Annotated in this window: 120 protein-coding genes and 4 tRNA genes (1 of these 124 running past the window's edge); 93 read left to right on the top strand and 31 right to left on the bottom strand. The window is 59.7% G+C overall.

Annotated elements, in window-relative coordinates:
* The 3 genes from DXB44_RS05470 to DXB44_RS05460 form a co-directional block, all read left to right on the top strand.
* Positions 1–327, top strand: the 3' portion of a protein-coding gene (locus tag DXB44_RS05470) for an HAD family phosphatase (protein ID WP_118658007.1). Its footprint begins 324 nt before the window's first position; 327 of the gene's 651 nt are visible here — the last part of the coding sequence; its start codon lies beyond the left edge, outside the window; it ends in the stop codon at positions 325–327.
* Between the two features lie 152 nt (positions 328–479).
* A complete protein-coding gene (locus tag DXB44_RS05465; RefSeq protein WP_118658006.1) occupies positions 480–1,523 on the top strand; it encodes a glycosyltransferase in 1,044 nt (347 codons plus the stop codon).
* A 20-nt stretch (positions 1,524–1,543) separates the two neighbouring features.
* Complete coding sequence (locus tag DXB44_RS05460; protein ID WP_118658005.1) at positions 1,544–2,467, top strand: glycosyltransferase family 2 protein; 924 nt, start codon at positions 1,544–1,546, stop codon at positions 2,465–2,467.
* 224 nt (positions 2,468–2,691) lie between these two features.
* Here the strand turns inward: DXB44_RS05460 and DXB44_RS05455 are convergent, their stop codons facing one another.
* Entirely contained in the window at positions 2,692–3,411 is a 720-nt protein-coding gene (locus DXB44_RS05455) for a LytTR family DNA-binding domain-containing protein (protein ID WP_118658004.1), read from the bottom strand.
* A 181-nt stretch (positions 3,412–3,592) separates the two neighbouring features.
* Positions 3,593–5,392 carry an aminopeptidase P family protein gene (locus DXB44_RS05450; RefSeq protein WP_118658003.1) on the bottom strand — a complete coding sequence of 600 codons (1,800 nt, stop codon included), beginning with the start codon at positions 5,390–5,392 and terminating at the stop codon, positions 3,593–3,595.
* A 283-nt stretch (positions 5,393–5,675) separates the two neighbouring features.
* Here DXB44_RS05450 and DXB44_RS05445 point away from each other — a divergent pair, with 283 nt between their 5' ends.
* The 4 genes from DXB44_RS05445 to DXB44_RS05430 all read left to right on the top strand — a co-directional run bounded on the left by DXB44_RS05445 (position 5,676) and on the right by DXB44_RS05430 (position 10,562).
* On the top strand, positions 5,676–6,899 hold the full coding sequence (locus DXB44_RS05445; protein WP_118658002.1) for a GTP-binding protein: 1,224 nt from the start codon (positions 5,676–5,678) through the stop codon (positions 6,897–6,899).
* A gap of 36 nt (positions 6,900–6,935) precedes the next feature.
* Entirely contained in the window at positions 6,936–7,898 is a 963-nt protein-coding gene (locus DXB44_RS05440) for a GTP-binding protein (protein ID WP_117949951.1), read from the top strand.
* A gap of 28 nt (positions 7,899–7,926) precedes the next feature.
* The gene (locus DXB44_RS05435; protein ID WP_118658001.1) at positions 7,927–8,385 is read left to right on the top strand and encodes a hypothetical protein; all 459 of its coding nucleotides are present in this window, start codon (positions 7,927–7,929) and stop codon (positions 8,383–8,385) included.
* A 125-nt stretch (positions 8,386–8,510) separates the two neighbouring features.
* Complete coding sequence (locus DXB44_RS05430) at positions 8,511–10,562, top strand: AAA family ATPase (protein WP_243111031.1); 2,052 nt, start codon at positions 8,511–8,513, stop codon at positions 10,560–10,562.
* A 59-nt stretch (positions 10,563–10,621) separates the two neighbouring features.
* Here the strand turns inward: DXB44_RS05430 and DXB44_RS05425 are convergent, their stop codons facing one another.
* The 12 genes from DXB44_RS05425 to DXB44_RS05365 all read right to left on the bottom strand — a co-directional run bounded on the left by DXB44_RS05425 (position 10,622) and on the right by DXB44_RS05365 (position 22,174).
* Positions 10,622–11,578, bottom strand: a complete 957-nt coding sequence (locus DXB44_RS05425; RefSeq protein WP_118657999.1) for a WYL domain-containing transcriptional regulator — start codon at positions 11,576–11,578, stop codon at positions 10,622–10,624.
* 22 nt (positions 11,579–11,600) lie between these two features.
* Positions 11,601–12,464: a prephenate dehydrogenase gene (locus tag DXB44_RS05420; protein ID WP_118657998.1), complete on the bottom strand. Its 864-nt coding sequence runs from the start codon at positions 12,462–12,464 to the stop codon at positions 11,601–11,603.
* A complete protein-coding gene (gene aroA / locus DXB44_RS05415; RefSeq protein ID WP_118657997.1) occupies positions 12,457–13,731 on the bottom strand; it encodes a 3-phosphoshikimate 1-carboxyvinyltransferase in 1,275 nt (424 codons plus the stop codon). Before aroA ends, DXB44_RS05420 begins: the two co-directional genes overlap by 8 nt.
* Before the next feature lie 93 nt (positions 13,732–13,824).
* On the bottom strand, positions 13,825–14,841 hold the full coding sequence (gene aroF, locus DXB44_RS05410; RefSeq protein WP_118657996.1) for a 3-deoxy-7-phosphoheptulonate synthase: 1,017 nt from the start codon (positions 14,839–14,841) through the stop codon (positions 13,825–13,827).
* 26 nt (positions 14,842–14,867) lie between these two features.
* Positions 14,868–15,332 carry a type II 3-dehydroquinate dehydratase gene (locus DXB44_RS05405; protein WP_118657995.1) on the bottom strand — a complete coding sequence of 155 codons (465 nt, stop codon included), beginning with the start codon at positions 15,330–15,332 and terminating at the stop codon, positions 14,868–14,870.
* Positions 15,313–16,575 carry a shikimate kinase gene (locus DXB44_RS05400; RefSeq protein WP_118657994.1) on the bottom strand — a complete coding sequence of 421 codons (1,263 nt, stop codon included), beginning with the start codon at positions 16,573–16,575 and terminating at the stop codon, positions 15,313–15,315. The genes DXB44_RS05405 and DXB44_RS05400 overlap by 20 nt, the downstream gene beginning before the upstream one ends.
* 1 nt (position 16,576) lies before the next feature.
* Positions 16,577–17,719, bottom strand: a complete 1,143-nt coding sequence (gene aroC, locus DXB44_RS05395; RefSeq protein WP_118657993.1) for a chorismate synthase — start codon at positions 17,717–17,719, stop codon at positions 16,577–16,579.
* A gap of 3 nt (positions 17,720–17,722) precedes the next feature.
* Positions 17,723–18,766: a 3-dehydroquinate synthase gene (aroB, locus tag DXB44_RS05390; RefSeq protein ID WP_015537202.1), complete on the bottom strand. Its 1,044-nt coding sequence runs from the start codon at positions 18,764–18,766 to the stop codon at positions 17,723–17,725.
* Complete coding sequence (locus tag DXB44_RS05385) at positions 18,763–19,833, bottom strand: prephenate dehydratase domain-containing protein (protein ID WP_118657992.1); 1,071 nt, start codon at positions 19,831–19,833, stop codon at positions 18,763–18,765. The genes aroB and DXB44_RS05385 overlap by 4 nt, the downstream gene beginning before the upstream one ends.
* Before the next feature lie 477 nt (positions 19,834–20,310).
* Positions 20,311–20,490 carry a hypothetical protein gene (locus tag DXB44_RS05375; RefSeq protein WP_118657990.1) on the bottom strand — a complete coding sequence of 60 codons (180 nt, stop codon included), beginning with the start codon at positions 20,488–20,490 and terminating at the stop codon, positions 20,311–20,313.
* A gap of 2 nt (positions 20,491–20,492) precedes the next feature.
* The gene (locus DXB44_RS05370) at positions 20,493–21,245 is read right to left on the bottom strand and encodes a hypothetical protein (protein WP_118657989.1); all 753 of its coding nucleotides are present in this window, start codon (positions 21,243–21,245) and stop codon (positions 20,493–20,495) included.
* A 200-nt stretch (positions 21,246–21,445) separates the two neighbouring features.
* A complete protein-coding gene (locus DXB44_RS05365) occupies positions 21,446–22,174 on the bottom strand; it encodes a lysophospholipid acyltransferase family protein (protein ID WP_118657988.1) in 729 nt (242 codons plus the stop codon).
* Between the two features lie 218 nt (positions 22,175–22,392).
* Between DXB44_RS05365 and DXB44_RS05360 the strand changes: the two genes are divergently transcribed.
* The 6 genes from DXB44_RS05360 (at position 22,393) to DXB44_RS05335 (ending at position 29,128) form a co-directional block, all read left to right on the top strand.
* On the top strand, positions 22,393–23,232 hold the full coding sequence (locus DXB44_RS05360) for a DUF624 domain-containing protein (RefSeq protein WP_005921666.1): 840 nt from the start codon (positions 22,393–22,395) through the stop codon (positions 23,230–23,232).
* A gap of 31 nt (positions 23,233–23,263) precedes the next feature.
* A complete protein-coding gene (locus DXB44_RS05355) occupies positions 23,264–24,643 on the top strand; it encodes a hypothetical protein (protein WP_118657987.1) in 1,380 nt (459 codons plus the stop codon).
* 39 nt (positions 24,644–24,682) lie between these two features.
* Positions 24,683–25,285, top strand: a complete 603-nt coding sequence (locus DXB44_RS05350; RefSeq protein ID WP_097779069.1) for a cytidylate kinase-like family protein — start codon at positions 24,683–24,685, stop codon at positions 25,283–25,285.
* A gap of 212 nt (positions 25,286–25,497) precedes the next feature.
* The gene (locus DXB44_RS05345; protein ID WP_118657986.1) at positions 25,498–26,883 is read left to right on the top strand and encodes an MATE family efflux transporter; all 1,386 of its coding nucleotides are present in this window, start codon (positions 25,498–25,500) and stop codon (positions 26,881–26,883) included.
* A gap of 46 nt (positions 26,884–26,929) precedes the next feature.
* Positions 26,930–27,634: a DUF308 domain-containing protein gene (locus DXB44_RS05340; RefSeq protein ID WP_118657985.1), complete on the top strand. Its 705-nt coding sequence runs from the start codon at positions 26,930–26,932 to the stop codon at positions 27,632–27,634.
* A gap of 87 nt (positions 27,635–27,721) precedes the next feature.
* Positions 27,722–29,128 carry an FAD-dependent protein gene (locus tag DXB44_RS05335; RefSeq protein WP_118657984.1) on the top strand — a complete coding sequence of 469 codons (1,407 nt, stop codon included), beginning with the start codon at positions 27,722–27,724 and terminating at the stop codon, positions 29,126–29,128.
* Between the two features lie 173 nt (positions 29,129–29,301).
* Here the strand turns inward: DXB44_RS05335 and DXB44_RS05330 are convergent, their stop codons facing one another.
* From DXB44_RS05330 to DXB44_RS05310, 5 genes are all read right to left on the bottom strand, one after another.
* Positions 29,302–29,778 (bottom strand): peptidylprolyl isomerase, encoded by a 477-nt coding sequence (locus DXB44_RS05330; protein ID WP_055186307.1) that lies wholly within the window; start codon positions 29,776–29,778, stop codon positions 29,302–29,304.
* 165 nt (positions 29,779–29,943) lie between these two features.
* A complete protein-coding gene (locus DXB44_RS05325; RefSeq protein ID WP_118657983.1) occupies positions 29,944–31,023 on the bottom strand; it encodes a hypothetical protein in 1,080 nt (359 codons plus the stop codon).
* Positions 31,020–31,820, bottom strand: a complete 801-nt coding sequence (locus DXB44_RS05320) for a TIGR03915 family putative DNA repair protein (RefSeq protein WP_118657982.1) — start codon at positions 31,818–31,820, stop codon at positions 31,020–31,022. Before DXB44_RS05320 ends, DXB44_RS05325 begins: the two co-directional genes overlap by 4 nt.
* Positions 31,799–33,157, bottom strand: coding sequence for a putative DNA modification/repair radical SAM protein (locus DXB44_RS05315; RefSeq protein WP_118657981.1), 1,359 nt, complete (start codon positions 33,155–33,157; stop codon positions 31,799–31,801). Before DXB44_RS05315 ends, DXB44_RS05320 begins: the two co-directional genes overlap by 22 nt.
* Before the next feature lie 188 nt (positions 33,158–33,345).
* Positions 33,346–33,978 (bottom strand): XRE family transcriptional regulator, encoded by a 633-nt coding sequence (locus tag DXB44_RS05310; RefSeq protein ID WP_097779075.1) that lies wholly within the window; start codon positions 33,976–33,978, stop codon positions 33,346–33,348.
* A 231-nt stretch (positions 33,979–34,209) separates the two neighbouring features.
* Here DXB44_RS05310 and DXB44_RS05305 point away from each other — a divergent pair.
* Positions 34,210–34,297, top strand: a tRNA-Ser gene (locus DXB44_RS05305).
* Between the two features lie 35 nt (positions 34,298–34,332).
* A tRNA-Ser gene (locus DXB44_RS05300) sits at positions 34,333–34,426 on the top strand.
* Positions 34,427–34,636: 210 nt separating this feature from the next.
* Here the strand turns inward: DXB44_RS05300 and DXB44_RS05295 are convergent.
* A complete protein-coding gene (locus DXB44_RS05295) occupies positions 34,637–35,383 on the bottom strand; it encodes a TraX family protein (protein WP_118657980.1) in 747 nt (248 codons plus the stop codon).
* Between the two features lie 246 nt (positions 35,384–35,629).
* Between DXB44_RS05295 and DXB44_RS05290 the strand changes: the two genes are divergently transcribed.
* Entirely contained in the window at positions 35,630–36,514 is an 885-nt protein-coding gene (locus DXB44_RS05290; protein ID WP_015537220.1) for a LysR family transcriptional regulator, read from the top strand.
* A gap of 530 nt (positions 36,515–37,044) precedes the next feature.
* Complete coding sequence (locus tag DXB44_RS05280; RefSeq protein WP_118657978.1) at positions 37,045–38,619, top strand: lipase; 1,575 nt, start codon at positions 37,045–37,047, stop codon at positions 38,617–38,619.
* A 57-nt stretch (positions 38,620–38,676) separates the two neighbouring features.
* Here DXB44_RS05280 and DXB44_RS05275 read toward each other — a convergent pair whose 3' ends face one another.
* From DXB44_RS05275 to DXB44_RS05265, 3 genes are all read right to left on the bottom strand, one after another.
* Positions 38,677–39,096, bottom strand: coding sequence for a PPC domain-containing DNA-binding protein (locus tag DXB44_RS05275; RefSeq protein ID WP_118657977.1), 420 nt, complete (start codon positions 39,094–39,096; stop codon positions 38,677–38,679).
* Between the two features lie 75 nt (positions 39,097–39,171).
* The gene (locus DXB44_RS05270) at positions 39,172–39,489 is read right to left on the bottom strand and encodes a hypothetical protein (RefSeq protein ID WP_097779079.1); all 318 of its coding nucleotides are present in this window, start codon (positions 39,487–39,489) and stop codon (positions 39,172–39,174) included.
* A gap of 262 nt (positions 39,490–39,751) precedes the next feature.
* Complete coding sequence (locus tag DXB44_RS05265; RefSeq protein WP_118657976.1) at positions 39,752–40,081, bottom strand: helix-turn-helix domain-containing protein; 330 nt, start codon at positions 40,079–40,081, stop codon at positions 39,752–39,754.
* Between the two features lie 142 nt (positions 40,082–40,223).
* Between DXB44_RS05265 and DXB44_RS05260 the strand changes: the two genes are divergently transcribed.
* On the top strand, positions 40,224–40,577 hold the full coding sequence (locus DXB44_RS05260) for a cupin domain-containing protein (protein WP_118657975.1): 354 nt from the start codon (positions 40,224–40,226) through the stop codon (positions 40,575–40,577).
* An 87-nt stretch (positions 40,578–40,664) separates the two neighbouring features.
* Here the strand turns inward: DXB44_RS05260 and DXB44_RS05255 are convergent, their stop codons facing one another.
* From DXB44_RS05255 to DXB44_RS05240, 3 genes are all read right to left on the bottom strand, one after another.
* Positions 40,665–42,167 carry a recombinase family protein gene (locus DXB44_RS05255; RefSeq protein ID WP_118657974.1) on the bottom strand — a complete coding sequence of 501 codons (1,503 nt, stop codon included), beginning with the start codon at positions 42,165–42,167 and terminating at the stop codon, positions 40,665–40,667.
* A gap of 488 nt (positions 42,168–42,655) precedes the next feature.
* The gene (locus DXB44_RS05250; protein ID WP_055187611.1) at positions 42,656–42,973 is read right to left on the bottom strand and encodes a hypothetical protein; all 318 of its coding nucleotides are present in this window, start codon (positions 42,971–42,973) and stop codon (positions 42,656–42,658) included.
* 455 nt (positions 42,974–43,428) lie between these two features.
* Positions 43,429–43,504, bottom strand: a tRNA-Val gene (locus DXB44_RS05240).
* Between the two features lie 233 nt (positions 43,505–43,737).
* Between DXB44_RS05240 and ruvC the strand changes: the two genes are divergently transcribed.
* The 17 genes from ruvC (at position 43,738) to DXB44_RS14615 (ending at position 61,202) form a co-directional block, all read left to right on the top strand.
* On the top strand, positions 43,738–44,250 hold the full coding sequence (gene ruvC / locus DXB44_RS05235) for a crossover junction endodeoxyribonuclease RuvC (protein WP_005921987.1): 513 nt from the start codon (positions 43,738–43,740) through the stop codon (positions 44,248–44,250).
* Positions 44,251–44,370: 120 nt separating this feature from the next.
* Positions 44,371–44,982 (top strand): Holliday junction branch migration protein RuvA, encoded by a 612-nt coding sequence (gene ruvA / locus DXB44_RS05230; protein ID WP_118657973.1) that lies wholly within the window; start codon positions 44,371–44,373, stop codon positions 44,980–44,982.
* 3 nt (positions 44,983–44,985) lie between these two features.
* Complete coding sequence (ruvB, locus tag DXB44_RS05225; RefSeq protein WP_055186645.1) at positions 44,986–46,041, top strand: Holliday junction branch migration DNA helicase RuvB; 1,056 nt, start codon at positions 44,986–44,988, stop codon at positions 46,039–46,041.
* A 47-nt stretch (positions 46,042–46,088) separates the two neighbouring features.
* The gene (locus DXB44_RS05220; protein ID WP_005921982.1) at positions 46,089–46,964 is read left to right on the top strand and encodes a class I SAM-dependent methyltransferase; all 876 of its coding nucleotides are present in this window, start codon (positions 46,089–46,091) and stop codon (positions 46,962–46,964) included.
* Positions 46,965–47,207: 243 nt separating this feature from the next.
* Positions 47,208–48,047, top strand: coding sequence for an energy-coupling factor transporter ATPase (locus tag DXB44_RS05215; RefSeq protein WP_118657972.1), 840 nt, complete (start codon positions 47,208–47,210; stop codon positions 48,045–48,047).
* Between the two features lie 13 nt (positions 48,048–48,060).
* A complete protein-coding gene (locus DXB44_RS05210) occupies positions 48,061–48,975 on the top strand; it encodes an energy-coupling factor transporter ATPase (protein WP_005921980.1) in 915 nt (304 codons plus the stop codon).
* Positions 48,975–49,790 carry an energy-coupling factor transporter transmembrane component T gene (locus DXB44_RS05205; protein WP_005921978.1) on the top strand — a complete coding sequence of 272 codons (816 nt, stop codon included), beginning with the start codon at positions 48,975–48,977 and terminating at the stop codon, positions 49,788–49,790. The genes DXB44_RS05210 and DXB44_RS05205 overlap by 1 nt, the downstream gene beginning before the upstream one ends.
* 221 nt (positions 49,791–50,011) lie before the next feature.
* Positions 50,012–50,776, top strand: a complete 765-nt coding sequence (gene truA, locus DXB44_RS05200) for a tRNA pseudouridine(38-40) synthase TruA (RefSeq protein WP_118657971.1) — start codon at positions 50,012–50,014, stop codon at positions 50,774–50,776.
* Positions 50,773–51,993, top strand: coding sequence for a DUF5711 family protein (locus DXB44_RS05195; protein WP_118657970.1), 1,221 nt, complete (start codon positions 50,773–50,775; stop codon positions 51,991–51,993). Before truA ends, DXB44_RS05195 begins: the two co-directional genes overlap by 4 nt.
* A 60-nt stretch (positions 51,994–52,053) precedes the next feature.
* Positions 52,054–52,749: a hypothetical protein gene (locus DXB44_RS05190; protein ID WP_118657969.1), complete on the top strand. Its 696-nt coding sequence runs from the start codon at positions 52,054–52,056 to the stop codon at positions 52,747–52,749.
* A 21-nt stretch (positions 52,750–52,770) separates the two neighbouring features.
* A complete protein-coding gene (locus DXB44_RS05185; protein WP_118657968.1) occupies positions 52,771–55,080 on the top strand; it encodes an ATP-dependent Clp protease ATP-binding subunit in 2,310 nt (769 codons plus the stop codon).
* A 157-nt stretch (positions 55,081–55,237) separates the two neighbouring features.
* The gene (locus tag DXB44_RS05180; RefSeq protein WP_015537233.1) at positions 55,238–55,435 is read left to right on the top strand and encodes a helix-turn-helix transcriptional regulator; all 198 of its coding nucleotides are present in this window, start codon (positions 55,238–55,240) and stop codon (positions 55,433–55,435) included.
* Between the two features lie 3 nt (positions 55,436–55,438).
* A complete protein-coding gene (locus DXB44_RS05175) occupies positions 55,439–55,882 on the top strand; it encodes a DUF6773 family protein (RefSeq protein ID WP_118657967.1) in 444 nt (147 codons plus the stop codon).
* Positions 55,883–56,038: 156 nt separating this feature from the next.
* Positions 56,039–57,508 (top strand): glutamate--tRNA ligase, encoded by a 1,470-nt coding sequence (gene gltX, locus DXB44_RS05170; protein WP_118657966.1) that lies wholly within the window; start codon positions 56,039–56,041, stop codon positions 57,506–57,508.
* Positions 57,509–57,690: 182 nt separating this feature from the next.
* On the top strand, positions 57,691–59,985 hold the full coding sequence (locus tag DXB44_RS05160; RefSeq protein ID WP_243111030.1) for a serine/threonine-protein phosphatase: 2,295 nt from the start codon (positions 57,691–57,693) through the stop codon (positions 59,983–59,985).
* 93 nt (positions 59,986–60,078) lie between these two features.
* A complete protein-coding gene (locus DXB44_RS05155) occupies positions 60,079–61,044 on the top strand; it encodes a pectinesterase family protein (protein ID WP_118657964.1) in 966 nt (321 codons plus the stop codon).
* Positions 61,041–61,202 carry a hypothetical protein gene (locus DXB44_RS14615; RefSeq protein WP_005921947.1) on the top strand — a complete coding sequence of 54 codons (162 nt, stop codon included), beginning with the start codon at positions 61,041–61,043 and terminating at the stop codon, positions 61,200–61,202. The genes DXB44_RS05155 and DXB44_RS14615 overlap by 4 nt, the downstream gene beginning before the upstream one ends.
* Positions 61,203–61,275: 73 nt before the next feature.
* Here the strand turns inward: DXB44_RS14615 and DXB44_RS05150 are convergent, their stop codons facing one another.
* Together DXB44_RS05150 and DXB44_RS05145 are read right to left on the bottom strand one after the other, a co-directional pair.
* A complete protein-coding gene (locus tag DXB44_RS05150; protein WP_118657963.1) occupies positions 61,276–62,808 on the bottom strand; it encodes a HAMP domain-containing sensor histidine kinase in 1,533 nt (510 codons plus the stop codon).
* Between the two features lie 19 nt (positions 62,809–62,827).
* Positions 62,828–63,514 carry a response regulator transcription factor gene (locus tag DXB44_RS05145; RefSeq protein WP_055186656.1) on the bottom strand — a complete coding sequence of 229 codons (687 nt, stop codon included), beginning with the start codon at positions 63,512–63,514 and terminating at the stop codon, positions 62,828–62,830.
* Between the two features lie 260 nt (positions 63,515–63,774).
* Between DXB44_RS05145 and DXB44_RS05140 the strand changes: the two genes are divergently transcribed.
* The 5 genes from DXB44_RS05140 (at position 63,775) to DXB44_RS05120 (ending at position 69,076) form a co-directional block, all read left to right on the top strand.
* Positions 63,775–64,515 (top strand): glycosyltransferase, encoded by a 741-nt coding sequence (locus DXB44_RS05140; RefSeq protein ID WP_118657962.1) that lies wholly within the window; start codon positions 63,775–63,777, stop codon positions 64,513–64,515.
* Between the two features lie 136 nt (positions 64,516–64,651).
* Positions 64,652–65,965: an SMP-30/gluconolactonase/LRE family protein gene (locus DXB44_RS05135; protein ID WP_118657961.1), complete on the top strand. Its 1,314-nt coding sequence runs from the start codon at positions 64,652–64,654 to the stop codon at positions 65,963–65,965.
* Between the two features lie 15 nt (positions 65,966–65,980).
* Positions 65,981–66,541, top strand: coding sequence for a TIGR01440 family protein (locus DXB44_RS05130; protein WP_097779096.1), 561 nt, complete (start codon positions 65,981–65,983; stop codon positions 66,539–66,541).
* A gap of 5 nt (positions 66,542–66,546) precedes the next feature.
* Positions 66,547–67,266, top strand: a complete 720-nt coding sequence (locus tag DXB44_RS05125) for a YggS family pyridoxal phosphate-dependent enzyme (RefSeq protein ID WP_118657960.1) — start codon at positions 66,547–66,549, stop codon at positions 67,264–67,266.
* A 19-nt stretch (positions 67,267–67,285) separates the two neighbouring features.
* The gene (locus tag DXB44_RS05120; RefSeq protein WP_097785312.1) at positions 67,286–69,076 is read left to right on the top strand and encodes an ABC transporter ATP-binding protein; all 1,791 of its coding nucleotides are present in this window, start codon (positions 67,286–67,288) and stop codon (positions 69,074–69,076) included.
* 356 nt (positions 69,077–69,432) lie between these two features.
* Here DXB44_RS05120 and DXB44_RS05115 read toward each other — a convergent pair whose 3' ends face one another.
* The gene (locus DXB44_RS05115; RefSeq protein ID WP_243111029.1) at positions 69,433–70,302 is read right to left on the bottom strand and encodes a patatin family protein; all 870 of its coding nucleotides are present in this window, start codon (positions 70,300–70,302) and stop codon (positions 69,433–69,435) included.
* 175 nt (positions 70,303–70,477) lie between these two features.
* Here DXB44_RS05115 and DXB44_RS05110 point away from each other — a divergent pair, with 175 nt between their 5' ends.
* On the top strand, positions 70,478–70,684 hold the full coding sequence (locus DXB44_RS05110) for a tyrosine-type recombinase/integrase (protein WP_347561804.1): 207 nt from the start codon (positions 70,478–70,480) through the stop codon (positions 70,682–70,684).
* Between the two features lie 46 nt (positions 70,685–70,730).
* Here DXB44_RS05110 and DXB44_RS05105 read toward each other — a convergent pair.
* Both DXB44_RS05105 and DXB44_RS05100 read right to left on the bottom strand, forming a co-directional pair.
* Positions 70,731–70,804: transfer RNA gene (locus DXB44_RS05105), tRNA-Ile, on the bottom strand.
* 76 nt (positions 70,805–70,880) lie between these two features.
* Complete coding sequence (locus DXB44_RS05100) at positions 70,881–71,300, bottom strand: hypothetical protein (RefSeq protein WP_097779099.1); 420 nt, start codon at positions 71,298–71,300, stop codon at positions 70,881–70,883.
* A gap of 126 nt (positions 71,301–71,426) precedes the next feature.
* Between DXB44_RS05100 and DXB44_RS05095 the strand changes: the two genes are divergently transcribed.
* The 52 genes from DXB44_RS05095 to DXB44_RS04835 all read left to right on the top strand — a co-directional run bounded on the left by DXB44_RS05095 (position 71,427) and on the right by DXB44_RS04835 (position 109,797).
* A complete protein-coding gene (locus DXB44_RS05095) occupies positions 71,427–71,927 on the top strand; it encodes a conjugal transfer protein TraD (RefSeq protein WP_097779100.1) in 501 nt (166 codons plus the stop codon).
* Positions 71,924–73,207: a family 10 glycosylhydrolase gene (locus DXB44_RS05090; RefSeq protein WP_118657958.1), complete on the top strand. Its 1,284-nt coding sequence runs from the start codon at positions 71,924–71,926 to the stop codon at positions 73,205–73,207. The genes DXB44_RS05095 and DXB44_RS05090 overlap by 4 nt, the downstream gene beginning before the upstream one ends.
* Before the next feature lie 148 nt (positions 73,208–73,355).
* Entirely contained in the window at positions 73,356–73,898 is a 543-nt protein-coding gene (locus DXB44_RS05085) for a hypothetical protein (RefSeq protein ID WP_243111027.1), read from the top strand.
* On the top strand, positions 73,895–74,812 hold the full coding sequence (locus tag DXB44_RS05080; RefSeq protein ID WP_118657956.1) for a DMT family transporter: 918 nt from the start codon (positions 73,895–73,897) through the stop codon (positions 74,810–74,812). The genes DXB44_RS05085 and DXB44_RS05080 overlap by 4 nt, the downstream gene beginning before the upstream one ends.
* A gap of 1 nt (position 74,813) precedes the next feature.
* Positions 74,814–75,368, top strand: a complete 555-nt coding sequence (locus DXB44_RS05075; protein WP_118657955.1) for a YgjP-like metallopeptidase domain-containing protein — start codon at positions 74,814–74,816, stop codon at positions 75,366–75,368.
* A 28-nt stretch (positions 75,369–75,396) separates the two neighbouring features.
* Complete coding sequence (locus tag DXB44_RS05070; protein WP_118657954.1) at positions 75,397–76,887, top strand: lipopolysaccharide biosynthesis protein; 1,491 nt, start codon at positions 75,397–75,399, stop codon at positions 76,885–76,887.
* 265 nt (positions 76,888–77,152) lie between these two features.
* Complete coding sequence (locus tag DXB44_RS05060; protein WP_118657953.1) at positions 77,153–78,703, top strand: DUF1538 domain-containing protein; 1,551 nt, start codon at positions 77,153–77,155, stop codon at positions 78,701–78,703.
* 12 nt (positions 78,704–78,715) lie between these two features.
* Complete coding sequence (locus tag DXB44_RS05055) at positions 78,716–79,414, top strand: P-II family nitrogen regulator (protein WP_118657952.1); 699 nt, start codon at positions 78,716–78,718, stop codon at positions 79,412–79,414.
* Positions 79,415–79,526: 112 nt separating this feature from the next.
* Complete coding sequence (locus tag DXB44_RS05050; protein WP_243111026.1) at positions 79,527–80,405, top strand: YitT family protein; 879 nt, start codon at positions 79,527–79,529, stop codon at positions 80,403–80,405.
* Between the two features lie 105 nt (positions 80,406–80,510).
* Positions 80,511–80,765, top strand: coding sequence for a DUF1858 domain-containing protein (locus tag DXB44_RS05045; protein WP_005921897.1), 255 nt, complete (start codon positions 80,511–80,513; stop codon positions 80,763–80,765).
* Positions 80,766–81,425, top strand: a complete 660-nt coding sequence (locus tag DXB44_RS05040; RefSeq protein WP_118657950.1) for a class I SAM-dependent methyltransferase — start codon at positions 80,766–80,768, stop codon at positions 81,423–81,425.
* Between the two features lies 1 nt (position 81,426).
* On the top strand, positions 81,427–82,203 hold the full coding sequence (locus DXB44_RS05035; protein WP_118657949.1) for a Nif3-like dinuclear metal center hexameric protein: 777 nt from the start codon (positions 81,427–81,429) through the stop codon (positions 82,201–82,203).
* A 131-nt stretch (positions 82,204–82,334) separates the two neighbouring features.
* Positions 82,335–84,089, top strand: coding sequence for an NFACT RNA binding domain-containing protein (locus DXB44_RS05030; protein ID WP_118657948.1), 1,755 nt, complete (start codon positions 82,335–82,337; stop codon positions 84,087–84,089).
* Between the two features lie 739 nt (positions 84,090–84,828).
* A complete protein-coding gene (gene rpsJ / locus DXB44_RS05025; protein WP_005921888.1) occupies positions 84,829–85,140 on the top strand; it encodes a 30S ribosomal protein S10 in 312 nt (103 codons plus the stop codon).
* Positions 85,141–85,237: 97 nt separating this feature from the next.
* Positions 85,238–85,870 (top strand): 50S ribosomal protein L3, encoded by a 633-nt coding sequence (gene rplC, locus DXB44_RS05020; RefSeq protein ID WP_005921887.1) that lies wholly within the window; start codon positions 85,238–85,240, stop codon positions 85,868–85,870.
* A 14-nt stretch (positions 85,871–85,884) separates the two neighbouring features.
* Positions 85,885–86,508 carry a 50S ribosomal protein L4 gene (rplD, locus tag DXB44_RS05015; protein ID WP_005921886.1) on the top strand — a complete coding sequence of 208 codons (624 nt, stop codon included), beginning with the start codon at positions 85,885–85,887 and terminating at the stop codon, positions 86,506–86,508.
* Entirely contained in the window at positions 86,508–86,804 is a 297-nt protein-coding gene (gene rplW / locus DXB44_RS05010) for a 50S ribosomal protein L23 (RefSeq protein ID WP_005921885.1), read from the top strand. The genes rplD and rplW overlap by 1 nt, the downstream gene beginning before the upstream one ends.
* A 77-nt stretch (positions 86,805–86,881) precedes the next feature.
* Positions 86,882–87,712 (top strand): 50S ribosomal protein L2, encoded by an 831-nt coding sequence (rplB, locus tag DXB44_RS05005; RefSeq protein WP_055185965.1) that lies wholly within the window; start codon positions 86,882–86,884, stop codon positions 87,710–87,712.
* 17 nt (positions 87,713–87,729) lie between these two features.
* Entirely contained in the window at positions 87,730–87,996 is a 267-nt protein-coding gene (gene rpsS, locus DXB44_RS05000; protein WP_005921883.1) for a 30S ribosomal protein S19, read from the top strand.
* 18 nt (positions 87,997–88,014) lie between these two features.
* A complete protein-coding gene (gene rplV, locus DXB44_RS04995; RefSeq protein ID WP_005921882.1) occupies positions 88,015–88,350 on the top strand; it encodes a 50S ribosomal protein L22 in 336 nt (111 codons plus the stop codon).
* Positions 88,351–88,362: 12 nt separating this feature from the next.
* Entirely contained in the window at positions 88,363–89,067 is a 705-nt protein-coding gene (gene rpsC, locus DXB44_RS04990) for a 30S ribosomal protein S3 (protein ID WP_118657947.1), read from the top strand.
* Entirely contained in the window at positions 89,067–89,507 is a 441-nt protein-coding gene (gene rplP / locus DXB44_RS04985) for a 50S ribosomal protein L16 (RefSeq protein ID WP_005921880.1), read from the top strand. The genes rpsC and rplP overlap by 1 nt, the downstream gene beginning before the upstream one ends.
* Positions 89,497–89,682 (top strand): 50S ribosomal protein L29, encoded by a 186-nt coding sequence (gene rpmC, locus DXB44_RS04980; RefSeq protein WP_005921879.1) that lies wholly within the window; start codon positions 89,497–89,499, stop codon positions 89,680–89,682. Before rplP ends, rpmC begins: the two co-directional genes overlap by 11 nt.
* Positions 89,683–89,694: 12 nt before the next feature.
* A complete protein-coding gene (gene rpsQ / locus DXB44_RS04975) occupies positions 89,695–89,952 on the top strand; it encodes a 30S ribosomal protein S17 (protein ID WP_005921877.1) in 258 nt (85 codons plus the stop codon).
* Between the two features lie 43 nt (positions 89,953–89,995).
* The gene (rplN, locus tag DXB44_RS04970; RefSeq protein WP_005921875.1) at positions 89,996–90,364 is read left to right on the top strand and encodes a 50S ribosomal protein L14; all 369 of its coding nucleotides are present in this window, start codon (positions 89,996–89,998) and stop codon (positions 90,362–90,364) included.
* A 13-nt stretch (positions 90,365–90,377) separates the two neighbouring features.
* Positions 90,378–90,692 carry a 50S ribosomal protein L24 gene (gene rplX, locus DXB44_RS04965; protein WP_015537247.1) on the top strand — a complete coding sequence of 105 codons (315 nt, stop codon included), beginning with the start codon at positions 90,378–90,380 and terminating at the stop codon, positions 90,690–90,692.
* A gap of 17 nt (positions 90,693–90,709) precedes the next feature.
* Positions 90,710–91,255: a 50S ribosomal protein L5 gene (rplE, locus tag DXB44_RS04960; RefSeq protein WP_005921869.1), complete on the top strand. Its 546-nt coding sequence runs from the start codon at positions 90,710–90,712 to the stop codon at positions 91,253–91,255.
* A 17-nt stretch (positions 91,256–91,272) separates the two neighbouring features.
* Entirely contained in the window at positions 91,273–91,458 is a 186-nt protein-coding gene (locus DXB44_RS04955) for a type Z 30S ribosomal protein S14 (RefSeq protein ID WP_005921866.1), read from the top strand.
* Positions 91,459–91,570: 112 nt separating this feature from the next.
* Positions 91,571–91,969 (top strand): 30S ribosomal protein S8, encoded by a 399-nt coding sequence (gene rpsH, locus DXB44_RS04950; RefSeq protein ID WP_005921861.1) that lies wholly within the window; start codon positions 91,571–91,573, stop codon positions 91,967–91,969.
* 17 nt (positions 91,970–91,986) lie between these two features.
* The gene (rplF, locus tag DXB44_RS04945) at positions 91,987–92,538 is read left to right on the top strand and encodes a 50S ribosomal protein L6 (RefSeq protein ID WP_005921858.1); all 552 of its coding nucleotides are present in this window, start codon (positions 91,987–91,989) and stop codon (positions 92,536–92,538) included.
* Positions 92,539–92,556: 18 nt separating this feature from the next.
* Complete coding sequence (gene rplR, locus DXB44_RS04940) at positions 92,557–92,916, top strand: 50S ribosomal protein L18 (protein WP_005921856.1); 360 nt, start codon at positions 92,557–92,559, stop codon at positions 92,914–92,916.
* A gap of 19 nt (positions 92,917–92,935) precedes the next feature.
* Complete coding sequence (gene rpsE, locus DXB44_RS04935) at positions 92,936–93,436, top strand: 30S ribosomal protein S5 (protein WP_005921854.1); 501 nt, start codon at positions 92,936–92,938, stop codon at positions 93,434–93,436.
* A gap of 14 nt (positions 93,437–93,450) precedes the next feature.
* Entirely contained in the window at positions 93,451–93,636 is a 186-nt protein-coding gene (gene rpmD / locus DXB44_RS04930; RefSeq protein WP_005921851.1) for a 50S ribosomal protein L30, read from the top strand.
* Positions 93,637–93,656: 20 nt separating this feature from the next.
* On the top strand, positions 93,657–94,097 hold the full coding sequence (gene rplO, locus DXB44_RS04925; protein WP_005921848.1) for a 50S ribosomal protein L15: 441 nt from the start codon (positions 93,657–93,659) through the stop codon (positions 94,095–94,097).
* Between the two features lies 1 nt (position 94,098).
* Positions 94,099–95,394 (top strand): preprotein translocase subunit SecY, encoded by a 1,296-nt coding sequence (secY, locus tag DXB44_RS04920; protein ID WP_055185960.1) that lies wholly within the window; start codon positions 94,099–94,101, stop codon positions 95,392–95,394.
* 120 nt (positions 95,395–95,514) lie between these two features.
* Complete coding sequence (locus tag DXB44_RS04915; protein WP_005921841.1) at positions 95,515–96,147, top strand: adenylate kinase; 633 nt, start codon at positions 95,515–95,517, stop codon at positions 96,145–96,147.
* 2 nt (positions 96,148–96,149) lie between these two features.
* Complete coding sequence (gene map, locus DXB44_RS04910) at positions 96,150–96,941, top strand: type I methionyl aminopeptidase (RefSeq protein WP_005921840.1); 792 nt, start codon at positions 96,150–96,152, stop codon at positions 96,939–96,941.
* A 990-nt stretch (positions 96,942–97,931) separates the two neighbouring features.
* Positions 97,932–98,183, top strand: coding sequence for a translation initiation factor IF-1 (gene infA / locus DXB44_RS04905; protein ID WP_005937979.1), 252 nt, complete (start codon positions 97,932–97,934; stop codon positions 98,181–98,183).
* 35 nt (positions 98,184–98,218) lie between these two features.
* A complete protein-coding gene (rpmJ, locus tag DXB44_RS04900; RefSeq protein ID WP_005921832.1) occupies positions 98,219–98,332 on the top strand; it encodes a 50S ribosomal protein L36 in 114 nt (37 codons plus the stop codon).
* Positions 98,333–98,414: 82 nt separating this feature from the next.
* On the top strand, positions 98,415–98,786 hold the full coding sequence (gene rpsM, locus DXB44_RS04895; protein WP_005921827.1) for a 30S ribosomal protein S13: 372 nt from the start codon (positions 98,415–98,417) through the stop codon (positions 98,784–98,786).
* A 14-nt stretch (positions 98,787–98,800) separates the two neighbouring features.
* Positions 98,801–99,211 carry a 30S ribosomal protein S11 gene (gene rpsK / locus DXB44_RS04890; RefSeq protein ID WP_005921825.1) on the top strand — a complete coding sequence of 137 codons (411 nt, stop codon included), beginning with the start codon at positions 98,801–98,803 and terminating at the stop codon, positions 99,209–99,211.
* 20 nt (positions 99,212–99,231) lie between these two features.
* Positions 99,232–99,834, top strand: a complete 603-nt coding sequence (gene rpsD / locus DXB44_RS04885; RefSeq protein WP_005921823.1) for a 30S ribosomal protein S4 — start codon at positions 99,232–99,234, stop codon at positions 99,832–99,834.
* Positions 99,835–99,945: 111 nt separating this feature from the next.
* On the top strand, positions 99,946–100,902 hold the full coding sequence (locus DXB44_RS04880; RefSeq protein WP_015537248.1) for a DNA-directed RNA polymerase subunit alpha: 957 nt from the start codon (positions 99,946–99,948) through the stop codon (positions 100,900–100,902).
* Between the two features lie 27 nt (positions 100,903–100,929).
* Complete coding sequence (rplQ, locus tag DXB44_RS04875; protein ID WP_005921819.1) at positions 100,930–101,271, top strand: 50S ribosomal protein L17; 342 nt, start codon at positions 100,930–100,932, stop codon at positions 101,269–101,271.
* 630 nt (positions 101,272–101,901) lie between these two features.
* Positions 101,902–102,093: a hypothetical protein gene (locus tag DXB44_RS14500; RefSeq protein WP_158581876.1), complete on the top strand. Its 192-nt coding sequence runs from the start codon at positions 101,902–101,904 to the stop codon at positions 102,091–102,093.
* Positions 102,094–102,198: 105 nt separating this feature from the next.
* Entirely contained in the window at positions 102,199–103,512 is a 1,314-nt protein-coding gene (locus DXB44_RS04865) for a hypothetical protein (RefSeq protein ID WP_118657945.1), read from the top strand.
* Positions 103,513–103,529: 17 nt separating this feature from the next.
* A complete protein-coding gene (locus DXB44_RS04860) occupies positions 103,530–104,234 on the top strand; it encodes a response regulator transcription factor (RefSeq protein ID WP_118657944.1) in 705 nt (234 codons plus the stop codon).
* A 90-nt stretch (positions 104,235–104,324) separates the two neighbouring features.
* Complete coding sequence (locus DXB44_RS04855) at positions 104,325–105,749, top strand: HAMP domain-containing sensor histidine kinase (protein WP_118657943.1); 1,425 nt, start codon at positions 104,325–104,327, stop codon at positions 105,747–105,749.
* A 330-nt stretch (positions 105,750–106,079) separates the two neighbouring features.
* Positions 106,080–107,027, top strand: coding sequence for a DUF1385 domain-containing protein (locus tag DXB44_RS04850; RefSeq protein ID WP_118657942.1), 948 nt, complete (start codon positions 106,080–106,082; stop codon positions 107,025–107,027).
* Positions 107,021–107,992 carry a HemK/PrmC family methyltransferase gene (locus DXB44_RS04845; protein ID WP_118657941.1) on the top strand — a complete coding sequence of 324 codons (972 nt, stop codon included), beginning with the start codon at positions 107,021–107,023 and terminating at the stop codon, positions 107,990–107,992. Before DXB44_RS04850 ends, DXB44_RS04845 begins: the two co-directional genes overlap by 7 nt.
* 116 nt (positions 107,993–108,108) lie before the next feature.
* Positions 108,109–109,287 (top strand): recombinase RecA, encoded by a 1,179-nt coding sequence (gene recA, locus DXB44_RS04840; protein WP_118657940.1) that lies wholly within the window; start codon positions 108,109–108,111, stop codon positions 109,285–109,287.
* Positions 109,288–109,797, top strand: a complete 510-nt coding sequence (locus tag DXB44_RS04835) for a RecX family transcriptional regulator (RefSeq protein ID WP_118657939.1) — start codon at positions 109,288–109,290, stop codon at positions 109,795–109,797.
* Positions 109,798–109,853 lie beyond the last annotated feature (56 nt).

The following is a 109,853-nucleotide window of genomic DNA, read 5'->3' as shown; positions in this document are numbered from 1 at the left end:
TCCAACACATGGAGCAGCCAGTGCCGCACCGTGCTGACCCGCCTTGGCATCGACGAATACTTTGATTTCTACATCGAGGCACGGGGCACCATGAGTAAAAGCAGTCCCGCCCCCTTTATGGAGGCGCTGCACCGCCTTGGCGGCACGGAGCCTGCCGGGTGTGCCGTGTGCGAAGATGCGCTCTACGCTGCCCAGACTGCCCACGACGCCGGCTTCTATCTGGTGGGCATTCAGGACACCACCAGCGCTGCCGATGCCCCCGCCCTGCGCCGGATATGCAATCAGTTTTTGCCGGACTGGACTGCGCTGGACTGGGCGCAGGTATAAACTGCCTGCTCCCGGATGGATAAAACGCCCATCCTCTTGCATTTTGCGTGCCATAGGAGTATGATAATATAAATAATTACGTCTTTTTTACAAAGACGTGCTTTGGTGAAGCGAAAAAAACCAAACCTTATCGTCAAAAGGAGATCCCTGTCATGACAAACCCGCTCGTCAGCATTATCGTGCCTGTGTATAACGCGCAGAATAGTGTTGCCCGCTGTCTGGAAAGTATTTGCAGCCAGACCTATCAGGAGCTGGAGATCATCGTGTTGAACGATGGCTCTACGGATGACAGCCTTACGATCTGCAATCAGTTTTGTGCAAAAGACCCCCGCGTGACGGTGGTGGACAAGGAAAACGAGGGCCTTTCCATCACCCGCAATGTGGGTATGCGGCTGGCACAGGGCAAATATTTGCAGTTCGTGGACAGTGATGACCACCTTGCCCCGGATTTTACCCAGCGTATGGTGACAGCTGCCGAGCAGCACGATGCCACACTGGTCATCTCGCCCTACTGGATGGAGATCCCCCGGGATATCCAGAAGGAGCAGCTGCGGGAAAAGGTCAAGGCAGGCAAGCCGGAGGACATCGCCAAAAAGAAGCTGCGCCGGAAAAAGCCAGAGGTGGAGTACCGGGAGTACGGTTTTCTGCCCGCCGGTGTCTACGACCAGAAAAGCTACGCGCTGCACCTGATGGAAAAGCCCGTGACCTTTTTCTATAATGTGGTGTGGAACAAGCTCTACCGCCGGGACGTATTGAACGCCCACGGGCTGGAGTTTACCAACGAGATGATCCACGCCGAGGATCAGCAGTTCAACATCCGGTATCTGGAATTTGTGGAGCGGGTGGTCTCGCTGGAGGAGCCGGGCTATTACTATGTCCAGAACCCGCAGAGCATCTGCCACACCCAGATCAATCTTTCTACCATCATGCAGAACCGTCTGCAAATGATAGACTATTATAAGGCTCTCTACACGAAACTGGGCCTCTACGAAGAGGTGCAGACCCAGCTGCACGCCTCGCTGCTGGGGCTGGCGGAAAGTGTAAGCCCCACGATTGGCATCCAGAAGGCGCTGAGCGATGCGGCAGAGTACTGGTACGCCTTTTTTGCCGGCAGCGACGAGGAAGCGGAGCTTGCCGCCGAGCGCAGCGGACGAAAGGCTGCCGCCAAGAAAAAGCAGAAACTCGGAACGGAGTAAGCCTGTGAAGGAGGAACCCCATGAACACCCCGCTCGTCAGCGTGATCGTGCCCGTTTACAACGTGGAAAAGACCCTTGCCCGCTGTCTGGAAAGCATCTGCGGCCAGAGCTACCAGAACCTTGAGATCATCGTGGTGAACGATGGCTCCCCGGATGGCAGCCTTGCCATCTGTGAGCAGTTCCGGGCAAAAGACCCCCGCGTGGTGGTCATCAGCAAGGAGAACGAGGGGCTTTCTCTCACGCGCAACGCCGGGATGCGCACTGCCCACGGCAAGTATTTGCAGTTCGTGGACAGTGATGATTATATCGAACCCACCTTTACCGCCCGCATGGTGGAAGCCGCCGAGAAGAACTATGCCGATCTGGTCATTGCACCCTATTGGATGGTGATCCCGCTGGCTTCCAGCAAAAGCGGTCGGCGCACCGAAAAGCTGCTGGCGCAGCTGGGCGTACAGACCGACACCGCCGAGCCGGAGGTGAGCGTTTACAGCTTTCTGCCCGCCGGAAATTACGGCCAGAAGGAGTTTATGCAGGAGTATATGAAAAAGCCCTCCTCCTTCTATTTCAACGTTGTTTGGAACAAGCTGTACCGCCGCAGCCTTTTGATGAACGCGGGGCTCTGGTTCACCCGCGAAGTTTACAACGAGGATCAGCTGTTCAATGTGCGGTATTTCCGGCTGGCGAAGGCCTATACCGCCCTTGCCGACCCGGGCTATTACTACATCCAGAACCCCCAGAGCCTGCTGCACACCAATGCAGACCTTAGCAAGGTCGTGAACAGCCGTTTGCAGATGTTTCCCCATTACAAGCAGATGCTGTCCGAACTGGGGATCGCCCGTGGCAATCAGCTGCGGCTGTACCACACCCTCATTGCCCAGTCGGAGCGCTTCATGCCCGCAGGCCCTGTCCAGACCCTGCTGAAGCGCAGAACCCAGTCCAAGTGATTCCGGCAATTTTCCGTAAAACAGAAGCCGCTGCAAATGTCTTTTTCCTCTATGCCCCTTTTATGAAAATGCAGTTGTCGCGCTCTACCGAGCGCGACAACCGCGAAATAAAAAATATTCTTTCCGCTGAATATGGCTAAAGCGCAGCGGAAGCCATTTTAAATCGTCAAGCAAAAAAGCCGCTGCACAGCGATCTTGCGTGCAGCGGCTTCTTCATTTTTTCTTTACCTCAATCGGGCGCAGAAAGCCTCCCGGACGGCGGCTTCCCGCCCGCGGGGAATGGGGATGCGCGCCCCGCTGCGCATCCGTACCTCGCCGGGGGACAGCAGCTGTACTGCTTTCAGATTGACCACATAGGAGCGGTGCGGCTGCACAAAGCGGCCATCTGCCAATAGCGGCTGCGCCACGGTGGAAAAGGGCACCCGCAGCGAGAGGGAGGCCACATCCTCTCCGGTGGTCAGGTGGAAATGCACGATGTGGTGGGTGCATTCCAGATATTCAATTTCGGCATAGGCCAGCGCCCGCACGCCGTCTGCGGTGGTCACGGTAAGGGTGGGGCCGTATTCCGGCTCCACCGCCCGCTTGAGCAGGGCAGAAACTTCCGGCTGGTGTACCGGCTGCAGCAAATACTGCATGGCGTCCACCCGGTAGGCGCTGTATGCGTGGGCCGGGGTGCGTGCCACAAAGGCCAGCGGCGCGCGGCGGCCCCGGCGGCGCAGCTCTGCCGCCGCCGCAAGCCCTTCGGGCCGGGCTACCGCCGCAAGCTCGATGAGGTACAGCTCGTACCGCAGCCCGGCGGCATCCTGCTGCAAAAGCGCTTCCGGGCTTTGCAGCTGCTCCACGATGCAGGCGTCCTCCCGCCGGGCAAAGAACTCCATGCACTGGTGCTCCAGCCGGCTGCGCAGCGCCCCGTCCGGGCTGCAGATCGCAATGTGAAAGATCATGGTTTGGCTTCCTTTGCAGGGTAGACGATTTGAAATATCCTCTGCGTGCGCTTTGGCCATCATCAGCGGAAAAATCATCTTAAATCAAGCAATTCCGGGCAGACCGCAGTCTGCCCGGAATTGCATTTTTACGGCAAGAGTCAGGACGGCAAGCGGCAGCTGACTTTTGTTCTTTTTAGCATTAGCAGCCGATGGCGGCGCACTTCTCGGCCAGCCATGCGCGCTCGTCCTCGGTCAGGCGGGGTGCCAGCTGCTCGAACACCTTGCGGTGGTAGTCGTTCAGCCAAGCGACCTGCTCTTTGTCCAGCACGCCGGGCACGATGGGAGAGGTGGCAATGGGCACAAAGGTGAGGGGACGGAAGGCAAGGAAGGTGCCGTACTGGTTGTCGGCCTTGTGGTAGCACTCGATCTCGTTCTCGATGCGGATGCCCACCTCGCCGGCCTCGTACACGCCGGGTTCGTCGGTGACGATCATGCCCGGGCGCATCAGGGTGGTGTTGCGCCCGTTCAGAGCGTGGGGACCCTCATGGACGTTGCCCACAAAGCTGACGCTGTGGCCGGTGCCGCAGCGGTAGTTGATCAGGTGACGCCACAGCGGCTCGCGGGCGATGGTGTCCAGCATGTGGCAGTCGCAGTAATCCAGCCAGACGGCCTTGGCGATGTCGATGTGGCACTGCAAGGTCCAGGTATAGAACAGCCGCTCGTCCTCGGTCAGTTCGCCCAGCGGGTAGGTGCGGGTGATGTCGGTGGTGCCGTCCATGTAGGTTGCGCCGCTGTCCACCAGCAAAAAGCCCTTGCGCTGCAAAACGGCGTGATCCTCCGGGGTGGCGTGGTAGTGCATCATGGCTGCGTTGCCGCCGTAGGCTGCAATGGTGCCAAAGCTTTCCACAAGGAACTTGTCGTTTGCGCTGCGGTACTTGTGCAGGATCTCGTCCACGGTCAACTCGGTCAGCGTTTCACCGGCAGCCAGACGGTTTTCCAGCTCGATCTGGAAGCGCACCATGGCAACGGCGTCCCGCAGATGGGACTCGCGCAGGTGTGCCAGCTCCACCTCGTTCTTCACGCCCTTCATGGCCAGCAGGGGGTCGGCGGCGTCCTTCACGGTCAGAGCGGGGTTATTTTCCAGCACCTGATACACGGCGTAGTTCACGGTAGCGCTCTCCGCCAGCACGGTCTGCGGCTCAGTCTCGGCGGCCATCACGTCCAGAATGCTGTCGTAGTCGGCCAGCGTTACGCCGTTGGCTTCCAACTCTGCCTTGGCCTCCGGGGTGACCCGCGCCTGATCGATGAACAGCACGGCGCGGCTGGGGGTAACGTAGCAGTAGGCCATGGCGTAGGGAGTGCACTCGATATCCATGGCGCGCAGGTTCAAAAGCCATGCCAGATTATCCAGCTTGCCCACCAGCTGGGCGGTGCAGCCCAGCTCCTTCAATTTGCCGCGCAGCTGTTCCAGCTTTTCTGCCGGGGAGAAGCCTGCGTACTCCTTAGGTAAGATCCATGCCGGGGTAGCCGGGCGGGCAGGGCGGCCTTCCACCCACAGCTCGTCCTCCAAGAACAGGGTCTTGATGCTGCCGTGCTTGGGTTCCAGCTCCTTTTTCAGGTTGTTGACCAGTGCACAGTTGGCGGTCAGGCCGCACAGACCCAGCGTGCCGCCCTCGGGCAGCACCTTGCCGCAGTATTCCTCAGCGGTGGGCACGCCCGGCTCGCCCATGCGCATCAGCTGGATCTCGGTGCCGGCGATCTCCTTTTCCGCCTGCACAAAGTACCGGCCGTCTGCCCAGACGGCGCTCTCGGTCATGGTGACCACAAAGTTGGAGTTCTCACCGTGGAAGCCGGAGAAGTAGGTCAGGGAGGTGTAGTGGTCGGGCAGATACTCGCTGGAATGCGGGTCGCCCACCGGGATCAGATAGACGTCCACGCCGTTTGCCTTCATAGCGGCACGCAGCGCGGCCAGACGCTCGGGAACTGTGTTCATACTCATAACAAAAGCCCTCTTTCTGTCATTTGCCGGAAAAACGTCCGGCGGCGATGGTTTGCTGCTGCTATTGTATCATTCTGCGGGGAAGAATGCAATGCGGGGGCAAAACTCCCCCCAAAACGCCGTCAATTTGCAAAAAAAGTTACAATTTTTTCTTGAAAAAGGCCGGTTTCCCATTGACAGCCTTGTTATAATAGAGGTGTAGTATTTTTATGGGTCAGCACTCTGCGGCCCTTTGCGCTAACAATTGCGAATATTGCGATAAAAAGAAAGAGGCATTTGGAACATGACTAAAATCGATATCTTCTCCGGCTTCCTTGGCGCCGGCAAAACCACTCTGATCAAAAAGCTGATCACCGAGGCCTTTGCAGGCCAGCAGGTGGTGCTGATCGAGAACGAGTTCGGCGAGATCGGCATTGACGGCGGCTTTCTGAAGGAAAGCGGCATCCAGATCAACGAGCTGAACGCCGGCTGCATCTGCTGCTCTCTGGTGGGCGATTTCCGCACCGCTCTGCAGCAGGTGGTGGAACAGTACCACCCCGACCGCATCGTCATCGAGCCGTCCGGCGTGGGCAAGCTGAGCGATGTGACCCGCGCCGTGGAGGGCGTGGCCGAGCATCTGGACGTGCAGCTGAACAGCTTTGTCACCGTGGCCGATGTGAACAAGGTCAAGATGTATATGAAGAACTTCGGCGAGTTCTACGATGACCAGATCAGCCACGCAAGCTGCATCCTACTCAGCCGCACCCAGACCGCCAGCGAGGAAAAGATCGCCGCTGCCGTGGCAATGCTGCGGGAAAAGAACCCCACCGCTACTATCGTGACCACCGCATGGGATCACCTGACCGGTGAGCAGATTCTGAAGGCCATGTCCACCAAGGACGACTTCAAGGCTGAGCTGATCGCCATGGCTGCCAAGGCAAATGAAGAGCACGCCCACGAGGACGAGGAAGAAGAGCACGAGCATCACCATCATCACGACCATGAGAACGGTGTGTGCAGCTGCGGCCATCATCATGACGATGACGATGATGATGACGAGGATGAGCACGAGCATCATCACCACGACCACGACGAGCACGATCATGATGACCATTGCTGCTGCGGTCACCACCACGATCATGATGAAGATGATGACGAGCACGAGCATGAGCATCATCACCATGATTATGACGAGCATGACCACGAGCACGGCGACCACTGCTGCTGCGGTCATCATCATCACGACCACCACGCCGATGAAGTGTTCACCAGCTGGGGCGTGGAGACGGCCCGCAAGTTCACCAAGGCCGAGGTGGAGCACGCCCTCACCGAGCTGGATACCGGCAATTACGGCATGATCCTGCGCAGCAAGGGCATCGTGGACGGCGGTGCAGACGGCTGGCTGGAGTTCGACTATGTGCCCGGCGAGTGGGAAGTGCGCAGCCGCAGCGCAGACGTGGGCGGCAAGCTGGTGGTCATCGGCTCCAAGCTGAACGAGACCGCCATCGCCCAGCTGTTCGGCTGCTGAGAACCCCATTATTGAGAGAAGGAGCAACCATTTATTATGGCAAAAGAGATCCCGGTCTACCTGTTTGTGGGCTTTCTGGAAAGCGGCAAGACCAAGTTTATTCAGGAGACCTTTGAAGACCCCAATTTCGACTCCGGCGACAAGACCCTGCTGCTGGTCTGCGAGGAGGGCGAAGAGGAGTACAACGAGAAGAAGTTCGCCTTCCCCGGCGTGACCGTGAAGGTGCTGGAGGATAAGTCCGAGCTGAACCCCCAGAACCTTGCAAAGCTGGGCAAGGAAGCGGACGCAGGCCGCGTGGTCATCGAGTACAACGGCATGTGGCTGCTGCAGGATTTAGCGGATGCCCTGCCCGAGAACTGGCTGGTGTACCAGTGCATCGCCACCGCCGACGGCACCACCGCCCTGACCTACGCCCGCGACAACTCCATGCGCAGTCTGATGCTGGACAAGATCGCCCGCAGTGAGCTGATCGTGTTCAACCGCGCCGAAGCCGTGAACAACGATGACGCCCGGCAGGAGCTGCACAAGCTGGTGCGGCAGGCCTCCCGCAAGTGCGATATCGCCTACGAGTTCAAGGACGGCAGCGTAGCCTACGATGATATCCCCGACCCGCTGCCCTTTGATATCAACGCCGACCCCATCGACATCCCGGATGACGATTTCGGCATCTGGTACATGGATTGTCAGGACGAGCCCCAGAAGTACACCGGCAAGACGGTGCGCTTTCTGGCACAGGTCTGCCAGACCAACCGCGCCGGCAAAAACAGCTTTGTGCCCGGTCGCTTTGCCATGACCTGCTGCGTGCAGGACATCCAGTTTGTGGGCTTTCCGTGCAGCTACGATGGTTACAAGGCGCTGGAACAGCGCGCATGGGTGCGGGTGACCGCCAAGGTGGGCTACAAGTTCCACAACATCTACCGGGGCAAAGGCCCGGTGCTGACCGCCGTGTCGGTAGAGCCCGCCGAAAAGCCCCTGGAAGAGGTCGTAACGTTCTCTTAACGTTTCTTTATTACAAGGAGGTTCTGGTATGAAAACTCTGTTCCGTATTCTTGGCACGGCTGCTGCCGTGGCCGTCACCGGCGCTGCCATCGTGGTGCTGGACAAGATCCTGAACCAGAAAGACCCGCTCCATGTGGAGGAGGTCGAGTTCCCGGAGGAAGCCGAAAAGGACGCCGAGGAGGCCGAAAAGACTGCTGAGGCCTACGAAGAGGCCGAGGCCAAGGAAGAAGCAAAGGCTGCCGATGCCGCCGCAGAAGCTGCCGAGGAAGCCGCACCGGAAGCACCCACCCCTGCTGAGAACGCACCCCAGACCCAGCCGGAGACCGCCGAAGAGCGCCCGGTGTACGACCCCGAAGCTCCGAACGCCAACCCCGTAGAGGCCGGCCCCGCCGTTGCCCCCAGGGATGAGAACGGCAAGATCGATGCCACCAAGATCGCCGATGCCAACGATTTCGGCGACTGGGAAGAGCAGGGCTGTAAGGGCTGAGAAAACAGCATGATCCCCGCATAGATGCGGAATCAGCTCCCCCGAAAGGGGGAGCTTTTTTGTGCTTGCAAAATGCCGCGCAGTTCACTATACTGGAAGAAAAAACACCGATGGAGGGCAGCACCATGGCATACACCGATGATTGGGAAAGCTTGATGAACGGCGTGTTCGGCGCGGGCGGCAAACTGAAGTTCGGCGGCGCACAGCCGCAGCCCGAAAAGCCGCAGCCCAAAAAACCGGCGGGCAGCGGCCTGCCGGATCTGAACGCGGCGCTGCTGGAACAGCAAAAGCAGCTGGACGAATTACTGAAGCAGCAGAACGCCCGGCTGAAAGCGCAGGATGCCGGGGTGCAGACGGCACTGGAGGACAGCCGCCAGATGCTGCGGGACATGGAAGCGGACGGCCTGCTGGCCAAGGGCACGGCAGACACAAAGCCGGAGCAGCTGGGCAGCTTTGAAGGCCTTGCCGCCGAGGTGAAAAAGACCGTCCTCGGTCAGGACGCCTTTGTGGACAGCGTGGTGCGGGCCATGCGCCGTCCCTTTGTGCTGGGCACCGAGGGCGCAGCCGCCCGCAATGTGATCCTGCTGTGGGGTGCACCGGGCACGGGACGGCACTTTGCACTGGCCGAGACCGCCCGCATCATGGCGGCGCGGGGGCTTTTGCAGAGCGACCGGATGGCGGTGATGGATCTTGCGCTTTACCCCGACCCCGGCGCGGAAAAGCTGTTTTTGCAGGATCTTTACGCCGCCCTGCACGCCCCGGGCGAGATCGTGGTGTTCGAGCATTATGAGAGCTGCCACCCCGGCTTTTTGCGCATTCTCTCCGATCTCGCGGTCAAGGGCAGCGCGCCATTGTCCAGCCGGTATCTGGTCAACAAAGAGGGCATTCTGGTGGAAGCCGGTACAGCGCTTGCCCCCGGCGCAGTGAGCCGCATCGACCCCTGCGGCAAGTACCTGATCTTCTTCTCCCGCAAGGGACGGGAGGCGCTGGCGGATAAGTTTGGCGCGTCCTTTGTGGCGGCGGTAGGGGATGTGTGCCAGACCGCTCCCTTTACCCCGGAAGCACTGGCGGCGCTGGCGGCGCAGCAGCTGAACGCGCTGGCGCAGCGGGTGCACAGCCGTCTGGGCCTGACCCTTACCGCCGGGGCAGAGGTACGGGATTATGTGGCGGCGCAGTGCTCCAAGGAAAAGGGCGCAGAGGGGCTGGCAGACTGCTGCGAGCGGATCTTCCGCGCCCTGAGCGAGTATTGTTTGCAGACCGATGCAAAACTGTCCGGCACGGTGGCGCTGACCGCCGCGCCCGAAGGGCTGCAATTTGCGCTGAACGGTGCCGCCCCGGCAGACCTGTTCAGCCTGCTTCCGGCGGCCTACACCGGCGCGGTGGAGCAGATCCGCGCCGAGCTGGATGCGCTGGTGGGGCTTGCCCCGGTCAAGGAGTATGTGTTCGGTCTGGCAGACAATTTACAGGTGCAGCAGCGCCGCGCAGCGGCGGGCTTCAAGACCGCAAGCCTGTCCATGCACATGATCTTTACCGGCAACCCCGGCACCGGCAAGACCACCATTGCCCGGCTGGTGGCAAAGTACCTCAAGGCCATCGGTGCGCTGGGGGGCGGGCAGCTGGTGGAGGTGACCCGCGCCGACCTTGTGGGGCGCTACACCGGCCACACCGCCCCGCTGACGAACAGCGTCATCGAGAGCGCACTGGGGGGCGTTTTGTTCATTGACGAGGCGTACAGCCTGTACCGCGGCCAGCAGGACAGCTTTGGGCTGGAAGCCATCGACGCCCTTGTAAAGGGCATGGAGGATCACCGGGACGAGTTGGTGGTCATCCTTGCGGGCTACACCAAGGAGATGGAGGTATTCCTCACCGCCAACAGCGGCCTTGCCAGCCGCTTCCCCAATAAGATCGAGTTCCCGGACTACACCGCAGACGAGCTGCTGGACATCACCGCCGTGCTGGCCAAGGGCAAGGGCTACCGCCTTGCCGAGGGCTGCACCTTCCCGCTGCTGGGCTACTATAAGCGCCGTCAGGCGCTGGACAGCCGCACCGCCGGCAACGGCCGTCTGGCGCGCAACACGCTGGAAAAGGCCATCTTCAACCAGAGCCGCCGCCTCATCGCAGAGCCCGCCGCTCCCCTTGACCTCATCCAGCCCAGCGATCTGGAATTTGAGGAATAAAAATCATCATGAAAAAGGGTTCCAGAAACGCCCGCAGGCGTTTCTGGAACCCTTTCTGTTTATTCATGCTGCTCCGCAAGGCTCTGCACCATCTCGTGCAGCTGGGTGCGGACGGCGGCGGGGGCGGCGACCTCTACCTTGCCGCCAAAGCCGCACACCCAGCCGAAAAACTGCTGGCTGACGCAGATGGGCACGTCAAAGTGGAAGTGCTCTGCGTCCTCCGGGCAGAACACCGGCTCCCGGCCAAAGCGCTCCCGCATGACCGGCTCAAGGTCGGCAGCGCACCGCAGGGTGACCCGGTACTCGGTGCCGCCGAACATATTGAAGTGCTTGCGCAGATAGGCGGGCAGGTCGAAAGTGCGGAAAAACTCCTTGCCCCGGCGCGGCTCGTCCAGCACCAGCACCCCGGCCATCCGGTCCACCCGGTAGTGGCGCACCGGGGGTGCTTTTTCATCCTGATAGGCGATCAGGTAATAACAGCCGTTTTCCCACGCCAGCTGCCACGGGCTTACAGTGCGCACGGCGCTGCTGCCCTTGTAGCGGAACTGCACCAGACACCCCCGGTTGATGGCGGTGTGCAGCGCGTCGATGCTGTACAAAAGGGTCTGGCTGTCGGTCTTGGGGCGTCCGTCCACATACACCTGACGCTGCAATTGGGTGCCCTCGTAGTCGGAGCAGAGGGCTTCCAGCTTGTGGATGATGCGCTTGCTGGTGCGCGCCGAGATGACGCTGCTGGACTGTACCGCATCCACCAGCAGCTTCAGCTCGGAAAGCTCGAACGCACGGCTGGCCATCCAGTACCCGCCGCCGCGCCCCCGTTGCAGCTGGATGTCGTAGCCCAGACTGCGCAGGGTGTCAATGTCGCTGTAAATGCTCTTGCGCTCGGCCAGAATGCCCTGATTTTCCAGCAGCTGCACCAGCTGGGGCACGTTCAGGCGGTGATTCTCGTCGGTGCGCTGCTCAAGGATGCGCAGCAGCGTTACCAGCTTGGATTTCTGTCCTTCCTGCTTGGGCATGGGGCAATACCTCCGTCACGGTTTATTCCGGCAGCTTTTTGTCAAAGGCGGCGCGGCGCTGGGTGGAAAGGCGGAACATCTGTTCCAGCTTGTCCCGGTCGTCTGCCACAAGGGCGGCGCGCATCTCCTGCAAAGCGGAATCGAACTGGTCGATCTCGCTGATCAGGTTCTGCTTGTTCCACAAAAACAGCTCTGCCCACATTTTGTCGTTGATGCGTGCAATGCGGGTCAAATCGCGGAAGGAGTCGCCGGTGTATTCGCACAGCGAGGAGTTGTCGTTGGCGCACATCAGGCTTACGGCAATGGCGTGGCACAGCTGGCTGACATAGCCGATCATCCGGTCGTGCTCTTGCACGGTCAGGGTGCAGATATGCTTGAAGCCCAGCACCTCGGCAAGCTCCCTTGCCCACTGGATGCCCGCCGGGGTGTTCTTTTCGGTGGGGGTGATGATGAAGTTTGCCGGGGCAAAATTCACCTCGGCGGCGTGCTCCACGCTGGAAGTCTCGCGGCCTGCCATGGGGTGGCTGGCAATGAACTCCACCCCCGCCGGGCACAGCGCCTGCACCGGCTCCACAAGGCCGGTCTTGACGCCGGAAACATCCGTAAAGATGCACCCGGGCTTGAGCAGATGGCCGTAGGTTCGGAACCAGTCCAGCAGCGCGGTGGGGTACAGGCCAAAGATGATATGGTCGGCCTGCCGGACAAGGTCCTCAAAATCGTGGGTCTTACCGCTGGCGATATAGCCGTGCTCCAGCGCGTACTGCAAGTGTCCCTCGCTGCGGTTGATGCCGTCCACATGGAAGCCTGCGCGGGTCAGCTCCAGCGCGTACTTGCCGCCCAGCAGACCCAGACCCACTACGAGATAACGTTTTGTTTTATCAAGCATCTTCTACCTCCACGCCAAGCGGCGCTGCATCTGCAAAAAAGCCGGGCCAGCTCTTCTGGATGGCTTCGGCATCGTCCACGGTCAGGGACAGCCCGGCGGCGGCTGCCAGCACCGCAAGGCTCATGACAACCCGATGGTCGTTGTGGCCGTGCAGCGGGGCGGCAGGAGCGTGCAGACGCTCCGCACAGCCGTGCACCGTGATGGTGCCGCCGTCGCTTTCCAGTACACCGCCGCAGGCGCGCAGCTCGGCTTCCATGGCCGCGATGCGGTCGCTCTCCTTCAGGCGCAGCCGCTGGGCGTTGCGGATGACGGTGGTGCCCTTGCACAGCAGTCCCAGCACCATCAACACGGGGCCAAGGTCGGGGCAGTCTGCAAGGTCGATATCCACCCCGTGCAGGGGTGCTTTTGCAAAGGTGACGCTGTCGCCTTTGCGGGTGAACACCGCGCCGCACCGGCGCAGAATGTCCAGAATGGCAGCATCGCCCTGCAGGGTGTCCGGCGCAAGGCCGGTGATGGTCACCCCGCCGCACACCGCACCCAGCACCGCCGGGAAAGCAGCCTGACTGTAATCACCCTCCACGTTGTAGTCGCAGGGGTGGTACTGCTGCCCGCCGGGCAGCAGCAGGGTGGTTTCGTCCAGCCAGCGGCTGTGCACCCAAAATGCGGCCTGTACGGCGCGGGTCATGTCGATGTAGCTGCGGCTCTCCACGGGGGGAATAAGGTGCAGCTGGCTGTCCCCGGGCAGCAGCGGCAGCGCGAACAGCAGCCCGCTGATGAACTGGCTGGACACGTTGCCTGCCAGCCGGTAGTCCCCGGGGGTCAGTGCGCCCTCCACGGTCAGCCCGGCAGAGGACTGCTCAAACCGTAGATTCTGCTCGCGATATAACGTTTCGTACACGGACTGCGGGCGCTCCATCAGCCGTCCGCGCCCGGTAAAGGTGACCGGCTGGCCGGTCAGGCTGGCAATGGGGATCAAAAACCGCAGGGTGCTGCCGCTTTCGCAGCAGTCCACCGGGGCGGTCAGGGGCAGGAAATGCCCAAGCCCCTGCACAGCAGCATCGTCTGCGCCGGTGTCCACGGCGGCGCACAGCTGCGCGGCAGCGGACAGGGTGGCAGAGATGTCCTTGCTGAATTCCAGATGAGTGATATGGGAGCGTCCCACGGCCAGCGCGGCGCACAGCACGGCGCGGTGCGCCATGCTTTTGCTGGGCGGCGCGGCGATCACGCCCCCGATGCCGCCGGGGGCAGGTCTGATGGTTACGAGCATAGCGGTGTTATCCTTTTGAAGATTTCCCCCCGGCAGCGCTTTGGGCACCCCCTTGGGGGAGCTGGCGCGCCAGCGCCTGAGGGGGTAAACGGTTTACATCTCCCGGCCGATGGCCCAAGCCACCTGACGGCACTTTGCCATGGCCTGTGCAAAGGCGTCCGGGGTCAGGCACTGTGCGCCGTCGCTCCATGCGTGCTGGGGGTCGTAGTGCACCTCTACCTCCAGACCGTCCGCACCGGCGGCCACGGCGGCGATCATCATCGGCTCTACCAGATTGGCCTTGCCGGTGGCGTGGCTGGGGTCTACCACGATGGGCAGATGGGTCTTTTCGTGGATGATGGGCACAGCGGAAAGATCCAGCGTGTTGCGGGTGTATTTTTCAAAGGTGCGGATGCCGCGCTCGCAGAAGATGACCTGCTCGTTGCCGCCGGCCATGATGTACTCGGCGCTCATGATCCACTCCTCGATGGTGTTGCACAGACCGCGTTTGAGCAGCACGGGCTTGTGCATTTTGCCCACCGCCTTGAGCAGCTGGAAGTTCTGCATATTGCGTGCGCCGATCTGCACCACGTCCACATACTCCTCAAACTCCGGGATGCGGTCCTCGCTCATCAGCTCGGAGACGATGGGCAGGCCGGTGGCTTCGCGTGCCTTTACCATATCCAGAATGCCCTCGGTCTCCAGACCCTGAAAGGCGTAGGGAGAGGTGCGGGGCTTGTAGGCACCGCCGCGGAACAGCGCTGCGCCGCCCGCCTTGACCCCCTGCGCGATGCGCAGAGCCTGCTCGGCGTTCTCGATGCTGCAGGGGCCCGCCATGACGGCGATCTTTTCCTTGCTGCCGATCTTCACGCCGCCGCAGTCGATGACCGAGTCTGCGGGGTGGAACAGGCGGTTTGCGCGCTTATAGGGCGCAGACACGCGGGTGACGTTGTCAATCCACGGGTTTGCCAGCACGTCCCGCTCGTCGATCTTGGTGGTATCGCCCACCAGACCGAACACGTTGTAGTCCTTGCCGGTGATCAGAGTCACGTCCAGACCCTGATTTTCAAATTTATCAACGATCTTTTCAAGTTCCTCTTTGGGAGTGCCTTTTTTGGTGGAGATGATCATGGGAGGTTGTTCCTTTCCTGTTTGTTTTACATCACGATATGCGCCTTAGGGGAGCCGTCGGTGCGCAGCAGCTGTGCCAGCCAGATGCAGGCGTGCAGGTAGCCCTGCGGGCCCTCGCCGATAAAATGCCCCTGACAGCCAAAGGACACCACGTCCGTTTTGCGGAAGGGCTCGCGCTCGTCCGGGGCGTCCAGCATCACTTCTACGGCGGGCACGCTGCACAGCCGCAGTGCGTCCAGAATGGCTACACTGTAATGGGCGTAGCCGCCCGGGTTCAGCACAATGCCGTCCACCCGCCCGGGGGCAGACTGGATCTCGTCGATCAAATCGCCCTCATGGTTGGACTGGCAGATGTCGGTCTCAATGCCAAGCTGGTCGCAGCCCGCCTGCACATAGTCCATCAGGCCGGTGTAGTCCACTTCGCCGGGCACGCCGGGCTCAGACCAGCGCGCCAGATTGATGTTTGGCCCGTTAAGAATCAAAAATTTCATCCAGTGCCTCCTGTGCAGCTGCCAGCGCCTCGGCCAGCGTGCCGGTGTTAGAAATCACCGCATCTGCGGCGGCAAGGTACAGCGGGCGGCGCTGGGCTTCCATGGTGCGCAGCGCCTCGGCGCTGGAAGAAAGCGGACGGTTGCCGCCCACGGCCAGCGCTTCCACCGGCCGGTCGATGAACAGCACCACGCCGTTCTGGCGCAGGGCGCGGACATTCTCTGCCCGCTTCACCGCGCCGCCGCCGCAGGAGAGCACAAGCCCCTTTTCCTTGCCGAAACGGGCAATCTGCGCGGCTTCCTTTGCCCGGAAGCCCTCTTCGCCCTCGGCGGCAAAGATATCCGGGATGCTGCGCCCGTCTGCCTTGACGATCTCCTCGTCCAGATCCACAAGCGGTCTGCCCAGCTGCTTTGCCAGCAGGCGGCCAAGGGTGGATTTGCCGCAGGAGGGCATTCCCACAAGGGCGATGTTCAGCGTCTCGCGGCGCAGCGCAGCGGTAATGCGCCGCACCTCGCCCGGGGCGTCCTCAAACTTGCGGCCAAGGAAGTATTCGGCGGCATACACCGCCTGTGCCACCAGCATCTCCAGCCCGCCTACGGCTACCGGCACACCGGCGTCCTCGGCGCGGAGAATGAGTTCGGTCTTGTTGGGATTATATACCACGTCCACCACGGCTTCCAGCCCGGGCATGGCGGCCACGTCCAGACTGCACACGCCCACATTGGGGTACATCCCAGCTGGGGTGGTGTTGAATACCACCTGTGCGCCGCTGCGGGCGGCTTCGGCGTAGCTCAGCTCGCCCTTTTCCGGGTCGGGGGTGCGGCTGACCGTCAGCACCTTGGCAGCGCCCTTGTCCAGCGCCACCGCGCGGGTGGTGTTGTGGGTACCGCCGGTGCCTAAAATGAGCACGGTCTTGCCCGCAAGCTCCACGCCGTGGGCTTCGCACAGGTGGGCAAAGCCCAGATAATCGGTGTTGTAGCCGTAGAGCAGGCCGTTTTTATTCACCACCGTGTTCACCGCGCCGATGGCGCGGGCGCGGGGGTCGATGAAGGAGCAGTACTCCATCACCAGCTTTTTGTAGGGGATGGTCACATTGATGGCCTTGAACTGCCGCCGCTGCAAAAAGGCGCGGGCGTCTGCCTCGGTGGGCAGGGGGCACAGCTCGTAGCTGTACCCGCAGAGCAGCTCATGGATGGTCTTGGAGTAGGAGTGTCCCAGCTTGCCGCCGATCAGTCCGTATTCCATCTCAGTCCTCCTTCCGGTAGCCGGTGGGGTCGGTCATCCACCGGGCACCGTACCGGGCGGTGAGCAGATCGCCCACCGCAAGGGCGGCGGCGCAGGTCTGCACAATGGCAGCCCGGGGCACGATGCAGGGGTCGTGCCGCCCCTGAATGGACAGTTGCGCGTCCTTTTTTGCGATGTAGTCCACCGTATCCTGCTGCTTATAGATGCTGGGGGTGGGCTTGACGGCGGTGCGGAACACCACCGGCATCCCGTTGGCGATGCCGCCGTTGATGCCCGCGTTGTGGTTGGTGGAGGTGACCACCGCGCCCTCTGCCGTCATGCGGAAGGCATCGTTTGCCTCCGAGCCGCGCAGCCCGGCAAAGCCGAAGCCGGTGCCGAACTCGATGCCCTTGACCGCCGGGATGGAAAAGGCCAGATGGGCGATCTCGCTTTCCACGCTGTCAAAGTAGGGCTCGCCGATGCCGGCGGGCAGGCCGAGGATGGCAGTTTCCAGCACGCCGCCTACGCTGTCGCCCTCAGCACCGGCGGCGCGGATGGCGGCTTTCATGGGCTCCTCCACGGCGGCATCCAGCACCGCAAAGCCCTCGGTCTTGGTGGTAAGCGTCCCCACCTGTGCCGCAAGGGCGGCGGGGTCGTCCAGCGCAAAGGGCGTATCTGCAAGCCCTGCGCACCGGGCGATGTGGGTGGTGATATCAATGCCTGCCCGCTGCAATGCGGCAAGCACGATGCTGCCGCCCGCCACCAAAGCAGCGGTCACCCGGCCGGAAAAGTGCCCGCCGCCCCGGGCGTCCTGAAAGCCGTGGTACTTGGCATAGGCGGTAAAGTCCGCGTGACCGGGGCGCAGAAGGTCGGCGGTCTTGGCGTAGTCCGCGCTGCGGGTGTTCTGGTTTTCGATCATCAGGGCAATGGCGGTGCCGGTGGTGTGGCCGTTTACCACACCGGACAGCAGCTGCACCGCGTCCGCTTCCACCCGGGGGGTGGAAAGGCCGTCGCCCCGGGCGCGGCGCTTATCCATGCAGGCGGCGAGGAAGCTCTCGTCCACCGGCACACCGGCGGCCATGCCGTCCAGCACCGCGCCCACGGCGCGGCCGTGGCTCTCGCCGAAGATGGTCAGCGAAAGGTCGCTGCCAAAGGTATTTTTCATGGGTCAGTCCTCCATGCCCAGCAGCGGGCGCAGCCCCTCCACAGGGATGGTCTCGGCGCGCCAGCAGCCAAGGCCGGGCACCTTGATGATGGTGATCTGCCCGTCCTGCGCTTTTTTGTCGTGCAGCATCTCGGCCAGCACCTTTTCCTTATCGTAGGCGGTGCGGGTGGGTAACCCTAAGCGGCGGTACACGCCGCGCACCCGCTTTTGCAGTGCCTTGGATTCGATCATGGGCAGCATACCCAGCGCCACGCACTCGCCGTGAAACAGGCCGGTGGTGCGGCGTCCCTTGATGCCCTTCACAGCTTCGATGCCGTGGCCGATGGTGTGGCCGAAGTTCAGCGCCTTGCGCATACCCTGCTCGGTCTCGTCCTGCTCCACGATGCTCTTTTTAAAGCGCAGGCTGCGGCAGATGATGTCGCCGATGCGGTCGTCCACGTCCTCTTTTTCAAAGATGGAGAACAGCTCCGGGTCGGCCAGAAGCCCGGCCTTGACCGCCTCGGCAAGACCGTTGATGAAGTGGCGGCGGGGCAGGGTGGACAGGGTGTCCGGGTCCACGATGACCAGCTTGGGCTGCCAGAAGGCACCCACGATGTTCTTGGTGTCGCCCAGATCCACGGCGGTCTTGCCGCCGATGGAGGAATCGATCATGGAAAGGGTGGTGGTGGGGCAGTTGATAAAGTCGATGCCGCGCATATAGATGGAAGCGGCAAAACCGGCAAGGTCGCCCACCACGCCGCCGCCCACGGCTACCACAAGGTCGCCGCGGCCCATGCCGAAGTCCAGCATCTGCCGCAGCACGGTTTCCAGAATTTTAAAGCTCTTGCTGGCCTCGCCCTGCGGCACGGTGATGATGGTGGCATCCTTGCACTGGTCGGCTACCATCTGGGCGTACTGTGCGGGCACACCGCTGTCGGTGACCACCGCCACCCGGCGGTCCAGCCGGGCGAACTGGTACAGGTTTTCCAGCGAGCCGCGCTTGACGATGATGTCGTAGCTGCGCTCGCCCAGATTCATGGTCAGCTTGGTTCCGATAAAATCACTCATTTTGTATACACTCCTAACAGCCGCACCGTCCGGCAGGTGCGGTCAAGCTCGCGCAGCAGCGCGGCGGTCTCGCCGGCGGCGGCATCGCCCACCAGCTCTACGTAAAAATAATATTCAAAGGGGACGTGCGGCATGGGGCGGCTCTTGATGGACTCCATATTGAAGCCGCTGGCACCGATGACCTGAATCACCTCCGCCAGCTTGCCGGGCTTGTTGTCCACCGTGAAAAGCAGGGAGAACCGGTTGCCCGCCGTGGGCTTTTCGCGGCTGAGCACGATGAACCGGGTGGTGTTGTCGCCGTCGGTGTTGATGTTGGGCACCAGAATTTCCAGCCCGTACAGGGCGGCAGTCTCGGCGCTGGCAATGGCGGCCTTTGTCGGGTCTTTGCTTTCAGCCACGAACTTTGCAGCCATGGCGGTGTTGGCCATGGCGGTGGCGGGCAGACGGAACTGCTTTAAAAAGGTCTCGCTCTGGGCGATGGCCTGCTGGTGGCTGTACACCGTGCGCAACTGGGAAAGCTGGGTGCCCGGCAGCACCAGCAGGTTCTGGGAGATGGGCAGGTCGTACACGTCCACCACCCACAGCTCCGGGTGGTTATAGCACAGGTCCAGCACGGCGGAAACATCCCCGGCGTGGCTGTTTTCAAAGGGCACTACGCCGTGGGCGGCTTCGCCGGAGGCCACGGCCTCGAAAACCTCGTCCCATGTGGAATAGCTCACGGCCTCGGCGTGGGGAAACAGCGCCTTGAGGGCGATGTGGGCAAACGCACCCTCCACCCCCTGATAGGCGGCGCGGTTACGTCCCAGCACAGCGGCTTCATACTGCTTGGCGATGTCCATCATGTGCTGGACATGGTCTTTATAGTAAGGGCGCAGCGCAGGCTGCTGGATGCGGGCTGCGGCCTTTTCCAGCACGGCGGCCTCCCGGGCGGCATCGTAGATGGGCAGACCGTGCGCCCGCTTATATTCGGCTACCTGCAAAACAGCAGCCATCCGGCGCTCGAACAGCGCAGCCAGCTGCGCATCCACCGTGTCGATCTCGGCACGGGCTTGTTCCAGTGCGTCCATGGGGGTCACATCCTTTTTGGTCGGTTTTTGCGGGGATACCTAGTAAGTATACCATAACCGGGACAGGGAAACAACAAACCGCTCTTTATTTGAGGGTGGAGAAAATTTCAAATCAGTCATGGGTAAAAAGACGAAAATAGAAAACAGAAAAGACGAACCCTCTCAGGCGCTCCCGCGCCAGCTCTCCCGAAGGGAGAGCCAAGCCGTAAAGTTCAACACTAAAGTGTTAGGTGAAATGAGAAAGTTTCCGGTAGTGTTCTTGCCTCTCCCTTTGGGAGAGGTGGCATCGCGCAGCGATGACGGAGAGGGCGCACGCAGCCAGCCTTGTTTTCTAAAGTGTTAAATGCAGGGAGAAAACTTCCGGGCGCGCCAAAAGCTCCCCCTTTCGGGGGAGCTGTCAAAGCCTTGCGGCTTTGACTGAGAGGGTTCGTTCCTGCAAAAAAAGCTGCCGCACAAAATGCTGTGCGGCAGCCCGGGTCAATCTGTTGTTTTATTCTTCAAAATATCCTCCCAGCTGCGGGCTTTGCCGTAGTAGCGCCCGTAGGGGTTATCAAGGTCTGCGGCGCGGGGAACAGGCGGCGCGGGCGGCTGGGGTTTTGGGGTGCGGTCAAAGGTGAACCGGGCAGCGGGGCCGCCGGCTTTGATGCGGAAGCGCATTTTTAATGCCCCTCCCCGGCGGTGGAGACAGCCCCGGCGGTCAGGTTTGCCCAAAGGGTCTCGCTGTTTTCCAGCAGAGAAGCGGATTCCTTCAGCCATGCGCCCCGGATGCCGATATAGTAATCTGCCAGCAGCTGCTGGCTGTCTCCGCTTGCGCTCTGCACCGCGTCCGAGGTGTAGCTGCCCAGCTCCATCCCGGTCAGCACCGGGCAATCCGTCCAGCGGTAGACCATGTTCCACCAGTCGCTGTCGGCGTCGGACTTGGGGAGATGACCGTCCAGATACCGCAGCGTGCCGGTGGTCTGCTGGAAGCCTGCGGGGTCATACAGGATAAAGATGGAGCTGAGGGAGCTTTGGATATCGGTGGAAAGCTTGGTGGTGCCCGCCATATCCAGATAGGCGTCCGAGTCCTCGCTGTTGAAAGCCATGGTGTATTGGTTCAGCTTCACCACCACCTTGCCGTCCCCGTTGCAGTCCTCGCCATAGGCGGCAAGCTGCTGTTGCAGGGCGGTGACGGTGGCTTCGGGCAGGTAGCAGGGGCTGACCACCGCCACGTTGTAATCCGGGTGGGTGGTCAGGAAATACTGCCCGATAAAGCAGTACGCCACGAACGCACCCGCAATGCCGAAGATGAGCACCCATTTCAGATTGTAGTCCCACCAGTTTGCCCAGCGCTCCTTGCGGCTGTACTGCCGCTGTTTGCGGGGCTTGAGATCCTTGGGGTCAATGTCGCGTTCGTAACGGTAGCTTGCCATAAAATAGTTCTCCTGTGTGATACGGTCGGGCAGCGTTGTAAAGCCGGTTCCTAAAGCCTTCACCCCTTGGGGGGAAGGTGGCGCGCAGCGCCGGATGAGGGGTAATTCCGGCAGCAGCGCCCTCATCAGTCACCTGCGGTGACAGCTTCCCCCGTCCGGGGGAAGCCTTTAAGCGGAACGGCGGTTTTGAAAAAACGCTGTTACTTCAGTGCAGCCAGAATACTCTGGCGCACGGCGTCGGGCAGCTGTTTCTGCTCGGCCTTGCTCATGCCGGCGGTCTGGATGGGCGACATGATCTTGATGCGCACACTGCCCGGGCGGCAGCGGTTGCCATTAGCCTCAAACAGGGCGCGGGCACCGGTCACAGCCACAGGCACCACCGGGGCGCTTGTCTTGACCGCAATGCGGAAGGCACCGGCCTTGAACTCGCCTGCACCGCCCTCTTCGCCCTTGTAGCGGGTGCCCTCGGGGAAGATGACGAAGCTGCGGCCACCCTCCACGATGGCGGTGGCATCGTTCAGTGCCCGCACCGAGGCGCGCACATCGTCACGCTGCACGAACACGCAGCCCAGCAGCTTCATCCAGCGGTTGAGCAGGGGAATCTTTTCCAGCTCTTCCTTGGCAAGGATGCCGTGGGGCTTTTCCAGCCCGGCCAGCAGCAAGGGGATGTCGTAGTAGCTGCGGTGGTTCGCCACAAACACGCAGGGACGGTCTTTGGGGATGTTCTCCAGCCCTTCCACCGACAGGGACACACCGGTCACCTTTAAGATGCCCCGGCTCCAGCGGGGGATATGCTGGTTCACGATCTGCTCCACGGTGGCGGTATCTCCGGCGGCTGCGGCGCGCTCGGCGCGGCGCAGGATGCCGTAATGCAGGATCATGTACCCGAACAGATAAATAAACATCGCAATGGTGCGAAGAATGCTCATAATAGTTTCCTCCTATTGCAAAAAATGCCATTGTCATTGTAGCACATTTTGCGTAAAAAAGGGAGAGATAAATATTTTTTTACAATTAGCCCCGGTTGTATCTTGCAAAGTTGACAAAATACAGGTATATTTATATCTGTAAAGCCAGCACAATGGCACTTTCCAGACAAAACGCCTGCGATGCCGGTTAAAAACACAAGAGAGGTACCGCAGCTACTATGGGTCTTTTTCCTTCTGCCAATGATTTCAAGGCCGGTAAGGGTGTCGAAAAGGACGCCCCCCGCAAGACCGGCATCGGCCGCTTTTTTGAGCTTGTAGGCCGTGATATGAACGGGATGTTCCTTGCAAACCTGCTGACCTGTATCGGGTTTGCACCGGTCATCTGTCTGGTGTACATCGGCTTTTTGCAGAACAGCCTGCCGGTGATGCTGGGCAGTGCCGCCGTGGGCGGTCTGTTGGCCGGGCCCGCACTGGCCGGAATGTACGATACTGTTCTGCGTGCGCTGCGCGACGAGGCGGGCTACTGGTGGGTGACCTACCGCAAGGCCTTCAAGCGCAACTTTAAAGCCAGCCTTGTGCCCGGTGTGCTGTACACCGTGGTGGTCACGCTGCAGATTTTCCTCGTCTATTTCTGCTTCAATATGCTGTACCACGGTACCAACGTGGGCGTCCCGCTGTGGGTGGCTACGGTGCTCAATCTGGTGCTGTTCCAGATGCTGTTTGCCTACATGTGGCCGCAGGTGGTGCTGCTGGACCAGCCTTTGAGCCTGACTTTGAAAAACAGCATCAACTGCATGATCGCCTTTTTGCCCCACGCACTGGCTGCTGCCATCGTGCAGGTGCTGTTCTGGGGCGTGGTGATCTTGTGCATGCCGCTGGGGCTTTTCCTGATGCTGATCTTCGGTTTCTGGTTCGTCACCGAGGTGTCCTGCCAGATCGTGTACGGTGATATTGACCGGGTGTTCCACATCGAGGAGAACATCCGCAAGATGAAGGACGCCGAACTGGAAGCAGCCCTCAAGGAGGACTACGCCGACGATGACACCCCGGAAGAATAAGCGATAAAACTGCGGAAAGGAGCGATGTCCCATGGAACAACGGAATAATCTTGTGCTGCAGGGGACAGAGACCTTTTCCCGCGGGCAGCTGGACAACCTTGCGCTGGAAAACGGCGCACTGGTGCTGGACAGCGTGGCCGGGCGCAGCCTTTTGTACGGCAGCTACACCACCCCGGAGTTTGCCATGCCGGCCTTCTGCAACCTGAACGTCAGCTGGAACGCCCACGCACCCCGGGACACCATGGTGGAGGTGCGCTGCCGGGTGTACGCAGCAGGGGCGTGGACAAGCTGGATGAGCTTTGGCAAGTGGGCACCGGATTACCCCCGGTGCAGCGTGTCCAGCCAGAGCGAGGACGGCATGATCTTTTTGATGGGCGATACCGTCACGGTAGCCGCCCCGGGCGGCGGCACCGGCGTGCAATTGCAGGTGAATCTTTCCACCAACAACGATAAAGTTAGCCCGGCGGTGCGTCTGCTGGCAGCGGCGGTGCGTCCTCTTGCGTGGGAAAAGCACAACGGCCACCCGCTGAACCGGCGGCTCTATCTGCCGGAATACTGCCTTTCCGCCCACGACCCCAGCTTTGGGCGGGAGATGGATCTGCCGCTGGTCATGGCGGCGCTGATGAACCGCTGGGGCGAGGATATTCTGCCGGAGGAAGTGGCCTACGCCATGGAGGACGGCAGCACCCGCTCTACCGGCAACACCGCCTTTGCCGCCGCCGCCGCAGGCTGCTGCGGCTACCCCTGCTGGCAGGCGTGGATGGATCTTGCCGACCTGCGGGAGCAGATCCACGACGGCTGCTCGGTGGCGGTGCAGGTGGAGCGGCGGGTGCGCGGCCAGCGCGACCCGTCGCGGCTGTGGATGGGGCTGCGCGGTTTTGGCCACGATGACGCCGTGATGGCAGATTTTGTGCTGCTGAACGACCCCACCGCCGATACCGACGGCGCAGTGAACTGCACCATGGCGCTGGTGGATTTTATGCGTTACTTTACCGGCAAGGCCATTGCCCTGCGGCCAAAGCAGCGGGAGACTGAGGCCGACCGTCCCCGGCGGCTGCGCTGCGAGCTGCACGCTGGCACCCAGCCGGGCGTTTACTATTTTGAGCGGCGGGGAGAACCCGCAGACCTGCCGGAGGATTTTTCCGGCTGGATCGCCTGCGCGCCCCACGATGGCGTGGCGCACGCCACCACCGCCCACCGCACCTTTTTGCGCTGTACCCGCACCGAGGACGGCGGGGTACAGTTCCCGCCGGAGCTGCTGGCCGCAGGCGGGCGCTACAGTGTGTACGCAGTGGACCAGACCGGCACCATGCGGGTAGCAGAGGTACGGCTGCCGAAGCCGACCCCCGTACCTGCAAGCACAGAACCCAAAGCCCATGGCCAGACCGGGGACGCCCCGGCACAGCCGTAAGCTTTTTCAGGGCGATATATGAAACAGGAGGAACACATTATGGCAAAGACGATCATCACTTTGGGCCGTGAGTACTGCACCGGCGGACGCTTCATCGCAGAGGACGTGGCAAATGCGCTGGGCATCAAGCTTTACGACAAGGAGCTGATCACCATGGCAGCAAAGAACTCCGGTTTGTCGGAGGAGGCTGTTGCCGCCAGCGAGAAACGGCACACCCACAGCCTGCTGTACAGCCTGTACACCATGGGCAACGAGCTGCCGCTGGGCGATCAGGTGTTCATTCTGCAGAGCCGTATCATCAAGCAGCTGGCCGAGGAAGGCCCCTGCGTGATCCTTGGCCGCTGCGGTGACTACGTTCTGCGGGAGCGCAAGGACGTGCTGCGGGTGTTCGTGTATGCACCCAAGGAGTGGCGCTTGCAGTACGCCAAGACCAACCCCTTGGTAAAGGCCAAGGACGAAAAGGGCATCAAGGACGAGGTGGAAAAGACCGACCGCAATCGCTCGGCCTACTACAACTACTACACCCAGAACCGCTGGGGCGATGCCCACAACTACGATCTGGCCATCAATGCCGCCCTTGGCCGCGAGACCTGCGTAAAAATGATTCTGGACGCAGCCGCCGCAAAGGAAAAGACGCTGTGACCCCCGGCAAGACCCAATAAACAACGACAGAACGTGGGCAGGGCGCTTCTGCGCCCTGCCCACGTTTCCGGCAAGGGAAGTTCTTACAGAGCGTATACCTTCTGAAGGCTTCCCCCCCCCCTTGGGGGGAAGGCTTTAGTGGCTGCGGCGTTGGCTGAGAGCGGTATCCATGCCGCAGCATCCCCAATCCCAAGTGTTCAAAAGGAGAAATCGTGAAAACAAATCAATCGCAGACCGCACCCGCCGAGGTGCGGGAAAACATCATGGGCACCATGGAGATCAACCCGCTTTTGCTGAAGCTCAGCATCCCGATGATGATCTCCATGTTGGTGCAGGCGCTGTATAATGTGGTGGACTCGGTGTTCGTGTCCCATGTCAGCGAGAGCGCCCTCACCGCCGTATCGCTGGCCTTTTCGCTGCAGAACGTCATGATCGCCGTGGGCGTGGGCACCGGCGTGGGCGTGAACGCCCTGCTGAGCAAGAGCCTTGGCGAAAAGAACCAGAGCCGCGCCAACGCCACCGCAGAAAACGGCATCTTCCTTTCCCTGTGCAGCTTTGCGGTGTTTTTTGTCATCGGCCTCACCTGCATGAAGCCCTACTTCTACGCCCAGACCAGTGACCCCGTCATCGCACAGCAGGGCATCCGGTATTTGTCGGTGTGCAGCATCTTCAGTCTGGGTCTGTTCACGCAGACCATGGGCGAAAAGCTGCTGGCGGCCACCGGCCGCACCTATCTGAGCATGATCAGCCAGCTGGTGGGTGCAGTGGTGAACATCATTCTGGACCCCATCTTTATCTTCGGCTACTGCGGGCAGGCGCTGTCCGGCACCACCGGCGCGGCGGTGGCTACAGTCATTGGCCAGTTCTGCGGTGCAGGTATGACGTTGTACTTCAACACCCGCAAAAACCCGGATATCCAGATCAGCTTCAAGGGCTTCCGGCCCAGCGCCAAGGCCATCGGCCGCATCTACACCGTGGGTCTGCCCAGCATCGCCATGCAGTGCGTGGGCAGCCTGATGACCTTTGGCATGAACCTGATCCTGATGGCCTTCTCCGCTACGGCGGTGGCGGTGTTCGGCGTCTACTTCAAGCTGCAAAGCTTTGTGTTTATGCCCATTTTCGGCCTGAACAACGGCATGGTGCCCATCATCAGCTACAACTATGGTGCCCGCAGACCGGACCGCGTGAAAAAGACCATCAAACTGGCGGTGTGCTACGCCGAAGGCATCATGCTGGCAGGCTTCTGCATTTTCCAGTTTGCGCCCGGGCAGGTGCTGAGCATCTTTGCCGCCAGCGACGCCATGCTGGCCATCGGCATCCCGGCTATGCGCATCATCTGCCTGCATTTCCTGCTGGCGGGTGTCAGCATCGTGCTCAGCTCGGTGTTTCAGGCGCTGGGCAACGGTGTCTTTAGCCTCATCGTTTCGGTCTGCCGCCAGCTGTTCGTGCTGCTGCCGGCAGCATGGCTGCTGGCACAGACCGGCAGCGTCAACAATGTCTGGTGGGCCTTCCTCATTGCGGAAGTCGTAAGCATCCTGATGAGTCTGGCCTTCTATGCCCGTATCAACAAGACCACCATCGCACCCCTGTACCACTGACCCGGGTGCGGGCAGCGGCCCTGCAAACGAAAGGAACGTGATCTCTATGGTAAAAAAGCTGAAGTGGAACCTGATCCTCATGAGCCTGCTGTATGTCGGGCTGGGCATTTTTCTGGTCATGAAGCCCGGCACGGCGCTGAACATCGTCTGCTACGCGCTGGGCGGCGTGGTGCTGGCCTGCGCAGCGGTGCAGCTGATCCGCTACTTTGTGGTGGAGCGCGGGGTGTTCCAGAGCCAGCTTACCCTGATCTCCGGCCTTATCTGCCTTGCGCTGGGTGTTTTTCTGCTGCTGCGCAGCGATATCGTGGTAAGCATTTTGCCCATCGTGTTCGGCCTGTTCGTCATCTTTGACGCCATTGGCCGGGTGCAGAACGCTTTAGACCTGCGCCGCTGCGGCTACGACAGCTGGAAGGGCTTTCTGCTGCTGCCGGTGCTCAGCGTGGTGCTGGGCGTGGTGCTGATTTTGAACCCCTTCGGCGCCATGGAAACACTGGTGATGGCCATCGGCGTCATCCTGATCGTAGAGGGTGCCATCAACCTGCTCAGCGCTCTGTACACCATCCTTGCGGTGCGCCGCTTTGCAAAGCTGCACCCGGAGACCCAGTCCGTGCTGGAAAGCATTACCGGCGAGGACCTGAACGGCGACGGCGTTGTCGCCCCGGACGTGACCCGCACCGATGCAGAGGCTACCGCCGTGGAGCTGGACCATGTGGACGAGAGCGCCACCGTGGAACAGGAGGAGCGGGAGTAAAGAATAAACCCTCTCAGGCAACGCCGTCAGGCGTTGCCTGAGAGGGTTCTACACCAATTATCAAGAAAAGGAAAAAGGAACAAAATCATGGAAAAGTACGATCTGATCATCGTGGGTGCGGGCCCTGCCGGCATCTTTACCGCTGTGGAGCTGCTGCGCCACGGCAGCAAAAAGAAGATGCTGCTGGTGGAAAAGGGCAAACCGGTGGAAAAACGCCACTGCCCCAAGGCAGAGATAGGCCACTGCGTCAACTGCCGCCCCACCTGCGCCATCACCACCGGCTTTTCCGGTGCGGGCGCGTTTTCGGACGGCAAGCTGAGCCTTTCCTACGAGGTGGGCGGCGACCTGCCCACCCTCATCGGGGAGGAGTTTGCGCAGGAACTCATCGACTACACCGATAAGATCTATCTGGAGTTCGGCGCAGACCCCCATGTGGAGGGCATCTACACCGGTGAGGACATCAAGGAGATCCGCAAAAACGCCATCCACGCGGGTCTGAAGCTGGTGGATTGCCCCATCCGCCATCTGGGCACCGAGAAGGCACAGGAGCTGTATCTGGCCATCCAGAACTATCTGGCAGACAACGGCGTGGAGATGCGCTTCAATACCGAGTGCGAGAATATCATTCTGGAAGAGGACGGCTGCAAGGGCGTGCTGCTGAAGGACGGCGACAGCCTGCTGCCCGTGTATGCGGACGAGGTGGTCATCGGCACCGGACGCCGCGGCGCAGACTGGCTGGAAAAGCTCTGCGCAGAGCACCACATCGCCCACAAGCCCGGCACCGTGGACATCGGCGTGCGCGTGGAGTGCCGCAACGAGGTGATGGAAAAGGTGAACAAGGTGCTGTATGAGTCCAAGCTCATCGGCTACCCGAAGCCGTGGAAGAACAAGGTGCGCACCTTCTGCCAGAACCCCGGCGGCTTTGTGGCGCAGGAGAACTACGACAACGACCTTGCGGTGGTCAACGGACACAGCTTCAAGGAAAAGAAGAGCCCGAACACCAACCTTGCCATTCTGGTGTCCCACAACTTTACCGAGCCCTTCAACCAGCCCATCGCCTACGCCCAGAAGGTGGGCGAGCTGACCAATATGCTGGGCGCAGGCCACATCATGGTGCAGCGCTACGGCGATATTCTGGACGGCAAGCGCACTTGGCAGAAGGAACTGGCACAGTCCAACGTGAAGCCCACGTTGAAGGATGCCGTAGCCGGTGATATCACCGCCGCCATGCCCTACCGCGCCATGACCAACATCATCGAGTTCATCAAGATGTTGGACATGGTGGTGCCCGGTTTTGCCGCCAACGAGACGCTGCTGTACAGCCCGGAGCTGAAGTTCTACTCCAACAAGGTGAAGATGGACGAGAACCTCGACACCAACATTCAGGGTCTGCACTGTCTGGGCGACTCCTCCGGCTGGACGCGCGGATTGATGATGGCTTCGGTCATGGGCGTGCTCATGGGCCGCAAGCTGGCTGAAAAGGAAGGCTGCTGAAAACGATTTGAAATGGCCGCCGCGTGCGCTTTGGCCATGATTCAAGGAATTTGATTTTTTATTTCAGTGCCCCGGAGCGTCTGCGGACGCTCCGGGGCACCCTTTTCACAGAGAGCTTTTTGCAAAAAAATAGCGGAACACCCGCAGGGTGTTCCGCTATTTTGCATTTAAAATTAGCCCTCGATGAGCTCCACGGTCTTCATCTTGACCGGGGTGGTGGGCTTGTCGTTCCAGTCGGTGCGGACGGCTGCGATCTTATCCACAACGTCCATGCCGGCAACCACCTTGCCAAAGGCGGCGTACTGGCCGTCCAGATGGGGTGCATCCTGATGCATGATGAAGAACTGGCTGCCTGCGCTGTTGGGGTTCATGCTGCGGGCCATGCTGATCACACCGCGGGTGTGCTTGAGGGGGTTGTTGACGCCGTTAGCGGCAAACTCGCCCTTGATGTTCCAGCCCGGGCCGCCGGTGCCGGTGCCCAGCGGGCAGCCGCCCTGGATCATAAAGCCGGGGATGACACGGTGGAAGGTCAGGCCGTTGTAAAAGCCTTCCTTGACCAGCTTTTTGAAATTCTCACAGGTGATGGGGGCAACTTCCTCGTTCAGCTCGATGTCGATGATGCCGCCGTCTTCCATAGTAATGCGAACCATAACGCTACAATACTCCTTTTGTGTTGACCCCGCAGCGGGGGTGTTGGGGGCAGAAATGCCTGCCCGGATATCCCTTATAGTATACCATAGGTTTTGCCCGTTGCAACGATGCAGATGCAACGTTTTTGTAAAAAATCGACTAAGAAGCCTTTGCCGGAAGCTGGCTTACTCCATTTTTATCCGCATTGTGATGAGCTGGCCGTCCTGCATGGTGCCGTCCGAGCGGTAATACCGCCATTCGGTCGAACCGTCCGACAGCAGATATTCGACGGCAAACACCTGCCCGGCCTCGATTCGGACGGGGTAATTGTCAGACGGCAGAAACTCATGCATTTTCGGTAGATCCTTGAAGTCCTCGTATGCGTCCTCGAGCCGCCAGAACTTCCGGGACTTGTAGTCGGTGAACGCGGAGATATCCTGTTCGCCATAATAGAAGGCTGTGTAGGTTTTGCCGCTGACTTCCAGCGTGTCGATCCGCTGCGGCTCCTGCGTCAGGTCTGTGGTGTAAAGCTTTTCCCCATAGCTCTCCTTCAGCTGCTTTGCCATATAATATTCGGCATTCAAATAGCCTGTGTTAACAATATGTGCATTCCCGTAGATCCCCATGATATCGGTGCGGTGAGTCTCTTCCAGTTCCTGATAGCTGCGCTGGAAATTCTCCACCATCCGATCTTCCCGGTACTGTTCAGCCGCCTCTTCATTGGTTTGACGAATCCGTGCGTATCGCTTTCCCTGCTGAATATTCAGCAGGGCACGTTGATACTCCTCGGTGTCCATCTGCCCGGTGGATTTCAGATATTTCAGATACCGAGGGCCGGTACTATGCCAGGTATGGCCGACATCGGTGCCGTGGAACACGGTCTTTGGGTAGTTCTTCTTGATCTGCTTCAGAAAATCCTTTACGATCTCGGTGCCGCCTGCTGTGCCCTCCCAGTCCTTGAACTGCTGATCCAGCAGTTCGTCATCGTCTGCCTGCATCCACAGGTTGAGGAACTGTGCATCCGTATACGGGTATTCTACAAACAGATCCCGCATTCCCTTTTTATAATATTCACCCCAGATCTCAAGTTCCCGATCCAGAATATGCGAATCGCTGTGCCATTCTCCGTAGAGGTAGATCTCGTCCGTGGAGTTGCTCGTATTATTCACATTGTTCCAGAGCAGCCCCAGCAGTGCCAAAATCAGTACCAGAATCAGTACGGGGACGACATATTTCCAACGTCCGGTCTTTTTTCCTGTTTTCATTGTAATTTCTCCTTCATTTCCACCATATCGTCCCAGAAGCGCTTGGGGCAATGGGTCATGCGGCCTTTTTCGTTGTGGCGCGCTTTGATTTCCAGCGTTTTGTAGAACTGCGTCCACAGCGCCTGAAACTGCTGCTCCCGCGCACTGGGCGGCGGCAGCTCCAAGGGCGCTGCCAGCTCCAGCAGCCGGGTGCTGCGCCCCTCGTGCAGCAGCACCGCCTGATGGACGGCATCATAGATCATGAAATCCTCCTCCGGGAAGCGTCCGCAGAAGTGCAGGCGCAGCAGGGGGAGGATATAATTTTTGGGGTGGATGACCGCGCCCAGCATCCCATCGTGCTCCTCGAAACGTACAAAGCCCTGAAACTTGTCTACCTCCCAGTCCAGACTTTTTTTCATGGCGTAGAGGGGCGCGACTACCGGGTGTCCCTCCCGCTTGACCGTGCCCGGGCCCAGCGCAAAGGCCAGATGCAGAAAGCGGAGCAACAGCAGCTCCTTGTCCTCCTGCCCGGAGAGAAAATCCCGGCTGACGAGGTACTCGGTCTCTGCGCCCAGCTTTTTGCCAAAGCTTGCGAACACCCGCCGGGCAACGGCGGGGTCGGTGGCAATCTCCTTGACCGGGTAGAGGGTGGCGGTCTCCCGCTGGGGCGTCCACACCGCAAAGGGAAGCTCGTGCTGGGCAAAGCTTTCGTATACGCAGCACAGAAAACCCTCAAAGCTGCCGTCATACAGATAGACCACGTCGGCATCGTGCAGTTTGCGCGCCCCCTTGGGGCTTACAGCGCCTTGGCAAGACATTGCACAGCCTCCTCCCGTACCATGCGGACAGCCGCCCGGGGCGGCACGCCCTGCCCGATGAGGTTGTCCACAGCGGGCGGGCTGAACAGGCTCAGCTGCTCGCAGCTGCCGCTGAATACGTTGGGGTCGATGAGCGCCCGGGTAATGCGCTCCCGCCCGGCGGTGCCGCGCCCCGGGTGCGCTCCGGAAAAGCCCCGGCAAGTGATGAAGTACTGCGCCCGCTTGAGCACCACGCCCATGCGTTTCAGCTCGTCCAGACCCAGCGCCGCCTGCTTGCGGGCGCGCCAGATGCGCCGGGCGCTTTTGGGGCCGATACCCGGCACCCGCAGCAGCATCTCGAAGGGGGCATGGTTCACGTCCACCGGGAACAGCCCGTAGTGCTGCACCGCCCAGTTGCATTTGGGGTCCAGATAGGGGTTGAAGTTGGGATTGTCTTTATCCAGAATCTCGTCTGCCTCGAACTGGTAGAACCGCAGCAGCCAGTCTGCCTGATACAGCCGGTGCTCCCGCAGAAGGGGCGGCTTTGTGTCCAGTGCGGGCAGGCGGGTGTCCTCGGCTACCGGGATGTAAGCGGAGTAGAACACCCGTTTCAGCCCGTATTTGTGGTACATCCCCTCGGTCAGCTTTAAGATGTGATAGTCCGTCTCCGGCGATGCACCCACGATCATCTGGGTGCTCTGCCCGGCGGGGGCGAATTTGGGCGCGTGGCGGTAGAGGGTAAGCTCCTCCCGGCTGGCAGCGCCGGACACCGCGATCTGCTTCATGGGGCGGAAGATGGAGTGCCGCCCTTTATCCGGGGCCAGCAGGTTCAGGCTGCGCTCGCTGGGCAGCTCCACGTTCACGCTCAGGCGGTCGGCCAGATACCCCAGCTGCTGCAAAAGCTCCGGGCTTGTGCCCGGAATGGCCTTGGCGTGGATGTAGCCCCCAAAGCGGTATTCGCCCCGCAGCAGCCGCAGCACCGCCAGCATCCGCTCGGTGGTGTAGTCCGGGGTGCCCAGCACCGCACTGGACAAAAACAGCCCCTCGATGTAGTTGCGGCGGTAGAACTCCATGGTCAGCTCTGCCAGCTCCCGGGGCGCAAAGGTGGCGCGGGGGATATCGTTGGAGCGGCGGTTGACGCAATAGCCGCAGTCAAAGGAGCAGCAGTTGGTCATCAGCACCTTGAGCAGGCTGACGCAGCGGCCATCGGCGGTAAAGGCGTGGCAGCAGCCCGGCGCGTAGCAGCTGCCCGTCGTGCCCGGGCGCGCGGTGCGGGACGCCCCACTGGAGGTGCAGGCAACGTCATATTTGGCGCTGTCGGCCAGAATGGTCAGCTTGTCCATCAGGGTCTGTTCCATGCAGAAAACACCTCCAAAGGGGATAAAATCGGGAAAAAAGGGTCAAAAAATAAAGCCATACGCAAAACAGCAGATGGCTTTATGAAAAACAGGGGGGACGTCTTTGACAAAAAGCAAACGCTTACCGGAACAAAAGCCTTCCCCCGTCCGGGGGAAGCCTTCAGCCACTAAAGCTTAAATCGTCCGGCTTACCACTTGGCCTTGGTCTCTACCACGCGGCCTGCAATGTGCAGGTGGTTCAGGTCCTCGCCCTTGATGACCATTTCATGATAGGCGGGGTTGAAGGGCTGCAGCACCACGCAGTTGCCACGCTGGATGTAGCGCTTCAGGGTGCCCTCGCCCTCGTCGCCGTAGATCAGCACGCCCAGATCGCCGTTTTCCAGCGTGTCCTGCTTGTGCACCAGCGCAAGGTCGCCGTCCTGAATGCGGGGCTCCATGCTGTCGCCGCGCACCACCAGATAAAAATAGTTGGCGGGGTCTTTCACCCGGGCGTACTCCTGCCCGTAGTCCTCCTCAAAGGCCAGTGCGCCGTAACCGGCCTTCACCGTGCCGATGACCGGGATCAGGCTCTCGGTATAGCTGCCGAAAAAGCGCTCCTCGGGGGCAGAAACATTGCTGACCGGGCGGTACAACCCCAGCAGATAGTCCGCCGTGGTGTTCAACAGCTCCGCAATGCGGGCCACGGTGGAGGGGTCGGGGGAGGATTTGCCGCTTTCCCACTTGCCGACAGCCTGCTGTGTGACCCCCAGTCTGGAGGCAAGCTCCGCTTGGCTGACGCCCTGCTTTTTGCGGCACTGCTTCAATAGCTCTGAAAACGACATGATGATGCTCCTTTTCCCGATGGGTGGTTTATGTTAGTTTTATTATACAACAAAAAGGTGTTTCTGTAAAGAGAAATTCCAAAAAAACTTCGAATAAAGGTTGTGATAAATGCGCCCGTTGTACAGTTGCTGTACAGAAAAAAGAAAAAATTTGCATAAGGGCTTGACAGAACGGCGTAAATCTGGTAAAGTAAATAGGCATTCGACACGGCGTAACGCGAGTGTCCACAAGGAGAGATGTCCGAGTGGTTTAAGGAAGCAGTCTTGAAAACTGCCGTACGGCAACGTACCGTGGGTTCGAATCCCACTCTCTCCGCCATTTTTTTATTGAATAAGTGTAATGCACTTTGCTCTGGAGTAGTACTCAAGAGGCCGAAGAGGCGCCCCTGCTAAGGGCGTAGGTCGTCTAAACAACGGCGCGAGGGTTCAAATCCCTCCTACTCCGCCAAGAAAATCCCTCGTAGTTTCGTGAAAACTGCGGGGGATTTTCCTTTTTGTAGCGTTCTCACTCGTGAAAAAAGGGGTTCTGAAAAGCCCGCGGGCTTTTCAGAACCCCAAAATTATAAATAATCGTTCCGCTGAATATGCCCAGAGCAACGCGGAGGGCATTCCCAATCGTCTCGTCTTGCAGCGGTGAGCCAGCTGAACCGGAAAAGCTTTACAGCAGCAGGTTCGTGATAGCCGCCAGCACCAGCAGGTGCACCGGGTAGAACCAGTAAAAGGCCTTTTTTTGCAGCGGACTGCACGCGCCGCGCTGCCCGTTATAGAACCAGACCAGCACAAAGGCCAGCGGGGCGGTAAGCTCGAACAAGAACAGCAGCGCGCCCACAAGGCACTGCCGCTTGCGGTCTGCGCGGGTCAGGTACAGGGCGCAGATGATGATCACGCCGCTGGCGTTGTAGTCGGTATTGGCAGCCAGCGCCAGTGCGGCGCAGCCCACTGCCCACACAAGCCCCTGCCAGCCGGGCAGGCCGTTTTCCTTTTCAAAGCGCTTGAGCCCTGCCATAGCCAGCACGCCCAGCGCCAGCGTCCAGTAAACGTTCTGCGCACTGGGGTCAAAGGGGCTGCGGAAGAACGCAAGGTCAAAGGGTACCTCGCTCAGAAGGCCGAACAGCACCAGCCGCCCAAGGTAGCCTTTGACGTTGTGGGTGTGCACAAAGCCCTCCACCAGCAAAAAGCAGAACAGGGGAAAGGCCAGCCGCCCGGTGAAGCGCAGCACCATGTCCAGCCGGTACAGCGGGTAGGCAGAAAGGGTGTCCTGCGAGAGGGTGCCGGCGTCCAGCCCGGGCGTAAGGATGCCTGCCTCGATGCAGGACGCGCCGATGTGGTCCACCAGCATGGTAATGCAGGCAATGGTTTTAAGAGCAGTGCCGCTGAAAGTGCGGCGCGGGGAAAGTGCGGTCATAAAAACACCTCGTTCAGGTCGTTAAAAATCGTTACAGGAACTATAACGGAGGAAAGGCGGCATTTCCTGCAAAAATCGCGGCAAAATCTGCACAGAACGTGCAAAAATCGGGGCAAACTGCTTGACAGAAAAGGCGCGGGATAGTACAATCAAGAAGATAATTGAACTATCTCAAATGAAAGATGAAAAAGATTCACAGAGAATCAGGCGTCTCCGAACCAGTAAAGACGGAAGGAGGCTTTGGGCATGACGCTTTTTTCCTACGAAATTTTTGATGCCGTGGCCCGGCAGGGCAGCTTCAACAAGGCGGCACAGCAGCTGCACCTGACCCCCTCGGCCATCAGTCACGCCATTGCCGTAATGGAGGAGGAACTGGGTTTTGCCCTGTTCAACCGCGGTAAAAACGGCGTATCCATGACCAGTTACGGCGCTTCCCTGTATCCCTCTATCCGCGATGTGCTGAACAGTGACGAGGCGCTGAAGCAGAGCATCGCCCGCCTGAACGGCTTGGAAAAGGGCAAGGTAAAGCTGGGTGTATTCAACTCGGTGTGCGCCTCGCTGCTGCCCGGGCTGCTGAAAAGCTTTGCGGCGCATTATCCGCAGATCGAGATCGAAGTATATCAGGGCACCTACGATGATGTCAAGGAATGGCTGCGCACCGGTCAGGTGGACATCGCTTTCCTGTCCTCTACCTGCCGGGAGGAGTTCAACCTCACCGAGCTGTTCCGGGAGCCGCTGCTGTGCATCGTGCCGCAGGACTGGCCGGAGCCGCAGGACGGCGTAATGACTCCGGCGCTGATGAACGGCCAGAGCTTTGTGGTGCAGTGCGACGCCACCGACGCCGAGATGCGCCAGTTCCTCAAGAAATACAAGATCGGCACCGAGCGCCGCTGCCACGTCATCGACGACCAGTCCAACATTGCCATGGTGGAGGCCGGGCTTGGCATCTCCATCATGCCGCAGATGCTGCTGCGGGACTGCAAAGCCGCCGTCAAGGTGTACCCTATCGAGCCGGAGGAGTACCGCGTGGTGGGTCTGGCCGTGCAGCGCCCGGCCTCTATGGCTCCCGCCGTGGAGCAGATGTTCCACCATATCGTGGAGTACTGCCACGAGCTGGATCTTTCGCTGTAATAAAGAATATTATGGTATCTATCAACCGGGAAGTTCTGCGGAGCTTCCCGGTTGATTTTTTACAGAGAGTGTAGAGAAAAAGCGGCAGCTACAGCGGCACTGGGAACGTTTCTGCTTGCCTTCAGCGTGCAGGGACGCTCCGCTGGGCCAGAGGCAGGGAGGGGTGTTCCGACTCCCCCCTCCCTACCTCTGGACTCCACCCACCCCGCAACGGGCCAAGGGCTACTCGCCCTTGACAAACCTAAAGAAGAAGTCGAAGCACAAAAAAGCTAGCGCTGCGCCAGTCGGCGCTATCGCTTTAACGCTTTTTTCGCTTCTCCATTTATAGCCCCTCAGTCGCTGCGCGACAGCTCCCCCGAGGGGGAGCAAGCGCTCGCCCGCAGCGCCGCGCTTTCGCAGAAAGCGGCGCGCATTCCAAATCGTCCCGTCTGCCGCCGCAAGTAAAAATTGCATCCGGCGGCAAAAAGGATTATACTATAAAAAAGCCTGCGGTGTACAGGCCGCAGAGGCGGATGTGAGAGGATGAAACCATGAAACGACGGGATTTTTGCAAGGGTCTTGCGGTGACCCTTGCGGCGGGAGCACTTGCTCCCGCTGCGGCGCTGCCGCAGGCCGGGGCGGCTACGGCGCTGGTCGGCCGGGCTGTGCCAGACGACTACTATACCCTGTGGTACCGCAGCGACCGCAACAGCGCCGACCTGCGGCACGACTACTATTACAGCGACAGCCTGTTCGACCACCCTGCCACGGAGTACGACAACCAGCTGGCGCTGGCCACCTTGGGCATGGCGACAGCCACCGACTGTCCGTGGGAGAGCGACCAGCGCTATTGGATGGAAGGCGAGGTCGGCCGCGCCGACCATATCCGGGACGCCTTTGCAAAGCTGGGCTTTACCGAGGTGCAGCTGTTCAACTATACCCACAGCCTGAACGACACCCCGGACACCGTGGCCTGTGCCGTTGCCCGCAAAACGCTGGTGCGTGGCGGCAGACAGGTGACTATCATCGGGGCGTTCCTGCGCGGCTCCGGCTATGGAGCTGAGTGGTCCGGCAACCTTCATGCAGGACCCGGCAGCGCCCACACCGGCTTTGTGACGGCGGCGCGGCAGCTGGTCGAAAAAATACGCGGATATGTTCAGGCGTCGGCAAAGCGTCAGCCGCTGGGCACCCTGAAGCTCTGGATGGGCGGGTACAGCCGGGGCGGCGGCGTGACCAACCTTGTGGCAGCGCGTCTGCCCGCCGTGCTGCCGCAGCTGGAAAAGAAAAACACCTACGTCTATACCTTTGCCGCCCCGGCAGCTCTGACGGCGGCAGACTGCCACGAATTTCAGCAGGATTTTGACAACAACCACACGGCAGACGGCAGGCTGAAAAAGGACTGGGGCACCAGCAACATCTTCAATATCGTTTCCAGCGGCGACGTCATCCCCCGCATCCTGCCCGCAGCGTGGGGCTTTTATCGCAACGGCAACGACCGCTTTCTGCCCTCTACGGTCATCCCGGAGGAGCTGGAGGCGCTGAACGACCGCAGTACAGGGATGGAGGGCACGCCGATAGACTTCGGGCGGCTGGCTGTCTCCGAGGAGACCGATGCCGTGCTGCGCTCCATGCTGGATCTGTTCTGCGACCGTCAGACCTACTACGAGGACTACGAGGACGCCATGCGCTGTATGCTGCAATGCGCGACCACCCGCACGGAGGAAGAAGTGACCCAAGGCATCATACGGGACGATGCTGCCGTGGTGGCACAGCTGCGCAGCATGGAGCTGATGCAGCGCTTCCCACAGGAAAAGGTGGAGCGCAGCGTACAGGCGGCTTCGGCGCTGAGCCGCCCGGTGCTGGAAAAGCTTGGCAGCGCGGTGCCGCTGCAGGCGCAGCAGATCGTCATCCCTATGCTGGCGGTCGGTCTGTGCTTTGAATTGCAGCCGGATACCGTGCAGATGGTGGCAAACTTTGTTCTGTCCACCATCACGGTAAAAGGGCAGCTGAGCGGCATTTTAAAGACCGTGATGTGCCACTTTCAGGAAAACTACATCACCGTGCTGGAATCCTACGACCCCGCCGACCATGGCATGGAGCCCTACACCCGGCAGGAAGAACTATAAGCAAAAGGCCGCTGCGCAGACATCGCGCAGCGGCCTTGGTTCGTTTTACGGCAAAACTCAGAACTTGAACAGGTTCAGCCCGGTAATGGGGTCGTATTGGCGGTCTACCGTGCCGTCCAGAACATCCACCACCATCTCACAGGTGGCGCTGACCACCGCCCGGTTCAGATGCCCGCCGAACACTTCGCCCTTGTCGTTCCCGGCGCTCATGTGCAGGTGGGTGTAGAACTCACCGTTCATGGTGTTGATGGTGCCGGTCAGGGACACGATCTCAAAGCTGCCGCTGAAGGTGTTGGCGTGGTATTGCTTCTCAGCCACATCGTATACGCCCACCGTGAAGCTGTTGGTAGCACCCAGCGCCTGCACGGCGGCAAGGCGGATGTTTTCCTTCAGGGCAAGTTTTTTGACCTGTTCAAGGATCTCCTCGTCCTTGTCGATGCGTACAATGATCTTATTGCCAAAACGTTTGTATTCCATGGGGAAGGTTCTCCTTTATGTGTGTTTTTGTGCGCCGCCTTTTGCCGGGAACGAGTGCGACAAACTGGAAGTTATTTACTTCTCTTCATACTTTTTAACGATAACTAAACTATAAGCAGCCATAATTACAATTGTTTCCACCATCACACCAATAACCGACAACAGAACGTATGGTGTATTTTGACCTTCTAACAGCGGAATTCCTAATATAACAAAAATGATTCCATAGATTATAAACAATAGTCCGCTCGCACGATTGTAACCTTTCACATCTTTTACTTTTATTGTTTCGGTATTAGCCCAGAATCCAACGGGATTCTTAGAAAACATATCTTTTATTCCTAATCCAATTATAAACACTCCCAAAAGTGACCATATAACAAACCCTATCATATTGTTTCTCCTTACAAACCGCATTAAAACCATAATGAGACACATTCTTGTATTTCCCAAAATCGAGATTTACTAATTCTACAAATTCGATTTGTTGCGCTAAGCCGAGTATACCACACCCGCCAAGGAAAGAACACCCCCGATAAGAGTGAAATTCTCGGTTTGCTGTTCCTCTTCAACGTGGGCTGGCGAATGACAACAAAAAATCCCCAGACCGAATGGTCTGGGGATGTGGTGGAGCATTGTCAGCAGCAGTCGAACCTTACCGATCAACGACTGATTTATAGTAATTGCCAAAGTCTGCAAGTGCATTGACGATTGGTAACATTTCCGTTCCGAGATCGGTCAACCCATATTCTACTTTGGGAGGATTCTCGTGATAATCACGGCGGTAGGCAAGCCCATCATCAATCATCTGTCTTAAGCTCTCGGTTAAAACTTTCTGCGAGATCCCGTCGATGCTTCTTTGCAACTCATTGAATCTCCATGGACGCTCTTTCAGATTGCGCAGAAGCAAGAGTTTCCATTTTCCGCCAATCAGGGATACTGCTGTTGCAACCGGACATTCCGGCAGTTCTTCTTTTGTACGCATATCAGTCACCTCTGTGTATAGTATAGCACATTCATTTTTGAGTGTACAGTTACAAAAAAGTGCGTACTTGTTTTTGAATGTGCGAGCTTCTATACTTAGCGCAGGCAATGAAAGATTGCGAATCAAAATGGAGGTGCTTACAATGGCAAGCTACACAAAAATGACAGTTGGAAAAGAAAATCGGACGGAGCTCCATGAAAAGCTCGCCCTGACTGGTGCGGAGATCAGCCTGAATACGCTTCCTGCGGGAGCAAATGTTCCGTTTGTCCACTCCCACAAGGCAAATGAGGAAATCTACGGTGTTCTTTCCGGCAAAGGCAAGGTCGTTATCGATGGCGAAGAAATCAGCCTTGCAGCAGGCGACTGGCTGAAGATTTCTCCCGTGGCAAAACGTCAGTTCTTTGCTGCAAGCAATTCTGAAATCACTTATATTTGTATTCAGGTCAAGGAGAATTCTCTCGAAGGCTATACTACAACGGATGCTGTGATCTACTGATAAAACATATCAAAACAAAAGGCAGGATACCACTACCATAGTGATACCCTGCCTTTACTTGTTTCGGTTCTCGTTCTGTACCGCACACTACAAAAAATCCCCAGACCGAATGGTCTGGGGATGTGGTGGAGCATTCTCCACAGCACTCGAACCCAACACTTCCTCACGGGTGACCGTTTTGGAATCGTCCGTGAAGTTGAAATTGAGCACGACCCGGTCGTCAAAGACGTAGACCGAGTTGACAAAGGTATCAATGATCTGCCGCTGGTGTTCTGTACTGCCCACGTCACCCTTGCGGAATTTTTCAAACCAGAACCGCATCCATTCGCGGGTCAGGACGGGCTTTTTCAGTTCTTCTTCCAAAATGCTGGTGTTCAGGGCTTCTTTCCGGGCTTCCAGCTCGTCCAGCCGCTGCTTGGTGGTCGGGGTCAGGATGCCCTGTTCAATGGCTTCCAGAAGGTTTGCCAGCCGCTTCTCTGTATCCCGCAACTGGTCTTTCAGGACAGGCAGCCGGGTGTTCTCCTGCTGCTGGGCTTCCATGATCAAATCTATCAGCCGTTCGATGATTTCATCGCTAAAAATCACTTTAATAGCGGTCTCCACCACGAACCGTTCCAGCGGCTCTTTGCGGATGGCTTTCAGGTCGCAGTGCGCCTTGCCGTGGCGTTTGGCGTTGCCGCACTTGTAGTAATAGTAGGTGTTTCCCATGTGGCTGGTGCCGCTTTCGCCGCCCATCAGGGTGCCGCACTTGCCACAGAACAGCTTGGTCGTCAGCAGATAGCTCACATCCTCTTTTGCAGGCCGACCGTGGGCGATCTTGTTTTGCTCGAAACGCTGCTGCACCCGGTTGAACAAATCCTCGTCCACGATGGCGGGAATGCCGCCCGGTGTCACGATGTCTTTATAGCGGTACTCGCCTATGTAGCGGCGGTTCCGGAAGATCTGGAAGAAGCTGTTCTTCACGAACGGCTTCCCGGTGCGGGTACGCAGACCGCGCTCGTTCAGGGATGCTGCGATCTTCTCGGCCGGTTCGCCGTCGGCATACCGGCTGAAGATTTCCTGCACGATGGGAGCCGTCTCCGGGTCGATATGGTACAGCCTGTCCTCCTTGCCAATGGTGAAGCCCAGCGGCACCACACCGCCGTTGTACTTGCACTGGAGGGCATTTTCGCGCTCACCGCGCGCCACTTTCAGGGCCAGTTCGGCGGAATAGTATTCCGCCATGCCAATAAGCATACTCTCCACCATAATGCCTTCAGGCCCTTGCGAAATGGGTTCCATGGCAGACACCAGATGAACACCGTTCTTTTCCAGCTGGTGCTTGTAGTTCACAGCATCGTAGCGGTTCCGGGCAAAGCGGTCCAGCTTCCAGACCAGAACCACATCGAAGATTTTCTTCGCGCTGTCCTTTATCATGTGCTGGAACTCCGGGCGGTCATCCGTCTTGGCAGAGTAGGCACGGTCAATGTAGGTGCCGACCACGGTGATGCCGTTTTTCTCGGCGTAGTCCTTGCAGTCGCGCAGCTGTCCCTCAATGGACGCTTCGCGCTGGCTATCGGATGAATAGCGGGCGTAGATTACGGCGGTCATGGCTGCACCTCTCTTTACACATCATTGAATGTCAGGTTATTCAATCGAAGCAATGTTTCGTATAACCTATATACCATATTTCGCACCCGTTTGCAAGAAAAACAAAACAGAAAAGTGGTGGTGCTCACCGTGAACACCACCACTTCAGAAGAAAAAGGTTCTTTGCTTGCTTTATGCGTCTTAACAATTTGGAAACAATTGCGCAAAAGCTGTTTTGAGCGAATTAGCTGAGAGCAAGAATCGTCCCGTGGCCACAAATTTTCAATTCTTGAAAATATTGTGCCCATTCGGGACTGCACTTCTGCAATGCTCCCGCGTTTTTGAAGTGTTCTTGTTGGGGCGTGCCTGCCCCAAACCCTGCTGGAATGAGTACGGCAAACTGGAAGTTGTCGGGGCGAGGTCCCTTCATCTTGCTACGCAAGACCGTTCTGTCGCTTAAAAGCCCCACTGGGGCTTTCATTGTTCTGCTTCGCTCCACAAACGCGAATTTATACCCGGTACTTGTCTCGATTTATAGTCATATCAACCAAATGAAATACAAGTAAGATAATAAAAAAAACGGAAACTATTATTATTCCTGCGCCCGGCTTGATAAAATCAATTATACCGCCAAGACAAAAGAGCATTGCCCATGTCTTAATCCGTTTTCCAGTAACTCTGCATATTTTCTCTGTGTTTAATCCAGTATAATCTCCTGATAAAAACAGCACACTTCTTTCTGTATTCCTTGATTTGATAAAAAATCTTCCAACAAAAAAGAGAACAGTTGCCATCAGTAAATCAATAAATATAATTATTATTTTCATTTTCAACACCTCTAATTCTAAGTTCACAACTTCCAATTTACTGGGTTAAGCCGAGTATACCACACTCCTCCATGAAAGAACACCCCGATATAGTGAAATTTTGCCATTTTTCTGCGTACGTGCGTACACGCTCCGCAGGGATTCTAATGGGCTTGGCCCCTTGGCACACAGACTTTGGCACAAAGTCTAGTGTGTTACACCTTGTCAGAGGTGTACAGGCTCTCCCCGGTACGCACGTATGCAGCGATTGCCCCCAGTGAGCCATATAGGGGGGCGACCAAGTTCGCACAAGGCGAACTTGATCCCGCAAAACAAAAGGCAGGATACCACCGTCATAGTGATACCCTGCCTTTGCTCGTTTACTGTTCCGAGTAGTCCTTTCTCAGAACCTCCTGCAAACAAAAAACGTACCCGAACCCTTTCTCATAGAGAATTGGGTTCGAGTACGAACTGTATGGTGGACGGTACAGGACTCGAACCTGTGACCTCCTGCACGTCAAGCAGATGCTCTACCAGCTGAGCTAACCGTCCATATTCTGTTTTGCCGAAATCAGCTAGATTATAATACCATATCCGATGCCAAAAAGCAAGGTCTTTTTTCAAAAATTGTAAAACTTTTTTGAAAAAGCACTCCGAAACCCGGCTTCTGTGCGGTGCAGCGCGGGTTTTGGGGCGGTTGGCAACAGCTTTCTTGTTGCCCCCAACCAGACGTTGTGCTATAATAGAAAACTATAATAGGAGTAGTGTCGGAAAGGGAACACAGCATGAGAGTTTTGGGCATCGACCCCGGTTACGCCATCGTGGGCTGGGGCGTGGTGGAGTATGCGGGCAACCGCTTTGCGCCGGTGGATTTCGGCGCGGTGTGCACGGACGCGGGCGTACCGTTTGAGCGGCGGCTGGACGAGGTGTATACCGGCATCAAGGAGGTCATCGAACGCACAAAGCCCGAGGTGCTGGCCATCGAAAAGCTGTTCTACCAGCACAACCAGACCACCGTCATCGGTGTAGCCGAGGCGCGCGGGGTCATACTGCTGGCGGCGGCGCAGGCGGGGCTGCCCATCTACGAGTACACCCCCATGCAGGTCAAGCAGGCGGTCACCGGCTACGGCAAGGCCGTGAAAAAGCAGGTGCAGGAGATGACCCGGGTGCTGCTGCACCTGCCCGCCGTGCCAAAGCCGGACGACACCGCCGATGCGCTGGCCATGGCCATTACCTTCTGCCACACCAACGGCAACCAGCTCAACCGCTACACCCGCCGGGTGGCGGGACCGATTTAACCGATAAAAAGCTCCCCCTGAGAGGAAAGACTTCCCCCGCGCCGGGGGAAGATGTCGCGCAGCGACAAAAGGGGGAATCTGGCAATGCCGCAAGGCATTGACTGAGAGGGTTTTATTCAAATGATCTACTGTCTGACTGGAAAAATCGTGAAAAAAAGCCTGAACGCCGTGGTGCTCAGCTGCGGCGGCGTGGGCTACTATACCCAGTGCCCGGCCAGTGTGGCGGGGGCGCTGCCCGGTGTGGGGCAGGAAACCACCCTGTACACCGTGATGAGCGTGACCGAGAACGATGTGAGCCTGTACGGCTTTGCTACCGAGGAGCAGCAGGCCTGCTTTGAGATGCTGACCGCCGTGTCCGGCGTTGGCCCCAAGGTGGGGCTGGCCATCCTCAGCGTCATGGAGCCGCAGCGGGTGGCGCTGGCCATCTCGGCGGGGGATCACAAGGCGTTCAAGGCTGCCTCCGGCGTGGGGCCGAAGCTGGCGCAGCGCATTGTGCTGGAACTGAAGGATAAGGTGGCCAAGGGCTTTGTGGACGGCATCTCGCTGGAGGATGTGGCCTGCTCTGCTGCCGATACGCCCGCGACCCAAAGCAGCGCACAGGCTATTGCGGCGCTGGTGTCGCTGGGCTACAGCCAGAGCGAGGCGGCACTGGCCATCGCAAAGATCGATGCCACGCTGCCGGTGGAAGAGATCATCAAGCTGGCCTTGCGCAGCATGGCAGGCAGGAGGTAAGCAATGCAGGACGATACCGCGCTGTACGGCGCAAAAATGATGCAGCCCGCCATGACCCCGGCGGACAGTGAGGAAAATAACCTCCGCCCGCAGCATCTGGAGGACTACATCGGGCAGGAAAAGGCCAAGCAGAACCTGAAAATTTATCTGGAAGCCGCCAAGCGCCGGGGTGAGCCGGTGGATCACATTCTGCTCTACGGCCCGCCGGGTCTGGGCAAGACCACGCTGGCGGGTATTATTGCCAACGAGATGGGGGTGCAGATCCGCATCACCAGCGGCCCGGCTATTGAAAAGCCCGGCGACCTTGCCGCCCTGCTGACCAACCTGCAGGAGGGCGATGTGCTGTTCATCGACGAGATCCACCGCCTGTCCCGGCAGGTGGAGGAGGTGCTGTATCCCGCGCTGGAGGACTACGCGCTGGATATCATGATCGGCAAAGGCCCCAGCGCCCAGAGCATCCGCATCAACCTGCCCCGGTTCACGCTGGTAGGCGCTACCACCCGCGCCGGACAGATCACCGGCCCCCTGCGCGACCGTTTTGGCGTGCTGCTCAAGCTGGAACTGTACAGCCCGGACGAGCTTTCCCGCATCATCATGCGGTCGGCGGGCATTCTGGATCAGCCCATCACCCCGGAGGGCGCTTATGAGCTGGCAAAGTGCAGCCGTGGCACCCCCCGTGTGGCCAACCGCTTTTTGAAGCGCATCCGCGACTTTGCCACCGTGCTGGGTGACGGCATCATCGATCGGGACGTGGCGCTGCTGGGTCTGAAGCGGATGGACGTGGACGCGCTGGGTCTGGATGAGCTGGACCGCAGCCTGCTGCGCGCCATCATTGAGATGTACAACGGCGGCCCGGTAGGTCTGGAAACGCTGGCTGCCGCGCTGGGCGAGGAGGCCGTCACGCTGGAGGATCTGTGCGAGCCGTATCTGATGCAGATGGGTTTTTTGACCCGCACCCCGCGCGGACGCTGCGCCACCCGCCTTGCCTATGAGCATCTGGGCATGAAAGCCCCGGAGACCGGCAGCGCCGAGGAAAACGGCCAGCAGAGCCTGTTCTGACTTATTATATATAGGACTTTTGACGCGATAAACGGAAGGAGGACGCTATGCGCCCTGCAGATACTTGGAAAGACTATGAACTGCTGGATGCCACCGATGGCAACCGGCTGGAACGCTGGGGAGAGACTCTGCTCATCCGCCCCGACCCGCAGGTGGTGTGGAAGACCCCCAAGCAGAGCCCCCTGTGGGCAAAGGCAGATGCCATCTACCACCGCTCCAATCAGGGCGGCGGCGAGTGGGAGTACCGCCGCCGTCTGCCGGAAAAGTGGAAGATCAGCTGCGGCGAGGGGGAGGATAAGCTCACCCTCATCGTCAGCCCCACCGGCTTCAAGCACACCGGTGTGTTCCCGGAGCAGGCGGTCAACTGGGCGTGGTACCAGCAGAAGATCCGCGCCGCGAACCGCCCGGTGAAGGTGCTGAACCTCTTCGGCTACACCGGCGGCGCTACGCTGGCTTGCGCCGCTGCCGGTGCTACCGTCTGCCATGTGGACGCCTCCAAGGGCATCGTGGCATGGGGCAAGGACAACGCCGTGGCAAGCGGCCTGACCGATAAGCCCATCCGCTGGCTGGTGGACGACTGCGCCAAGTTCGTGGCGCGGGAAAAGCGCCGCGGCAACACCTACGACGGCATCATCATGGACCCGCCCAGCTACGGGCGCGGCCCCGGCGGCGAGATCTGGAAGCTGGAGGATTGCATCTACGACCTCATCAGCCAGTGCGAAGAGGTGCTCAGCGATACACCGCTGTTCTTTGCGGTCAACAGCTACACCACCGGCCTGTCCCCGGCAGTCATGGAGTATATGCTCAAGACCACGCTGGTGCCCCGCTTTGGCGGCAAGACCAGCTGCGACGAGATCGGTCTGCCGGTGTCTGCCACCGGCGGCGTGGTGCCCTGTGGTGCCACCGCTATTTGGGAAGAATAAGGAAAGAACTCCCTCAGTCACGGCTGTCGCCGTGCCAGCTCCCTCGGGGAGGGAGCCTTTGGCATGGCGGGAAAGTTGACCGTTTGCCGGAAAACTTTTCGGTTGCGCCAGAGGCTCTCCCTTTGGGAGAGCTGGCGCGTCAGCGCCTGAGAGGGCGAGGACGTTAAAAACAAGCAATCAATTTCAATAGAATGGGGTACAGCCCCTTTCGGAGGGGCGCACCACCAGAAAGAGAAACAAAGCATGAGTGATACGATTTTAACTGCTGAAAATTTGAAGTTCCGCTACGATGCCGAGCAGCCGGTCTACGCGCTGGACAGCGTATCCGTGCAGGTAAAGCGCGGGGAGTTCGTGGCGGTGCTGGGTGCAAACGGCTGTGGTAAATCCACGCTGGCCAAGCACTTCAATGCCATCCTGCTGCCCGAGAGCGGCAAGGTGTATGTGGAGGGCATGGACACCGCAGACGAAGAGAAACTCTACGATATCCGCCAGACCGTGGGCATGGTGTTCCAGAACCCGGACAACCAGATCGTTGCCACCGTGGTGGAAGAGGACGTGGCCTTTGCGCTGGAAAACCTCGGCGTGCCGCAGGACGAGATGCGCCGCCGGGTGGACGACTCCATGAAGATGGCGGGCATCTACGAATACCGCGAGCGCGCACCCCACAACCTTTCCGGCGGTCAGAAGCAGCGGGTGGCCATCGCCGGTGTGGTTGCCATGCGCCCGGACTGCCTGATCTTGGACGAAGCCACCGCCATGCTGGACCCGCGCGGCCGCGAGCAGGTGATGCAGACCATCCACTACCTGAACAGGAACATGGGCATCACGGTGGTGTCCATCACCCACTATATGGAAGAAGCCGCACAGGCCGACCGTGTGCTGGTGATGAGCAAGGGTCATGTGGTGATGGAGGGCACCCCGAAAGAGGTGTTCAGCCAGACCGAAAAGGTGCGTTCGCTGCATCTGGACGTGCCGCAGGCCGCTGAGCTGCGGGACGAGCTGGTGAAGGCCGGTATCCCGATGCCGGAGGGCATCATCGACACCGGTGCCTGCGCACAGGCGCTGTATGAACTGCTGCAGTAAGGGGGCGGACGAAATGGCAGATATCATTAAGGTAGAACATCTGAGCTACGTCTATAACCCCGGCCTGCCCACCGCAGTGACCGCGCTGGACGACGTGAGCTTTACCGTAGAAGAGGGCGATTTTGTGGGCATCATTGGAGCGACAGGCTCCGGCAAAAGCACCCTTATCACCCACATGAACGGCCTGAACAAGCCCACCAGCGGCAAAATTTACATTGATGGCCGCGATCTGTGGGCAGACCCGGAAAAGATCCGGGATTTCCGCTTTCTCACCGGGCTTGTGTTCCAGTACCCGGAATACCAGCTGTTTGAGGAGACCTGCTACAAGGACATCGCCTTTGGCCCGAAGAACATGGGCTTGGACGAAGCCGAGGTAGACCGCCGCGTCCACGAAGCCGCAGACTTTGTAGGCTTGGACCCGGCGCTTTTGGAGCGCAGCCCCTTTGAGCTGTCCGGCGGTCAGAAGCGCCGGGTGGCGGTGGCGGGCGTCATGGCCATGAAGCCCCGCATCCTTGTGCTGGACGAGCCCGCCGCCGGCCTTGACCCGGAGGGACGGGACGATATCCTTTCCGAGGTGAAGGAATACCACAAAAAGACCGGCACCACCGTGCTGCTGGTGTCCCACAGCATGGAGGATATCGCCAAGTACGCCAACCGCGTGCTGGTGATGAGCAACAAGAAAATTGCCATGTATGACACGGTGGAAAAGGTCTTTGCCCGCGCCCCGGAGCTGCTGGAGCTGGGGCTGTCGGTGCCGCAGGTGACTAAAATTTTCCTCAAGCTGCGGGAGATGGGGGTGGACGTCCCTGCGGACGTGTACACCATCCCCTACGCGGTCAAGACCCTGCTGGAGGCCAAGCGCCGCCGCGATGCCGGGGAAAGTCTTGTGCTGCCCCGCAGCGCTGCACAGAAAGGGGGTGCTGTCTGATGCTGCGAGATATCACCATCGGTCAGCACTTCCCGGGCAACAGTCTGGTGCATCGGTTCGACCCCAGACTGAAGCTTGTGCTGACGGTCGCTTATATCGTGCTGCTGTTTGCAGCCTCCAACCCCCTGGGGCTTACTTTGTCCATCCTCTTTTTGGGGGTCATGTACAAGGTGGCAAAAATTCCGGTCAAGATGATTGGCAAAAGCCTGAAGCCCATTCTGCCCATCGTGCTGTTCACGGCGGTGCTGAACCTCTTCTTTGTTTCCGGCGAGGGCGACCCGCTGGTGCATTTCTGGTTTTTGAACATCTACGCCGAGGGCGTGCGCTATGCAGTGCTGATGGCGGTGCGCGTGATGGCGCTCATCGCGGGCACCAGCCTGCTTACCTACACCACCAGCCCCATCGTGCTGACCGATGCCATTGAGCAGCTGCTCAAACCCTTGGGCAAGCTGCACTTCCCGGTGCACGAGCTGGCGATGATGATGAGCATTGCGCTGCGCTTTATCCCCACCCTCATCGAGGAGACGGATAAGATCATGAACGCGCAAAAAGCGCGCGGCGCGCAGCTGGACACCGGCAAGATGACCGACCGGGTCAAGGCGCTGGTGCCGGTGCTCATCCCGCTGTTCATCTCGGCTTTCCGCCGCGCAGACGAGCTGGCTATGGCCATGGAGTGCCGCTGCTACCGCGGCGGCACAGGCCGCACCCGCCTGAAGGTGCTGCGCTGCGAAAAGCAGGACTACATCGACCTTGCGGTCTGCATCGCCTGCTTTGCCGTCATCCTTGCCTCCCGGCTGGTGTTCCCGAATTATTAAAAAAAGCCCTCTCAGGCGCTCCCGCGCCAGCTCCCCCAAAGGGGGAGCCAAGCCATAAAGTACAGCGCTAAAGTGTGAGAAGAAAGAGGATGCTTCTCGCTGCGACCCCTCCGGTGAAAATGTGTTTGTCGCGGCCCGCAGGCCGCGACAAACACGAAATAAAAAACGCTTTTCCGCTGAATATGGCCAGAGCAAAGCGGAGGCCATTCTAAATATTAACTATGAACTTTTTACTTACCCTTGCCTACGATGGCACAAATTACTGCGGCTTTCAGGTGCAGCCCAACGGGCGCAGCGTGGCGGCCACCTTTCAGGATGCACTGGAAGCGGTGCTGGGCTCACGGCCCGATATCAAGGGCTGCAGCCGCACCGATGCCGGGGTGCACGCGCTGGGCTTTCGGCTGAATTTTCACGCCGATACCCGCATCCCGCCCCAGAAGCTGCCGCTGGCGCTCAACCAGCATCTGCCGCCGGATATCCGGGTGCTTGCGGCGCAGACCGTGCCGGAGGATTTTCATGCCCGGTACGCCGCCCATACCAAGACCTACCTGTACCGCATCCATAACCACCCCATCGACTCGCCCTTTGATGCCGCCTACTACACCCGGGTGCCCCGGCGGCTGGACGAAGCTGCCATGCAGGCGGCGGCGCAGCAGTTCGTGGGTACGCATGATTTTCTGGCCCTGTGCGCGGCGGGCAGTTCTGCCGCCGCCCATGGGGACACTGTGCGCACCATCACGGACTGCCATGTCACCCGGCGCGGGGACGAGGTGGACATTGAGGTGACCGCCGACGGCTACCTGTACAACATGGTGCGCATTCTGGCGGGCACTTTATGCGAGGTGGGCGCAGGGCGGTTGTGCGCTGCGGACATCCCCGCCATTCTGGCAAGCCGGGACCGCAGCCGGGCGGGCCCCACCCTGCCCGCAAAGGGCTTGTTTTTAAAGTGTGTGGATTACCCGGAAAGGAAGGAAGAGCAGCTATGAAAAAGATTCATCGCGGCGGCGGCAATCCGGACGGAGAGCCGCTTTCTGCCGGACGGGTGGAATATCTGGAGGCAGCGCGCCAGCGGGTGCACCGCCGCCGTCTGCGCCGCACTGTCATCCTTCTGGCGGTGCTTACGCTGGTCACCCTGTTTGCCACCGGTGCGGTGGGGGCATCCATCGCCCGGGTAAAGGATCTGGTGGATACGGTGCACATCGCCCTTTCCCCGGCGGTGGGCTGGCCGCAGCAGACCGGCCTTGGGGAGCTGACGGCCGTGCAGCCCATGTCCGGCAGCTTTGTAGCCATGGACGAGGATGCCTGCGTGGTGTACAGCTTGGGCGGTACCCGCCTTGCCGGCATCCAGAGCGGTTACGCCCGCCCGGCGCTGGCTGCGGGCAAGACCCGCTTTGTGCTGTACAACCGCTCTGGCAACGAGCTGCGGGTGGAAAGCCGCACCCAGAACCTGTACAGCAAAACGCTGGAAAACAGCATCTATCTGTGCGCCATGTCGGACACCGGCACGCTGGCAGTGGCTGCCGATTCTGCCGACAGCACCGCCCGGCTGACCGTGTACACCTCCACCATGAGCGAACAGCTGCACTGGGATATGACCAGCGCGCAGGGCACCCCGGTGCGGATGGCCTTTGCCGCCGACAGCCGCCGTCTGGCGGTGGCGGCGGTCACCTCCAGTGCGGGACAGCTGCAGGCGAATCTCTTTGTGCTCAACCTTGCACAGGGCGACCCGGTGCAGCTGAGCAGCGGGGACAGCGTGCCCCAATGGCTGGGCTGGCTGAACAACGACACCGTGCTGGCTGTGTATGAGGACTGCGCCGTGGTGTACGGTGCGGACGGCGGCGAGCGGGGGCGCTTTGACCTTGGCGGCGGCAGCCTTGTCAGCGTTTCGCAGGACGGCGCAAACGCCGCCCTGCTGCTGGAAAACGGGCAGGTGTGCACCGCCGTGCTGCTGGATAAGGACCTGAACGTGCAGTACAGCGGCAACGTGCCTGCGGCAAACCAGATCTTGCGCCGGGGTCAAAACTTTTATCTGCTCACCGACAGCGGCGTGGAATGCTTTGCCGCAGACGGGGTGTATCAGTGGGGACAGACGCTTTCCGTCCGTCCGCAAGCGCTGATCGCGGGCAAGCAGCTGCTGGTGCTGTGCGGCAATACGGTGCAGCAGATCGCCCCGCCGGAGCAAACGGCTTCCAGCGCCCGGTGACCGAGGGGGAAACCGGTATTTTTGCGGGGAAAGTGATCTTTATAACAGGGAAAACAAGGTATGTTCAAGAATCCGTCATTTCTTTTTGATATCCTATGTACGGTAGTCTGGCTGGTGCTGATGGCACGCTACGCCCGCAAGGGCTTTCTTGCCAGCATCGTGCAGCTGTTTGGCAACCTCATCAGCCTGCTGGGCGCACGGCAGCTCTCTGCCGCCTGCGCGGGCTGGGTGTTTGAAAATCTGCTGGCCGGGGGCTTCCGCACCCAGATCGCCGCCCACCTTTCGGCAGACGGCGTGGTGAACCTTTCCGGCATTGCGCAGCAGTACGCGGGCTTTCTGCCCGAAAGCTTCCGCGCCTCCATCGTGGCGGCCTGCGAGCGCAGCATCAACGCTGTGCTGGCAGATAACGCCGTGGTGCTGGCCGATACCATCGTGGAAAAAGTATTGCAGCCGCTGCTCACCCCGGTGATCATGCTGGTGCTGTTCTTTGTGTTCTACGCGGTGCTGCGGCTGCTGGTCAGTATGCTGGTCACCGTGCTGGGGCTGGTGAATAAGCTGCCGGTCATCGGTACGGTGAACCGGGGTCTTGGCTGGCTGACCGGCGGCATGACCGCTCTGCTGGACCTATACCTCGTGCTGTGCGTGGTGTGGGGGCTGGTGGTCATCACCGGCGGCAACCTGAATGTGCTTAACGACACTGTAATGCACAGCAGTCTTTACTATAAAGCGTTTAATGTGTTCAACCCCTTTTTGTAACAGGGGCGACAAGGAGGAACTATGGTCTGTATTCGATGCCAGAAGCGTCCGGCGATCATCTTTATCCAGCGGATGGAGAATGGTCAGATGAAGCAGGAGGGGTACTGTCTGCACTGTGCCCGGGAACTGCACATCAAGCCCGTGGACGATCTGATGAAACAATTCGGGATGTCGGAACAGGATCTGGATAACATGGAAAACCGCATGGAGAGCATGATGGAGGAGCTGGGCGACTCCAACCCCCTTTCCATGCTGATGAATATGTCCGGCAACGGCGAGGATGCCGATGCGGAGAACATGGACGAGGATCTTGTACCCGGCAGCAATGCCACCTTCCCGCTGGGCTTTACCGGCACGGAGAAGCAGGACGGCGAAAAAAAGGCCGACCGCAAAAACGGCAAAAAGCCGCCCAAGCGCAAGTTTTTGGATACCTACTGCGAAAACCTGACCCGCAAGGCGCGGGAGGGCAAGCTGGATGATATCATCGGCCGCGACCGCGAAATTTACCGCACCATCCAGATTTTGAGCCGCCGCCAGAAGAATAACCCCTGCCTTATCGGTGAAGCCGGTGTGGGCAAGACCGCCATTGCCGAAGGCATTGCCGAGCGCATTGCCAAGGGTCAGGTGCCCATCGGTCTGCGGGATAAGGAAATTTTTCTGCTCGACCTCACCAGCCTTGTGGCGGGCACCCAGTTCCGCGGCCAGTTCGAACAGCGGGTCAAGGGCCTGCTGAGCGAGGTAAAGGCTGCGGGCAACGTCATCCTGTTCATTGACGAGATCCACACCATCACCTCTGCCGGTGAGAGCGAGGGCGCCATGAACGCGGGCAACATCTTAAAGCCCGCCCTTTCCCGTGGAGAAATTCAGGTCATCGGCGCCACCACCTTTACCGAGTACCGCAAGTACATCGAAAAAGATCAGGCGCTGGAGCGCCGTTTCCAGCCCGTGCGGGTGGAGGAGCCCAGCGTGGCAGACACCCTTGCCGTGATGAACGGCATCAAGCGCTACTACGAGCAGCACCATCATGTGCAGGTGCCCGCCGAGGTGCTTTCGGCGGTGGTCACCCTGAGCGAGCGGTACATCACCGACCGCTTTCTGCCGGATAAGGCCATCGACCTGCTGGACGAAGCCTGCGCCTGCTGCAATCTGGCGCACCCGGTCATCTCCGAGTATCTGGGCATGCAGAAAGAGCTGGACGCCCTGAAGCAGGAAGAGGCCGAGATGGAAAGCGCGGATGTGAACGAAGCCATCGACTACGAGCGCGTAGCCGAGCGCAAGACCCGCATCGCCAAGCTGGAATCCGAGCTGCCCGCCAAGCAGGCCGCTGCTAGTGAGATTCAGGTGACCATGGACGATGTGGCAAAGGTCATCGAGCTGTGGACGGGCATCCCGGCGGTGAAAATTCGCGAGACCGAGTTCGTCAAGCTGGCAGGGCTGGAAAATGCTCTCAAGCAGAAGGTCATCGGTCAGGACGAAGCCGTGCATCTGGTGGCGCAGGCCATCAAGCGCAGCCGCGCCGACCTTTCCGGCCGCCGCCGTCCTGCAAGCTTCATCTTTGTGGGCCCCACCGGCGTGGGCAAGACCGAGCTGGTCAAGCAGCTGGCAGAACAGTTGTTCGACGGCCCCGACCCGCTCATCCGTCTGGACATGAGCGAGTACATGGAAAAATACGCGGTGTCCCGTATGATCGGCTCTCCTCCGGGCTATGTGGGCTACGAGGAAGCCGGTCAGCTCACCGAGAAGGTGCGCCGCCGTCCGTACAGCGTGGTGCTGTTCGACGAGATCGAAAAGGCACACCCGGATGTGATGAACATTCTGCTGCAGATTCTGGACGAGGGCAAGATCAACGATGCGCAGGGACGCACGGTGGATTTTTCCAACACAGTCATCTGCATGACCTCCAACGCGGGCAGCAGCGACCAGAGCGCGGGCAGCCTTGGCTTTAACAAGAGCGACGCCCAGCGCAGCGAGGAAAAGACCCGCAAGGCGCTGGCACAGTTCCTGCGTCCGGAGTTCCTTGGCCGCGTGGACGAGGTCATCGCCTTCAAGCCCCTGACCGAGGAGACCTTGCAGGGCATCGCCGCCCTGATGCTGGACGAGTACAAGCCCGGCATGGAAGCCAAGGGCATCGCTTACAGCTACACCCCGGCAGCGCTCAAGGCACTGGTGCAAAAGAGTCAGGGCGGGCGCTTTGGTGCGCGCGATTTGCGCCGCACCATCCGCAAGGCGGTGGAGGACCCCGCCGCCGAGCGCCTGATCGACGGCACGCTGGCATCCGGCGGCACCCTTGTGGTGGATGCCGATGAAAACGGCGAAGTCGTGCTGAAATAATCGTAACCGCAAAGCACCCCGGCTGGAAACAGCCGGGGTGCTTTTTGTCTGCTCATAAAAACTTTTTGTAATATATACTTGACATTTAGAATGGTAAATGCTACTATATGTCCAGAAGATAAAACAAATGCCGACCCGGCAGGAAAGGAGCGTATCAATGCCGAAGAATCTGAAATTAAAGGCCGCTCGTGCGGAAAAGGACATGACGCAAGGCGCGCTTGCCGAAGCGGCAGGCGTTTCGCGCCAGACCATCAACGCCATTGAAAAAGGGGAGTACAACCCCACCATCAACCTTTGCCGCAGTATCTGTAAAATTCTGGATAAGACACTGGATGAACTGTTCTGGGAGGAATGAACTATGAAATTTTCACTATACAGCAAGAAAAACCGGTTGGACGAGATGCAGGAGCAGACCATGCGCAAAATTGAAAGCCATGGCTTCTGGCTGCTGTGGGGCAGCCTTCTGGCGGCGTGGATCGTGCAGACGGTGTTCGGGGCTGCGGACAAGGCTGCCGGAGAGTGGGTCGTATTCATGATCGGCTGCATCTATACGGGTGTCGCGTGTCTGCGCAATGGTCTGTGGGATCGCCACTTTTTGGCTACGCCCCCGGCCAATGCCGTGTATTCTCTGGTGGCTGCGGTGGCGGTTACGCTGATCATCGGGTTTTCCCGTGGATACTGGGTCGGTGCTGTTTTTGTCGGTGTTTTTACCGGCATCCTGTGCTTTGCATTGCTGCAGCTGTGCGCCGCATTGACACGCAAACGGCGCGAGCATCTGGATGACCCGAAGGACGGAGAATAATATTATAAAAAGGGGCTGCTGCACAGCATTTGATGCAGCAGCCCCTTTTGCATGGGTGCATGATATTATCCCGCATTGACAAAACTGCGCAGAATAAGTACAATAAAACATAGCTATCCGCAAATTTTTTGCATGAGAATAAAGGAGCGTTTTTCTATGCCGAGCAATAAAGTCCGCACCCGTTTTGCACCCTCGCCCACGGGTTATATGCACGTTGGCAACCTGCGTACTGCCCTGTACACCTACCTGATGGCCAAGCACGAGGATGGCACCTTCATCCTGCGCATCGAGGATACCGATCAGGGCCGCTATGTGGAGGGCGCTGTGGATGTCATCTACAACACCCTGCGGGAGACCGGCCTTCTGTGGGACGAGGGCCCGGATATCGGCGGCCCTGTGGGCCCCTATGTGCAGAGCGAGCGCATGGGCATGTTCAAGCAGTATGCCGAGCAGCTGGTGGCAGAGGGCAAGGCCTATTACTGCTTCTGCACCGAGGAGCGGCTGGAAGCCCTGCACGCCGAGCAGCGCGCTGCCGGTGAGATGACCCACTACGACGGCTGCTGCCGCGAGCTGCCCAAGGAGGAAGTGGAAAAGCGCCTCGCCGCAGGTGAGCCTTACGTCATCCGCCAGAAGATCCCCCGCGAGGGCGTGACCGGCTTTGACGATGTGGTGTACGGCCACATCGAGGTGAACAACAGCGAGATGGACGACCAGATCCTCATCAAGACCGATGGGATGCCCACCTACAACTTTGCCAACGTTGTGGACGACCACCTGATGGGTATCACCCACGTCATCCGCGGCAGCGAATATCTGTCCTCCACCCCCAAGTATAACCTGCTGTATCAGGCCTTTGGCTGGGACATCCCCACCTATATCCACTGCCCGCCGGTGATGAAGGACGCGCAGAATAAGCTGTCCAAGCGCAACGGTGATGCAAGCTATCAGGATCTGGTGGCAAAGGGCTACCTGACCGAGGCGGTGCTGAACTATATCTGCCTGCTGGGCTGGAGCCCCCGCGGCGAGTACGCCGAGCAGGAGATCTTCTCCCTGCCGGAGCTGGTCAAGATCTGGTCGCCGGAGGGCATCTCCAAGTCTCCCGCCATCTTCGACCCCCTCAAGCTGCGCGCCATCAATGCGGAGTATATCCGCCGCCTGAGCCCCGAGGAGTTCCAGAAAAAGGCCGAGCCGTGGATCGACAGCGCCGTGCACAGCGCCATCGACAAAAAGCTGCTGTGCGCAAACCTGCAGCCCCGGTGCGAGGTGCTGGGCGAGATCCCCGAGCAGCTGGATTTCTTTGATGCCATGCCGGACTACGACGTGAGCCTGTACGCCAACAAAAAGCAAAAGACCACCCCGGAGACCGCAAAAGAAGCACTGGAGGCCCTGCTGCCGGTGCTGAGCGACGAGGCTCTGGATTTTGCGAACCGCGATGCCGTGTTCGATGCCTGCAAGGCAAAGGCCGAGGAGCTGGGCAAAAAGAACGGCTGGCTGCTCTACCCGCTGGGCATTGCCCTGTCCGGCAAGCAGCGCACCCCCGGCGGCGGCACCGACCTTGCCTGCATGATGGGCCGCGAAAAGACCCTGCAGCGCGTGCAGGATGCCATTGCAAAGCTGAACGGTTAAGTTTTACAAAATACCCCCAAAGCCCTGCGGCAAAATGACGGCCGCAGGGCTTTTTTGCGTCTTTGGGCGGGTTTGGGGCGGTTCTATGCACCGCGCCAAAAAATGCCGCTGCCCCGCGTTACAGTATATGCAGACAGTGCGGGGAACAGAACAAACTCCCCGCCGGAAAGCGGGGAGTTTTTATGACAGAGCGGATGGGCGTTTTATCTTCGGACGGGCGGTGCTTGCAGCCTTCGCCCTTGGCGGCACGGGCGATGCTGCGCCCGGCGGCGCGGCGGCTGGCAGCGGTGGGCATCGGCTTTGCCGGCGGCTGGGCGGTGCTGTACGGGGCGCTGATGCCCTTTGGGCTGGGGCTGACCCTTGGGTTGGCAGAGGATTGCTTTGCCCCCTGCGCGGCAGGGGCGGCGCTGGGACTGCTGCTCCACGGGCTGGGGGAGCTTTCACTGCGCAGCCTGTGTCAGCTGTGTGCGCTGGGCGCTGCCGTGGCAGCCCGCTGGCTGCTGCCGCAAAAGTTTGTACCCGCCGCGCTGGCGGGCTGCGGCACCCTGACCGGCATGGCGCTGTGCTTTGCGCTGGGCAGCAGCGGCGGGGCAGACCTTTTGCTGTACAGCGCGGCAGACGCTCTGCTTGCGGCGGCAATCGGCTTTGGGCTGCGCAGATTCGCCCCGGAGCGCCCGGGCATGGGCACGCTGCTGGTGGGCGCAGCTGTGGCGGTGGCGCTGGGTAGTGTGCGGTGGGGGTGGTTCTCGCCCGGGGTGCTGGCGTGTGCCGCCGCAGAGCTGGCGCTGTGCTGCCGGGCGCAGAAGCTTGCCGCCCTGAGCGGCAGCGCGGTACTGGGTGCCGCCCTCTGCGCCGCAGACCCTGCCCTTGCCCCGGCGGCAGCGGGACTTGGCTGTGCCACGGCAGCGGCGGCGGTGCTGGCACCCGGACGGCGGGTGGAAACCCTTGCCGCCTACGCGGGCGGGTGCGTGTCCGGGGTGCTCTGCGTGCAGCCGCCCGGAAACGCCTTTGGGCTGCTGTTCAGCGCCTGCGGCGGCATGGCGGTGGTCTGTCTGCTGCCCGGCGGCTGGCTGGCTCCGGTGGTGGAACCCTCACAGAGCGGAGAAAACACCCCCGCGCCCGCCCGCAGTGCGGCGGCGTCCACCCGGCTGGAAGCCGTGGCGCAGAGCCTTTCCTCGCTGGCGGAAACGGTGAATGCGGTCTACGAGGGTTTGCCCCGGCGGCGGGAGGGTTTCCGCTGGGTCATAGACAATGTACATGATACCCTTTGTTTTAACTGCGGGCGGCGGGAGACCTGCTGGAAGCAGGAATACACCGCCACCATGGCGGGCATGGAAGCGCTGCGTCCGCTGCTGGAACAGAATGGCAGCGTGGAAACGGCGCAATTGCCCGGGCAATTGTCCCGCTGCATCCACCCGGCGGCGCTGTGCGCGGCGGCGGGGCGCAGCTTTGCGCTGTACCGCAGCCGCAAGGAAGCGCGCATCCATTCCGAGGCCATGCGCACCGCCCTGACCGAGCAGTACAGCGCCGTAGCCGAGGCACTGGGGGTGCTCAGCGAGCAGCTGGGACGCCCCGGCGACCCGGAACCCTATAAATCCAGCCGGGTGGCGGAGTTCTTCACCGGGCTGGGTGCGCCGCCGCAGGAGTGCGCCGTCACGCTGGACGACCTTGGCCGCACCCATGCCGCCGTCACCCTGCCGCGCACCCGGTTCACCCCGCAGGAGCTGGCGGCGCTGGCGGGGGAGGTGGGGCATATCTGCCGCCGCACGCTGGAGGTGCCGCAGGTGCTCTCCTGCAAGGGCATGACCACCCTGCTGTTCAGCGAAAGACCGGCGCTGCGGGCGGTGTTCGGGGCGGCAAGCGCAGCCGCCCGGGGCGAAGTTTCCGGCGATGCAGTGCAGCAATTTTGCAGCCCTACGGCGGCGCAGATGATCTTATGTGACGGCATGGGCACCGGACGCCCGGCGGCGGTGGACGGCAATCTGGCGGCAGAGCTGACCGCCCGGCTGCTCAAGGCGGGCTTTACCGCCGAGCTGGCGGCGCGGCTGGTGAACGTGGCGCTGGCGCTGAAAAGCGAGGACGAGAGCGGCGCAACGCTGGACCTCATCAGCGTGGACTTATACACCGGCACAGCGCGGCTGTTCAAGGCCGGAGCCGCCCCGGGGTTTCTGGTGCACGGCGGGCGGGTGCGGGCTGTGGGCGAGGCCACCCTGCCCATGGGGGTGCTGGGCGGGGTGAACGGGCAGAGCCGGGTGGTGCACCTGACCGCCGGGGACTATGCGGTGCTGGTATCGGACGGCTTGCTGGTGGACGGCGCGGGCTGGGTGGCAAAGCAGGTGGAGCTTTCGGCGGCGGCGGGAGACGCGCCGGAAAAGCTTGCCGAGACGCTGGTACAGACCGCCCGCATCCGCGCACAAAAGACCGGCCGCCCGGATGATATCACCGCCGCCGTGCTCCGGCTGGAAAAGAGCGGATAACGGCGGCAGAGTTTCCGTTGCAATTTGCGGGAAGGAGGGGTATACTGGAAGCATATTTTTCAGCCCGGCAGCGCCGGGCGCAGGAGGCGGCTTATGCTTACCATCAATGTTGCACCCGACGGCAGCGGACAGTTTACCACCATTTCCGAGGCGGTGCTGGCGGTGCCCTACGACTGCCCCGCGGTCATCCGTATCGCGCCGGGCATTTACCGGGAAAAGCTGGTTTGTGAGAAAAAGGATATCACCCTTGCGGGCGCGGGCATGGATGCCACCCGGCTGGTATGGAACGACGGCGGCAAGCTGCCGCACCCGGACGGGCGTCCCACCCACACCTTCCGCAGCTACACCGCCTTTTTCAGCGGCGAAAAGCTGCGGGTGGAGGATATGACCATTGAAAACGATGCAGGCCCCGGCGCAAAGGCGGGACAGGCCATCGCAGCCTATGTGGACAGCGCCCGGGCGGCGTTCAGCCGCGTGCGGCTGCTGGGCAATCAGGATACGTTGTTCTGCGCCCCTCTGCCGGAGAAGGAGCGGGAGAAGGACGGATTCCTTGGCCCGCGGGTGCTGGCACCCCGCCGGGCAAGCGCGCAGTATTACCACAAATGTGAAATTGCCGGAGACATTGATTTTATCTTTGGCGGGGCGGACGCCCTGTTTGAGCACTGCACCCTGCGCACGGTGAATAACGGCCTTGCGCACAGCTGGGTCACCGCGCCCTCCGGTGCGGCAGAGGGTCTGGGCTTTGTGTTCTGGGACTGCGATTTTGTCTCGGACTGCCCGGCGGGCAGCGTGTATCTGGGCAGGCCGTGGCGGCCTACCGGCAAAACGGCGGTGCTGGACTGCCGTCTTGGGGCGCACATTGCGCCGGAGGGCTTTGCCGGCTGGAACGACCGCACCGACACGGCGCTGGCCGGCTTTGCTGAGGCAGGCAGCACCGGTGCGGGCGCAGGGGAACGCCCCGGGTGGGTGCAGGCGCTTTCGGCTGCTGAAGCTGCTGCGCTGCTGCGCACTGCCCGGCAGAAGTGCCGCATGGAGACTACGGAAAGGATAACGGAATGAAAAAATTACCCAATGCAGTAAAATGGCTCATCATTCTGGTGGTGCTGGGTGCCATGGGCGCCATGATGTGGGCGGTGAACGACCGCGCCTCCCGGGTGGAGATGCCCGCCCCGGACAACACCTTTGGCATCTATCATACGGCAGAGAGCGGAACATAATAAAAGCACCGGCAGTTTCCCGATTGGAAGATCTGGAAAACTGCCGGTGCTTTTTCTGTATCACAGGGGGCGTTTACTTGCCCTCAAAATCGTCCACATAGGGCAGATCGCTCATGACGAACCAGAAGGTGGTGCCCTTGCCTACGGTGCTTTGTACGCCAAAGCGGAAGCTGTGCTGCTGGAAGATGGCCTTGGTGATGGAAAGCCCCAGACCGGTGCCCTGCTTGCCTGCGTCCGAGCGGGAGCGGTAGTACCGGTCAAAGATATAGGGCAGGTCGGTGGCAGCAATGCCGGGGCCGTGATCCTCCACCTCTACCCGCACGCCCTCAGAGCAGCGGAAGGCACGCAGGATAAAAATGCCGTCCTTGCCGATGTGGTGCATGGCGTTGCCTAGCAGATTGTGCAGCGCCCGCTGCATCATGTCCGGGTCGGCATAGACTGGCAACTCTTCTTCCGGCAGCTCCAGCTGCAATTGCCAGCCGTTCTGGGCGCAGACTGCGTCGTAGCGCTCGCTCACTTCATCGCACAGCTGCCCCATGTCAAAGTGCACCCGCTCGCACTTATAGGTGCCGCTGGTCACCTTGCTCAGTTCCATCACGCTGGAGACCAGTGCGGTCAGGCGGTCGGCCTCGTCCACGATGATGTTCATCTGCTCGTCCCGGTGGGCTTTATCGTCACCGGTCAGATCGCGCACCGTCTCGGCGTAGCCCTTGATGAGGGTCAGCGGGGTGCGCAGGTCGTGGGAGACGTTGGCCAGCAGGTCGCGCTGCATCTGCACCGCGTGCTGCACCTCCTCGGCCATGTGGTTAAAGTCCCGGGCAAGGTCGCCCAGCTCGTCGTTGCGGCGGTTGTCCACCTGCACGGCGTAGTTGCCCAATGCCATCTGCCGTGCGGCGCTGGAAAGCTGGCGCAGCGGCTTTGTGAACCACTCGCTGAACAGCCACGCCGCCGACATGGCAAAGCAGAAAATCAGCGCCGCCGCCAGCGGCAGCAGGGTGCTGAGCACCTTGCTGGCCTCGGCAACGTGCACAAGGCTGGTGGTCACCAGCACGGTGTAGCTGCCGTCCGCCGTGGTGCGCCCTACCAACAGCTGCGCCGAGCCGGAGAGCCGGGGCGGGTTGAGCGTCTGCACAAAGCTGCCCACGCTGCGGCATTTGCGGCGCATGGCAAGGGCAGTGGCAATGATCTTATCGTTGTTGGCAGAATCCGAAAGATAGGTGCCGTGCAGGTTGCAGAAGGACTGGTTCTCGATCTTATAAATGGTGTGCAGGGTAGTGTCCGAGATATCCACGCAGAAGCTGTTCAAGGTGCCCTTGGTGTACAGTTCCAGCGTGAGTTTATCAAAAAAATCGCTGTTGACCGACAGCTGCCCGAAGGACCAGCTGGACAGCACCTTGCCCTCGGCAATAGCATCGTCCAGCCGCTCCACGATGCTGTCAGCCTGATTGGTGAGCTGGGTCTCGATGTGCTTGGTGTACAAAGGCTCCAGCAGCTGGGTGGACAGCAGCCAGAACAGCCCCAGCAGAAACAGGCAGATGAAGCACAAAAACCACATCAGCTGCCCGCGGATGCCAAGGGTATGCCGTGCTTTGGTGGTTTGCCGCATGAACCGCACGCTCCTTCAGTCAACGGGCGGCATCGGGGTCGAACTTATAGCCGATGCCCCATACCGTAGCAATGTAGCTGCGGCATTTGCCCAGATGGCCGCGCAGCATCTTTACATGGGTGTCCACGGTGCGGTCCTCGCCGAAGTAGTCGTAGTTCCACACCTTCTGCAAGATCTTTTCCCGGCTCAGGGCAATGCCCTTGTTGGAGGCCAGAAATACCAGCAGGTCAAATTCCTTGGGGGTCAGGGCCACCTCCTCGCCGGATACCCGCACGGTATGGCTGGCAGTGTCGATGGTCAGCTCGCCAAAGGTCATGGTGTCGGCGGCCTCGGTGGGGCGGGGCATGGTGCGGTTCAGCACCGCGCGCACCCGCGCCACCAGCTCCCGGGGGGAGAAGGGCTTTACCACATAGTCGTCTGCGCCGCTTTCCAGCCCGGCCAGCTTGTCGTATTCCTCGCCCCGGGCGGTCAGGATGATGACCGGGGTGTTGATGTGGCGGGCGCGCATCTCCCGCAGGCAGGTCATGCCGTCCATAAAGGGCATCATCAGGTCCAAGATCACCAGATCAAACCCGCCGCCGGACAGCTGTGCCAGCGCCGCAGAGCCGTCCCCGGCTTCCTCGCAGATATACCCGGAATATTGCAGATGCTCGTGGATGAGTTCCCGGATGCGGGGCTCATCGTCAACGATCAGGATCTTTGCCATAAAACAGGACTCCTCCTATCATAGTTCAGTATACGACTTTATTTTAATGCAAGAATTGGAAAAAGCTGTGAATTTTAAGTGAATGGTTTGGAAAAACAAAACCGTCTGCACCCAGTATACCACACCGGGCGGCGGGGCGGCAATCTTTTTACAGGGAGACACGGAAAAATACGCTGGGGAAACTTGACAAGAAAATGCGGACTTTTGTAAAATAAGGTCGTAATGATCAGGAAATTTGCGGAGAAAAAGGAGAAGCGTCCATGAGCATTCCCAAGATCCTCCATTACTGCTGGTTCGGCGGTGGGACTATCAGCCCGGAGAACCGGAAATGTATGGAAAGCTGGGAGAAATACTGCCCGGATTACAAGATCATCGAATGGAACGAGCAGAATTTTGATATCAGCAAAAACCGCTATGTGCAGCAGGCCTACGAGGCAAAGAAATATGCCTTTGTATCGGACTATGCGCGGCTGGCGGTGGTGTACGAGCACGGCGGCATTTATCTGGACACGGATGTGGAGCTGGTGCGCCCGCTGGACGAGCTGCTGGAGCTGCCCGGGTTTATGGGTTTTCAGACCAATAACGAGGTAGCCACCGGGCTGGGGTTCGGGGCACGCAAGGGCAACTTGGTGGTGCAGGCGCTGCTGCGGGATTACGATGCGCTGGATTTTTTAAAGGCGGACGGCAGCGCGGACCTGACGCCCTGCCCGGAGCGGAACACAAGGGTGTTGCAGGCACTGGGCGTGCGCAAGGACGGAACAAGGCAGAGCATCGCGGAAATGGAAATCTTTCCGGCAGAGTATTTCTGCCCGATGGATCTTTACAACCGGAAGCTTCGGGTAACGCCCAAGACCTACTCCATCCACCGCTATGCCGAAAGCTGGAAGCCGAAGCCCAGCGCGGTCAGCCGCATTTTGCAGCGGCTGCTGAAGAAGCACTATTATACATGGTACTGCCCTCTGCGCGGCCGGATCGAGGGACGGCTGAGAAAGAGGACCTGAAAACCGGAGCTGCCGCACGATGCTGTGCAGCAGTTCTTTTTGTCCCCGCTTGCCCTTTTTGCGCAGGAATGCTATACTTTAGCGATAAAGGACAGTGCGCTGTCCGCAGGTTTTTCAGAGATAAGGATAAGCGCTTATGCGAATCGGACTGATCGAATTTTTGCTCATACTGGCTATTGCGTCCCTCACGGTAGGGCCGCGGGTGGCGTTGTTCGTGGACCGGTGGATGCGGCGCGCCAACCGCGCCAACGCCATGGCGGCGCGCCGCCGGGCAGAGTATGCCGCCCAGATGGCCATCGAGCGGGACGCCATGCTCAAGCGGTTCCGCACCGCCAGCACGGTGTTCGGGGTGGGCATTCTGCTGGTGCTGGTGTATGCGCTGGGCTTCCGCCCCATCGACACCCCGCCGCAGGCCTATAAAGCCCCCGACCTCCGGCAGGAGACGGGCGCTCTGCAGACGGCAGTTTCCACCGACCGCAAGACCCGGCTGGAACTGGGGGAGTATCAGGGCGTGGACTGCATCCGCGCCAAGGACGGCCTTTTGTATGCCGCCGCATGGAATGGCGCTGCGCTGAAAAAGCGCACCAGTGACCTTGTGCGCACCGATGGCGGGCACGCTGCCGCCATCCTGAGCGTGGAGGGGGAGTTGACCGGCTTTGCCTTTGATGCCGCCGGGGATGTGTGGCTGACCCAGCTGACCACCGCCGGGGGTACCCTCTGCCGCGCCAAGCACGACAGCTGGGGCGCAGCGGTGGAACAGGTGGTCACCCAGCTGGACGGTGCGCCGCTGGGGGCGGTATCTGCCGTGGAGGTAAGCCCGGCGGGCAAGGTATACTTTGCGGTGGCTGCGGCGGCAGGCGCGGAGAACGGGCTGGAAGATGCCCTGCGCACCGAGCTGCTGGCGCACACCGCCACCGGCTGCGTGTATGTGTACGACCCCGCCGCCCGCACGGTGGAAAAGGTGCTGGGCGGGGTGGCAGGCGCTGCGGGTCTGGCGCTCAGCCCGGACGGCAGCACCCTGTATGTCTCCGACCTTGGCAGCCGCTGCATCTGGGCGGTGGATGCCGACGCCCGGGAGGTGACCGCCGGGGGACGGGGCTGCACCGCCGCCTTTGCCGGTCTGCCGGGCTATCCCGGTGCGCTGGCTGCGGACACGGACGGTACGCTGTACATCAGCTACCGCTGGGTGCGCAGCGGCTGGCTGGAAAAGAACGCGGACAGCACCCTGCTGCGGGGCATTGCCCTGCGGGCGGGGCAGAATACGCAGGAGCGGTTGTTCCGATGCACGGCAGACGCCCCCTGCGCCGAAGCAGTGAGCCTTGCCACCGGGGCTTGGGAGCAGACCTTTACCGGCCTTGCACAGGACAGCTGCGCGGCGGTGTGTCCGGTGGAAAGTAAAGTATATTTCGGTGCGGCAGGGGCAGACAGCCTGCTGGCTGCAAACCGATAAGCGAGGTGTTTTTGTATGACCGAAGCATTTGCAAAACAGATCGAGACCGAGGCGCGGCAGGCTATGACCGAGCTGGTGGCTGCGGCAAAGCTGAAAAAGGGAGATGTGCTCGTGGTGGGCTGCTCTTCCAGTGAGATGGTGGGCGGTCACATCGGCAAGGATTCCAGCATAGAAGCCGCCCGGGCGCTGTACGCGGGCGCTGCGCCGGTGCTGGCGGAAAAAGGCGTCTGGCTGGCGGCGCAGTGCTGCGAGCACCTGAACCGCGCCATCATCCTTGAGCGGGAAGCCGCAGAAAAATACGGCTGGGAGGAAGTGTGCGTCGTGCCCCGTCCCCATGCGGGCGGCAGCTGGGCGACCACCTGCTGGAAGAACTTCAAAGACCCGGTGGCGGTGGAAGAGATCCGCGCCAACGCGGGCATGGATATCGGCGGCACCCTGATCGGGATGCATCTGAAACGGGTGGCAGTGCCGGTGCGGCTGAGCCTTAATAAGATCGGCGAAGCAAACATTCTGTGCGCCTACACCCGCCCGAAGCTGATCGGCGGCGAGCGTGCCCGCTATACCGAGGAGGACTGAGCGAGATGGCAGAAAAGAATTTGGAACAGATGCGGCAGGCCGTGGCCGAGATCCGGGAAAAGATGGCCGCCGCCGCCCGGGAAGCCGGGCGCGACCCGGCGGCGGTGCAGCTGTGCGCCGCCTGCAAGACCCGCACGGCGCAGACCATTGCAGCCAGTGCGGCTTTGCCCATTGACGTGTTCGGCGAGAACCATGTGCAGGAGCTGTGCGCAAACTACGATGCCGGGGCTTACTGCGGTAAGCCCAGCCATTTTATCGGCCACTTGCAGACCAATAAGATCAAAAAGGTGCTGGGGCGGGCAAGCCTGATCCAGAGCGTGGACAGTGAGCATCTGCTGCTGGCCATTGAGAAGGAGGCCGCCAAGGCCGGTATCGTGCAGGACATTTTGCTGGAAGTGAACATCGGCGGGGAGGAGAGCAAGACCGGCGCCGCGCCGGAGCTGCTCTGGCCGCTGCTGGACACCGCCGCCGCACAGGAGCATATCCGGGTGAAAGGCCTGATGGCGATCCCGCCCGTGAACGATGACGATGCCCAGAACCGCCGGTATCTGGCGCAGGTGTATCAGCTGTTCGTCCGGGCAGGAGAGCGGGGCTACCGCAACGTGGAGATGCAGACCCTTTCCATGGGCATGAGCGGCGATTTTGAGAACGCTATCCGGGAGGGCGCTACCCTTGTGCGCATCGGTACCGCCATCTACGGTGAGCGGGATTACAGTAAAAAGTAACGATAAAAACGGAGGAACCATGCCGAAAACCAAAACCAACGACCCCGGGGCGCACCACGCAAGCAGCGGTGCGCTGATCCGGCGTTTTCTGCCGTATCTGGCAAACTATAAGATGGTGCTGTGCCTTGATCTGTTCTGTGCAGCGCTGACGACCCTGTGCGATATCGTGCTGCCCAAGATCATGAGCACCATCACAAACTCTGCCATGGGGGTGGGCATCACCCTGACGGCGGGCATCGTGCTGAAACTGGCGGCGCTCTACTTTGTGTTGCGCATCATCGACGGCGCAGCCAGCTACTATATGTCCAGCATCGGCCACATCATGGGCGTGCATATTGAAACGGATATGCGCCGGGATGCCTTTGACCACCTGCTGCAGCTGGATCACACCTACTACAACAACACCAAGGTGGGTACCATCATGGGGCGCATCACCAACGATTTGTTTGACGTGACCGAGTTCGCCCACCACTGCCCGGAGGAGTTCTTCATCGCGGGCATCAAGATCGTGGCGTCCTTTGTCATCCTGTGCCGCGCCAGCATCCCGCTGACCTTGGCAGTGTTTGCCTGTGTGCCGCTGATGGGCGTGGTGTCGGTGTACCTGAACGGACGTCTGCGGGCACGCTTCCGCCAGCAGCGCGTCCAGATCGGCGAGCTGAACTCCACCATCGAGGACAGCCTGCTGGGACAGGGCGTGGTCAAGGCCTTTGCCGCCGAGGACGAGGAGCGGGAAAAGTTTGCCAGGGGCAACCGCGCCTTTGAGCAGATCAAGACCCTTGGCTACTACGCCATGGGCGCCTTCAACACCTCCACCCGCCTGTTTGACGGGTTGATGTATCTGGTGGTCATTCTGGCGGGCGGCCTGTCGCTGGTGTACGGTAAAATTACTGCCGGTGATCTGGTGGCCTATATGCTCTACGTCACCACCCTTATCGCCACCATCCGGCGCATCGTGGAGTTTGCCGAGCAGTTCCAGCGCGGCATGACCGGCATCGAGCGCTTTGCCGAGATCATGGACACCCCGGTTGCCATCAAGGACGCACCGGACGCAGTGCCATTGCAGCCCGGCCCCGGCGAGATTCGGTTCGAGAAGGTGTGCTTTGAGTACCCGGACGACCACAACAAGGTGCTGCACGACGTCAGTCTGGACATCCGCGCCGGGGAGCGTCTGGCGCTGGTGGGTGCCTCCGGCGGCGGTAAAACTACCCTGTGCAACCTGATCCCCCGCTTTTACGAGGTGACCAGCGGCCGCATCCTCATTGACGGGCAGGATATCCGCCGGGTCACCCTGAAGAGCCTGCGGCAGGATATCGGTATCGTGCAGCAGGACGTGTACCTGTTCAGCGGCACGGTGGCGCAGAACATCGCCTATGGAAAGCCCGGCGCCACCCGGCAGGAGATCGAAGCCGCCGCCCGGCTGGCGGGCGCGGAAAAGTTTATCCTTGCGCTGAAGGACGGCTACGACACCTATGTGGGCGAGCGCGGCGTCAAGCTGTCCGGCGGACAGAAGCAGCGCATCGCCATTGCCCGGGTATTCCTGAAGAATCCGCCCATCCTGATTCTGGATGAAGCCACCAGTGCGCTGGACAACGAGAGCGAGATCCTTGTGGGGCAGAGCCTTGAAAAGCTGGCTCATGGCCGCACCACCCTGACCATCGCCCACCGCCTGACCACCATCAAGGACTACGACCGTATCCTTGTGCTGGGCGAGGAGGGAATCGTGGAAGAGGGTACCCATGCCCAGCTGCTGGAAAAGCAGGGCGTCTACTACCGCCTGTGGAACCAGCTGCCCGCAGAGGATGGGGAATAAAAGCGCCTGAAATACAAAAAAGACACCCGGAAGGGTGTCTTTTAGTCTCTAAAACGGCTCTTTGTGGGTGAAACGGTAGGTGAAAACTTTCACCTACGAAACTCGACACTTACTGTTACTATTTTGGATTTACATGGCTCACTTTCTAAAATTGAAGGTGAGCTTTTTCTTTTGCAGAAATCGGGAAGGAGGTTTTCCACTCCTCTGCTGCGGACCCCCTCTATCTGTCCGCAGCAGAACAACAAAATGCAAAAAGCCCAGAGCGATACCGCTCCAGGCTCCTTTGTCTGTATGTACATATCATATGTATAATGTCCGGGGCGGATATTGTCAAGGGAAGTGAACGGGTTTCATCTCTAGGTGCCCACCGATTCATCTTGTTTGGTGTTTTGCATCCACCGCACCAGCGCTTCGGCGTCCTGTTTGCCTTTGGCGTACATTTTTTCAAGGCCGGCGCGGTTCTTGGTCAGGGTGGACATTCCCTCGGTGCTGTCCGGGGCGATGATGCAGACAAGGCCCTGTCGCTCCAGCTCCCGCGCCCGCTGGACAGCCGTGTTGTACCGCCATGCCCGGCGGCGCAGCCCCTCGGCTGCAGCGGGGTAATGCGACTGCAGCAGGTGTGCCAGATGCTTGTCCCGGGCATCACTACTCACCAGCCCGATGGGCTTGGTCAGGATGAGAGCCACCCGGTCGCAGCCGTGGGCAAAGGCCCATTCCAGCGGGACGGGGTCGGCCAGGCCGCCATCAAAATAAGGCACGCCGTCGATGACGCAGGGCTGGTCGATGACCGGGATGCAGCAGGACGCCATGAGGATGCGGTAGTCGTCCGGGTGGAGGTCTGCCTTGGTGAAATACTGCGCCTCGCCGTTCTGTGCATTAGCGGCCACCACGCAGAGCTCTGCCGGGCTGCGGGCAAGCGCCGCGTAATCCAGCGGATTCTCGCCGCCTGCATTGCTGAGGGTGCCGTAGACATAGCCCAGATCGAGATAGGAGTGCTTGCGGATGAGGTTGTGCACGCTCATGTACTCCCTGCGGAAGGAGTATTCATCGTAAAAGGGCTTGTTCCGCCCATGCTGGCCTGCCAGATAGGACGCCATATTGGCGCTGCCCGCCGAAACGCCGATGCAGAGATCGAAGCGGAGGCTCTCCTCCAGGCAGCGGTCCAGCACGCCAGCGCCGTAAATGCCCCGCAGGCCGCCACCCACATCGATGACACCGTATTTCATGGTCTGTTCCTCCATCGTTTAATTCCATTTCCCTCCCAGTATAACGGGACGGCGGGAAATACTCATTGAGCAAATGGCGGGATCTGATGCAATTTGCGGCAGAAAGCAGGATCTGCCGCAATGGGGGCAAACAAAAACGGCCAGCGTATCATGTGCTCTGTGATATGTACCCCTAATCGAAAAAATCCACCCGCATATGTTCCGGCACACCTTCGTCAGTATTTTGTTGTCGAACCCTAATATCGGTGTGGCGACAGTAGCCGCAGAAGCCGGACACGCACAGCTCAGCACGACCCTCGCAATCTACACGCAGGTCTATGACAAGCGGCGTGATGAGATTCGCAACCAGATGAGCAGAGAACTGTATAAGGATAAGTTCTGATAGAAAAAAGAAAAGCACGAGGCCGAAACCTTCGTGCTTTTTTGTATGGGCCAGGCAGGACTTGAACCCGCGACCAAGCGGTTATGAGCCGCCAGCTCTGACCAGCTGAGCTACTGGCCCGCAGGGGTGCTGCATTGCTGCAACACGCACTAGTATAACAAAAACTGCGCAAAAAGGAAAGCATTTTCCGCAAAAATCATTTGGTGCGGTGGGCATCCAGCTTTTGCAGCATAAATTCGTCCAGCATGGCGGGCGGGAACAGAGGCTCTTTGTAGCCAAAGGCCTCCCGGATAAAGATCAAAGTCACCACGGTCTGGCGGCCGGGGTCCAGCCGCAGGGTGTACAAGGTGTCCAGCGGCTGCTGGCTGGGCTGGTGCAGCGTCAGGTGCAGCAGAAAGCTGCCGTCGTTCTCCCGGCGGCACTCGTAGGCAAAGAGGTCGGTGTCGCTGCGGGTGTCCAGACGGTCAAAGCACTCGTCCAGCGCAAGGCCGGTGCGGAACTCGGACAGGCCGGCGGGGCCGTACTGGCTGCGGCGGGTTGTCTCCCGCCGGGAGAGCAGGTACACGATGATGCCCAGCGCACAGGCTAAAAGACAGACGGAAACGACAGCGTTCATGGAAAGACCCTCCCCAAAAGAGTTTTCCTTATTGTAACACAACCTGCGGGGGTTTGTGCTATAATATTTACAATTCTTTTTTAAATTTTTCTGCAAGCCGGGCGCAAACGCCCGGGGGAGGGCTTCATGAAGCTTAAATTTACACGCAAGACATGGTATTTCTTTTTGCTGGCGGCAGCGGCGGTGTCCATGCTGGGCGGCTTTGCCGTGCTGGGCGGGATGGATTTTTCCGGGCTGGAAATGATCGTGTTCTGCCTTACCGGCATCGCGGTGCTGTTTCTGGCAGCGCAAAAGGGTGCACCGGCAAGGGAAAAGCGCAACTACACCGGCGTGTTCGTGGTGCTGATGCTCAGCAAGCTGGGTGCCAGCGGCTGGGCGGGGGATATCTGCTCGGCGCTGGTGTGGCCTGCTTTGCTGGCAACGGAGTATGAGCGCGGCAGACCCATCCAGCGGCAGCTGCAGCTGGTGAGCGCCGCCGAGGTGCTGCGGCTGGTGTTCTGGATGCTGACCAAGTACGCGGGCATGAGCGGCCTTGCCTTCTGGACGAATATCATGTTCGTGCTGCTGACCTGCGCCCGGGGCTGGGCGGGGCTTACCCTGTATAAGACCCAGGAGGAGACCCTGTGACCCAGCGCCGCAGGACGTCTAAAACCAAGGCAAAACACCGTTTTGGCCGCAGAGCCTTTCTGGCCGGGGTGGGCGCAGCGGCCTGCGGGTTGGCGGGGTGGTATCTGCGGCAAAAGGGCAACGCAGACCACACTGCTGCCTCCGGGCAGGATACGCCCCCGGCACCCAACCCCGCCCTGCCCGCCGGGGAGTGGCGGGCGGTGTGGGTGAGCTATCTGGACTGGGCGCTGCTGGATTTCTCCACCGAGGACACCTTCCGCGCCGGGGCGGCGCAGCTGCTGGACAACTGCGCCGGGCTGGGACTGAACACCGTGCTGGCGCAGGTGCGTCCCTTTGGGGATGCGCTGTACCGCAGCAGTTTGTTCCCGTGGAGCCATCTGTGCACCGGGGTGCAGGGCAAAGACCCCGGCTTTGACCCGCTGGATGTCTTTCTGACCGAGGCGCACCGCCGGGGCATCGGGGTGGAGGCGTGGGTCAACCCCTACCGCCTGCGCTCCTCGGCAGCAATGCCGCCGAATCTGGCAGAGAATAATCTGGCAAACACTCACCCGGACTGGCTGTGCACCGCCGGGGAGGGGCTGTACCTGAATCCCGCCGTGCCTGCCGCCGCAGACTATGTGGTGCAGGGGGTGGCGGAGCTTTTGCAGAACTACCCGGTGGATGGCATCCACTTTGACGATTACTTTTACCCCACCACCGACGCCGCCGTGGATGCGGTGCAGTTTGCGGCAAGCGGCGCAGCCGACCTTGCCGCGTGGCGGCGGCAGAACGTCACCGCGCTGGTGGCGAAAGTGTACCGCACCGTGAAGGCGGCAGACCCCACGCTGCGGTTCGGCATCAGCCCGCAGGGCAACCCGGACAATGACCTTGACCAGCAGTACAGCGATGTGACCGCGTGGCTGGCGGCAGGCGGGGAGGAGAAGGTCATCGACTACCTCTGCCCGCAGGTGTACTGGGGCTACGGCTTTACGCTGCACTCCGGCAGCACCCGCTTTGCCTTTGAAAACATCGTCCCGGCGTGGCTTAGCTACCCCCGGGCGGGAGATGTGGCGCTGTACTTCGGGCTGGGTGCGTACCGGGTGGGCACCGGGGATGGCGGCGCGAACCCGGACAGTGTGTCCGGCTGGAGCACCGGCAGTGCGCTGGCGGCACAGGTGGAGGACTTACGGCAGCAGGCGGCGGGCGGCTGGGCGCTGTACCGCTACGGCAGTCTGTTCGGGCCGGAGGCTCCCGCGCTGGCTGAGGCCGAGTGCGCGGCGCTGCGGGCGCTGAATGGGTGAAAATTTGTGCAGAAACAGGCGGCAAACCGCACAAAATAAATACAGGTATCTTGTGCAGAGCGGCAAAATGCGGTATACTTAACTTGTATCTGCCCGTTGGCAGAGACGCACGAAAAAGAAAAGTTTCTTTGTTTCTATGAGGAAAGCTATGAAGATGAAAAAACAGCTTTTGGCATTGCTGCTGGCGGCGGTGATGGTGCTTAGCCTGACCGGCTGCAAGGAGACCCTGAAAAAGGTGGCGCAGAAGGTGACAGGCCACTCCGAGGAAGTACAGGAGGAGGACACCACCCGCTGGGCGGAAGCTACCACCGACCCGCTGATCATTCAGGGCATTGCGGATGCCTCGGCAAAGTATGCCACCGCCACCGCAGACGGCTGCCTGTATGCGGTATTCAACGGCATCTGGAGCCGCAACACCGGCTACTTTACCGTGCCGGGCGGCAGTGTGAACATTATGGCTTGCGGCACCGCCGAGGGCACCCAGAAGTTCAAGGTGGCACTGTGGAAAAAGGTGGACGGCGGCGCAGAGTATGTGCCGGACAGCACCTACTACTTCAAGACCGATGGCACCGACTACCGCTGCACCATTTCCGGGCTGGACCCGGCGGCGCAGTACCGCGTGACCATCTCGTATGATTCCAGCCGGTACTACCTGTACGGCCTGATGAAGGTGGAGGGCATTGCCGGATGACGAACCAGACGAAAAATTCAATGCTGCTGATGCTGTGCGCCCTGATCTGGGGCACAGCCTTTGTGGCGCAGAGCGCCGGCTCCGGCATGGGCGCGTTCTCCTTTCTGGCAGGGCGCAGCTGGATGGCGGTGCTGGTGCTGCTGCCCACGGTCAAGGCGTTTGACGCCTTGCACCACCGGCAGGGCAGGCCGGACGGCAAGCCCAAAACGGCGGCAGAGCGCAAGCTGCTGCTGCAAGCCGGGCTTATGTGCGGCACGCTGCTGTTTCTGGCCAGCGCGGCGCAGCAGCTGGGCATCACGCTGGACCCCTCCACCGCAAAGGCGGGCTTTCTGACCGCCATGTATGTGGTGCTGGTGCCGGTGTTCGGCCTGTTTCTGGGCCGCAAGGGCAGCGCGCAGCTGTGGGTGAGCATGGCCATTGCCGTGGTGGGGCTGTATCTGCTGTGCATGAAGGACGGCTTTGGCAGCATCCAGAGCAGCGACTGGCTGCTGCTTTTGTGCGCGGTGCTGTTCAGCTTCCAGATCATGGCGGTGGATCATTTCTCCCCGCAGATGGACGGCGTGCGCCTGAGCCTTGTGGAGTTTTTTGTGGTGTCGGTGGAAAGCACCGTGGCGGCGCTGCTGTTCGAGCAGCCTGCCATGGCAGAGTTTGTCACCTTCGCCGGGCCCATCCTGTACTGCGGCATCATGTCCAGCGGCGTGGCCTACACCCTGCAGATCTTAGGTCAGCGGGATCTGAACCCCGCAGTGGCCAGCCTGATCATGTGTCTGGAAAGCGTATTCAGCGCCTTGGGCGGCTGGCTGCTGCTGCACCAGAACCTTTCTATCCGGGAATCTACCGGCTGCGTGCTGCTGTTTGCCGCCGTGGTGCTGGCGCAGCTGCCCCTTGGCCGCCTGATGCGGAGCAAGGCCTGAGATGCCGGCAAAGCCGTGCGCCCAGCTGCGCAGCGTGGAGGGCATCCAGTACGAGCTGGTGCGCAAAAAGGTAAAGCAGTTGCATCTGCGGGTGCGCAGCAACGGCACCGTGATGGTAAGCATCCCTTTGACGGCCAGTCTGGAACAGGCTGACCGTTTTGTGCTGCAAAACGCCCAGTGGATCCGGGACACCCGGGTAAAGAATATCACCAAGCTGAACAGGGACAACGCCGACCTGCCGGATAAAGCCACGGCACTGGCCTACTTTACCGCCATGAGCGATAAGGTCTACCCGGCCTTTGCCGGGGTGCTGGGCGGGCAGAAGCCCGTTCTGAAGGTGCGCAGCATGACAAGCTGCTGGGGCGTGTGCTGCCCGGCTAAGCGGCAGATCACCTTTGCTTTGCAGCTGTATAATCAGCCCCCTGCGGCGCAGATCTATGTGGTAGTACACGAGTACTGCCACTTTTTGCAGTTGAACCACAGCCCGGCCTTCTGGGCAGAAGTGGAAAAGCTGCTGCCGGACTGGAAGACCCGGCGGGAGCTGCTGAAAAGATAATCTATCGTAAAAACGGAGGGAAGTTCCCTTGGAAAACGAAAAAAAGACCGGCGATAAATATTCCAAACTGGCCGGCAATACTTTGATCTTTGCAATCTCCAGCTTTTCGTCCAAGCTGCTCACCCTGATCGTACAGCCCTTTCTGACCTACGCCATGGCGGAGATCTCGGATCTGGGTCTGTCCAAGATCCTGAGCCAGTACGCAAACCTGCTCATCCCCTTTGTGTCCATGGGCATGTCCAACGCCATCATCCGCTTTGGTCTGGACAAGGGCAACAGCGAAAAGCAGGTGTTCACCAACGGTCTGCTCACCATTCTGGGCGGCTTTGGCATTCTGGTGCTGTGCTGGCCGGTCACCCAGTTTTTGCCGGATATGGCGCAGTACGGCCTGCTGATCTACATTTATGTGCTCATGAGCTGCCTGCGCACCCTATGCACCCAGTTCGTGCGCAGCCGTCAGTGGAACAAGCTTGTGGCAGTGGACGGCGTGCTGTGCACCGTGGCGACCATGGCGTTTTATGTGCTGTATCTGGTGGGCTTCAAGTGGGGCGCCAACGGCTACCTGCTGGCCATCATCAGCGGCGACCTGACCAGCGTGCTGTTTTTGCTGTTCACCGGCAAGCTGTGGAACTATGTGGAGCTGAAGGGCGTCAACAAAAAGCTGTGGCGGCAGATGCTCAACTTCTCGCTGCCCATGATCCCGGCGCAGATCAGTTTCTGGATCATCAATGCGTCCGACCTGTTCTTTGTGCGCGAGATGTGCGAGGGGCTGGACGGGCGTACCGGCAACGCATGGAGCGGCCTGCTTTCCACCGGCTACTTCCTGCCCACCATCCTGACCACGCTGGGTCTGATCTTCTACGATGCGTGGCAGCTTTCCGCCGTCACCGAGGAGGAAGGGCGTGCGCGGTTCTTTACCCAGATCTTCCGCACCTATTCCAGCGTGCTGTTCTGCTGCGCAGCGGGCATTATCTGGCTGTGCCGCCCGGTGATGCACGTCATGAAGTCCAACTATTACTACGCATGGCACTTTGTGCCGTTCCTCGTGCTGGCTTCCACCTGCAGCTGCTTCAACCAGTTCATGAACAGCGTCTACGTTGTGACCAAAAAGTCGCAGCGCAGCATGCTCACCATGATGGCGGGTGCTATCAGCAACTGCATCATGAACTACTTTTTCATCAAGCTGTGGGGGCCTGTGGGCGCGACCTATGCGTCCTTCCTTGGCCTTGCGCTGGTGTTCACCCTGCGTGCGGTGGACGCCCGCCGCATGATCGGGATGCACGTCCATCCCGCGCGGGTGCTGGTGAATGCGGCAGTGCTGGTGTTTGAAGCCTTTGTACTGCTGGCAGAGCCGCCGCTGTACGGGCTGTGGACGGGGCTGATCACGCTGGCGGTCATCCTGTACAACTTTGCGGGCGTATGGGCCATGGCGCGGGTGCTGCTGCCCCGCCTGCTGGGCCGCCGGGGCAAGGCGCTGGTAGCCGCCGTGGACGGCTGGCTGAAGCCGAAAAAGGTGTAAAGCGGGACGATTTTGAATGCGCTCCGCATTTGCTTTGCGCATATTCAGCGGAAAAATTATTTATAAGTTTGGAATACCGGAGCGTCTGCGGACGCTCCGGTATTCCATTTTCACGGGAGGGCTCACTTCGGAAAACGTAATTTTTTACAATTTATGGAACTTGCTCAAGTTTTTTCCTTCTGCGGATTGACGGCATCCCCCGGAATCCGTATACTATAAATATATCTTGTACAAAAGTGTACAAACAGGATACAGACGAAAGGCGGTGGACATCATTCTCAGACAATCGCTCCCCAAGCTGCGGGAAAAGCTTTTGGAGGCGCTGCAGGCGGTGCTGCCCATTGTGGCCATTGTGCTGGTGCTCTGCTTCTCGGTAGCACCGGTGTCGCCCAGCATCCTGCTGTGCTTTTTGCTGGGCGCTGCCATGATCGTGGTGGGCATTATGTTTTTTACTCTGGGTGCAGAGATGAGCATGACCCCCATGGGCGAGCGGGTGGGTGCAGTCATCACCCGCAGCCGCAAGCTGCCCCTCATCCTCGTGCTCGGCTTTTTGCTGGGCTTCCTTATCACTATCTCAGAGCCGGACTTACAGGTGCTGGCAGATCAGGTGCCCTCTATTCCAAGCGGCACGCTGATCCTCTCGGTGGCGGCGGGCGTGGGCCTGTTTCTGGTCTTTGCTTTCCTGCGTATGCTTATCGGCGTTGCGCTGCCAAAGCTGCTGGTGCTGTTCTATGGGCTCATCTTTCTGCTGGCGGCCTTTGTGCCCAAGGAGTTCCTCGCCGTGGCGTTTGACTCCGGCGGCGTGACCACCGGCCCCATGACCGTGCCCTTTATCATGGCGCTGGGCGTGGGTGTTTCTGCTATCCGCAGCGACCGCCATGCGGCAGACGACAGCTTTGGTCTGGTGGCTATGTGCTCCATCGGCCCTATTCTGGCAGTGCTGACGCTGGGCATCGCGTTCCGCGCAGCGGACAGCACCTACATCCCGCCTGTTCTGCCGGAGGTGGCAGACTCGGTGGAGCTGTGGCAGCTGTTCCGGGAGGGTCTACCCACCTATCTGGCCGAGATCGCCCGCTCGCTGCTGCCCATCGTGCTGATGTTCGGAGCATTTCAGCTGATCGCCCTGCGGCTGGACCGCCGCACGCTGGGGCGCATCGGCGTGGGCCTTGTGTATACCTATATCGGCCTTGTGCTCTTTCTGACTGGCGCAAACGTGGGCTTTATGCCCGCCGGTAACTATCTGGGACAGGTGCTGGCAGGCGGCGGGATGCGCTGGGTGATCATTCCCATCGGGATGCTCATCGGCTACTTCATCGTCAAGGCCGAGCCTGCGGTCTATGTGCTGAACAAGCAGGTGGAAGAGGTGACCGACGGCGCCATCTCGGCGCAGGCTATGGGTCTGGCACTTTCCGCAGGCGTGTCCATTTCGGTGGGTCTTGCCATGGTGCGGGTGCTGACCGGCATCTCCATCCTGTGGTTCCTTGTGCCGGGCTATGTGTTCGCCATCGGCATCTCCTTTGTGGTGCCCAAGCTGTTTACCGCCATCGCGTTTGACGCGGGCGGTGTGGCTTCCGGCCCCATGACCGCTACCTTTCTGCTGCCGCTGGCGCAGGGTGCCTGCGTGGCGGTGGGCGGCAATATCGTCACCGATGCTTTCGGTGTGGTGGCTATGGTCGCCATGACTCCGCTCATCACCGTGCAGATGATGGGTCTGGTGGCGCAGCTGCGCACCCGCAAGGCGCGTGTGGCGCAGCCCGCTGCGGTGCTTGCCACCGTGTTTGCAGACCTGCCGGATGACGCCATTATCGAGCTGTAAAGGAGGCAGAACGTGAGCAGTTTGTTTTTGATGATCACAATCACCGACCGCCGCTCTACCGATGGCTTTTTGCAGCTGTACAAAAGCCACGGCGTAACGGTAAGTATGCGCACCGTGGGCTCCGGCACGGCGGTGCAGGAGACGCTTTCCACCCTTGGGCTGGAAAAGACCGAAAAGGCGGTGCTGCTGGCTGTGGTAACGGCAGAGAGCTGGCAGAAGATCCAGAAGGATCTGCGCCGCGAAATGCAGATCGATGTGCCGGGCACCGGCATTGCGTTCATTGTGCCGCTGAGCAGCATCGGCGGCAAACGGGCACTGATGTTCCTTACCGAGCACCAGCCCCTTACATGGAAGGAGGAGAGCACCTTGAAGGATACCCGCTATGAACTGCTGCTGGTGGTGGCAAATCAGGGCTACACCGGCTCCATTATGGATGCTGCCCGCACCGCCGGTGCAGGCGGCGGCACGGTGATCCACGCAAAGGGCACCGGCATGGAGGGTGCAGCCGCCTTTCTGGGCGTGGAGCTGGTGAACGAAAAGGAGCTGGTGCTCATCGTCAGCCGCACCAGCCAGAAAAACACCATCATGAAGGCCATTATGGAGGGGGCAAACCCCAAGGCGGGCGCCATCGTGTTCTCGCTGCCGGTGACCGATACCGCCGGTCTGCGGCTGATGGAAGAGGACGAAGCCCAGCCGGAAGCCGCCCTTTGACCCCTTAAAAATTGATCCCGATATCCGCATTTATCGCCGAAGGCTTGATAAATGCGGATATTTTCGTTATCATAGTAGAAGATACTTCAACTATAAACAAAGGAAGATGAAGATGACGCAATTAACACGCAAGCAACAGCAGCTCTTCAACGCACTGTCCATCGTGGTGGGCAACGCGATGTATGCGCTGACTGTGGTATTATTTCTGATGCCCTCCGGCCTCATCACCGGCGGTGCTACCGGTATCGCACTGGCGTTCAACAAGGTCACCGGACTGCAGGTGTCCGCAGTGCTGTTCGTGGTCAACGTGGTCATGCTGCTGTTGGGCTGGTGGGTGCTGGGACGCCGCTTTGCCCTGAACACCATGGCAAGCACGGTGCTCAGTCCCTTTTTTATGGCGCTGTGGGAGCACTTATTGGGCAATCTTGTACTGACCGATGATCTGGTGCTGAACACCGTATTTGCAGGCTTTGGCATCGGCATCTCGCTGGGCATCACCATCCGCGCCGGTGCTTCCACCGGCGGCATGGATATCCCCCCGCTGGTGCTGAACAAGTGGTTCCACCTGCCGGTGTCCAGCACCATGATGACCTTCGACTTTATCATTCTGGCGGCGCAGGCGGCGTTCAGCCCGGTGCGGCAGTCCCTGTACGGCGTGGTGATGGCGATCATCTACACAGTCGTGCTGGACAAGGTGCTCATGCTGGGCACCACCCGCACCGAGGTGAAGATCATCAGCGCCAAGTCCGACGAGATTTGCGCCGCTATTTTTGCGCAGCTGGACCGCGGCGTGACCATCCTGCACGGCGAGGGCGGCTACCTGCGGGAGCCGGAGTCGGTGCTGCTGAGCGTGGTCTCCAACCGGCAGCTGCCAAGGCTGGAAAAGCTGGCACACGCCATCGACCCCACCTGCTTTATGATCGTGAGCCATGTTACCGAGGTGAGCGGGCGCGGCTTCTCGCTGGAAAAGGACTATCAGGCGGAGGAGTAAGCGGATTTCCCTAAGGCTCTTGCAAAACTGCCCCGGTTTGGGGTATAGTATAGAGGAACAGTAGGTTATACTGTATCTCACCCAAAACAGAAAGGAAAAGCTATCATGTTTGATATTTTCAATATGCTCAAAAAAGAGGCACACACCGCACCCAAGCAGGTGACCCGCGATACCATCATCGGCGACATTCTGGATATGGACCAGACCACCGCACCCTACTTTATGGAGATCGGGATGCACTGTCTGGGCTGCCCGGCTTCCCGCGGGGAGACCATCGAGGAAGCCTGCGAAGTGCACGGCGTGAACTGCGACGAGCTGCTGGAGAAGCTGAACACCCATCTGGCAGCCAAGAAGGCCTGAGTGCTGCCCACACTGGATGCGCGTCTGACCGCAGCGGCAGAGCTGGTGCGCCCGGGACAGCCGGTGGCGGACATCGGCTGCGACCACGGCAAGCTGACGGCGGTGCTGGCGGCTTCGGGCAGATACCCGAAGGTCATCGGGGCAGACCTGCGCCCCGGCCCGCTGGCAAAGGCAAAACAGACGCTGGAAAATGCAGGGTGTCTGGACCGCGCTGAGCTTCGGCTCGGCGACGGTCTTTCTGTGTTGTCTGCCGGGGAGGTGGGCAGCATCGTGCTGGCAGGCGTGTCGGCACAGACCACATGGGAGATCATCGAAAAAGCGCCGTGGGTGTCCGCCGTGGGCGGGCCGCGCCTTGTCATGGTGCCCGCCACCCGCCACAGCGAGCTGCGCCGCTGGCTGTGGCAGCACGGCTTTGCCCTTGTGGCCGACCGTCCGGTGCAGGCCGCAGGCCGCTGGTACGCGGTAATGGCGGCGGAGTACACCGGCGAGGTGATAGAGCCTACCTTTACGCAATGTCTGCTGGGGGACACCGGCCGCTGGCCGGAGGGCGCAGGTTATGCCGCATGGCAGCGGGCAAAGCTGCCCCGGATGCGGCTGGGCGTGCCGGACGGCAGCCCGCTTGCCGCAGAGATGGATGCTATTCTGAAAGAGGGAAACTGAAATGACCACGGTACAGCAGGTATACGAAGTAATGCAGCGGCTTGCCCCGCCGGAGCTGGCAGAGCACTGGGATAACCCCGGCCTGCTGGTGGACTGTGGCGGCGCTGTGCGCCGGGTACTGGTGACGCTGGACATCACCCCGGAGGTGGTGGCAGAAGCTGCGGCAAAGCAGTGCACAGTCATCGTGGCGCATCACCCGGTCATCTTTGACCCACTCAAGCGGCTGTGCCCCGCCGATGTGCCCTATCAGCTGGTGCAGGCGGGCATTTCCGCCATTTGTATGCACACCAATCTGGATGCCGCCGAGGGCGGGGTGAACGATGTGCTGGCGGATCTTTTCGGCATCCGGCAGCGCACCGCCTTTGCGGATGGCTGCGGCCGAGTGGGGGACATCGACCCCATCACCGTGCCGGAACTGGCCGCGCTGGCGCAGCACAAACTGGCGGCCCTGTGCAACGCGCCGGACACCGGCACGGCAGTACAGGTGAAGTTTGCCGACACCGGAAAGCCGGTGCGCCGGCTGGCGGTCATCAGCGGCGCGGGCGGCAGTCTGTTTGCCGAAGCCATCGCCGAGGGCGCGGACTGTCTGCTGACCGGCGAAGCCAACCACCACCATGCGCTGGACGCCAAGCGGCTGGGGCTTTCTCTCATTGCGGCGGGGCATTACGCCACCGAATTCCCGGTGACCGCCGCTGTGGCATCTGCCCTGCGCGCCGCCCTGCCGGAGCTGGAGGTGCTGGTGAGCACCGAGAACCGCGACCCGTATACTTATTTATAAAAAGAGAACCCTCTCCGTCATTGCTGCGCAATGCCACCTCTCCCGAAAGGGGGAGGTCTTTCAGCATAAACCGAAAAACTGGCAATGCCGCAGGCGACTGAGAGGGTTATAGATAAAACGAGGTAAACACTATGGCACTGGATGCCGCGACACTGGCGCTGACGGCAGCGGAGCTGAAAGCCACCCTGACCGATGCCAAGATCGCAAAAATTTTTGAACCGACCCGGGATGAGCTGGTCATCACCCTGCGCACCCGCACAGATACCTATGCCCTGTTGCTGTCTGCCCGCAGCGGCTCTGCACGGGTGTGTCTGACCGAGGAGATTTTTGAAAATCCCGAGACGCCGCCCTCCTTCTGTATGCTCATGCGCAAGCACCTGACCGGCGGCAGGCTGCTGGACGTGCACATGGAGCCGGGCGACCGCATCGTCTACTTTGATTTTCAGTGCACCAACGAGATGGGCGACCTTGTGCGCAATACCCTGTGCGCGGAGCTGATGGGGCGCTACTCCAACCTTGTGCTGGTGCAGAGCGGAAAAATCATCGACGCCCTCAAGCGGGTGGATTTTGAGGACAGCGACGTCCGGCAGCTGCTGCCGGGCTTGCCCTACACCACGCCTCCCAAGCCAGCCCGCCCGGATTTTCTGCTGGTGAGCAGTGCATCCATCGTGGCAGCGGCCTGTCAGCGGGAACTGCCGGTGGCAGATGCTTTGAACAAGACGGTGGCCGGTGTAGGGCCGGTGGTCTGCCGCGAAGCCGCATGGCGCGCCTTTGACGGGGAACATCTGCCCGCCAATGAGCTGACCGATGCCCAGAAGCGCAGCCTGATGGCAGCAATCGACGAGCTGAAGGAGCTGCACGCGCAGGGCGGCTGTCCGTGCAGCGTCACCGCGCCGGACGGTAAGCCGGTGGAGTATACCTTCTTCCGCCCGCAGCAGTACGGCGAGCAGTACACCATCCGGGAGTGGCCGTCCTTCAACGCAATGCTGGAGGGCTACTACGCCGAGAAGGACCGCGCCGAGCGGCTGCGCACCAAGAGCAAGGAACTGCACAAGGCGGTGCACAATATGTACGACCGCGCCCTGCGCAAGCAGGCGGCACGGCAGGAGGAACTTGCCGCCAGCGGCAAAAGCGAAAAGCTGCGCCTGTACGGCGAGCTGCTGTCTGCCAACCTCTATCTGGCGCAAAAGGGCATGAAGAGCCTGACCGTGCCCAACTGGTACGACGAGGGCAAAGAGGTGACCATCCCGCTGGATCTGCGGTTCAGCCCCAGCCAGAATGCCCAGAACTTCTTTAAGAACTACAAAAAGAAGCAGACCGCCGCCCGGATGCTGGTAGATTTGCTGGCAGAGGGCGAAAAGGAGATCGCCTATCTGGAAACGGTGCTCTACGAAGTGGAAAGCGCCTCCGGCGAAGCCGCCCTGAACGAGATTCGCATGGAGCTGAAAAATCAGGGCTACCTGAAATACTACAAGCAGCGGGACAAAAAGCAGAAGCCTGCGGACTTTCTGCGCTATACCTCCAGCGACGGCTTTGAGATCCTGGTAGGCCGCAACAACGCCCAGAACGACAAGCTCACCCTGCACACCGCCCGGGGCAAGGACCTGTGGTTCCATGTACAGAAAGCCCCCGGCAGCCACGTTGTGGTCATGAGTCGGGGCGAGGACATCCCGGACACCACCAAGCAGGAAGCAGCGGAGCTGGCGGTCGTCCATTCCAGCGCCTACAAGGCGGGCACCGGCGCCAAGGTGGCAGTGGACACCACCGAGGTGAAGAACATCTGGAAAGCAAACGGTGCTAAGCCCGGCATGGTGCTGTACGAGGTGTACACCACCGTCTACATCACGCCCCGGGAGGGGCTGGAAGAGCAGCTGAAGAAGAAATGATCTGAAATGGCCTCCGCTTTGCTCTGGCCATAAGCTAAGGAAAAACATTTATTATTTCAGACTGCCGGAGCGTCTGCGGACGCTCCGGCAGTCCATTTTCACGAGAGGGGCCTGAGAGGGTTGGCTCCCTCCCAGAGGGAGCTGGCAAAGCCGACAGGCTTTGACGGAGGGAGTTCCCTTATAATATAGGTATAACCCCCGCCTTTCCCGCCCATACTGATGCTACAAAGGGGCGTGGGGGAGTTTTCCACCGGCAAAAAGCGCTGAGATTGTGCATCTTGCACAGAAAATGCGGCTGTTGACAAAACAGAGAAAATAAAAAAGAAAAATCGTAATTTTCTGCAAAAAACACTTGCCAAATAGACGAAGATGTGATAAAATATCTCTCGGCTGCAAAAGGCTTGTGCGATACAAGTCGTGCAGGCCAGCGATATGCGTTGATGCGGGAGGTTGTCATCCGGCGATAGCTGCGATGGGTTATTTCCGCGGAGTATGTCCGATCTTAGAACCGGGCGAAAAAATTACTGACAGCGATGGAATACGTTCCCTCGGCAGAGAAGTTACTCCTCTGCGAAACGGGCGGAACCAATGTTCGGATTTGATTTGCTAATATGTTTCCGGGAGAACTGCCATGCGGTTCACCGGTTTTTATAGTGCCAAATCGAGGAACACCCGGAACTGTGTAGAGCAATTTATCGGCTCGCCTAGGGCAAAAACAATTTTTCAGGAGGCGTAAGCAATGGCAGTCAAAGAGAAAATCAGAATCCGTCTGCAGAGCTATGATGCTCAGCTGATCGATGCCGCAGCAGAGAAGATCGTGGAGACCGCAAAGCGCACTGGCGCTCGCGTGTCCGGCCCCATCCCCCTGCCCACCGATCGTGAGGTCGTTACCGTTCTGCGCGCTACCCACAAGTACAAGGATAGCCGCGAGCAGTTCGAGAGCCGCACTCATAAGCGTCTGATCGACATTCTGAAGCCGTCTAACAAGACGGTCGAGGCTCTGATGAGCCTCCAGCTCCCCGCTGGCGTGGACATCGAGATCAAGCTGTAAACCACACACGATCAAATTCGATGCCCTCGTTTCCCGAGGGGTCATGTTGGCAGTGACGTGCGCTGCCAACCAATAACCTTTACAGGAGGAAAAGAAAATGGTTAAAGGCATTATCGGCAAGAAAGTCGGTATGACCCAGCTGTTCGATGAGAGCGGCAAGGTTATCCCCGTCACCGTCATCGAGGCAGGCCCCTGCACCGTCGTGCAGAAGAAGACTGTCGAGAGCGATGGCTATCAGGCTGTTCAGCTGGGCTTCGGCGAGGTTTCCGCCAAGAAGGTCAACAAGGCAGCTGCAGGTCACTTCAAGAAGGCAAACGTTGCCCCCAAGAAGACCCTGCGTGAGTTCCGTCTGGACGACGTTTCCGCAATGAACGTTGGCGACATCCTGAAGGCTGACGTCTTTGCAGCAGGCGACAAGGTTGACGTTGCAGGCGTTTCCAAGGGCAAGGGCTACCAGGGCGTTATCAAGCGCTTTGGCCAGCACCGTCTGCGTGAGAGCCACGGCACTGGCCCGGTGGCACGTCATGCAGGTTCTATGGGCGCTATTTCCAACCCCTCTCGCGTGTTCCCCGGCAAGCGCCTGCCCGGCCACATGGGCTGCGTGCGCGTTACCGTGCAGAACCTGACCGTTGTCAAGGTTGACACCGAGAACAATCTGATCGCTGTCAAGGGTGCGGTTCCCGGTTCCAAGGGCACCATCATCACCCTGGCCAACAGCGTCAAGGCGTAAGGAGGAAAGCTACAATGGCAAAGTTTAATGTAGTCGATATGAACGGTCAGCACGTTAGCGAGATCGAGCTTTCCGACGCCGTGTTCGGTATCACCCCGAATGAGAAGGCTGTCCACATTGCTGTGGTGAACTTCCTGGCCAACCAGCGTCAGGGCACCCAGAACACCAAGATCCGCATGGAAGTTTCCGGCGGCGGCAAGAAGCCTTGGCGTCAGAAGGGCACCGGCCACGCTCGTCAGGGCTCCATCCGTGCTCCGCAGTGGACCCACGGCGGCGTTGCTCTGGGCCCCAAGCCCCGCAGCTACAACTACCACATCAACAACAAGGTCAAGCGTCTGGCTCTGCTGAGCGTGTTGTCCGACAAGGCTGCCAATGGCAACATGGTCGTCGTTGACAAGTTCGCTTGCGACGAGTACAAGACCAAGGCTGTGGTTGCTATGCTGAACGCTGTGGGCGCCGGCAAGAAGAACCTGCTGGTCAACGAGACTGTCGATGCAAAGTTCGTCAAGAGCGCTGGCAACATCGCCGGTGTCAAGACCACCTTCGCAGGCAGCGTGAACACCTACGATGTGCTGAACGCCGACAAGCTGATCATCAGCGTCGACGCAGCTAAGAAGCTCGAGGAGGTGCTTGGCTAATGAAAACCGCACATGATATCGTCCTGAAGCCGGTCATTACCGAGAACTCCATGGCTGGCATCGCTGACAAGAAGTACACCTTCAAGGTCGCTACCGATGCTACCAAGGTCGAGATCGCTCAGGCAGTTGAAGTTCTGTTCCCCGGCGTCAAGGTCGCTAAGGTGAACACCGTCTCCGTCCGTGGCCGCTTCCGCCGTCAGGGTATGCATGCTGGTTACACCGCTGCATCCAAGAAGGCTATCGTGACCCTGACCAAGGACTCCAAGGAGATCGAGTTCTTCAACAGCATGGTCTGATAGAACCCGCCGAGGGTTCCTCTATGGGGATATGACCCCGATAATAATTCATAAGATAAACAAAGGAGAATAGCACAATGGCTATCAAAAAGTATGGCCCCACTACTCCGGGCCGCCGCGGCATGACCGTCACGGATTACAGCGTCCTGAGCAAGGTCGCTCCTGAGCGCAGCCTGCTGGAGCCCATGAAGAAGCACAGCGGCCGCAACAACACCGGTCGTATCACCGTCCGCCATCAGGGCGGCGGCAACCGCACCAAGTATCGTGTCATCGACTTCAAGCGTCAGAAGACCGATATCCCCGCTACCGTCAAGACTCTCGAGTACGATCCGAACCGCAGCGCATTCATCGCTCTGGTCGAGTACACCGACGGCGTCAAGAGCTACATCATTGCTCCCGATGGCCTGAAGGTGGGCGACGTGGTCGTCAGCAGCAAGTCTGCCGATATCAAGCCCGGCAACTGCCTGCCCTTCGAGAACATCCCCGTCGGTACCATCATCCACAACATCGAGCTGTATCCCGGCCGCGGCGCTCAGCTGGTTCGTTCCGCTGGCAACATGGCTCAGCTGATGGCTAAGGAGAATGGCTACGCTCTGGTTCGTCTGCCCTCCGGTGAGATGCGCAACGTGCCCCTGAACTGCACCGCAGTCATCGGTCAGGTTTCCAACATCGACCACGAGAACGTCAACTTGGGCAAGGCAGGCCGCAAGCGCCACATGGGCGTGCGTCCCGGCAGCCGTGGTACCGTTATGAACCCCTGCGACCATCCCCACGGTGGTGGCGAGGGCCGCGCACCTGTTGGTCACTCCGGTCCTATGACTCCCTGGGGCAAGCCCGCTCTGGGTCTCAAGACTCGCAAGCATCATAAGCGCTCCGATAAGCTGATCGTGAAGCGTGCAGGTAAGTAAGAGAGGAGTTTAAGACAATGGGTAGAAGCATTAAAAAAGGACCTTTCGTCCAGGCTGCTCTTATGAAGCACGTTGAAGCGATGAACGCTTCCGGCAAGAAGCAGGTCATCAAGACCTGGAGCCGCGCCTCCACGATCTTCCCCGAATTCGTTGGTCACACCTTTGCCGTCCACGACGGCCGCAAGCATGTGCCTGTGTATGTGACTGAGGACATGGTTGGCCACAAGCTGGGTGAGTTCGTTCCCACCCGTACCTTCAAGGGCCACACTGGTAATTCTAAGTAATAGAGGGAGGAACACAACATGGAAGCTCGGGCAATTCTTCGTTATGCCCGCATTAGTCCTCGTAAGGTGTCTATCGTTATGGACCTGATCCGTAACAAGCCCCTGGACGAAGCGCTGGCAATCCTGCAGTACACCCCGAAGGCAGCTTGTGAGCCCCTTCTGAAGCTGGTGAAGTCTGCAGCCGCTAATGCGGAAAACAACTTCAATATGGACAAGAACAACCTCTACGTCGCCGAGTGCTACGTTTGCCCCGGCCCGACGCTGAAGCGCATGATGCCTCGTGCACAGGGCCGCGGCTACCGCATCCTGAAGCGCACCAGCCACATGACCGTTGTTCTGAAAGAGAAAGAGTAAGGAGGGAAAACAATGGGCCAGAAAGTAAATCCGCACGGCATTCGTGTCGGCGTTATTAAAGACTGGGACAGCCGCTGGTTTGCCTCCAAGAAGGATTTCAGCGATAACCTCGTCGAGGATCACAAGATCCGCACTGAGCTGAAGGCTCAGCTGAAGGACGCTGGCGTCCCCAAGATCGAGATCGAGCGCACTGTGGATCCTTCCACTTCCGCTCCTCGCGTTACCGTTAACATCTACTGCGCTAAGCCCGGTATGGTCATCGGCAAGGGCGGCGAAGAGCGCATCGCCCTGCAGAACAAGCTGACCAAGGAGTATGGCAAGACTGTTATCGTCAATGTCATCGAGGTGAAGAGCGCCTCCACCAACGCACAGCTGGTTGCTGAGGACATCGCTCGTCAGCTGGAGAACCGCGTCACCTTCCGTCGTGCTATGAAGCAGTGCATGCGCAATGCCATGAGCCCCCGCGATCGCGCAACCGTTCCCGCAAAGGGCATCAAGGCAATGTGCTCCGGTCGTCTGGGCGGTGCTGATATCGCCCGCACCGAGAGCTACCACGAGGGCACCATCCCCCTGCAGACCCTGCGTGCCGACATCGACTACGGCTTTGCAGAGGCTGCTACCACCTACGGCCGCATCGGCGTTAAGGTGTGGATCTACAAGGGCGAGGTCCTCAAGAGCGCAAAGACCGCTCCTAAGAAGGAAGGAGGCAACAAGTAATGTTACTGCCTAAGCGTGTTAAGTACCGCCGCGTTCAGCGCGGCCGCATGACCGGCAAGGCTACCCGCGGCAACGTGGTGTGCCAGGGTCAGTACGGCCTTGTTGCTCTGGAGCCGGCATGGATCTCCTCCAAGCAGATCGAGGCTGCCCGTGTTGCCATGACTCGTTACATCAAGCGTGGCGGCAAGGTTTGGATCAAGATCTTCCCCGATAAGCCCGTGACTGAAAAGCCCGCTGAGACCCGCATGGGCTCCGGTAAGGGCTCTCCCGAATACTGGGTTGCAGTCGTGAAGCCCGGTCGCGTGATGTTCGAGCTGGCAGATGTCGATGAGGCAACTGCTCGCGAGGCTCTGCGTCTGGCTATGCACAAGCTGCCCATCAAGTGCAAATTTGTTGTCCGTGAGGACTCCGTGAAGGAGGATGGCACCAATGAAGGCTAATGAACTCCGCGAAATGCAGACCGCAGAGCTGACCAGCAAGCTGGCAGATCTGAAGGCTGAGCTGTTTAACCTGCGCTTCCAGCATGCCATCAACCAGCTGGAGAACCCCGGCCGCATCGAAGCAGTCAAGAAGGACATCGCCCGCGTGATGACCGTTCTGGCTGAGAAGCAGTAAGGAGGTTAAACGATGGAAGAACGTAATCTGAGAAAGACCCGCGTCGGCGTTGTCGTGTCCGACAAGATGGATAAGACCATCGTGGTTGCCGTTAAGGATAGCGTGCAGCACCCCCTGTACAAAAAGATCCTGAAGCGTACCGTGAAGTTCAAGGCTCGTGACGAGCAGAACGAGTGCGGTATCGGTGACCGTGTTGAGATCATGGAGTGCCGCCCCCTGAGCAAGGATGTGCGCTGGCGCCTGGTCCGTATCGTTGAGAAGGCAAAGTAATCTTTGCCCGCTGCTTTGAACAGTTTGAAAGGAGATATCTGATATGGTTCAGATGCAAACTTATCTCAAAGTTGCCGACAACACCGGTGCCAAGGAGCTGATGTGCTTCCGTGTGCTGGGCGGCACCCGCAAGAGATACGCAAACATTGGTGACGTCGTGGTCTGCTCTGTCAAGAAGGCAGCCCCCGGCGGCTCCGTTAAGAAGGGCGACGTCGTCAAGGCTGTCATCGTGCGCAGCAAGCATGGCGTGCGCCGCGACGACGGTTCCTACATCCGTTTTGATGAGAACGCCGCCGTTATCGTCATGGCCGACAAGAACCCCAAGGGTACTCGTATCTTTGGACCTGTTGCTCGCGAGCTGCGTGATGCCGGCTACACCAAGATCCTGAGCCTGGCTCCGGAATCGCTGTAAGGAGGTTTTAAAAATGAATAATCTTCATGTTAAAACCGGCGACAACGTGATGATCATCAGCGGCAAGGACAAGGGCCACACTGGTAAGGTCCTGCAGGTCAGCCCCGCTGAAGGCAAGGTCATCGTTGAAGGCCAGAACATGGTTACCAAGCACGTCAAGCCCCGCCGTCAGGGCGAGCAGGGCGGCATTGTTAAGGCCGAGGGCGCTATCTACGCTTCCAAGGTCATGCCCGTCTGCCCCAAGTGCGGCAAGGCCGTGCGTGTGGGCCACGTTGAGAAGGACGGCAAGATGGTTCGCGTCTGCAAGAAGTGCGGCGCTGAGCTGTAAGAAAGGAGTAAGGAACAATGGCTCGTTTGAAAGAACAGTATGTCAATGAAATTGCTCCTGCTCTGAACTCCAAGTTCGGTTACAAGAGCGTTATGCAGATCCCCAAGCTGGACAAGGTCGTCATCAACGTTGCCTGCGGCGAAGCCAAGGAAAACGAGAAGATCCTGGAAGCAGTTATGAAGGATCTGGGCCAGATCACTGGCCAGAAGGCAGTCGTCTGCCGTGCCAAGAAGAGCGTTGCTAACTTCAAGCTGCGTCAGGGCACCCCCATCGGCTGCAAGGTCACCCTGCGTGGTGAGCGTATGTACGAGTTCGTGGATCGCTTCTTCAACGTGGCTCTGCCCCGTGTGCGCGACTTCCGCGGCATCAACGGCAACGGCTTTGACGGCCGCGGCAACTTTGCCTGCGGCATCAAGGAGCAGATCATCTTCCCCGAGATCGAATTCGAGAAGGTCGATGCTGTCCGCGGCATGGATGTCTGCTTTGTCACCACTGCCAAGACTGATGAGGAGGGCAAGGAGCTGCTGAAGGCTCTGGGCGCTCCCTTCGCAGAGAACAACTAAGGGAGGAGATTTGTACAATGGCTAAACTGTCTATGAAGCTGAAGCAGTCTCGTCCTGCTAAGTTCTCTACCCGTGCATACACCCGCTGCCGCATCTGCGGCCGTCCCCACTCCGTGCTGCGCAAGTACGGTGTGTGCCGTGTGTGCTTCCGTGAGCTGGCCTACAAGGGCGAGATCCCGGGCGTGAAGAAGGCTTCCTGGTAATTTACCAGAGGGCTGGATAGAATGTCGGATATCCGCCCCGGGGCAAACAACTTGTTTCGGGGCGGTATCATTATAAAACAAATGAGAGCTAATCTAAGGAGGTTAGTGGCAAATGCAGATTACTGATCCTATCGCGGACCTGCTGACTCGCATCCGCAACGCTAGCACTGCCAAACACCCTTCTGTGGAGATCCCCGCTTCCAACATGAAGAAGGCTATCTGCCAGATTCTGGTTGACGAGGGCTACATCAAGGGTATGCAGGTCAAGAACGACACTGTTCAGGGCACCATCGTTGTCACCCTGAAGTATCAGGCAAACGGCGAGCCCGTTATTGCCGGCCTGCGCCGTGTGTCCAAGCCCGGCCTGCGCATCTACACCAACTGCGAGGATATGCCCAAGGTCATGAAGGGCCTGGGCACCGCGATCATTTCCACCTCCAAGGGCATCATGACTGACAAGGCTGCACGTGCTGAGCACGTCGGCGGCGAAGTCCTGGCCTACGTGTGGTAAGAAAGGGGTAAAAGACAATGTCGAGAATTGGAAGAAAACCCATCGTCATTCCTGCCGGTGTCACTGTCACTGTCGATGAGGCAGCACACACTGTCGCCGTCAAGGGCCCCAAGGGCAGCCTGAATTCCAACTATCATCCCCTGATGACCGTTAAGGTCGAGGGCAATGAGGTTTTGGTTACCCGCCCCAATGACGAACCCAAGGCCCGCAGCCTGCACGGCCTGACCCGTACCAACATCGCCAACATGGTGAACGGTGTTGTGAACGGCTACGAGAAGAAGCTGGAAATCGTGGGCGTTGGTATGCGCTGCCAGAAGCAGGGCTCCAACCTGGTCATGAACCTGGGCTTCTCTCACCAGGTGAACATCCCCGATACCGAGGATTGCACCATTGTGTGGCAGGATCCCAACCACTTCTCTGTTACCGGTATCGACAAGCAGAAGGTCGGCCAGTATGCTGCAGAGATCCGCGGCAAGAAGCCGCCTGAGCCGTACAAGGGCAAGGGCATCCGCTACGCTGGCGAGGTCGTCAAGCACAAAGAAGGCAAGGCCGGTAAGGGCAAGAAATAAGGTAAGGAGTGAAAGACAATGGTTAAGCAGATCGACAAGAACGAAGCTCGTCTTCGTCGTCATCGCCGCGTTCGCAACAAGATCAGCGGCACCGCAGCACGTCCTCGCCTGGATGTTTTCCGCTCCGCCAAGCACATCTACGCTCAGATCATCGATGATGAGCAGGGCGTTACTCTGGTGTCGGCGTCCACTATGGACAAGGACTTCAACGGCAACGGCGGCAACGTCGAGGCCGCTGCTGAGATCGGCAAGAAGGTTGCAGCAAAGGCTCTGGAAAAGGGCATCACCGAGGTCGTGTTCGACCGTGGTGGCTACGTTTATCATGGCCGTGTTAAGGCCCTGGCTGATGGCGCCCGTGAGGGCGGCCTGAAGCTGTAATGAGAGGAGGAAACACATTATGGCTATGAGAAACCGTGAAGACGACGGCATGATCACCAAGGTTGTGTCTATCAACCGCGTTTCCAAGACTGTCAAGGGCGGCCGCATCATGAAGTTTGCTGCTCTGGTTGTCGTTGGCGACGGCAAGGGCACCATCGGCTACGGCATCGGCAAGTCCGGTGAAGTTCCCGAGGCTATCCGCAAGGGTGAGGCCGCTGCCAAGAAGAACATGCACAAGGTTGCCCTGAAGGGCACCACCATCCCCCACGAGATCGTCGGCAAGTACGGCGCAGGCGCTGTTCTGCTCAAGCCGGCTGCACCCGGTACCGGTATGATCGCCGGCGGCCCCGTGCGTGCCGTCATTGAGGCTGCTGGCATCAAGGACGTTCGTGCGAAGTCTATGCGTTCCAACAACCCCATCAACGTTGTTGCTGCTACCTTTGCAGGTCTGTGCGGTCTGGTCAGCGCCGAGTCTGTCGCTGAGAAGCGCGGCAAGACCGTGAAAGAAATTCTGGGTTAAGGAGGTAACTAACCATGGCAGATAAGATGCTCAAGATCGAGCTGAAGAAGAGCCTGATCGGCCGCGGCGCTAAGCAGATCGCTACCGCTGAGGCTCTGGGCCTGAAGAAGCCGGGCGACGTTACCGTTCAGCCTGACAACGCCGCTACGCAGGGCAAGATCGCAAAGATCGGCTTCCTGCTCAGCGTCACCGAAGCCTAATAGCAGGGGGTATACGCACAATGAAGCTTCATGAATTGCACGCCAGCAAGGGCGCCAATAAGCCTGTGACCCGCAAGGGCCGCGGCATTGGCTCCGGCAATGGCAAGACTGCCGGCTTCGGCAGCAAGGGCCAGAAGGCCCGTTCCGGCGTGAAGCACGCTGGTTTCGAGGGCGGCCAGATGCCTCTGGCACGCCGCCTGCCCAAGGTTGGCTTTAACAACATCTTTGCCACCCAGTACGCCATCGTCAACGTGGCTGATCTGGAGGCTGCTTTCAATGCCGGCGATGTCGTCGATACCGAGGCTCTGAAGGCTAAGGGTCTGGTCAAGAAGACTCTGGACGGCGTTAAGGTTCTGGGCAACGGCGAGCTGACCAAGGCTCTGACCGTGAAGGCCGCAGCCTATTCCGCTTCTGCCAAAGAGAAAATCGAGAAGGCAGGCGGAAAGGCTGAGGTGATGTAAGGTGTTCCAGACATTCCGTAACGCATGGAAGATCCCCGAGCTTAAAAATCGTCTTCTGTTCACGCTGGCGATCCTCGTGGTTTACCGTCTTGGCTGTGCCATCCCCGTGCCGTTCGTTTCCGGCTCTGCACTGACGCAGATGTTTGCAAACGGCGATATGCTCTCGTACCTCAATATGATGAGCGGCGGCGCACTGGCAAGATGCACGCTCTTCGCGTTAGGTGTGACACCCTATATCAACGCCTCTATTATTGTGCAGCTGCTGACGGTAGCCATTCCCGCGCTGGAAAATCTGGCAAAGGAAGCGGACGGCCAGCAGAAGCTGCAGCAGATCAACCGGTACGCCGGTGCCGTGGTCGCACTGATCATGAGCATTGGCTACTACTTCGTGATCCGCAATATGGGTGCACTGAAGTATGTTTCCGGCGCAGTCGGCGTGTTCGCCGCTGTGGTCATCATCGCTACCTTCGTTGCAGGTGCTCAGCTGATCACCTGGGCGGGCGAGCAGATCGATGACAAGGGTATCGGCAACGGTGTTTCCCTTCTGATCTTCGCCTCCATCGTTTCCAACTGGTCCTCGCTGTACACCTCTGTGACGGGTCTGCTGACCCGCGCAGCGGCCGGCGAGCCTCAGTTCTATATCCTGCTGCCCGTTCTGGTAATTCTGGCACTGGTCGCTGTGGTCTTTGTGGTGGTCATGACCAACGCAGAGCGCCGCATCACCATCCAGTACGCCAAGCGTGTGGTGGGTCGGAAGCAGATGGGCGGCCAGAACAGCTACCTGCCCCTGAAGCTGAACATGAGCGGCGTCATGCCCATCATCTTCGCTTCGGCACTGGTGTCCATCCCGGGCACCATCGGCAGCTTTTTGCAGATCGATCAGACCGCTCACCCGGTCTGGTATGCGTTCTTCCATACCTTCAACTACACCTCCTGGCTGTACGTTGTGATCTACCTGCTGCTGATTTTGGCATTCAACTACTTCTATGTGGCCATCCAGTACAACCCCGTTGAGATCGCCAACAATCTGCGCCGCAACAACGGCTCGATCCCCGGCTTCCGTCCCGGCAAGCCGACCAGCGATTTCATCACCCGCACCCTGAACAAGATCACCCTTATCGGTGCCATCTTCCTGGCTGCGGTGGCTGTACTGCCGATCATTCTGGGCAACCTGACCGGTATGAGCATTCAGCTGGGCGGTACCAGCCTGCTGATCGTGGTTGGTGTGGCACTGGATACCACCCGCAGCCTCGATAGCTTTATGACCATGCGCAACCACAAGGGTTTCCTTGGCTGATCTGAAGCAATAAAGATGTAAGAAAGCACTGGAAAGGAGAGTACGCTCATACTTTTCAGTGCTTTTTTGCTTTTGTACGTATGTTTCTATCATGTGGCATATAAGAAAGGAAGCGATCCTATGAATCTGATCCTGTTGGGCGCACCCGGCGCAGGCAAAGGCACGCAGGCCGAGATCATCTGCGCAAAGCTGAACATCCCTTCCATCAGCACCGGCAACATCCTGCGCGCTGCTGTCAAGGAGGGCACCGAGATGGGTCTGAAGGCCAAGAGCTTTATGGACGCCGGTGCTCTGGTGCCCGATGAAGTCATCATCGGCATCCTGAAGGAGCGTCTGGCACAGGCTGACTGCGCCAACGGTTTCATTCTGGACGGCGTGCCCCGCACCATTGCGCAGGCAGAGGCCATCGAGACCATGGGCATCCGCATCGACAAGGTGCTGGAACTGCAGGTTGAGGACAGCGTGATCGTGGAGCGCATGAGCGGCCGCCGCGTCTGCGAGAAGTGCGGCGCAAGCTACCACATCCTGAACAAGAAGAGCAAGGTGGAGGGCGTCTGCGACCTGTGCGGCGGCAAGACCGTCATCCGCAAGGACGACCAGCCCGCAACCGTGCTGGATCGTTTGAAAGCCTACCATGAGCAGACCGAGCCGCTGGTGGAGTTCTACCGCACCCGCGGCAAGCTGGCAGAGATCAAGTTCTGCCCCTCCATCGAGGAGACTACGGCTGAAGTCATGAAGGCTTTGGAGGCATAAGCGTGATTCAGATCAAAAATGCAAAAGAGCTGGACGGTATGCGCCGGGCAAACGCCCTGAGCGCAGCTGCCCTGAAGTACGGCGGAGAGCACATCGAAGCAGGCATGACCACTTGGGAGCTGGACAAGCTGATCTACGACTTCATCGTGAAGCACGGCGGCATCCCCAACTTCAAGGGTCTGTACGGTTTTCCCGGCACAGCCTGCATCAGCCTGAACGATACCGTCATCCACGGCATCCCCTCTCATGATATCGTCATCCGCCCGGGTGACATCGTGAGCATCGACACCGGTGCCAAGGTGGACGGCTTCAACGGCGACAACGCCTGCACCTACGCGGTGGGCAAGGTGGATCTGGAAGCCCAGCGCCTGCTGGAGGTGACCAAGGCTTCTCTGTACAAGGGCATCGGGCAGGCCGTGGCGGGCAACCGCATCGGCGATATCGGCTACGCCGTGCAGAGCTACTGCGAGGACGCGGGCTTCTCTGTGGTGCGTGACTTTGTGGGTCACGGCACCGGCAAGGAACTGCACGAGGACCCCGAGGTGCCCAACTACGGCCATCAGGGTCGCGGGCCGCGTCTGGTGCCCGGCATGACCATCGCCATTGAGCCGATGATCTGTCAGGGCGACTACAAGATCAAGCAGCTCAGCGATGGCTGGACTGTCAAGACCAAGGACGGCGGGCTGGCTGCTCACTTTGAGCACTCCATCGCCATCCTGAAGGACCGCACCGAGATCATGACCCGCAGCTGGGATGACCCGGATTTTGACCCGGCCACCTTCAGCCTGAAGTAAGCAACTTTTAAAAGGAGCCGCTGCACAGACGATGTGCGGCGGCTCCTTTTGCTAGAAGGACGATTTTGAATGCCCTCCGTTTCACTCTGGGCATAAATAGCGGAAATAGTATTTTTATAGTTGCGTTTGTCGCGCTCTGCGGAGCGCTCCAAACGCATTTTTCACGGGAGGGGTTAGGAACGAACTCCCTCAGTCAAAACCTGACGGTTTTGCCAGCTCCCTCTGGGAGGGAGCCTCTGGCGCACCCGGACACTTTGCACTTTAGTGGGGAACAGTGCACCATGCCAAAGGCCCCATCCCAGAGGGGGCTGTCGAGCGAATGCGAGACTGGGGGAGTTTAACCGAGAAAATACCCTCTCCGTCTTTGCTTCGCAAATCCCCCTCTCGTGAAAATGGGATATCGGAACGCCCGCAGGCGTTCCGATATCCCGAAATTTAAAATAATTCTTCCGCTGATGATGCCCAGAGCGCAGCGGAGGGCATTTTAAATCGTTTTGTTTGCCCCAAAAGGCTGTCTGCGGAGAAACAGCAGACGGCCTTTTCCGCTCCTCCACCCTGCATTTTGTGCAATTGTGACAACTTTTCGTGAAAAAAGTTTCACCTTCACGGTGGAGAAACGCGAAAGGAGGACGGGACGGAAAAGAGCTTTTATACAGAATAATTTTTTATCGGAAATACGGAAAAAACCTCTTGCAAATTGACAACAAAAGGTGTATAATCTATAAATGGCTGTGGAAGCCAGATACTTCCTCGACGGACAGGCTCAGTCTGCCCGTTTTGCGGATTTTGTGCCGCAGGAGATGAAGTATGTGGCGCTCATCGCCACCTGTCCGTCTGGGAATCGGCGTGAAGGCTCCTAAAAAGAGAAGCGGCAAACTGCACAAAAACGGGCGCAGGCACGGAAGAATGCAGTGCTTTCTATTTTATGGAGCGGGAGCACCGGTGCTCAATTATGACAAACTGAGCAGATCCAATGAGGAGGCAAATAGCTTGTCTAAAGAAGACGTCATCGAGATCGAAGGCATTGTGCGTGAAGCCATGCCCAACGCCATCTTTAAGGTGGAAATGTTGAGCGAGGATAAGAACACCGGGAAGCTCACTCCCAGCGGTCACATCCTCTTAGCGCACATCTCCGGCAAGCTGCGGACCAATTTCATCCGTATCCTGCCCGGGGACAAGGTAACCGTGGAAATGTCGCCCTATGATCTTTCTAAGGGCCGCATCACCTGGCGCTCCAAATAAGCGTCAGGGCATCAACCAAAAGGAGGTTCAACATCATGAAGGTCAAGCCTTCCGTGAAACCCATCTGCGAAAAGTGCAAGGTCATCCGCCGCAAAGGCCGCGTGATGGTCATCTGCCAGAACCCCAAGCACAAGCAGCGCCAGGGCTAATTCGGGCGCCTGGGGGTCAAGTGCGTAGAGTCCCGGCGCAGACCCCGACACTGACATGGGATGATTTTTGGAGGAAACTACTATGGCACGTATTGCCGGCGTTGACCTGCCCCGCGAGAAGCGCGTTCAGGTGGGTCTCACCTACGTTTATGGTATCGGCCAGACCACTGCTAACAAGATCCTGGAAGCAACTGGCATCAACCCCGATACCCGCGTCAAGGATCTGACTCTGGACGAAGAGGCTAAGATCCGTGACTACATCGATCAGGCAAACATCCTCGTTGAAGGCGACCTGCGCCGCAACGTGGCTCTGGACATCAAGCGTCTGGTCGAGATCCAGTCCTTCCGTGGCACCCGCCATCGCAAGAATCTGCCCTGCCGCGGCCAGCGCACCAAGACCAATGCTCGTACCTGCAAGGGTCCCAAGCGCACTGTCGCAAACAAGAAGAAGTAAGGAGGATTTGAGAAATGGCAAGTGCAAATAACGCCAAGAAGGGCGCAAATGTCCGCATGAAGCGGAAAGAGCGCAAGAACATTGCTGCTGGTCAGGCTCACATCCAGTCTACCTTCAACAATACTGTCGTTACCATCACCGACCTGCAGGGTAATGCAGTGTCTTGGTGCTCCTCCGGCTCCCTGAACTTCCGTGGCAGCCGCAAGAGCACCCCGTTCGCAGCTCAGTCCGCTGCCGAGACCGCAGCTAAGACTGCGATCGAGCACGGCATGAAGACTGTTGAAGTTTACGTCAAGGGCCCCGGCGCTGGCCGCGAGTCCGCTATCCGTGCGCTGCAGGCTACCGGTCTGGAAGTCACCCTGATCAAGGACGTGACTCCCATCCCCCACAACGGCTGCCGTCCCCCGAAGCGCCGTCGTGTCTGATCGAAGGAGGAAATTGAATTATGGCAAAGAATACGCAGCCTATCGCAAAGCGTTGCAAGGCCCTGGGCATTTCTCCTGCGGTCATGGGCTATGCAAAGAAGAATACTACCCGCAACTCCAACGGCAACGTCCGCAAGAAGCAGTCTGAGTACGCATCTCAGCTGAAGGAGAAGCAGAAGGTCAAGTTCATCTACGGCGTTCTGGAGAAGCAGTTCCACAACGCTTACCTGAAGGCAGAGTCCCGCCCCGGCAAGACCGGTGAGAATCTGCTGCAGATCATGGAGTGCCGTCTGGACAACGTCGTGTTCCGTCTGGGCTTTGCTCAGACCCGCCGCGATGCTCGTCAGCTGGTGTCTCACGCTCACTTCACCGTCAACGGCAAGAAGGTCAACATCCCCTCTTACCAGGTGAAGGCCGGCGATGTGATCGAAGTGCGCGAGTCCAGCCGCAGCTCTGCAAAGTTTGCAAAGCTGACCGGTGCCGAGGCTCCCGTTGTGGCTCTGCCCGCATGGCTGAACCGCGAGACCGGTTCTCTGAAGGGCGTTGTCGCTAAGCTGCCCGAGCGCAGCGATATCGACTACGAAGTCGCAGAGCACCTCATCGTCGAGCTGTACTCCAAGTAATCCATTAAGAAGGCACTGCCTTCCTTTTGGATGGCACGCTTTCGCATTCTTTTTTGAAAGAATTCAATAATGGGCCGGTGGAAACACCGGTTTGACAAGGAGGGCATAGATATGATGGAGATTGAACGTCCCAAGATCGAAACGGCAAGCCTGTCCCCGGACGGTCGCTACGGCAAATTCGTGGCAGAACCTCTGGAGCGTGGCTTTGGCATCACACTGGGCAATAGCCTGCGTCGTGTGCTTCTTTCCTCTCTGCCCGGTGTCGCCGTGACCAGCGTCAAGATTGACGGTGTGGTTCACGAGTTCTCCACCATTGAGGGCGTCAAGGAAGACGTTACCGAAATTGTCCTGAACCTGAAGGGTATCGCTGCAAAGCTGTACACCGATGGTCCGAAGACAGTGCGTGTTGAGGCAGTTGGTCCCTGTGAGGTCACTGCTGACAACATCAAGCAGGGCGACGACATCGAAATTCTGAACCCTGAGTGGCACATTGCAACTCTGGGCGAGGGTGCCAAGCTCGTTATGGAGCTGACTTTCGACAAGGGTCGCGGCTATGTGCCCGCAGAGCGCAACAAACAGGCTATCATCGAGAAGAACGATATCAACACCCTTCCCGTTGACAGCATTTACACCCCTGTGCTCAAGGTGAATTATAACGTCGAGAGCACCCGTGTTGGACAGGCCATTGATTATGACAAGCTGACCATCGAGGTTTGGACGGATGGCACGATCAACGCACAGGAAGCCGTTTCTCTGGCTGCCCGTGTGCTGACCGAGCACCTGAACCTGTTCGTCAACCTGTCGGACGAGGCCGCTGGCGCTGAGATCATGGTAGAAAAGACCAACGACGACAAGGAGAAGGCTCTGGAGATGACCATCGAAGAGCTGGATCTGAGCGTGCGTTCCTTCAACTGCCTGAAGCGCGCAGGGATCAACACGGTGGAAGATCTGGTCAGCAAGAGCGAGGACGAGATGATGAAGGTCCGTAACCTCGGTCGCAAGAGCCTGGAGGAAGTCATGGCTAAGCTGGACTCCCTTGGCTTCAAGCTGAACACGGATGACGAATAACTAAAATAATTTAAGGAGTGAAACGGGATGCCCGGTACCAGAAAGCTCGGTAGAACCAGCGACAGCCGCAACGCTATGATGCGCGCTATGGTTACCTACCTGTTAGAGAATGGCAAGATTGAGACCACTGTCACTCGCGCTAAGGACGTTCGTTCCATGGCCGAGAAGATGATCAGCCTTGGCAAGGCCAGCGACCTGCACACCAAGCGTCAGGTCTACGCCTACATCACCAAGGAAGATGTTGCAAAGAAGTTGTTTGACGAGATCAGCCCCAAGTACGCTGACCGCAACGGCGGCTACACCCGCATCATCAAGATCGGCGCTCGCCGCGGCGACGCAGCTGAGATGGCAGTTCTGGAGCTCGTCTGATCCTGCTCTGACTGTTTGATACAGTAACCAAAGAAACCATTGCACAGCTTTTGTGCAGTGGTTTCTTTTTTTGCAACTTATTGCAAAAGTGCGTGGGATGTTCTCTTTTGACACCAAAAGAGAACCGGAAAAGTGCATTACGCTCCGAGGGGTGACTTTCTGCTTGTTTTCAGCGTGCAGAGACGCTCCGCTGGGCCAGAGGTAGGGAGGGGTGTTCCGATCCCCCCCTCCCTCCCTCTGGACTCCACCCACCCCGCAACGCAACAACTGCGACCGCCGCCAGCGGCGGAAACAGGGAGCAGTTGTTGGGGCAGCGGCTAGCAAGACGCGAGTGCCGCCCAAGGCACGAAGCGGATGCTGGGTGCCGCACCCCGTCGTCAAGGGCTGCACGCCCTTGACGATCCTAAAGAAGTGGGCTACACCGGAAACAACTGAAGATTCACGCCTGCTCGGCGTGAAGATCTTTTAACCGTTTTTTCCGGCTCCGCCGATTTATAGCCCCTCAGTCGCTGCGCGACAGCTCCCCCAAGGGGGAGCAAGCACGCCCGCAAGCTTTGCGTTTTAGCCGGAAACTGTACCTCTGCCGCTGAAGCCTTCCCCCAGTCGGGGGAAGGTGGCGCGTAGCGCCGGATGAGGGTGCAGACTGGCAACGCTTCCCCGCAGCGCCGCGCTTTCGCAGAAAGCGGCGCTGCAAATGCCGTTTTCCTCCACGACCCCACCCGTGAAAATGCAGTGCCGGAGCGTCCGCAGACGCTCCGGCATTGCTCTATTAAAAATAATCTTTCCGCTGAATATGGCCAGAGCGCAGCGGAGGCCATTTAAAATCGTCCCACGCGTAAGCGCCAGATATGCCCACCCCCTTTTTTGTGTCCGCAAAGTGTGGTATACTGAAAATAGCATTTTATGCCCGGAAGGAGGTTGACCGGTATGAACAGAACCCACAGGCTGCGGCTGGTGCTGTGCACGCTGCTGTGCTTTGTGCTGTGCAGCTGCCAGACCGTGCTGCCGGCCAACGAAAAGGCACAGGTAGAGGAACTGCTGCGTGCCCCGAAACTTTCCGGCGATTACGGTGCGCTGCAAACTGCCCTGAACGACTGGCTGGGGGAGAGCGCTCAGCTGAAATATCCCATTCAGGGGGAGCTGCTTTCCCCCTTTGTGCTGCAGGACTTGGACGGCGATGGTCAGCAGGACGCGGCGGTGCTGTATACCACCGCCCAGACCGCCAACGTCTGCGTAGCCATTTTGCAGCGAGACGACGCCGGAAGCTGGCAGGTGCGCCAGAGCGTGGAAGGTCTTGCCGAAACGGTGGAGAACGTCAGCCTTGCCCAATTGCAGGATACAGACAGCTGCCAGCTGGTGGTGGGCTATACCGCCGCCCAGAATGATCACTATCTGGCGGTGTACTCCTATCAGAAGGGCACCCTGTCCACCATTCTGGAACAGCAGTACGAGCAGTATCTGGTGGAAAATATCACCGGCGGCAGCAGTCAGGATCTGATCCTGATGTCCACACAGGAGGACGGCAGCGTACAGATCGAGCTGCTGACCGCAGACCGGGAGGGCAGCTTCCGGCAGGTGGCAGTCAACGGCCTTTCCGCAGATAAGTTCTCCGGCTGCGCCTCGGTGGCGGCGGGTGCGGGCGCAGACGGGCGGCATTATCTGGTGCTGGACGGCTGGACCGGCATTTCCGGCAATAATCTGGCCTCGGTGCTGCTGTGCTACGACGAGAACAGCCAGCAGATGGTGCCCGCCACACGGATCAGCAGCCAGCGGCTGTATAATGCTTCTCTGCGCAACGTGCCCACGCTGGTCAGCCGAGACCTGGACGGGGACGGCATCGTGGAGATCCCCACCCAGCCGGACGAGGCGGGTCTGCTGAACCTGAGCCAGAGCCGCCGCATGGACTTTATCGTCTGGATGGACTACACCAGCAGCCACCCGGAAAAAAGCTTTGGCCTGCTGGACGAGGAGACCAACTGTTATATCGAGCTGCCCGCTGAGTGGGAGGGCAACCTGAAACTGACCGACAGTGAGGAATATGACGGCGCAGTGGAGCTGCGCACGGTGGACGAGGATCAGCTGGTGCTGACGGTACGGCTGGCAAGGACCTCAGCCAACTCCACCGGCTGGACTCGGCTGGGCGTGGTAGCGTCCCGTCAGGTGCAGGCCAAAATGGGTCCGGACGTTTTGCTTTCTGACACGAACTACCGCCTTTCCAAGGCGTTGTATCTGCTGAATTGAGGAATGGAGGATGCTGCATGGTACGAGTGCTTGTTGTAGAAGATGAAGCCAATATCCGCGATATGATCGCCCTGAACCTGCGCCATGCGGGGATGGAGGTGGTGGAGGCCGAAAGCGCCGAAGCCGCTCTGCCGCTGCTGGCACAGAAACCCGGCTGTGATGCCGCAATTCTGGACGTGATGCTGCCGGGCATGAACGGGTTTTCGCTGTGTGAGACCATCCGCCGCACCGACCAGCAGATCGGCATCATCATCCTAAGCGCCAAGGGACAGGAGCAGGATAAGATCCGCGGCCTGTCCATCGGCGCAGACGATTACATGACCAAGCCTTTCAGCGTCAGCGAGCTGCTGGCGCGTGTGGAGGCGCTGTGCCGCCGGGTCATCCGCACCAAGGAAGGGGAGAGCCGGGAGAATACCCCGCTGGGCACTTTGACCAGCGGCGAGTTTGTGCTGGACGAGAACCGCCGCGTTCTGCTGAAGGCCGGTCAGCCCATTGAACTGACACAGGTGGAGTTCCAGATCATGGAGCTGTTCTTCCGCAACCCGGGCACTGCGCTGGTGCGTGAAAAGATCCTGAAAGGGGTCTGGGGCGAAAACTACTTCGGCGACGTAAAGATCGTGGATGTGAACATTCGCCGCCTGCGCATGAAGGTGGAGGACGAGCCCAGCCATCCTGCCCACATCATGACCGTGTGGGGCTACGGCTACCGGTGGGAAGAATAAAAATGTGATTCAGGAAAGTCCTACGGACTTTCCTGAATCACAAAAAAATATTTTTTTATTATCGATACTCACCGAAAGGAGGACACTGTTATGCGAAGCGGTATCACCCGCCGCTGGCTGCGGGGCAACCTGCTGATCACCGTACTGGTGGTGCTGCTGGCCGAGGCAATGTTTTTGTACAGCTATACCCGCAGCTACTACGGCAGTGTGCAGCAGATTATGTACCGGCGGTTCTCCTCGGTGACCGGTCAGCTGAAAATGTATACTGGCGATACTGCCCAGAGCGCCGCCGTCAGCCGCAGTCTGGCGCTGCGGCGCATGGTGGAACAGTTTGCCGATAAGGATAAATACGAGTTCATGCTGCTGGACAGCTACGGCGGCGTGATCGCCTCCTCCAGCGGTACGGACGCGGAGGGTATCGTCAGCAGTAAGGACTTTGAGCAGGCGCTCAACGGCCCGGACGGTCTGGGCGTGGCGGTGTACCGCACCCAGTCTGGCGAGGTAGTCATGGCGGCCTGCTCGCTGGTGCCCTATGACGCCGAGGACGTGGCCGCGCTGCGGCTGGTCACCAGTCTGGCGCTGGTGGAGCGGCAGGTCAAAAACGCCATCATCATCAGTGTGTTCATTGCGATGGCGATCTTGCTGTTTACGATCATGTCCGGGCTGTACTTCGTGCGGGGCATCGTGGTGCCGCTGGGGCAGGTGGAACGCACCGCCGCCGGCATCGCCCGGGGCGAGCTGGACGTGCGTCTGCCCCTGACCGGCGACCCCCACGACGAGGTGGATCGGCTGCGCGGCACCATCAATCAGATGGCTGAGGGTCTGGAAGAGACCGAGAAGATGAAGAACGAGTTCATCAGTTCGGTGTCCCACGAGCTGCGCACCCCGCTTACCTCCATCCGGGGCTGGGTGGAGACCCTGATGACCTTGGACGACCCCACGGACGAGAACTACCGCAAGGGACTGGAGATCATTAACAACGAGACCGGGCGGCTGAACAATATGGTGGAGGAGCTGCTGGATTTCAGCCGCCTGCAGAACGGACGCATCCGCATGGAGTGCCGGCCGCTGGACTTGGTGGCAGAACTGACCGATGCGGTGCTCTTCTGCGAGGCGCGCATCCGGCAGGAGGGACTGCTGCTCCACTACACCGAGCCGGAGGAGATGATCCCTGTCTACGCCGACCCGGACCGTCTGCGGCAGGTGTTCATCAATATTCTGGATAATGCCATCAAATACTCTGCCCCCGGCGGGCGTATTACGGTCAAGCTGTGGGCAGGAGAGTACAAGGCCTTTGTGGAGATCATCGATCAGGGGCGCGGCATCCCGCCGGAGGATCTGGAAAACGTAAAGACCAAGTTCTACAAGGGCAGCAACTCGGTGCGTGGCAGCGGCATCGGTCTGGCGCTGGTGGATTCCATCATGACCGCACTGGACGGCACGCTGGATATCAAGAGCACCCTCGGGCGCGGCACGGTGGTCACGCTGGGTCTGCCGCTGTACCATAAGGCGTAAGCAGCGCCATAAAAATCAATTTTCCGAATAAAGGCTTCCCCCGGACGGGGGAAGCTGTCACCGCAGGTGACTGATGAGGGCGCAGGCAAGCAGCTGCTTGCGGGAAATTACCCCTCATCCGGCGCTACGCGCCACCTTCCCCCCAAGGGGTGAAGGCTTTTGCTTCGGGTCAAGCGGTATCATTTGATTTTCGTACAGCAGTGCCACGGACTACAGATTTTGTCACATTTGTGTGCTAAAATGAGCTTTGCGCGGGGATATGCCCCGGATAAAATACAAAAAAGACCGTCCTATGCCGCAAGCGGCAGGGGCGGATATCGGGAGAAACCAATGAATCAACCTAAAAAGGAACGCTTTAAGACCAGCGTAGGCGGGCAGGCACTGATGGAAGGCATCATGATGCGCGGCCCCAAACAGATGTGCTGTGCCGTACGCAAACCGGACGGCACCATTGAGACCAAGCTCGACCCCACCCCCACCCATGGGGTATGGACGAAGATCCCGCTGGTGCGCGGCGCCATTTCCATGATCGAGAGCATGATCGTGGGCTACCGCTACATGATGTACTCGGCACAGGTGAGCATGGGGGACGACTACGACCCCGCCGAGGAGGAGACCGCCTTTGAAAAATGGGTGGGGGAGCATCTGGGCGAGAAAGCCGAGAACGCGCTGATGACCGTGGCGGCGGTGCTGGGCGGTCTGCTGGCGATTTTGCTGTTCACCGTGCTGCCCACCTTCCTTGTGGGCGGGGTGAACCGTCTGCTGCCGCTGGGGCGCTGGGGCAAGGTGGTGCTGGAAGCCGTGCTGAAGGTAGCCATCTTCCTGACCTATATGGTGGGCATCTCTAAAATGAAGGAGATCCACCGCGTGTTCGAGTACCACGGTGCGGAGCACAAGACCATTGCCTGCTACGAGGCGGGCGACCCGCTGACCGTGGAGAATGTGCGCAAGTACACCCGCTTCCACCCCCGCTGCGGCACCAGCTTCCTCATTCTGGTGGTCATCGTCAGCGTGTTTCTGTACAGCGTGCTGCCGTGGGGCAGCATCGGTCTGCGGGTGGTGTGCAAGCTGCTGCTGCTGCCGCTGGTCATGGGCATCAGCTACGAGCTGCTCAAGTGGTGCGGCCGGTCGGACAATATTGCTACCCGCATCATCCGGCAGCCGGGCATCTGGGTGCAGCATCTCACCGTCTTTGAACCGGATGACAGCATGATCGAGGTGGCCATTGCAGCCGTTACCCCCGTGTTGCCCGAGACCCCGGAGGAGGGCAAATGGTAAGCGAAGCAATGCTCCCCCGCGCAGCGGTGCGGGAGGTGGAGCAGCGGCTGACCGCCGCAGGCTGCCCGGACGCGGACTTTGACGCGCGGGAGCTGTTCCGGCTGGCGACCGGGCGGGACGTGCGCCTTTCTGACCGTCCGCTGACCGCAGAGCAGGCGGCGGGGCTGGAATCCCTCTGCACCCGCCGCGCCGCGCGGGAGCCGCTGCAATATCTCTGCGGCAGCTGGAGTTTTCTGGACTTTGAGCTGGCGGTAGGCCCCGGGGTGCTCTGCCCCCGGGCAGACACCGAGGTGGTGGCGCAGGCCGCCGCCGAGACCCTTGCGGGTATCGCCGCACCCCGGGTGCTGGACCTGTGCGCCGGCACAGGCTGTCTGGGACTGGGGGTCAAGCGCTTCTGCCCCGCCGCGCAGGTGACCTGCGTGGAAAAAAGCCCTGCGGCCTTTGTCTATCTGGAAAAGAACGCCCGCTGCGCCCTGACCGGACAGGGCGGACAGACCGAGAATGTATTGGAGCCTACCGCTCTTGAGCAGGCAAATGCCCCTGCTTTTGATTGGGGCCCGGCGCTGAACGCCCTGCGGGCAGGCAGAAAGCCCGCCTACGCGGTGCAGCCGGTGCAGGCAGACCTGTTCACCTACTGGGAAACCCTGCCGGAGGGGCAGCTGGAGCTCATTGTCTCCAACCCGCCCTACCTGACCGCCGCAGAGATGGAGCAACTGCAGCCCGAGGTGGCGCAGGAGCCTGCCATGGCGCTGGAAGCCGGGGAGGACGGCCTTGTGTTCTACCGTGCGCTGGCGCAGCACTACAAAAATGCGCTGTGCCCCGGCGGGGCGCTGGTGCTGGAGATCGGCTGGCAGCAGCGGGAAGCTGTAACCGCCCTGCTGGCGGAGTACGGCTGGGCAGACATCCGCTGCATTCAGGACTTTGGCGGCAACGACCGCTGCGTGACTGCCCGCCGCCCAAAATAAATTGGAAAAAACAAACAACTTCTTGTTGTAATATTTTGATTTTGTGTTATACTAAGAAGGAAAGCGAAGCACAGCCCGCCCTCTGCGGGCCCAAAGGATAAAAGGAGCAGCAGGCTATGGCAAAAAATCAGAACAACAACGTTGCACCGGCCACCCAAAAGACCGAGCCGGAAGCCAAGAAGGACGCGCTGGCTACGGCGCTGGCGCAGATCGAAAAGCAGTTCGGCAAGGGTGCCGTCATGAAGCTGGGCGACAACGCCTCCATGCAGGTGGATGCCATTTCCACCGGCAGTCTGGGGCTGGATCTGGCGCTGGGCGTGGGCGGTGTGCCGCGCGGCCGCATCATCGAGGTGTACGGCCCGGAATCCAGCGGTAAGACCACGCTGGCGCTGCACATCCTTGCCGAAGCCCAGAAGAAGGGCGGCGAGGTGGCGTTTATCGACGTTGAGCACGCACTGGATCCCACCTATGCCGAGGCACTGGGCGTGGATATCAACAACCTGCTGGTCAGCCAGCCGGATACCGGCGAGCAGGCCATGGAGATCTGCGAAGCACTGGTGCGCTCCGGCGCCATCGATGCCATTGTAGTAGACTCGGTCGCCGCTATGGTGCCCCGCGCCGAGATTGAGGGCGAGATGGGCGACAGCCATGTGGGCTTGCAGGCACGTCTGATGAGTCAGGCCATGCGCAAGCTGACCAGCGTCATCGGCAAGACCAACACGGTCTGCGTGTTCATCAACCAGCTGCGTGAGAAGGTGGGCGTCATGTACGGCAACCCGGAGGTGACCACCGGCGGCCGCGCCCTGAAGTACTACGCCTCGGTGCGTATCGACATCCGCCGCGTGGAGGGTCTGAAGGACTCCTCCGGTCAGTTCATCGGCAACCACACCCGTGCCAAGATCGTCAAGAACAAGGTGGCTCCGCCGTTCCGTGAGGCCGAGTTCGACATCATGTTCGGCGAGGGCATCTCCAAAATGAGCGAGCTTATCGACGTGGGCGTCAAGCTGGGCATCGTGCAGAAGAGCGGCGCATGGTTCAACTACGGCGATATCCGTCTGGGTCAGGGCCGCGACAACGCCAAGCAGTTCCTGAAGGATAACCCCGAGATCGCCAACGACATCGAGGGGCAGATCCGCGCCAACGCTGATAAGCTGTACGCCACCCGCCGCCCGGCAGGCCGCGCCGCAGCCGCCGCAGTGGAGAAGCCCGCCGAGCCCGCCGCCGCAAAGGAGCCGGTAGTCAAGGCACCCACCCGCAGCAGCGAGAGTGAACTGGATATCATGGTGGAGGACTAAATGGCCTTCTACCGCCGTCGACCCCGCCCGGATGCGGAAAAGTGCGCCGACCCCGCCAAGGCGCGGGCCAGCGCGCTGGAAACGCTGGCCGGGCAGGAGGTCTCTGCCAATATGCTGTATGAGCGGCTGTGCCGCCGCTATACCGAACAGGCCGCTGCCGCCGCTGTGGCGGAGATGGTGCAGCTGGATTATGTGAACGATGCCCGCTACGCCGAAGCACGGGCACACAGTCTGCTGGCTGCCCGCAAAAGCCGCCGCGCCGCCGCCCAGAGCCTGCGCCAGAAGGGGCTTGCCCCCGCCGAGGTGGCAGGTGCGCTGGAAGCGGTCTACGCCCCGGAGGACGGCGGCGATGACCCGGAGCTGGAAGCCGCCGCCGCGCTGGTGGACAGCCGCTACCGCAAAAAGCTGACCATCGGCCGCCGCGACCTTGTGGTGGCCGCGCTGCAACGCCGCGGCTTTGCCTACCCCGTCATCAAAGAAGCCATCCGCAGGGTGGAGGAGGAAGGGTAGAGGCAGTAGACGGGAGATGTTCTCTTTTGACACCAAAAGAGAACCGGAAAAGTGCA

The organism is Faecalibacterium sp. OM04-11BH (assembly GCF_003482185.1).
GTDB classification, from domain to species: domain Bacteria; phylum Bacillota; class Clostridia; order Oscillospirales; family Ruminococcaceae; genus Faecalibacterium; species Faecalibacterium tardum.
Note: the sequence above shows the minus strand (reverse complement) of the source record. Positions and strands in the feature narration are given on the sequence as shown.

Excerpts from the sequence above, each read along its gene's own strand:
- DXB44_RS05465 (WP_118658006.1), top strand. The coding sequence starts at position 480 with ATGACAAACCCGCTCGTCAGCATTATCGTGCCTGTGTATAACGCGCAG.
- DXB44_RS05460 (WP_118658005.1), top strand. The coding sequence starts at position 1,544 with ATGAACACCCCGCTCGTCAGCGTGATCGTGCCCGTTTACAACGTGGAA.
- DXB44_RS05455 (WP_118658004.1), bottom strand. The coding sequence starts at position 3,411 with ATGATCTTTCACATTGCGATCTGCAGCCCGGACGGGGCGCTGCGCAGC.
- DXB44_RS05450 (WP_118658003.1), bottom strand. The coding sequence starts at position 5,392 with ATGAGTATGAACACAGTTCCCGAGCGTCTGGCCGCGCTGCGTGCCGCT.
- DXB44_RS05445 (WP_118658002.1), top strand. The coding sequence starts at position 5,676 with ATGACTAAAATCGATATCTTCTCCGGCTTCCTTGGCGCCGGCAAAACC.
- DXB44_RS05440 (WP_117949951.1), top strand. The coding sequence starts at position 6,936 with ATGGCAAAAGAGATCCCGGTCTACCTGTTTGTGGGCTTTCTGGAAAGC.
- DXB44_RS05435 (WP_118658001.1), top strand. The coding sequence starts at position 7,927 with ATGAAAACTCTGTTCCGTATTCTTGGCACGGCTGCTGCCGTGGCCGTC.
- DXB44_RS05430 (WP_243111031.1), top strand. The coding sequence starts at position 8,511 with ATGGCATACACCGATGATTGGGAAAGCTTGATGAACGGCGTGTTCGGC.
- DXB44_RS05425 (WP_118657999.1), bottom strand. The coding sequence starts at position 11,578 with ATGCCCAAGCAGGAAGGACAGAAATCCAAGCTGGTAACGCTGCTGCGC.
- DXB44_RS05420 (WP_118657998.1), bottom strand. The coding sequence starts at position 12,464 with ATGCTTGATAAAACAAAACGTTATCTCGTAGTGGGTCTGGGTCTGCTG.
- aroA (WP_118657997.1), bottom strand. The coding sequence starts at position 13,731 with ATGCTCGTAACCATCAGACCTGCCCCCGGCGGCATCGGGGGCGTGATC.
- aroF (WP_118657996.1), bottom strand. The coding sequence starts at position 14,841 with ATGATCATCTCCACCAAAAAAGGCACTCCCAAAGAGGAACTTGAAAAG.
- DXB44_RS05405 (WP_118657995.1), bottom strand. The coding sequence starts at position 15,332 with ATGAAATTTTTGATTCTTAACGGGCCAAACATCAATCTGGCGCGCTGG.
- DXB44_RS05400 (WP_118657994.1), bottom strand. The coding sequence starts at position 16,575 with ATGGAATACGGACTGATCGGCGGCAAGCTGGGACACTCCTACTCCAAG.
- aroC (WP_118657993.1), bottom strand. The coding sequence starts at position 17,719 with ATGAAAAATACCTTTGGCAGCGACCTTTCGCTGACCATCTTCGGCGAG.
- aroB (WP_015537202.1), bottom strand. The coding sequence starts at position 18,766 with ATGAGTGATTTTATCGGAACCAAGCTGACCATGAATCTGGGCGAGCGC.
- DXB44_RS05385 (WP_118657992.1), bottom strand. The coding sequence starts at position 19,833 with ATGGACGCACTGGAACAAGCCCGTGCCGAGATCGACACGGTGGATGCG.
- DXB44_RS05375 (WP_118657990.1), bottom strand. The coding sequence starts at position 20,490 with ATGCGCTTCCGCATCAAAGCCGGCGGCCCCGCTGCCCGGTTCACCTTT.
- DXB44_RS05370 (WP_118657989.1), bottom strand. The coding sequence starts at position 21,245 with ATGGCAAGCTACCGTTACGAACGCGACATTGACCCCAAGGATCTCAAG.
- DXB44_RS05365 (WP_118657988.1), bottom strand. The coding sequence starts at position 22,174 with ATGAGCATTCTTCGCACCATTGCGATGTTTATTTATCTGTTCGGGTAC.
- DXB44_RS05360 (WP_005921666.1), top strand. The coding sequence starts at position 22,393 with ATGGGTCTTTTTCCTTCTGCCAATGATTTCAAGGCCGGTAAGGGTGTC.
- DXB44_RS05355 (WP_118657987.1), top strand. The coding sequence starts at position 23,264 with ATGGAACAACGGAATAATCTTGTGCTGCAGGGGACAGAGACCTTTTCC.
- DXB44_RS05350 (WP_097779069.1), top strand. The coding sequence starts at position 24,683 with ATGGCAAAGACGATCATCACTTTGGGCCGTGAGTACTGCACCGGCGGA.
- DXB44_RS05340 (WP_118657985.1), top strand. The coding sequence starts at position 26,930 with ATGGTAAAAAAGCTGAAGTGGAACCTGATCCTCATGAGCCTGCTGTAT.
- DXB44_RS05335 (WP_118657984.1), top strand. The coding sequence starts at position 27,722 with ATGGAAAAGTACGATCTGATCATCGTGGGTGCGGGCCCTGCCGGCATC.
- DXB44_RS05330 (WP_055186307.1), bottom strand. The coding sequence starts at position 29,778 with ATGGTTCGCATTACTATGGAAGACGGCGGCATCATCGACATCGAGCTG.
- DXB44_RS05325 (WP_118657983.1), bottom strand. The coding sequence starts at position 31,023 with ATGAAAACAGGAAAAAAGACCGGACGTTGGAAATATGTCGTCCCCGTA.
- DXB44_RS05320 (WP_118657982.1), bottom strand. The coding sequence starts at position 31,820 with ATGTCTTGCCAAGGCGCTGTAAGCCCCAAGGGGGCGCGCAAACTGCAC.
- DXB44_RS05315 (WP_118657981.1), bottom strand. The coding sequence starts at position 33,157 with ATGGAACAGACCCTGATGGACAAGCTGACCATTCTGGCCGACAGCGCC.
- DXB44_RS05310 (WP_097779075.1), bottom strand. The coding sequence starts at position 33,978 with ATGTCGTTTTCAGAGCTATTGAAGCAGTGCCGCAAAAAGCAGGGCGTC.
- DXB44_RS05295 (WP_118657980.1), bottom strand. The coding sequence starts at position 35,383 with ATGACCGCACTTTCCCCGCGCCGCACTTTCAGCGGCACTGCTCTTAAA.
- DXB44_RS05290 (WP_015537220.1), top strand. The coding sequence starts at position 35,630 with ATGACGCTTTTTTCCTACGAAATTTTTGATGCCGTGGCCCGGCAGGGC.
- DXB44_RS05280 (WP_118657978.1), top strand. The coding sequence starts at position 37,045 with ATGAAACGACGGGATTTTTGCAAGGGTCTTGCGGTGACCCTTGCGGCG.
- DXB44_RS05275 (WP_118657977.1), bottom strand. The coding sequence starts at position 39,096 with ATGGAATACAAACGTTTTGGCAATAAGATCATTGTACGCATCGACAAG.
- DXB44_RS05270 (WP_097779079.1), bottom strand. The coding sequence starts at position 39,489 with ATGATAGGGTTTGTTATATGGTCACTTTTGGGAGTGTTTATAATTGGA.
- DXB44_RS05265 (WP_118657976.1), bottom strand. The coding sequence starts at position 40,081 with ATGCGTACAAAAGAAGAACTGCCGGAATGTCCGGTTGCAACAGCAGTA.
- DXB44_RS05260 (WP_118657975.1), top strand. The coding sequence starts at position 40,224 with ATGGCAAGCTACACAAAAATGACAGTTGGAAAAGAAAATCGGACGGAG.
- DXB44_RS05255 (WP_118657974.1), bottom strand. The coding sequence starts at position 42,167 with ATGACCGCCGTAATCTACGCCCGCTATTCATCCGATAGCCAGCGCGAA.
- DXB44_RS05250 (WP_055187611.1), bottom strand. The coding sequence starts at position 42,973 with ATGAAAATAATAATTATATTTATTGATTTACTGATGGCAACTGTTCTC.
- ruvC (WP_005921987.1), top strand. The coding sequence starts at position 43,738 with ATGAGAGTTTTGGGCATCGACCCCGGTTACGCCATCGTGGGCTGGGGC.
- ruvA (WP_118657973.1), top strand. The coding sequence starts at position 44,371 with ATGATCTACTGTCTGACTGGAAAAATCGTGAAAAAAAGCCTGAACGCC.
- ruvB (WP_055186645.1), top strand. The coding sequence starts at position 44,986 with ATGCAGGACGATACCGCGCTGTACGGCGCAAAAATGATGCAGCCCGCC.
- DXB44_RS05220 (WP_005921982.1), top strand. The coding sequence starts at position 46,089 with ATGCGCCCTGCAGATACTTGGAAAGACTATGAACTGCTGGATGCCACC.
- DXB44_RS05215 (WP_118657972.1), top strand. The coding sequence starts at position 47,208 with ATGAGTGATACGATTTTAACTGCTGAAAATTTGAAGTTCCGCTACGAT.
- DXB44_RS05210 (WP_005921980.1), top strand. The coding sequence starts at position 48,061 with ATGGCAGATATCATTAAGGTAGAACATCTGAGCTACGTCTATAACCCC.
- DXB44_RS05205 (WP_005921978.1), top strand. The coding sequence starts at position 48,975 with ATGCTGCGAGATATCACCATCGGTCAGCACTTCCCGGGCAACAGTCTG.
- truA (WP_118657971.1), top strand. The coding sequence starts at position 50,012 with ATGAACTTTTTACTTACCCTTGCCTACGATGGCACAAATTACTGCGGC.
- DXB44_RS05195 (WP_118657970.1), top strand. The coding sequence starts at position 50,773 with ATGAAAAAGATTCATCGCGGCGGCGGCAATCCGGACGGAGAGCCGCTT.
- DXB44_RS05190 (WP_118657969.1), top strand. The coding sequence starts at position 52,054 with ATGTTCAAGAATCCGTCATTTCTTTTTGATATCCTATGTACGGTAGTC.
- DXB44_RS05185 (WP_118657968.1), top strand. The coding sequence starts at position 52,771 with ATGGTCTGTATTCGATGCCAGAAGCGTCCGGCGATCATCTTTATCCAG.
- DXB44_RS05180 (WP_015537233.1), top strand. The coding sequence starts at position 55,238 with ATGCCGAAGAATCTGAAATTAAAGGCCGCTCGTGCGGAAAAGGACATG.
- DXB44_RS05175 (WP_118657967.1), top strand. The coding sequence starts at position 55,439 with ATGAAATTTTCACTATACAGCAAGAAAAACCGGTTGGACGAGATGCAG.
- gltX (WP_118657966.1), top strand. The coding sequence starts at position 56,039 with ATGCCGAGCAATAAAGTCCGCACCCGTTTTGCACCCTCGCCCACGGGT.
- DXB44_RS05160 (WP_243111030.1), top strand. The coding sequence starts at position 57,691 with ATGACAGAGCGGATGGGCGTTTTATCTTCGGACGGGCGGTGCTTGCAG.
- DXB44_RS05155 (WP_118657964.1), top strand. The coding sequence starts at position 60,079 with ATGCTTACCATCAATGTTGCACCCGACGGCAGCGGACAGTTTACCACC.
- DXB44_RS14615 (WP_005921947.1), top strand. The coding sequence starts at position 61,041 with ATGAAAAAATTACCCAATGCAGTAAAATGGCTCATCATTCTGGTGGTG.
- DXB44_RS05150 (WP_118657963.1), bottom strand. The coding sequence starts at position 62,808 with ATGCGGCAAACCACCAAAGCACGGCATACCCTTGGCATCCGCGGGCAG.
- DXB44_RS05145 (WP_055186656.1), bottom strand. The coding sequence starts at position 63,514 with ATGGCAAAGATCCTGATCGTTGACGATGAGCCCCGCATCCGGGAACTC.
- DXB44_RS05140 (WP_118657962.1), top strand. The coding sequence starts at position 63,775 with ATGAGCATTCCCAAGATCCTCCATTACTGCTGGTTCGGCGGTGGGACT.
- DXB44_RS05135 (WP_118657961.1), top strand. The coding sequence starts at position 64,652 with ATGCGAATCGGACTGATCGAATTTTTGCTCATACTGGCTATTGCGTCC.
- DXB44_RS05130 (WP_097779096.1), top strand. The coding sequence starts at position 65,981 with ATGACCGAAGCATTTGCAAAACAGATCGAGACCGAGGCGCGGCAGGCT.
- DXB44_RS05125 (WP_118657960.1), top strand. The coding sequence starts at position 66,547 with ATGGCAGAAAAGAATTTGGAACAGATGCGGCAGGCCGTGGCCGAGATC.
- DXB44_RS05120 (WP_097785312.1), top strand. The coding sequence starts at position 67,286 with ATGCCGAAAACCAAAACCAACGACCCCGGGGCGCACCACGCAAGCAGC.
- DXB44_RS05115 (WP_243111029.1), bottom strand. The coding sequence starts at position 70,302 with ATGAAATACGGTGTCATCGATGTGGGTGGCGGCCTGCGGGGCATTTAC.
- DXB44_RS05100 (WP_097779099.1), bottom strand. The coding sequence starts at position 71,300 with ATGAACGCTGTCGTTTCCGTCTGTCTTTTAGCCTGTGCGCTGGGCATC.
- DXB44_RS05095 (WP_097779100.1), top strand. The coding sequence starts at position 71,427 with ATGAAGCTTAAATTTACACGCAAGACATGGTATTTCTTTTTGCTGGCG.
- DXB44_RS05085 (WP_243111027.1), top strand. The coding sequence starts at position 73,356 with ATGAAGATGAAAAAACAGCTTTTGGCATTGCTGCTGGCGGCGGTGATG.
- DXB44_RS05080 (WP_118657956.1), top strand. The coding sequence starts at position 73,895 with ATGACGAACCAGACGAAAAATTCAATGCTGCTGATGCTGTGCGCCCTG.
- DXB44_RS05075 (WP_118657955.1), top strand. The coding sequence starts at position 74,814 with ATGCCGGCAAAGCCGTGCGCCCAGCTGCGCAGCGTGGAGGGCATCCAG.
- DXB44_RS05050 (WP_243111026.1), top strand. The coding sequence starts at position 79,527 with ATGACGCAATTAACACGCAAGCAACAGCAGCTCTTCAACGCACTGTCC.
- DXB44_RS05045 (WP_005921897.1), top strand. The coding sequence starts at position 80,511 with ATGTTTGATATTTTCAATATGCTCAAAAAAGAGGCACACACCGCACCC.
- DXB44_RS05035 (WP_118657949.1), top strand. The coding sequence starts at position 81,427 with ATGACCACGGTACAGCAGGTATACGAAGTAATGCAGCGGCTTGCCCCG.
- DXB44_RS05030 (WP_118657948.1), top strand. The coding sequence starts at position 82,335 with ATGGCACTGGATGCCGCGACACTGGCGCTGACGGCAGCGGAGCTGAAA.
- rpsJ (WP_005921888.1), top strand. The coding sequence starts at position 84,829 with ATGGCAGTCAAAGAGAAAATCAGAATCCGTCTGCAGAGCTATGATGCT.
- rplC (WP_005921887.1), top strand. The coding sequence starts at position 85,238 with ATGGTTAAAGGCATTATCGGCAAGAAAGTCGGTATGACCCAGCTGTTC.
- rplD (WP_005921886.1), top strand. The coding sequence starts at position 85,885 with ATGGCAAAGTTTAATGTAGTCGATATGAACGGTCAGCACGTTAGCGAG.
- rplW (WP_005921885.1), top strand. The coding sequence starts at position 86,508 with ATGAAAACCGCACATGATATCGTCCTGAAGCCGGTCATTACCGAGAAC.
- rplB (WP_055185965.1), top strand. The coding sequence starts at position 86,882 with ATGGCTATCAAAAAGTATGGCCCCACTACTCCGGGCCGCCGCGGCATG.
- rpsS (WP_005921883.1), top strand. The coding sequence starts at position 87,730 with ATGGGTAGAAGCATTAAAAAAGGACCTTTCGTCCAGGCTGCTCTTATG.
- rplV (WP_005921882.1), top strand. The coding sequence starts at position 88,015 with ATGGAAGCTCGGGCAATTCTTCGTTATGCCCGCATTAGTCCTCGTAAG.
- rpsC (WP_118657947.1), top strand. The coding sequence starts at position 88,363 with ATGGGCCAGAAAGTAAATCCGCACGGCATTCGTGTCGGCGTTATTAAA.
- rplP (WP_005921880.1), top strand. The coding sequence starts at position 89,067 with ATGTTACTGCCTAAGCGTGTTAAGTACCGCCGCGTTCAGCGCGGCCGC.
- rpmC (WP_005921879.1), top strand. The coding sequence starts at position 89,497 with ATGAAGGCTAATGAACTCCGCGAAATGCAGACCGCAGAGCTGACCAGC.
- rpsQ (WP_005921877.1), top strand. The coding sequence starts at position 89,695 with ATGGAAGAACGTAATCTGAGAAAGACCCGCGTCGGCGTTGTCGTGTCC.
- rplN (WP_005921875.1), top strand. The coding sequence starts at position 89,996 with ATGGTTCAGATGCAAACTTATCTCAAAGTTGCCGACAACACCGGTGCC.
- rplX (WP_015537247.1), top strand. The coding sequence starts at position 90,378 with ATGAATAATCTTCATGTTAAAACCGGCGACAACGTGATGATCATCAGC.
- rplE (WP_005921869.1), top strand. The coding sequence starts at position 90,710 with ATGGCTCGTTTGAAAGAACAGTATGTCAATGAAATTGCTCCTGCTCTG.
- DXB44_RS04955 (WP_005921866.1), top strand. The coding sequence starts at position 91,273 with ATGGCTAAACTGTCTATGAAGCTGAAGCAGTCTCGTCCTGCTAAGTTC.
- rpsH (WP_005921861.1), top strand. The coding sequence starts at position 91,571 with ATGCAGATTACTGATCCTATCGCGGACCTGCTGACTCGCATCCGCAAC.
- rplF (WP_005921858.1), top strand. The coding sequence starts at position 91,987 with ATGTCGAGAATTGGAAGAAAACCCATCGTCATTCCTGCCGGTGTCACT.
- rplR (WP_005921856.1), top strand. The coding sequence starts at position 92,557 with ATGGTTAAGCAGATCGACAAGAACGAAGCTCGTCTTCGTCGTCATCGC.
- rpsE (WP_005921854.1), top strand. The coding sequence starts at position 92,936 with ATGGCTATGAGAAACCGTGAAGACGACGGCATGATCACCAAGGTTGTG.
- rpmD (WP_005921851.1), top strand. The coding sequence starts at position 93,451 with ATGGCAGATAAGATGCTCAAGATCGAGCTGAAGAAGAGCCTGATCGGC.
- rplO (WP_005921848.1), top strand. The coding sequence starts at position 93,657 with ATGAAGCTTCATGAATTGCACGCCAGCAAGGGCGCCAATAAGCCTGTG.
- DXB44_RS04915 (WP_005921841.1), top strand. The coding sequence starts at position 95,515 with ATGAATCTGATCCTGTTGGGCGCACCCGGCGCAGGCAAAGGCACGCAG.
- rpmJ (WP_005921832.1), top strand. The coding sequence starts at position 98,219 with ATGAAGGTCAAGCCTTCCGTGAAACCCATCTGCGAAAAGTGCAAGGTC.
- rpsM (WP_005921827.1), top strand. The coding sequence starts at position 98,415 with ATGGCACGTATTGCCGGCGTTGACCTGCCCCGCGAGAAGCGCGTTCAG.
- rpsK (WP_005921825.1), top strand. The coding sequence starts at position 98,801 with ATGGCAAGTGCAAATAACGCCAAGAAGGGCGCAAATGTCCGCATGAAG.
- rpsD (WP_005921823.1), top strand. The coding sequence starts at position 99,232 with ATGGCAAAGAATACGCAGCCTATCGCAAAGCGTTGCAAGGCCCTGGGC.
- DXB44_RS04880 (WP_015537248.1), top strand. The coding sequence starts at position 99,946 with ATGATGGAGATTGAACGTCCCAAGATCGAAACGGCAAGCCTGTCCCCG.
- rplQ (WP_005921819.1), top strand. The coding sequence starts at position 100,930 with ATGCCCGGTACCAGAAAGCTCGGTAGAACCAGCGACAGCCGCAACGCT.
- DXB44_RS14500 (WP_158581876.1), top strand. The coding sequence starts at position 101,902 with ATGAGGGTGCAGACTGGCAACGCTTCCCCGCAGCGCCGCGCTTTCGCA.
- DXB44_RS04865 (WP_118657945.1), top strand. The coding sequence starts at position 102,199 with ATGAACAGAACCCACAGGCTGCGGCTGGTGCTGTGCACGCTGCTGTGC.
- DXB44_RS04860 (WP_118657944.1), top strand. The coding sequence starts at position 103,530 with ATGGTACGAGTGCTTGTTGTAGAAGATGAAGCCAATATCCGCGATATG.
- DXB44_RS04855 (WP_118657943.1), top strand. The coding sequence starts at position 104,325 with ATGCGAAGCGGTATCACCCGCCGCTGGCTGCGGGGCAACCTGCTGATC.
- DXB44_RS04850 (WP_118657942.1), top strand. The coding sequence starts at position 106,080 with ATGAATCAACCTAAAAAGGAACGCTTTAAGACCAGCGTAGGCGGGCAG.
- DXB44_RS04845 (WP_118657941.1), top strand. The coding sequence starts at position 107,021 with ATGGTAAGCGAAGCAATGCTCCCCCGCGCAGCGGTGCGGGAGGTGGAG.
- recA (WP_118657940.1), top strand. The coding sequence starts at position 108,109 with ATGGCAAAAAATCAGAACAACAACGTTGCACCGGCCACCCAAAAGACC.
- DXB44_RS04835 (WP_118657939.1), top strand. The coding sequence starts at position 109,288 with ATGGCCTTCTACCGCCGTCGACCCCGCCCGGATGCGGAAAAGTGCGCC.